This is a genomic window from Microvirga splendida (assembly GCF_016427565.1).
Classification (GTDB): domain Bacteria; phylum Pseudomonadota; class Alphaproteobacteria; order Rhizobiales; family Beijerinckiaceae; genus Microvirga; species Microvirga splendida.
On sequence record NZ_JAELXT010000001.1, the window covers coordinates 56,102 to 167,090 of the forward strand.

Sequence of the window (110,989 nt, forward strand, 5' to 3'; positions counted from 1 at the left end):
CGCCTGCGGCAGGGTGAAGCTGGTGCGCACAATGTACGGCGAGGCCTCCGTGATCGTGGCTGTTGCGGCGGCCATGACGACTTGGGGCACTTTGGCCTGCGTGGCGAGCGGCGCCGGAGCCAACGCCAGCGGCGTGAGGCCGAAGCCTGCCATGACGGCGATCTTGTCGTTGACGATCAGCTCTTGGGCCAGGCGCTTGGTGACGTCCGCCACGCCGGTGTCGTCCTTCAGGATCAGCTGGATCTTCTTGCCCGCCACCGTGTCGCCGTGCTGCTGCATGTACAGCTTGGCCGCCGCCTCGATCTGCCGCCCCGTGGAGGCGAACGGCCCCGTCATCGGCAGGATGAGGCCGATCTTCACCGCCTCCTGCGCCAAGGCCGCCCCGCTCAAGGCCAGCGTCACCGCCGCGGCGCCCGCAGCTCCCATAAATGTCCGACGTCGCATGTTCTTCTCCCTCTGTCTTTTTGGCGTATTCGCCTTTGCAGTTCAGGCGCGGATGCGCCTCTTGATGAGCACCGAACCCGGCACGAGATCCATGTCCCTCTGGTTTGTCAGTGCCCGTTCGAGATTGCGATGAGCGATGCGGGCATGCTCGCGCATGATGGCTTCCGCGCGCGCGCCCTCCCGCCGCTCGATGGCTGCGAGGACGCAGTGATGCTGATCCTGCGCCACGCTGAGGATGTAGCTCATTTCCGGCGAACGCGACTGGACGGGCACGAGAGCGCTTGGCGACGCGAAGGGCAGCGCGCTGACCCGCTCAAGCTGCCGGGCCAGGACCTGGCTGTCGGCCATGCCGATCAGGATGTCATGGAAGCGCGCATTGAGCTCGACATAGCGCAGGAGATCGATCTCGGCCGCGCCGCATCGCACGACCTCGTCCATGGCCGTGATGCAATCGGCTGCGTTGCGGAGATCCGTCCGGCTGGCGCCTCGCTCGGCAGCGAGACGCGCCGCGAGCCCCTCGAGCGTGCCCCGGAGCTCGATGGCCTCGAAGACCTCCTTCTCCGAGAAGGTCTTGACGGAGAAGCCGCCGGACGGGATCGCCTCCAGCAACCCCTCCTCCTCCAGCCGCACGAGCGCCATGCGGACCGGGGTCCGGGAAACGCCGAGGCGTTCGACCATCTGGAGCTCCGAGACCCGCTCGCCGGGATTGAGCTCGCCGCGCAGGACGAGTTCGCGCAGGGCAAGCTGCGCCCTCACAGTCTGCGTCACCGCACGGTCGTTGCTTTTCTCCGCGGCCTTGATCATCGTCCCCCTTCCCTTTCCGCGCTCAGGCTAAGCCGCTCATGCCGCCCTGTCAGCCGTGTCGATGGTAATATCCCCACCGGCGACCCTGGACACGCAGGTGCAGAGCTTCCTGTTCTCGGCCTTCTCCTCGTCGCTGAAGAACACGTCCCGGTGATCGACCGTCCCGGTCGTCTCAAGGATGTAGAGGGCGCAGAGACCGCACTCGCCTCGCCGGCAATCGGAAATCATCGCCACTCCGGCGCCTTCCAGGGCTTCGAGCATGGTCTTGTTCTGCGGCACCTCGACTTCCATAGAAAGCCGGGGGATCTTCACCGTGAACGGCTCGGTGGCGAAGCGGCCGCTGTTGCCGAAGGTCTCGAAGCGCAGCTGGTCCACCGGCCGGCCGCTTCTCTGCCAGGCCCGCTTGGCCGCCTCCAGCATCCCGATGGGACCGCAGACATAAAGCTCGCCGCCGGGCGCGAGCCGGGCGATCTCCGCATCCAGATCCACGCGGGCGCCCTCCTCGTCGAGGAACATCTGCAGCCGTTCGCCCACCGGCCCGCGCATCTCGTCGGCGAGCGCCATGTCCTGCCGGCTGCGGCAGGCATAGAGCACGCGGAAATTCGCGCCGGCCTGCGCCAGGGCCAACGCCATGGTGTAGATCGGCGTGACGCCGATGCCGCCGGCGAGCAGGAGATATTCCGGCCGTCCCCGGCTGAGATCGAAGTGGTTGCCGGGAGTCGAGATGCTGAGCTTGGCGCCGGGAGACAGGCTCCACATGTAGAGCGACCCGCCGCGGCTGTCGGGCAGGCGCTTCACGGCGATCCGATAGAGCCCGTCCGTGCAGGGGCCGACCACCGAATAGGAGCGGACATCCGCCCGCTCGCCGATCTGCACTCCCACATTGATGTGGCTCCCCGGGGTCGGCGCCACGAACTCGCCCTCCGGCTCGATCTCGAAGAGCCGGATGTCCGGGGTGAGATCCCGCACCGACCGCAAGGTCCCTTTGCGCCATTCGACCTGCTTGCTCATGGCGAACCTACTCGGCCGCCTCACTCGGCACGGGAGCCGGCTGGCCATGCTCCGCCTCCAGCATCCGGTCGATCAGCTTGCGCGCCCAAAGAGCGCCGGCATCGATGTTGAGGTTGTAGAACGGCAGGCGGGGGTTCCTGTCGATGGCCACCTGCTGGGCTTCGAGCACCACGTGGTCCTGGTCGTACACGCCCTTGCCCTCGTTGACGTGGGCCTTGTTGATGTCCTTCGTGAGTTGCTCGTCGTCCGTGCGGAAGGTTCTCACGAAGTTCCAGAAGTAGTGGCAGCTCCTGTCAGTCTCTGGGGTAATTGCTGCCAGAAAAGCACCATTCACGCCTTGCGAGCGATCGCCTTGCGGCGCACCGGTTCCGGTCACGGCGACACCCACATCGCCGACCACGGTGGAGGGTGCCTGGAAGTAGATGATCTGCCACCGGTCGACATGCTCGCCCGGCCTGTCGAGCTGCTTGGCCCAGAACGGCGGCGGCTCGATATTGGTCATCCACCGGGTCACGGTCGCGGTGCGGTCTGTATGGGTGACGTCGAAGGGCGCGCTGGTGATCGCCTCGTCGCCGATGCTGCCCGCATGGACATAGGTCTCGTGCGTCAGGTCCATGAGGTTGTCGATCACGAGACGGTAGTCGCATTTCAGGCTGTAGAAGGTCCCGCCTTCGCCGACCCACTCGGCGCCGTCGTTCCAATGGAAGTCGGGGATTTTGCTTGGATCCGCAAGCGCAGGATCGCCGGGCCAGACCCAGACGAGGCGATGGCGCTCAGACACCGGATAGGCGCGCACGCAGGCGGACGGATTGATCGTCTTTTGCGCAGGCATATAGGTGCAGCGGCCGGCGGCGTTGAAGACCAGACCGTGATAGCCGCAGACCACTTCGTCGCCCTTGAGGTGGCCCATGGAGAGCGGCAGCAGCCGGTGCCAGCACGCATCCTCGAGCGCGGTCACCTCGCCGTCCGAGCGGCGATAGAGCACCATGTCCTTGTTGCAGATCGTCCGAGCCGCGAGCTCATGCTTGATCTCATGGCTCCAGGCCGCGGCATACCAGGCATTCAGCGGAAATGGGCGTGCTTCCGTCATGGTCTTCCTCCACGGATGCAGAATGTATACAGATGAAGCGTCATGACAACTATACGAAGGGCTATTGTGGCCAAATTCCGTTGCTGCACAGCAGCAATGGCCTCGCCGCCCAAACGTTATGTATACATAAGCAAGAAGCGCCGCACATCTGCGCGGCGCTTCTGGTGTCATGTCGTGCTCAGTTAGACTTGGCGGCCTTCACCGGGTCCTTGACGTTCGGGATCGTGGCGAACTCCACATTGTAGAGCTCCCCGTCCTTGCGCTCCACCTTGCGCACATAGATGTTCTGCACGATGTCGCGGGTCTGCGGGTCGATCGACACCGGACCGCGTGGGCTGGTCCAGCTCATGCCCTTCATGGCATCGATCAGCGCCTGCCCGCCCTGGCCGTTGGTCTTCTTCAAACCTTCGTAGATCAGGTGCATGCCGTCATAGCCGCCCACGGCCATGAAGTTCGGGCGCATGCCGTTGCTGGCCTTCTTGAACGCCTCCACGAAGGACTTGTTCTTAGGGCTATCATGCGCGGCAGAATAGTGGTGGCTCGTAGTGGCACCCACCGCTACGTCCCCGATAGTATTGAGGAGATCGTCGTCCGTCACACTCCCTTCGGCCAGAAGGCGAATGCCGCTCTTGTCGAGACCGCGCTCCACGAACTGCTTCATGAACTGTGCGCCCACACCGGAAGGCACGAACGCGAGAAGTGCATCGGGCTTGGCATCGGCGACCTTCTGCAGGAAGGGCGAGAAATCGGGGTTCGCGAGCGGAACCCGCAGGTTCTCGACCCGGCCACCTGCCTTGGTAAAGACCTCGGTGAACGCCTTCTCCACGTCGATGCCGGGACCGTAGTCGGAGACCAGCGTCACGGCCTTCTTGATGCCGTTCTTGGCAGCCCAGTCGGCAAGGGGGACCGTCGCCTGCGCGGCTGTGAAACTGGTGCGCACCACGAAGGGCGACGCTTCCGTGATCGTCGAGGTTGCGGCTGCCATCACCACCATAGGCACCTTGGCCTGCGTGGCGAGCGGCGCGGTGGCGAGCGCCAGCGGCGTGAGGCCGAAGCCGGCAAGCACGTCCGCTTTTTCGTTGACGATCAGCTCCTGGGCCAGACGCTTGGTCACGTCGGCCACGCCCGTGTCGTCCTTCACGATCAGCTCGATCTTCTTGCCCGCCACCGTATCGCCGTGCTGCTGCATGTACAACTTCGCGGCCGCCTCGATCTGCCGCCCCGTGGAGGCGAACGGCCCCGTCATCGGCAGGATGAGGCCGATCTTCACCGCCTCCTGCGCCAAGGCTGCCCCGCTCAGGGCCAGCGTCACCGCCGCGGCGCCCGCAGCTCCCAGGAATGTCCGACGTCGCATGTTACTTTTCCTCCCAAGGCTCCGCTCAGTTCGTGCCGAGCAGTATCTCGATTAAGACGCCAGCAAACGGCTCCTGAAACAAATTAGTTTTTCGGCGCCATTGCTTAGAGAAATTCATATATGAGGCCCTGCAGCCTCAAGGGGTCATAGGGTCGATCCGGTGTGCCTGGAAGCGTGAGGCCAGGGCCGTAATCTCGATGGACTCGACGAGACCCGCACGGGCGAACGGATCGTTCTCCGCAAAAGCCTGAGCGGCCTCCCGCGTGGGCGCCTCCAGAATCCCGAAATTTCCGATGGGCGTCTCGACATCGTCCGCCGTCAGGGCGCTGCCGATCAGCACTCTCGCGAGTCCGCCTCCGCCTGTGGCGACGTGCTGGCGGTGGGCATCCCGGTGCTGCTCGCGCAGTTCCGCCATACCGGGCTTGTGGCGGCAGATCATGAGCCAATGCATGGGATCACGCTGCCACGGCCGGCGAGGCCGTTGCCGCATTCTCCATGACGATCATGCCGGCCCCCGTCATGGAAGCGGGCACGAAGTAATGCTTGTGCCGCACCACCACGTCGCGATCCATGGCACCGCGCATCACGAGCCACATCATCAGCTCCGCTCCCTCGCTGCCGAACATCTCCACATACTGCTCGCGGGACATGCCCGCGAGCTTGTCGGGGTCGGTGGCGATGTCATTGAGGAAAGCTCGATCCGCCTCCGGGTTCACGAAACCTGCACGAGCGCCCTGAAGCTGGTGGGACAGACCGCCCGTGCCGAGGACCACGAAGCGCTCGTCGGTCGGGTAGCTCTCAATGGCCTGCCGCAGAACGCGGCCCATCTCGTAGCAGCGGCTCGGAAGCGGGATAGGATACTGGATCACATTGACGAAGATCGGCACGACCTGCACCGGCCACTCGGCGGGACGACCCCAGAACAGCTCCATCGGAACCTGAATGCCGTGGTCCACCTCGATCTCCTGGCAGATCATCGGATCGAACCGATTCTCGATCAGGGTGTCGATGAAATGCCAGGAGAAATCGACCGCTCCCTTGAAGGACGGAATGGCGCGCGGGCCCCAGCCTTCGTCGACCGGGCGGTATTCCTCGGCGCAGCCCACCGCGAAGGTCGGCACCTTGTCGAGGAAGAAGGAGTTGCCATGATCGTTGAAGATCACGACCGCCACGTCGGGCTTGTGCTCCTTCACCCAATCCTGTCCCGGGATGTAGCCGTCGAAGAACGGCTTCCAGTCCGGCGTGTCGCGCAGCCCCTTGTCGATCGCTGCGCCGATCGAGGGAACGTGGGATGTTCCCAATCCGCCAATGAGCTTTGCCATTATACTTTCTTACCTAAACGGTTGCGCAGGAAATCGTCATGCTCCATGCCCGCCTGATGGGCGCCGATCTCGGTGATACGGACCGGGTCGACGGCAGAGATCTTGAGGATGAAGAAGAGATTGCCGCCAAGGCGCACCATTTCGCGCCAGTTGCGTGTCATGACGGCCTCTTTCTCTTCCGGCGTCAGGCCGAAGCGATCGAGATAGGCACTCTCGTCCTGCTTGAAGGCCTCGCGGTTCTCAGGCCTGCTCAAGCCCATGGCCATCTTGTTGATGCGATAGCCGCCCAATGAGCGCTTGCGGTCGAACAGCGGCGTATCGGGAATGCGATCCTGCCCTGGCTTCTCTTCCATGATATCAGCTCCCCATCGCTGCGGCGCCATGTGCGCTCGCATGCCTGCTCTCGAAGCCCATCCAGCGCAGCAGGGCGCTTGACACCTGCTCGGGCTGCTCGAGCAGGGTCATGTGACCGCTGTCCTCGATCACCACGAGTTCCGCGTTCGGGATCCGGGCGGCCATTTCCTCGTGCTGCGCGAGCGGGCTCCATCGATCCTGGCGTCCGACCATCACCAGGGTTGGGCAGGTGATGTCAGCCAGACGAGGAACCAGGTTCGGGCGGTTGAGAAGCGCCCGGATCTGCCGCTGGTGCTGCTCGGGCGTCGCCCGCATCACCATTTCCTTGAGAGGAGCAAGAAGCGCCACGTCTCCCATCCGATCCACATGGACCATGGGCGGGAGCCAGCGGTCGGCAAGAGCTCCCATGCCCTCGGTGAAGGCTAGGTCTACCAGCACCTGCCGCTTGGCCTCCTCGCCGTCTTTACGGGAGTCGATGCCGGTGTCGATCAGAGCCAGCTTCCGAATGCGCTCAGGCGCCAGATGCGCCATCTCCATGGCGACCCGGGCGCCCATGGAATGCCCGATGGCGATGATCGGCCCCTCCACCATCCCCAGCGCAGAACGGGCCATGGCCTCAAGGGAGTCGTGCTGAGAGAAATCAGCCACGAGAACATGTGCATGGGGGCGCAGCGCTTCGATCTGCGCCGTCCAGACGCTCGCATCGCACAAGAGTCCCGGCAGGAGAAGGATGGTCGGGTGTTCGTTTGCAGCGGTCATGGTTGCGCTCCTCGGGCGATGACTGGATGAACCGTGCTCAACGGCTTCTCCCTACTGCTTCGGAATGCCTGCCTTCTCGATCACCGCCCGCCACTTTTCGATGTCTGACTGAAGCCGCTCCGTCAGCTCAGCGGGCGTCTCGCTGCGTGCCTCGATGCCGAGATCCAGCAGCCGCGCCTTGATCTCCGGCATGGCGAGGATCTCCTTGAGGGCAGCATTCAGCTTCTGGACGATGGGCTCCGGAGTGCCCTTCGGCGCGAAGAGGGCATTCCAGGACGTGACATCGAAGCCCGAGATGCCCGCTTCCTGAACGGTCGGCACATCAGGCAACGCGGGCGAGCGGCGAGGTCCCGACGTGGCAAGCGCCCGCACCTGCTGGCCTTCCAGCGCCGATTTCAACGCGGCTTGGGAGTCGATCAGGAGATGCGTATCGTTCCGGATCAGCGATACGAGCGCATCCGGCGTGTTGCGGAACGGGACGTGCCGGAAGTCGACCCCTGCCTCGCCCTTGAACAGGACGGACGTGAGATGCTGAGTGCTGCCGACAGCGATGGTCGCGACGTTCAGGTCCCCCGGCTTGTCTTTGGCGGCCTGGAGCAGGTCCTTGAACGACTTGTACTCGGAATTCGCATTCACCACGAAGAGAAAGTCGAAGGTGCCAAGGGTGGAAATCGGTACGAAATCCTTCAACGGATCGAAGGGCAGGTTGGCGAAAAGCGGCACGCTTACGGCCGTTCCGTTCGTGAGCATCGTCAGGGTATGCCCGTCGGGTGCGCTCGACAGGGCCGAGCGCGCTGCCGTGATGCCGCCGGCTCCAGGCATGTTCTCGACGATGAAACGCTGACCCATCTTTTCGCTGAGCTTCTCCGCGACGATCCGGATGGTGACATCTGCCACGCCGCCGGCACCGAAGGGCACGATGATCTTGACCGGACGCGTCGGATAATCCGCCTGCGCCGATGCGGGCCCGGATAAGGTCAGTCCCGCGGCCATCGCCAGCCCCAGCAGCATGGATCGTCTGGTGGTCGTCGCGAACATGCTCGTATTCCCTCCCTGCTCTTGATTGTGTGTTGTCATTGCCCGAAGCGGAACAGGCGCGTCGGGTTGTCGACGAGAAGCATCTGCCGCATGGCGGGATCCGGCGCGTAGAGCGGCACGAGATCCACAAGGTCGCCATCGTCAGGCATGACGGGCACGTTCGGATGAGGCCAGTCAGTGCCCCAGAGAACGCGATCCGGCGCAGTCTCGATCAGGGTGCGACCGAAGGGGGCCACGTCATGGAACGGTGGGCCTGTGCGCGAGATGCGCTCCGGGCAGGAGACTTTCACCCAGCACTTCTCATCATCCCGCAGGAGATCGAGCAGGGCCTTGAACCCTGGCTGATCGAGCCCCTGGCTCGCATCGGCGACGCCCATGTGGTCGAGCACGTAGGGCACCGGCAGGCTCATCAGCCGGGGCCGGAACTCGGGGATAAGCGTCGCCGGCAGGTACAGGTCCACATGCCAGCCCAGACCCGCAATGCGCTCGACTATGCGGTCGAAGGCGCTCATGTCCGGCACCTTGCCCAGACGCGGCAGGAAGGTGAACCGGCACCCCTCGATTCCGGCCTCGGCCAGATCCCTCAACTGCCGGTCGTCGAACGTCTCATCCACATTGGCGATACCTTTGTACCGCCCATCGCTCTGCGCGATCGCGGCGGTGACGACACGATTGTCGCGCCCGTGAGGCGTGGCGTTGACGATCACCGCCCGCTCGACGCCGAGACGGTCATGTAAGGCGCGGAACATCTCCAGCGGCGCATCCGGCGGGGTGTAAGGACGCTCGGCTACATAGGGATAGAGGCGGTCGGGCCCGAAGATATGGCAATGCGTATCGCAGCTTCCAGGCGGAAGCTTGAACGAAGGGACCCGCGGATCGGGATGCGGCGGCGGGATCGTAGGCACTGACGTCATTCGGCGGATCAGCCTCGCATGGATCGAAATCGAATTTTGCGATTCAAGAAATGCAACAGAGCCGGAATGAAGCAAATGGTTTGTTTTTGCCCATTGATGAATATACTTCATATATGCTGGCAGACATCAGATCACGGATCCTCCATGCGCATCGACTTCCTGGGCCTCCATGCCTTCGTAGCCATCGCCGAACGCGGCAGCTTTCAGCTGGCGGCAGCGCATCTCAACCTGTCGCAGACGGCGCTGAGCCACAGGATCCGCAAGCTGGAAGAAGATCTTGGGGTGAAGCTCCTGTCTAGGACGACCCGTGAGGTGTCGCTGACCCAGGCTGGTCTCAATCTGCTGCCGAAGGTGAAGGCCACCATCGAAAGCCTGTCGGTTTCACTGGAAGATCTTCGCCATGAGGGGCGCAGCCGACAGGAGACGCTGTCCATCGGCTGCCTGCCCACTATCGCATCCGGCCGACTGCCCTCGGCTCTGCGGCGGTTTCAGGAGCGTCACCCGGACGTGGTGCTGCGGATCTACGACAATTCCGCGACAGAGATCAGCAACCTGGTTCAGGATGGCACGATCGCGTTTGGCATCACCCTGGTCGCCGCCCACAGGTGGGATTTCGACATCGAGATGCTGATCAAGGATCCCTTCACCCTAGTTTGCCCGGAAGGCCATCCCTTGGCAACGCAACCGGCCGTGAGCTGGTCCGACCTGACGGAGGAACCTTTGATCCGGATTAGCCCGCAGACGGGCAACCGCATGATCATCGACGACGCCCTGGGAAGCCGGCGGGAGGGGCTGACCTGGCGCTTCGAGGTCCAGCACATCCAGACGGCTGTCGCCCTGGTCAAGTCCGGCGTTGCCCTGACCGTCATTCCCAACCTCGCCTTCGACTCTGTCGATGAGCGCGGTCTCAAGCTCGTGCCCCTGCGAAACCCGAGCATCACCCGGCAGCTCGGGATCGTTTCACGTCGGGGAGCGCCCCTCTCCCCGCTGGCCGACGAGCTCCGCAAGATCATCGTGGAGGTCTTCACAGGTGAAAAGCACGTTGCTCACAAACGCGCGCCCAAACGTTCTGCGCTGAATGTGAAAAAAATTCATCAAAAGCCATAAACAAAACATTTGCTGCATAGAGACCCCTGATGCACCCTCCCGGGACCTTTCACCAGATCAGGGAGAAGGACCATTCAGCCGCGCATCCCATGCATGATTCTTAGGGGGGGCACCTCCAAAGGTGCCTACTTCCTGGCTGACGACCTTCCGGAAGAGCCGGCGCTTCGCGATGCGCTGCTTCTGTCCATCATGGGTTCGCCCGATCCGCGACAGATCGATGGCATCGGCGGCGCTCACCCGCTGACGAGCAAGATCGCCGTCGTATCCAAATCCAAGCGCCCCGATTGCGACATCGACTTCCTGTTCGGACAGGTCGGCATCGACAAGGCGAAGGTGGATGTGACTCCCAATTGCGGCAATATCCTCGCCGGCGTTGCACCCTTCGCCATCGAACGTGGCCTCGTGAAGGCCATTGATCCGGTCACCCGGGTCAGGGTGCATACGGTCAATACAGGCACGATCGCGGAGGTGACCGTACAGACCCGCAATGGCCACGTGATCTATGGCGGCGATGCCCGCATCGACGGCGTGCCGGGCACGGCGTCGCCTATCGCGGTCGAGTTCCTGGATGCTGCGGGCTCGGTCTGCGGCTCGCTTCTGCCCACCGGCAACGCGGTGGACCGCGTCGCAGGCATCGACGTCACCCTGATCGACAACGGCATGCCGGTCGTCGTGCTCGAAGCCTCCGCTGTGGGGCGAACCGGGTACGAGCCGCGCGACGTACTCGAGAAGGATACGGAACTGAAGGTACGCCTGGAGGAAATCCGCCTCGAGGCCGGCAAGCTCATGGGTCTCGGTGACGTCTCGTCGAAGGTTGTGCCGAAGATGGCGTTGGTGGCACCACCTGTTGCGGGCGGGCATGTCTGCACGCGAAGCTTCATTCCACACGAATGCCATACCTCGATCGGCGTCTTCGCCGCCGTGACCGTTGCAACCGCCTGCGTGCTGCCGGGCTCTCCTGCCTCGCGGGTTGCGCAGATCCCGCCGGGTCGGCAGAAGACGCTCTCGGTCGAGCATCCCACGGGCGAATTCAGCGTGGTGATCGAGGTCGGTGGAACCGAGGGAAACCCGGTCGTCGAGAAGGCCGGCCTCCTGCGCACCGCCCGCCTCCTCTTCGAAGGCCATGCCTTCGCCCATGAGGCTATCGCGCACTCTGCCGAAGCCGGACGTGATGCCGCGTAGATTGTTTGAACACTTCCTCTTGAGGACAATATGACTGCTGGAAAGACTGGACTTGTAGTCACCGCCCATCCAGGCGATTTCGTGTGGCGTGCAGGCGGCGCCATCGCCCTCCATGCGAAGAAGGGCTATCGCATGAAGATCGTCTGCCTCTCGTTCGGTGAACGCGGCGAGAGCCAGTGGGCTTGGAAGAAGGGCGATGTCTCGCTTGCCGAAGTGAAGGCGCAGCGCCGCGAGGAGGCCCAGCGCGCCGCCGAGGTGCTGGGCGCCGAGATCGAATTCTTCGATGCGGGCGACTACCCGCTCCACACCACGCCTGAAATGTTGGACCGTCTGGTCGACATCTACCGGGAGCTCAAGCCCTCCTTCGTGCTGACCCATTCCCTGGAAGACCCCTACAACGTCGACCATCCGGAAGCGACGCGCTTCGCGCAGGAGGCCCGCATCATCGCGCAGGCGGCCGGACACAAGCCGAACCCGGACCTGACCTACAACGCCCCGCCGGTATTCCTGTTCGAGCCGCATCAGCCCGAGCAATGCAACTACAAGCCCAACGTCATCCTCAACATCGACGACGTGTGGGAGATTAAGCGCAAGGCCTTCGAGATCCTGGCGGCGCAGAAGCACCTGTGGGAGTACTACACCCGCGTGGCCCTGAACCGGGGCATGCAGGGCGGCCGTAACTCCGGGCGGGCCATGACCTATGGCGAAGCCTACCAGCGCATCTTCCCCCAGATCGTCGAGGAACTCGCATGAAGCCCGTTGTCGTCACCAACACGCCGCGCATCGATCAAGGGATCGTCGACCGGCTCGCGGAACTTGGCGTTGCGACGGCCCACGAGGCCATGGGACGCTCCGGGCTCATGAAACCCTACATGCGGCCGATCTGGGCGGGCGCCCAAGTGGCCGGGAGCGCCGTGACGGTGCTGGCGCAGCCCGGCGACAACTGGATGATCCATGTGGCCGTCGAGCAATGCAAGCCCGGCGACATCCTCGTGGTCGGTGTGACCACCGACAACACCGACGGTATGTTCGGCGATCTATTGGCGACATCCCTCAAGGCTCGGGGTGTGGTCGGCCTCGTGATCGATGCCGGCGTGCGCGACGTGAGGACCCTGGCCGATATGGGCTTTCCCGTATGGTCGCGCGCGATTTCCGCGAAAGGGACCGTGAAGGCGACGCTGGGCTCAGTCAATGTTCCCGTCGTCTGCGCAGGCGCCCTGGTGAAGCCAGGCGACGTGGTCGTTGCCGATGACGACGGCGTTCTGGTTGTGCCGCGCCGGGAGGCGGAAGCGGTCGCGGTTGCAGGCGATGCGCGAGTCGCCAACGAGGGCTCGAAGCGCGAGCAGCTTGCCTCCGGCATCCTCGGTCTCGACCTGTACAAGATGCGCGAGCCGCTGGAAAAGGCAGGCCTCGTCTATGTCGAATACAAGGATGAGGCATAAGGGCCGAGCCCCTCATGTGTCGCAGGATGGTGGGAACGCATGACCCTTGAGATCGCCTTCATCGGCTACGGCGAAGTCGGCCAGCTCTTCGCGCGGCAGCTTGCCGCAAAGCCCGGCGTGCGGGTGACCGTCTATGACATCGTCTTCGACGATCCTAATCGAGGGCCCGCTCTGCGGCAGCGTGCTCTGGAAGACAAGGTTTATGCCGCCGCCAGCACAGCCGAGGCCTGTAAGGCAGCGGAAACCGTCATCTCTGCCGTCACGGCGGACTCCGCCGTCACCGCCGCCCGGCAGGCTGCGCCGCATCTTCAGCCTCAACAGACCTATATCGATCTGAATTCGGTCTCACCCGCAACGAAGCGGGAGGTCGCCGACCAGGTCCGACAGGGAGGCTCGAGCTTTATCGAGTTCGCCGTCATGGCGCCGGTGGGCGGCGTCGGGATCGAAGTCCCCATTTTGAGCGGTGGCAGGACCGCTGAGGCGGTTTCAGCCCGGCTCAACGAACTCGGCATGAAGATCACACCCGTCAGCCCCGAGATCGGAACCGCTTCTGCCACGAAGCTGTGCCGCAGCATCGTCATCAAAGGCCTGGAAGCTCTCATGGTGGACTTTACGCTGGCGTCCGAGAAGGCCGGCGTCATGCCGGCCGTGCTGGCAAGCCTGAACGCGTCCTATCCCGGGATGGATTGGGAGAGTGTCGCGAAGATCATGGTGTCGCGCGTGCAACAGCACGGCACTCGCCGTGCTGCGGAGATGCGCGAAGCAAGCCGTATGATCGCCGAGATGGGTCTGGATGGATCATTGGCCAACGCTATCGCCGAAAGGCACGAAAGTTTCGCAAAACCCAAATCAGGCCCCGAAGCCGATTGAGCTCACCAAAGCCTTCGAAAGCCATTTTTCTGCATCAGCAGTTGTGTCGCCCCCGACTGGACGTGCTTAGACCTCTGCATCCATCGACGTATGGCGTGTCGCCCAAAGCGCTGCCTGTGTCCGGTTGCAGGCGCCCACCTTTTTCAAGATCGCCTTGACGTGCACTTTCACGGTCGACTCAGACAGGTTGAGCTCGCGTGCTATGACCTTGTTCGGCGCCCCCTCTCTCAAGTATCCCAGGATCTGCGCCTCTCGCGCCGAGAGCTTTCGACCTGAAATCTCATAGTCCTCACGTCCTCCCGGGAAGCTCTCCAATGCAGAGGCAGCACGCCTTGCGCTCGGTTCAGCCATGGACAGGACGAGGGCCGACGGCAGAACTGTCTCGCCGAGCATTACAAGCTCGAGAGACCCGACCAATATCTCACTTCGACTGTTGGAGAGGCAGAAGCCGTGCGCTCCAGCCTTCCAGGCCGCAGATACCATGTTGGCATCGAATACTTCCGCCAGCATCACGATCTTTGCACTGGAGAAGCGTTCCTTTATTCGATTGATGACGCCGACAGCTGCGTCGCTGCTGGCTCCACCGTCGACGATGAACAGGGCATGCTCCCAATCTTGGGATTGGGGCAATGTCGATATGTCGTCGATGGCCTCGCGCCAGACGTTGAATCTTCCGCCCGCGAGAACCGCTTCCAAACCAATCCGCAATAGCGGGTTGCTGCAGATCGAGAACACCGTTGTACGGCTCTCTTCCAGGTGAGGAATTCGCCGGTCTTCCATCAAGCTGTGTATGGACATGAATCAACCCGCAATTCTTATGAGTAAAGGTATGCTCATCAATCAGGATCTGGCCTCTAGCGGACGACGTAGACAATTCTGCGCGAAGCCGCGTCTACGATGACCCGCTGGTCGTTTACGACCGCGTAGCGATACGTTTCATGGCGAGGAATCAGGTGGAGTTCGACATCTTCAGATAACGTCTCTCCAACAATCGCGCCTCGGCTGAAATGAGAGGCCAGATTGGTCCCCGGCGCGGCTTCCCCTCCGAACGAGGCGTCGGAGACGATGTTATGCGCGGCAACCAGAAAAGCGTACTGCTGGTTCGCCGACATGGGCCGTTCAGCCTGGTGGGTTGCATTCGGCGCCGTGGTGGGCATTGCAACGGTGCCCACGGAGAACACGGCTAAAGCCAGATGATACGCGGCTCGCATGACTACCCTCTATCACTAGCGTGCTAAGAGAGAGAACGGATCGGCCGCAGCGTTTATTCCGAGCCCTTGAGAAAACGAGCATACCTCTTCCGGGGTAAGCGGCGGCTCAGCGTGCAGATTGGGCCAGCGCTTCGGCTTCCGCCTCTCCGGCCAAGGGAGGCCCAGCGCCAAGATTGCCGAGATAGGAGTCCACGAGGTCACCGCCCGAGCTTGGCGTGTACTCCGCGTCACTCACTGGAGCTGCCGCTGCGAAGGTTACGTCCCATTCATCAGCTCGGCAGGCAACGGCATCGGTTGCGCTCGAACCGGAGTGAAGCCTGAACTCTCGGCATAGAGATTGATCGGCTAGGCGATAGGTCGAAATCACCCTGAGCCGCCCAAACGGGAGCTCCACCTCGCTGCCAGATCCCAGCCGGCCCAGCTCCTGGCGAACGAGAGGATCTTCCAGCTGGGCTAAACGACCCGCTTCCGGCTGTGACTGCTGCCCTATGAAATAGCCGGCAGCAACCGCAACGGCCGCCACGGAGGCAGCCAGGGCCATCTTCATGGGGTATGCTCGGCTTCTCCATTCACTCCGTATACTCTGTGTCTGCACCGGCTCCTGTCTCTCGCCTGCTCGGCTCACGGCTTCATAGGCCTCGATCTGCGCTGCAACGGCTGCGCGCAACTCGCTCGGCACGTCCGGAGCGAGATTACTGGCAAAAACTGAACGCGTCAGGCGGCGGCTCTGCTGAAACTCGACGATCTTCCTTGCAACCGTTGGATTCTGTGCCATGGCTCCGGCGACAGCTGCGGCAACAGGCTCGTCCAGCTCTCCGTCCGCAAAGGCCATCAGAACTTCATCGGTGAGATGCAGCTCCGACATCTTGCTACTCCACTCTCGTCTCTTACCCACTCAGGCGGCCGCCGTCATTTCGACCAGCCGCTTTCTGGCTCGAGCCAGACGGCTCATGACGGTCCCGACGGGAACGTGCAGAACCTCCGCAGCCTCCCGGTATGTGAGATCTTCCCCACAAACCAGAGCAAGCACCTCGCGCTGTTCCTGCGGCAGGCTATCGATAGCCCGCTGGACCTCCGCCAGAGCGATCTTGCTCATGATCGGCTCCTCGCCCGGGTCGCCGATCAGGTGGGTCTGCGTCTCCACGTCTTCCATCATGCCTTCGGCTCTCATTCGTCTCAGATGATCGATCCAGTGGTTGCGAAGAATTCGAAACATCCATGCATCAAACCGGGTGCCCGGCGTCCAGCTGTCCGCTTTCGCGAGTGCGCGTTCGCAGGCCCCTTGGACAAGATCATCCGCAAGGGGTTGCGAGCGGCAGAGCACCAGCGCAAACCGTCGGAGCCTCGGAAGAAGCGCCACAAGTTCCTGTCCTATGGCTGTTGCCATTCGTGCTCCGCGTGACCTGATAGAACCATAACGGGGAAGCTAGTCGTTTTATTCCAACCTCAAGGGCAGACCTCTTGGCGGAGTTGATGAGCAGGGCGCAATTCTAGGCAAACAAATGAAAAGGGCGGCCTATTGGCCGCCCCATACGCAACGCAAGAACAGGGATCGTTAGCGGATGACCTGCACGATCTTGCGGCTACCCGGCTCGACAAGAACGGGGGTGTTATTCACGACCGTATAGCGGTAGCCCTTCACCTTATACTCGGCCGGGACTTCGTAGAGAGTCACGCCGGACTCGGGCAGGGTCGCCCCGACCCGTACCTCTTCCTTATAGGTATAGGACGGCACGCTCTGCGTGGTCACATACTGGCGGAATTCCGGCTGCTGCTGGTCGGCGATGCCGCCCACGATGGCGCCCGTGACGCCGCCCACTGCCGCACCCACAGGACCGCCCACGATGGCGCCGCCGACGGCGCCCGTGGCTGCACCCGCGGCGGCACCGCCGGACTGAGCAAAGGCAGCGGCAGGGGCGAGAGCCGCGAGAACGACGCTGGTGAGAAGGATCTTCTTCGACATGATCTGTCTCCTGAATAGAACATCGGGATTAACACCCGGCAACCGACAACGCACTATTCACGAAGTAGTTTCCAGCTGAAGACTTACGGAACCGAGCTTTCGGCGGCGAATTTCGAGATGAATACAGGATGAACAAAACATATCGCTAAAATTCATCGGTGGCGCAAGCACAACGAAGGAGACACCTGCATGCTTACTTGCAGCTGGCGCCGCTTACATGAACTCCAGGGGACCGCACATCCTCAAGAGAGGGCTCCGCTTGTTCGGTATCCATGCGGATTGCTCGACCAACCGGCGACTTCGGATTGTTTTGAAACAAATGGGCTCCTTGGCCGTTATCCAATGTTCTGTGGACCTTCAAGAGTTCATTGCGGGAATATAAGCCCTTCCACGGCATCGGCGAGCTGGGATCATGACATTGAGACAGCCTTCTCTGCTGATACTGGCATCCTGTGTTGCCATCGCCTGTCCGGCCAACATCCAGTTCGAGATCGGCCAAGGCATGGGATTCGCTCTCACAGAAGCTCCGGCCGCAGCCAAGCCTGGCAATGACGGCGGGAACGGGAACAGCGGCAACGGCGGTGGGAACGGGGCCGGAAGAGGAGACGGCGGGTCTCCGGGCAACTCAGGCAACAGCGGCAATGCAGGTGGCCGAGGGAATAGTGGCAACTCAGGAGACCAAGGCAGCAGTGGCAGCGCCGGTGATCGCGGCAACAGCGGAAACGCCGGGGGCCACGGCGGATCGGGCAACAGCGGCAGCGCAAATGGCAGTGCCGGTGGCGCAGGAAATTCCTCGGGAAATAACTCCGGCAACGGCAACGGCAACGGCAACGGCAACGGCAACGGCAACGGCAACGGCAACGGCAACGGCAACGGCAACGGCAGGGGTGCCGAAAATGGGGGATCCGGTCAAGGCGGATCTTCAGGCGCAAACGGCTCCTCGAATGCTGGAGGAGCGTCAGGCAGAGGCAATTCATCGGCACAAGGCGATGCCCCCGGGAACAGCCGCGCCTCCCGCTCCACGGCTCCAGAAGGTCTGCCGGGAATCCTAGGGGCGATCATGAACAGCCTTCGCCCCACCGTGACACCCCCTGTCCAGACTATCGAGAGAGCACTGCCTCCCAGGAACGCTTCGAAAAGCACCCCTGCCCGATCTGCAAAGTCCAAGCCGGCTTCATCGCAGAAGGCAGGCCGAACAGGCAAAGCCGGCCCTGCTTCCAACAGGGCCGCAGCAGCTTCTGAGAAGTCCGTCAGACCTTCCGCGAACAGGCCCGTTCAGCCCCGAGCGCAGGCAGCGAAGGTGGCGGCGGATCAAGACCTTCCCAAACCCAAGCAGGCGTCGCGCTCAATCGTAGTGGTCGACCTCTCGCCGGAGAGCCTCGCAAGGCTGCGGGCGCGGGGGTTCCAGGCCGAGAAGCGGACCAAGGGCACCCTCGCGAGCGTGGTGCGGCTTATCCCGCCTCGCGGCATGTCGCTTGCTCAGGCGCAGCGCGCCGTACGGGTGGCGGATGCGGGGGCTGTCACGGATTTCGACCACTTCTACTACACGGATGAGGGCCAGGGGTGTTCCGGCAACGGCTGCGAGGCGGTGTCCCTCGTGGGCTGGAACCCTCCAGCCGCCACGCAATGCGGACCGGTTCCGACGATCGGCCTCATCGATACGGGGATCGACCGCGAGCACGAGGCCCTGCGGGGTCAGTCGGTCGAGATCGTCTCAGGACTCCAATTGCGCGGAAAACCCTCTCAGCGCGACCACGGCACGGCCGTGGCGGCTCTTCTCGTCGGGCGGAGCGGAAGCAGCACTCCCGGCCTCCTGCCCGAAGCGCGAATTCTGGCCGTGGATGCCTTCTATCGCGACGGCGGGACGGCGGACCGGACGGATGTGACGACACTTGTCATGGCTCTGGAGGCTCTGGCGGAGCGCAATGTTCGCGTCGTGAACATGAGCCTGTCCGGCCCTCCCAACGAGGTGCTCAGGAAAGCCATCGCGGCCGCCCAGGCGAAGGGGATGGTCATTGTTGCAGCCGCCGGGAACAATGGCGCCGGTGCCGAACCCTCCTATCCTGGTGCCTATCAGGGGGTTATCGCGGTCACGGCCGTCGACAAGAAGCGCGATGTGTATCGCCGTGCGACCCAGGGCGACTACATCGATCTCGCGGCCCCCGGAGTGGACCTGTGGGTTGCCGCGCCGGGCGGGGGCGGCGCGGCGAAGAGCGGCACGTCCTATGCGGTGCCGTTCATCTCGGCCGCCGCTGCAGTCCTGCACGCCTCGGACGCAAGCATGAGCCCGGCAGGCCTTCAGGCTGCTCTCGAGAGCAACACCATGGATCTGGGCGAGCCGGGGCGCGACAAAACCTTTGGCCAGGGGCTTCTGCAGGCGGCGAACCTGTGCCCGCCCCAGGCGGACGAAACGCCGGTCGCACAATCCCGGGTCAGATCGCGCGCCGGCATTCCTTGAGGCGCACGGACTGACAGACATGTGGCAGGAGCTTCCTGATACATTGGGAGCCGGCTGCTTCCAATGTATCAGAGCGTCCCGCTGAGATAGGCCTGCAGGGTTGCGCGGGTGCCGTCGCGCCAGAGTCGGCTCAGCGCCGCCTCGAACCGGGAGCGGAAGACCGGGTTCCCGGAGAGGTCGCCGAAGATGTCAGTCAGGTTCAGGAACGCGGAGGCGTCCTCCCGTGCAGCCAGGGCGGCTGGCTGCAGGCGGCCAGCATTCGGGTCGTCGAGGGCCAACAGCCGGCCTCGGTCGTCCAGGCCTGCACAGTGGCGGCACCACAGGGCCGACACGAGGGCCAGTCCTGGGACGTCGCCGGCCGCCTTCAGCCGGGCTCGGGTCGAGGGCAGGATGAACTTGGGCTGGCGGTTGGAGCCGTCCTGGGCGAGGCGCGGGATGGTGTCGCCTACATCCGCGTTGGCGAAGCGGCGGGCGATCAGCCGGTAGTAGTCCTGGAGATCGACGCCCGGCACGGGCGGCACGCCGGGGATGATCTCCTCCGTCTCGAGCTTGTCGAGGAATCCGCGCACCAGCGGATCCTCCATGGCCTCGTGCACGAAATGGATGCCCAGGAGCCCGGCCGGATAGGCGATGGCGGCATGGCCGCCGTTGAGGATGCGCAGCTTCATCAGCTCGTAGGCCGCCACATGGGGCGTGAAGGTGACGCCTACCTCCTCCAGCGCCGGGCGGCCGGCGGGAAAACGATCCTCCAGCACCCATTGGCGGAACGGCTCGCAGAAGACGGGCCAGTTGTCTTTGACGCCGAAGCGCTCCGCCAAGGCGGCGCGCTCCCGGTTCGAGGTTGCCGGCGTGATGCGGTCGACCATGCTGTTGGGAAAGGCCACCTGCTCCCGCACCCAGGCTGCGAGCGCAGGATCGATCAGATCCGCGAGCCCGGCGACGGCATCGCCGGCGACGCGACCGTTATGGGGAAGGTTGTCGCACGACATGACCGTGAAGGGCGCAAGCCCCGCGTCCCGCCGGCGCTTGAGGGCGGCGAGGATCACGCCGAACGCGCTCCTGGGCGCGTGCAGGTGCGCGGCATCGTGGACGATGTCCGGATGCTCGGGATTGAAGGCGCCCGTGGCCGGATCGATGCAGTATCCTCCCTCGGTGACGGTCAGCGACAGGATGCGCAGGGCCGGATTGTCGAGCGCCGCGACGATGGCGCAGCCGTCGTCCTCTACGGGCACGAAATCGACCATCGCGCCGGTCACCCGCGCATGGTTGGCGCCGGGCTCGAGCTCCACCACCGTGGTGAGCCAGTCCTGCGACGCGAGCGCCTGGCGCATCGCCCTGTCGTTGGGACGGATGCCCGCACCGATCAGAGCCCAGTCGCGATCCCGTCCGGCATTGAAGAGATCGTCCAGATAGACGGCCTGGTGCGCGCGATGGAAATTGCCGACGCCGATGTGGAGGATGCCGGCTTGCAACTGCGCCCGCTCGTAGCCCGGCTTTGCGATAGCGGGCGGCAGATCCGCGAGATGGGCGAGGTTCAAGGTCCGGCTCATGGCAAGGGTCTCGGTCAGGCGAAGAATGATCGGAGGCGCGGCATCGCCTCATGCATCGCCACTTGCAACAATGTCAACGGCCCTGCCGAGCCTCGTCGCAGGCTCACGCACGCAGCATCCTCGCGATCCTTGCTGCCGCTTTCTGCAAGATGCCGCACGGTTCGTGCACGCCTGCCCCTCCCTATGGTGTATTCCCTTATTGCCCAGGCGCAGCTTTCGCCTGCACCATTCAAGAATCGACCATGGCTGTCCTATCGTTTAGGATACGACGCGGAGCGCGAGCGGACGCTTGCGGCGAAAGATTTGTTTTGCCTTGCAGCAGGCCACTCATTTTTGTTGCATGCAACCGGCAGAAAGGAATCCTGTCCGATCCAACGACAGGGATCCTCAAGGCCCGCGAGCGCTCCACGGACGTCGATGCAGCTGAATGGCGGGAGGCTCGCCATGAACAGAAACCTGTTGCGTCTCACAGCGGCGATCATCTTCGCGATGGCGAAGGCTGGCTCGGCCGGCGCTGAAATTCTCATCGGCATGGCCGGGGCCCTCACGGGTCCCAACGCCTATCAGGGCGAGCAGCAGCAGCAGGGCGTCGAGATGGCCATCGTGGACATCAACGCTGCCGGCGGCGTGCTCGGACAGCCGCTGCGGCTCATCTCCGTCGACGATTCCTGCGACAGCGGCCAGGCCATTGCGGCGGCTCACAAGCTCGTGGCCGAGCAGGTGGCCTTCGTGGTCGGGCATCAATGCTCGGGCGCCTCCATTCCGGCGGCCGGCGTTTATGAAAGAGCCGGCGTGATCCAGATGACTCCGGCCTCGACCAATCCACGACTGACGGAAGAGGGACGCGCGAACGTCTTTCGCATTTGCGGGCGGGACGACCAGCAGGGCGAGATCGCGGGCGCCTATCTCGCGGAAAGCGGACGGGACGCGAAGATCGCCATCATCAGCGACGGCTCGGTCTATGGAGATGGAATCACCCAGGAAACCCGGCGTCACCTGCGCGAGCGCGGCGTTGCGGAGACACTGCACGATACGCTGGAGCCGGGCCTGAACGACTATTCTCCCCTCATCGCAAAACTGCAGTCCGCCGGAATCCGCATTGCCTATTTCGGCGGGTATTACCGGGAAGCGGGCATCCTGATCCGCAATGCCCGCGAACAGGGCTACGACCTGCAACTGGTGTCCGGCGACAGCATCGCGAGCGAAGCCTATATCCAGGTGGCGGGCGAGGCGGGCGAAGGGACGGTCTTCACCTCCTTTCGCGACCCGCGCCGGAATCCCCGCGCAGCCTCTCTCGTCGAGCGCTTCCGACGCCAGGGATTCGAGCCCGAGGGCTACACGCTCTACAGCTACGGCGCCGTTCAGGCCTGGGCTCAGGCGGTTACGAAAGCGGGCTCCATCGATCCGCACGCCGTGGCGAGCGCGCTTCGGTCGAACGAGTTCGACACCATCCTCGGGCGGGTCAGCTTCGACGCCAAAGGCGACGTGCGGCAGCCCGGCTTCGAATGGTTCATCTGGCGGAGCGACCGATATGTGCCCCTGGAATGAGGGAGGGGTTCTGCCCCTGATGGCATGCCCTTCCATCTGAGCGTCCGCTGGCGCCTGCTCCTCGCCTTTCTCGGCATCAGCGCCTTTGCCGTGCTGGCGGCCGCCACGGGCACCTATGCCTTCCGCCAGATGGCGCAGGTGATCGAGCGGATCACGGAACAGCGCGTTCCCTCCGCTCTTGCAGCCCTCGACCTGTCGCGGCAGGCCGAGCGCACGGTTGCCGCGGCACCGACCCTTCTCACAGCCCGCTCGCAGGCGCAGTACAGAGAGATCTCCGCCGCCATCACGGCAGAGGTCGAGCGCCTTGAGGATCTGCTGGCCCAGATCCGGAGCGAAGTCGATCCCGCGGCCGTCGCCGCCATGGAGCCTGCCGTCGCGGGATTGCGGCGCAACCTCACGGCGCTGGCCGGTCTTGTGGCGGGACGCCTCGCCGTGGCATCCCAGAAGGACGCCCTCGTCCAGCGCCTCTCGAACGCATCGGTGGCGGCGCAACGCCTGATCGCCCCTGCCCTCGTTGTTCTGGACTCGAAGTTTGCCGCGCTGCGGCGCATGGGCCGTGGCGAGCAGACGAGCGCGGGTTTTCCGCAGCCTCCCTCGGTCATCGTGCAGGAGGTTGCCGAAAGCCTTCTCATGCAGAAGGCACAGCTCGAATTCGCCTCGCTCGGTGACGGCCTGCTCAAGGCGTCCCTTGCCGAAAAGACCGCCGATATCGCCGTGTTGAGCTTTCCTCTCAACCGCTCCCTGTCGGCCCTGCGCCAGATCTCGTCCGAACTGGAGGATCCGCGCCTTCGAGCCCGTTTCGATCAACGCATTGCCGATTTTGCCAGACTGGTCGAGGGGCAGGACAGCATCCTGTCCGCACGGAGGACGGAGCTCATTCTCGTCGAGGATGCAGAGCGGCTTCTCGTGGAGAATGCCGGCCTTTCCGCGCAGCTGACGAAATCGGTCGACGCGCTTGTCGGGTCCGCCCGCGGGGACATTCGTGCAGCAAGCGGCGAGGCCCTGACGGCCCAGCGCGTCGGCCGAAGCATCCTGTTGACCGTGGTCTCCCTCAGCCTTCTGAGCTCTCTGCTGATCGTCTGGCTCTATGTCGACCGCAATCTCGTCGCGCGGCTGCAGGGCTTGAGCAACAGCATGCTGGCGATTGCAGGCGGCAACCTGCGCGCTCCTCTGCCCAGGGATGGTGGAGATGAGATCGGCCAGATGGCGAAGGCACTCGCGGTCTTCCGGGACACGGCCATCGAGGTCGAGGAAAAGAACCTGCGCGAGGTGGCCGACGCCCGGCAGCGGCTGATCGATGCCATCGAGAGCATCAACGAGGGCTTTGCCCTCTACGACGCCGACGACCGGCTCATCCTGTGCAACAGCCGCTATGAGGAACTGCTTTATCCCGGCTCCGATGTTCCCATGGAGCCCGGAACGACGTTCGAGACCGTGATCCGGCGTGCGGCGGAGCGCGGCCTCATTCTCGAGGCGAAAGGGCGGGTGGATGCCTGGGTGGCCGAACGGCTGGCGCGGCACCAAAACCCGGTCGCGGCCGAGATCCAGCAGCGCCAGGGCAACCGCTGGATTCAGGTGTGCGAACGCCGGATCGCGGGCGGCGGCACCGTCGCGGTCTATACCGACATCACGGAGATCAAGCACCATGCCGCGCAGCTGGAGCTCGCCCGTGACGAGGCCATGGCGGCGACGCGGGCGAAGAGCCAGTTTCTCACCAATATGAGCCATGAGCTGAGAACGCCGCTGAACGCGATCATCGGCATCACCGAGATGCTCAAGGAGGAGGCTGAGGAGACGGGCGACAGGCCCCTGGTCGAGCCGCTGGACAGGATCCGTCATGCGGGCACCCATCTGCTCGCTCTGATCAATGAAATTCTCGACCTCGCCAAGATCGAGGCGGGCAAGCTGGAGCTCCATCCGGAAGAGGTCGATCTCCAGATCCTGCTCAGGGATGCTGCCATGACGGCGGAGCCTCTCGCGAAGCGCAACGACAACACGATCAGGGTCGAGATCGCCGCGGACATCGGCAGGATGCAGACCGATCCCGTGCGCCTGCGACAGGTTCTGCTCAATCTCCTGAGCAATGCCTGCAAGTTCACCCAAGGAGGAACCGTGACGCTGAAGGCTTCCCGGATCACGGATCGGGAAGGCGACAGGATCGCGATCTCCGTCCACGACACGGGCATCGGCATGACGGCCGAACAGCGGGACAGGCTGTTCCAGGAATTCAGCCAGGCCGACAACACGACGACGCGCAAATTCGGCGGCACGGGGCTCGGCCTTGCCATCAGCCGCCGGCTCTGCCGCCTCATGGGCGGCGACATCACGGTCGAGAGCGTTGTCGGCGTCGGGAGCACCTTTGCCGTGTCCCTGCCGGCGGGCGGGGTCGCCGGCCGACCCAGGAGGCGCCCCGGCGCAGGAACTCCTGCGGTCACTTCGCAACCTCTCGGACGCGAGCAGCGCGCACTGATCATCGACGACGAGCTGACATCGCGGGAGATCCTGCGCCAGATCCTGACCCGCGAGGGTTTCGACGTGGTGACGGCCGAAAGCGGCCAGGAGGGAATCGAGATCGCCCGCAGGATCAAGCCGACGGTGATCACCCTGGATGTGCTCATGCCCGGCCTCGACGGATGGAGCGCGCTCCAGCAGCTGAAGCGCGATCCCGAGTTGCAGGACATCCCCGTCATCATGGTCACCATCGTCGACGAGGAGAACCAGGCCTATGCCCTGGGAGCCGCCGCCTATCTGACGAAGCCGGTCAATCGCGAGTGCCTTTTGAAGGCCCTCGCCGCCTGCCGCACCAGCCCGGCGAACTCGCGGGTTCTGGTGGTGGAGGACGACGCGCACACCCGGGGATGGCTCGCCCGCATCCTGCGCGAGGACGGATGGGAAGTGGCCGAGGCCGAGAACGGGCGCGTCGCCCTGGAGCGGCTCCCGCTCGTCCGGCCCGACATCGTCCTGCTCGACCTGATGATGCCGGAGATGGACGGTTTCGAGTTCGTCGATGAGATCCATCGCAAGGAGGAGACGCGGCATCTTCCCCTGGTCGTGCTGACGGCCGCCGACGTGGACGAGGAGGCCCAGCGCCGCCTGAGCGGCGGCATCCGAAAGATCCTGCAAAAGAAATTGGGCGGACGGGACGAGGTGATCGCCACCTTGCGGGACGTGATCGCCGATTGCCTGCGGCTCAGTCAGCCGGAGCACCAGGAGCGGGCATGACCAGGATTCTCTATGTCGAGGACAACGAGGATAACGTCTACATGCTGACCCAGCGTCTGACGCGGCATGGTTTTTCGGTCAGCATCGCGTCGGACGGCGATCAAGGCATCGACATGGCGCGCCGGGAGAAGCCCGACCTGATCCTGATGGATCTCGGCCTGCCCTCCCTCGACGGCTGGGCGGCGGCCCGGCAGCTGAAGCAGATGCCGGAAACGAAGGACGTTCCCATTCTGGCTCTCTCCGCCCACACGATGCCGGGAGACCGGGAGAAGGCGCTGAACGCCGGCTGCGACGATTACGATGCCAAGCCCATCGATTTCGAGCGGCTTCTGGGCAAGATCGACGCCCTCGTGCGGAAGCGGGGCGCTCCATGACCGAAACGAGCGTGCGCATCCTCGTGGTGGATGACAACGAGGACAACCGCTACACGCTGACGCGCAGGCTGCAGCGCGAGGGGTGGACCGACCTGACCACGGCCGAGAACGGGCGCGAGGCGCTCGACCGCATCGCCCGGGAGCGCTTCGATCTCGTTCTTCTCGACATCATGATGCCCGAGATCAACGGCTACGAGGTCCTGCGGCACCTCAAGACGGATCCGTCCACGCGGGACATTCCGGTGCTGATGATCTCGGCGCTGTCGGAATTCGAGAGCGTGGTGCGCTGCATCGAGCTCGGGGCCGAGGACTACCTGCCCAAGCCCTTCAACCCGGCGCTGCTGCGCGCGCGCGTGGGAGCCTGCCTCGACAAGAAGAGGCTGCACGATCAGGAGCTCAGCTATCTGGCCGAGATCGACCGCCAGCGGCGCCGGGCCGAGGCTCTCCTCCATGCCATCCTGCCCTCGCAGGCCGTGGACGAATTGGAGCAGTCCCAGGCCGTGACGCCGCGCCGGCATGAGGACGTGGTGGTGTTCTTCGCCGACATCGTGGGCTTCACGGCCTATTGCGATCTTCTCGCGCCGGAGGAGATCGTCGCGAACCTGCACGTCTACGCCTCGACCTTCGAGGACATCGCGTCAAAGCATGGCCTCGAGAAGATCAAGACCATCGGCGACGGGTTTCTCGCCACGGCCGGCCTGCTCCTGCACAATCCGGATCCGGTGATGGCCAGCATCGCCTGCGCCATGGCGACCATCGACTCCGCCCGCGGCCTGCCCCTGCCGTGGGATGTGCGCGTCGGCATCCATGTGGGCCCGGTCGTGGCCGGCGTCGTCGGGCGGCAGAAGTTCAGCTTCGACATCTGGGGCGACACGGTGAACGTTGCCGCACGGCTCGCCGGCTACGGCCGGCAGAGCGGCATCAATCTCAGCGCCGCCGCCTGGGAGCGGGTGCGCACGCGGATCGACGCCGCTCCCCTTGGGCCCGTGCCGATCAAGGGCAAGGGCGACGTGGAGGCCTACAGGGTGTCGCCTCCAGACTAGATTGGCAGACGGCAGCTCAGATGTGGAGTTCGCGCCCGAGCGATTTCAGCGCGCTCTCCTGGAACGCCTCGCCCTGCGTGGGATGCGCATGGATGGTGCCGGCGATGTCCTCGAGGCGCGCGCCCATCTCGACCGCGAGGCCGAAGGCCGCGGAGAGCTCGGACACGCCCTGCCCGACCGCCTGGATGCCGAGCACCAGGTGATTGTCGGCGCGGGCCACCACGCGCACGAAGCCCTCCTCGCCGAGCTTCGTCATGGCGCGCCCGTTGGCCGCGAAGGGAAACTGGCCAATGCGCACCTCGCTGCCGATCCTCTGCGCGTCGTCGGGAGTCATGCCGACCGCGACGATCTCCGGATCGGTGAAGCACACGGCCGGAATGGCCCGCTTGTCCCACACCCGCTGATGGCCTGCGACGATCTCGGCCACCATCTCGCCCTGCGCCATGGCGCGATGAGCCAGCATGGGCTCGCCCGTCACGTCGCCGATGGCATAGAGGCCGCGCATGGAGGTCCGGCACCGCTCGTCGATCCGGATGAAGGGTCCGTCCATGTCGAGAACGAGCTCCTCCCTGCCCCACCCCTGCGTGACCGGCCGCCGGCCCACCGTGACGAGGATCCTGTCGGCCGGGAGCGACACTTCGGATCCGCTCTCCGTTTCCACCAGCAACGCGCTGCCGCCTTTGCCCAGGCCCTTGGCTTTCGCGCGCGTCATGACCTCGATGCCGAGAGCCTGCAGCCGCTTGGACACGGGACGGGTGAGGTCCGCATCGTATTGAGGCAGGATGCGCGTCTGCGCCTCGACGACGGTGACCTTCGCGCCCATCTTGGCGAAGGCCGTGCCGAGTTCGAGGCCGATATAGCCGCCGCCGACCACCACCAGCCGCTCGGGCACAGACGTGAGCGAGAGCGCCTCGGTCGAGGAGATCACGGGTCCGCCGAAGGGAAGGCCGGGGAGTTCCACGGGCGCCGACCCGGTGGCGATCACGACGTTTTCGGCCCGGATGATCTGCCGGCCGGTCTCGGTCTCCACCTCGACGGTCTTGCCGTCGCGAAAGCGGGCCCGTCCCTGGACCATCTTGACCTTGGACTTCTTGAGGAGGCCCGACACGCCGCTGTTCAGCCGGCCCACGATGGTGTCCTTCCAGGCGATGGTCTGAGGCAGGTCGATCTCGGGCTGTGTGGTCCTGATCCCGAGCGGGTTCGCGCCCGATGCGAGATGAACGATCCGGTCGTATTCCTCGGCCGCATGGATGAGCGCCTTGGAGGGAATGCAGCCCACATTGAGGCAGGTTCCGCCGGGCTTTCTTTCCTCCACGATGACCGTGTCGACGCCGAGCTGTCCGGCGCGAATGGCGCAGACATAGCCGCCCGGCCCGGCTCCGATGACGAGGAGCTTGCAGGAGATATCCTTCATTGACGTCAAGCCTCTACGAAGATCATGGCGGGCGTCTCCAGCAGCGTCTTGATGCGCTGCACGAAGAGTGCCGCATCCCAGCCGTCGACGATGCGGTGATCGAAGCTGGAGGAGAGATTCATCATCTTGCGCGGGATGAAGGTGGAGCCGTCCCAGACTGGCCGCACCATGATCTTGTTGACGCCGACGATGGCAACCTCCGGATGATTGATGACGGGTGTCGTCACGATGCCGCCCATGGCGCCGAGCGACGTGATGGTGATGGTCGAGCCGCTCAGTTCATCGCGCGTCGCGAGCCCCGCCTTGGCGGCCTCGGCCAGCCGGTTCAGCTCCGTGGCGCAATCCCACAGGTCCCGCGCCTCCGCATGTCTGACGACCGGCACCATGAGGCCCGACCCGGTCTGCGTGGCGATGCCGATATGAACGCCGCCATGCTGGTGAACGATTCCCGCCTCATCGTCATAGATCGCGTTCAGGTTCGGCTGCTCGGCAATGGCCTTGACCATGGCGCGCATGAGAAACGGAAGGATCGTCAGCTTCGGCCGCTCCGCCCGCTTGCTCGCATTCAGGGACGCCCGCAGATCCTCGAGCGCCGTCACGTCCACTTCCTCCACATAGGTGATGTGCGGGATGCGCGATTTCGCCAGCGCCATCTTCTCCGCGATCCTGCGGCGCAGGCCGATCACCTTGATGGCCTGGACCGATGTGTCCTGAGCCAGCCCCGCTGCCCCGGCAGCCTGCGGCCCATGCGCGAGAAACGCGTCGAGGTCCTCGTGCGTGATCCGGCCGGCTGGGCCGCTGCCCGGAACCTGCCTCAGATCGATGCCGGCCTCGCGGGCTCTCAGGCGCACGGCCGGGGAGGCAACCGGCTTGTCGCCTTCCATCCGCCGGGCGGACGGGCGGTGCATCCGCGCGGGCGGGCTTTGCGGCGCCTCGACAGGACGGGGCTGCGGCGCCTCCTTCGCCTGCTTCTCGACGACGGCGTCCGAGGTTTTCACCGCGCCGTCGGCCTGGGCCTCGATGTCCTTCGGCCGTGCCGGCGGCTCCGGCGCCCTGTCGGCGTCGCGCCCGGAGGCAGCGCCCTCCTCGTCGCCCGTCTTGAGGCGGATCAGGGGCGATCCGATCGCCACCACATCGCCGATGTCCGCACCGAGCCACAGAACCTCGCCATCGACCGGAGAGGGAATCTCCACCGTCGCCTTGTCGGTCATCACGGCGGCGAGCAGGGCATCCTCGCGCACGAGATCGCCGACCTTGACGTGCCACTCCACGAGTTCGGCCTCGGCGATGCCCTCGCCGACATCCGGCATCTTGATCAGGTGCTCACTCATGTCAGGCCTCCAACGTTTCGACGAGCGCGCGCCCGACCCGGGCCGGTCCTGGGAAGTAGTCCCATTCCTGCGCATGCGGATAAGGCGTGTCCCATCCCGTCACGCGGGCAATCGGCGCCTCGAGCTGGAAGAAGCAGGCCTCCTGCACGAGCGATGCCAGCTCCGCCCCGAAGCCGGAGGTGAGCGTCGCCTCATGGACGACGACGCAGCGGCCCGTCTTCTTCACCGACGCCACGATGGTCTCCATGTCGAGGGGAAGCAGGGTGCGCAGATCGATGATCTCCGCATCCACTCCCGTTTCCGCCGCAGCGGCCTGCGCGACATACACCATCGTGCCGTAGGCCAGCACGGTGACGGCCGCTCCCTCGCGCACGATGGACGCCTTGCCGAGCGGCAGCGTGTAGTGTCCGTTCGGCACCTCGCCGAGGTCGTGCTTCGACCAGGGCGTGATCGGCCGGTCGTGGTGACCGTCGAAGGGGCCGTTATAGAGCCGCTTCGGCTCCAGGAAGATCACTGGATCGGGATCCTCGATGGCCGCTATCAGAAGGCCTTTGGCATCGTGCGGGTTCGACGGCACGACGGTCTTCAATCCGGACACGTGGGTGAACAGGGCTTCGGGGCTCTGGCTGTGGGTCTGCCCGCCAAAGATGCCGCCACCGGTCGGCATGCGCACGACGAGCGGACAGGTGAACTCGCCGTTCGAGCGATAGCGCAGGCGCGCCGCCTCGGACACGATCTGGTCATAGGCGGGATACATGTAATCGGCGAACTGGATCTCGATGCAGGGGTGCAGCCCGTAGGAGGCCATGCCGATCGCTGCGCCCACGATGCCGGCCTCGTTGATCGGGGCGTCGAAACAGCGGGTCTTGCCGTATTTCTGCTGCAGGCCTGCCGTGCAGCGGAAGACGCCGCCGAAATAGCCCACATCCTCGCCGAACACCACGACGCGCTCGTCGCGCGCCATCATCACGTCCATCGCGTCACGGATGGCTTCGATCATCGTCATGCGTGCCATGGATCAGACCCCCGCCTGCTGACGCTGCCGGCGCAGATGAGGCGGCATCTCGGCATAGACGCCGTCGAACATGTCGCGCGCGGAGGGCTTGCCGCCGGCATGCAGCGTGCCGTAGCTCTCCGCCTCCTTCTGGGCGGCGATCACGGTGTCGAGAATCTCGGCCTCGGCCTGCTTGTGCCGCTCCTCGGACCAGACGCCCCGCACGATCAGGTGGTTCTTCAGGCGCATGATCGGATCGCCGAGAGGCCAGGCGTCGGACTCGGTCTTTGGCCGATAGGCCGAGGGATCGTCGGATGTGGAATGCGCACCGGCCCGGTAGGTGACGTATTCGACGAGGGTCGGCCCAAGATTGCGACGGGCCCGCTCGATGGCCCATTTCGCCACGGCATAGACGGCGAGATAATCATTGCCGTCGACCCTGAGCGACGGGATGCCGAAGCCCAGGCCTCTTGCTGCAAAGGTGCCCGAGCCGCCGCGCGCGATGCCCTGGAAGGTCGAGATCGCCCATTGGTTGTTGACGATGTTGAGCACCACCGGCGCCTTGTAGGTGGAGGCGAAGACGAGGGCCGCGTGGAAATCAGACTCGGCCGTCGAGCCGTCGCCGATCCACGCGGCGGCGATCTTGGTATCGCGGCGGATCGCCGAGGCCATCGCCCAGCCGACCGCCTGGATGTACTGGGTCGCCAGGTTGCCGGAGATCGTGAAGAAGCCGTGCTCCTTGGAGCTGTACATGACGGGCAGCTGGCGCCCCTTCAATGGATCGCGCGCGTTGGAATAGATCTGGCACATCATGTCGACCATGGGATAGCCGTCCGCGATCAGGAGGCCGGCCTGGCGGTAGGTCGGGAAGTTCATGTCGCCCCGCGAGAGCGCCCTGCGGAACGCGCAGCTGATCGCCTCCTCGCCGAGATGCTGCATGTAGAAGGATGTCTTGCCCTGGCGCTGCGCGATCAGCATGCGCGCGTCGAAGGTGCGCAGCGTCATCATGTGGCGCATGCCCTCGACCAGTTCCTCGTCGCTGAGCAGGCCGGCCCACGGGCCGACCGCCTCGCCGTTCCGGTTCAGAACGCGGATGATCGAGAAGGCGAGATCCCGGATGGATTCCGGATCGACGTCGATGTTCGGCCGGGGGACGGCCCCGGCTTTGGGAATTTTGACATTCGAGAAATCCGGGGTTCCCCCCGGGCGAACGGCCGGCTCCGGCACGTGAAGGGACAGGGGCGCGTCAGTCGTCATGGTTCTTTGTTCTCCTCGGGAGAAAACTAGGAATGAATCGGCGTCCGGCCATAGGTGCAGCGATGGGGATGCCGGGCTCGCCCTCAGGTATGCACGAAGACGTCCGCATGTTCGGCCGAGAAGCGCCCCAGCTCTTCCATGACCGCCTGGAGATGGGCCGCCATGGCCCTGTGCGCCGCCTGAGGATCACGGGTTTCGAGCGCGTGGAAGATCTCGCGGTGCTCGGCCAAGGTCACGGTGTGGCGGCGCGGCGACGAGAGCAGCCGGCGCACCCGGTCGATATTGGCCCGGGAGGCATCGATCACGCCGGCCATGCGGGGCAGGTTCAGGCCCTCGACCAGAATGGTATGAAACGCGAGGTCCAGGGCATAGAAGCCGGGGCGATCCCCCCGTTCGACGGCCTCCTGCTGGGCCTGCAGGTTCTGGCGAAGGGCCTCCAGATCGGCCTCCGGCAGGTGCCCGGCCGCCTGTTCCGCCACCATGCACTCGAGCGCCTGGCGGATCAGCATCGACTCCCTGATTTCCGGCAGGCGGATGCGCGCGGCACGGCTGCCGCGCTGGGGCAGGATCTCCACGAGCCCCTCAGTCGCAAGGCGCGCCAGAGCCTCCGAGACCGGGAACCGGGACACGCCAAGCGCAAGGCAGACGGCCCCCTTGTCGATGAACTCGCCCGGCTGGAAATCGAGGGCGACGATGGCGGACCGAAGCGCCCGCTCGACCTGCTCGGTCGTGTTCCCCCGCGGCCCTCGCTCCAGGGGAATCAGGAAATCGTAGCATTTTGGCTTGTCGAACGCGTCCATATGCCTAACATGTTAGTTCAACCGATGGGCAAAAGCCAACAGCTTGTCGGATGTCCCGGACGGGCAATCGACCCGCCGACCACCATCAACCGGACGGAGAGCCGGGCTTTTTCGGAGGAACGCCTATGCCATCTTTCACCCGCCGCCTAGCCTTCGGCCTGATCGCCGCCACAGCCTTCACCCTGCCCGCCCTGCCGGCCAGCGCTCAGACCAAGCTCAAATGGGCTCACGTCTACGAGACGTCCGAGCCCTATCACAAATGCGCCCTCTGGGCCGGTGAGGAGTTCAAGAAGCGGACCAACGGCAAGTACGACATCGAGGTCTTCCCGGCCTCGTCGCTCGGCAAGGAGAGCGACATCAACGAGGGCCTGTCCCTCGGCACCGTCGACATCATCTATACCGGCCAGCTCTTCGCCGGCCGCGCCCATGGGCCGATCGCCATCGGCGGCGCTCCCTACATGTTCCGCGACTTCGCCCACTGGAACGCCTTCCGGAAATCCGACCTCTTCAAGGAGCTCGGGCAAGGCTACGAGAAGAAGACCGGCCACGAGGTGGCAGCCCTGACCTATTACGGCGAGCGCCACGTGACGGCCAACAAAGACATTACTAAGCCCGAGGACATGAAGGGGCTGAAGATCCGCGTGCCCGATGCGCCGCTCTACACCATGTTCCCCAGAGCCGTGGGGGCGAACCCGACGCCGATTGCCTTCGCCGAGGTCTATCTTGCGCTCTCGCAGGGCGTGGTCGACGCGCAGGAGAATCCGCTCGTCACCATCCAGGCCAAGAAGTTCCACGAGGTTCAGAAGAATATCGTGCTCACCGGGCACATCACGGACGCCCTTCTCACCATCGTGTCCGGCGGCACCATGAAGCGCCTGTCGGCGGACGAGCAGAAGATCCTGGTCGAGATTCTGCAGCAGGCTGCCGACACCTGCACCAACGACATCGTCAAGCTGGAGAAGGAGCTGGCCGACTGGTTCAAGGGCCAGGGCAAGAACGTGGTGGCGGTGGATCGCGCGCCGTTCCGCGAAGCCGTGGTCAAGATGCACATGGGCTCTGACGCCACCTGGGACAAGGCGACCTACGACCGTCTCCAGGACATCAAGGCGACCACGAACTGAATCGACGCTCCCCGGCCCTCTCCCGACCCGGAGAGGGCCTTTCCGATCCAGTGAGAAAAGCCGGACCCATGCCCGCGATGCAGAACCCTCAGGCGCCAGCCATCGTCGACGAGAGGAGCGCCTCGGCGCCGCCGGAAGACGTTCATCGTGAGGTGGACGAGCTGTTCGAGCAGTGGCAGGAGGAGGAATCGCATGTGGATCTCTCCGACCTGCGATGGTCGGACGTGGTGGTCTTCGCGATCTTCTGGATCCTGTTCGGAATCGTCTTCCTGCAGTTCTTTACGCGGTACGTCCTGAACGACTCGCTGGGATGGACGGAGGAGATCGCCCGGTACTTCCTGATCCTGATCACCTTCGTGGGCTCGGTGACAGCCATGCGCAAGGGCTCGCACATCGCCGTCGAAGCCCTGCTGATCTATCTTCCGCGCGGGGCCAGGCACTGGACCCTTGTTGCGGTGGACGGGCTCGTGGCTCTCTTCTGCGGCGCCATGGCCTGGTACGCCTATCAGCTCGGCGCGCTCGCCCCGGGCTACATGGTGTCCATCGACATCCCGAAGAGCTACATCTACTGGGCGGTCTCCGCAGCCCTGATCGGGGTGACCGTGCATGCGACCCTGCGCTTCCTGCGGCGCCTGCGCCACCGTGAGGCCGATGCCCCTCACGGCATGGCTCTCGACTGACGGCGGAGATTTCCCATGCTCATCAGCCTGATGCTTGTCGCGCTCCTCGTCATGATCGTCATCGGCGTGCCGATTGCCGTGGCGCTGGCCGGCTCCTCGCTCCTGTTCCTGCTCGTCGGCAACCTGACGGGCGAGGTCACCACCCCGGTGATCACCGTGATCCACCGGATGGTGAACGGGGTCGATTCCTTTCCGCTCCTGGCCGTGCCCTTCTTCATCATGGCCGGCAACCTGATGAACTCCGCCGGCATCACCAAGCAGATCTACGATTTCGCCGTCGCGGCGGTGGGCTGGCTGCGAGGCGGCCTGGGCCATGTGAACGTGGCAGGCTCCGTCATCTTCGCCGGCATGTCGGGAACTGCGGTGGCCGATGCGGGCGGCATCGGGACCATCGAGATCAAGGCGATGCGCGACCACGGCTACGACACGAAGTTCGCCGTGGGCCTCACCGCCGCCTCCTCGACCATCGGGCCGATCATTCCGCCGTCCCTGCCGCTGGTCATCTACGGCGTCGTCGCCAACGCGTCGATCAATGCGCTGTTCGTGGCGGGCATCGTTCCGGGCTTGCTCATGGCAATCGTGATGTCCGCCACGGTGGCCCTCTATGCCCACCACTACGGCATCGGGCGCGATGCACGCTTCCACCTTGGACGTCTCGGGCGCTCCTTCCTGAATGCCTTCCTGCCGCTCCTGACGCCGGCGATCATCATCGGCGGCATGAGCTTCGGCCTGTTCACGCCCACGGAGGCGGCGGTCTTCGCCTGCGCCTATGCGCTGCTGCTCTCCACGGTGATCCACCGCAGCTTCAACCTGGTGCTGAGCGCCCGCGGACAGCGGCCCCGCTATTCGGTTCTGAGCCTGCGCCAGTTCATCCGCGTCACGATGGACACGATCGAGACGACGGCCGTGGTTCTCTTCATCGTCGCAGGAGCGTCGATTTTCGGCTGGGTGCTGACCACCACCCGCACCACCGATGCGCTGGGCGAGTGGATCATCACCTTCGCGGCCGATCCCATCACCTTCCTCATCCTGGTCAACGTATTTCTGGTGGTTGTCGGCTGCTTCATGGAGACCATCGCGGCCATCACGATCCTCACGCCGGTGCTGCTGCCGGTGGCGATCAAGCTCGGGATCGACCCGGTGCATTTCGGCATTATCATGGTGCTGAACCTGATGATCGGTCTCCTGACGCCGCCTGTCGGCATGGTTCTCTATGTGCTCACCAGGGTGGCCAAGATTTCGTTCGAGGAATGCATGAAGGCCTGCGCACCGTGGCTGGTGCCGTTGGTCATCGTTCTTCTCCTCATCACATTCGTCCCTGAAACCGTCCTCTGGCTGCCGCAGTTCCTCAAGGAACTCGGCTACCTCTGATTTTGCAAAGTCATTGTCATGACCACTCCCAGAACCATCCGCCTTTCCCCCGACGACAACGTGGCCATCGCCATCGATCTCGTGAACCAGGGCTCGGACGCGGCCGGCCTGACCGCGCGCGAGCGCATCCTGCGCGGCCACAAGATGGCCGTGGAGCCGATTCGCGAGGGAGAGCCGATCCGCAAGTTCGGCCAGATCATCGGTTTCGCCAAAACCCACATCGCGCCGGGCGAGTGGGTGCATGAGCACAATGTGGGCCTGCACGATTTCGAGCGCGACTATGCCTTCTGCGCCGAGGCAGGCGACGACGACCTGCTGCCGCCGGAGCTGCAAGCCACGTTCCAAGGATATCGGCGCGCCTCCGGCAAAACCGGCACCCGCAACTACATCGGCATTCTCACGTCCGTGAACTGCTCGGCGTCGGTCGCCCGCTTCGCCGCGGCAGAGGTGGAGCGCTCAGGCATCCTGCGCGACCATCCCGGCATCGACGGCATCGTGGCCATCGTCCATGGCACGGGCTGCGGCCATGCGGCCTATGGCGAGGGATTCGAGATCCTGCGCCGCACGCAATGGGGCTATGCCGGCCATCCCAACTTCGCCGGCGTGATCATGGTTGGGCTCGGCTGCGAGGTGTTCCAGATCGGGCGCATGAAGCAGGAATACGGGCTCACGGAAACGGACACGTTCCGCACCCTGACGATCCAGGAGACAGGCGGCACGCGAAAGACCGTGCAGGCCATCGTCGATGCCGTGAAGAGCATGCTCCCCGTTGTCTCGAAAGCGCAGCGCGAGACCCGTCCGGCATCGGAACTGGTCCTTGCCCTGCAATGCGGCGGGTCCGACGGCTATTCCGCGCTCACGGCCAATCCGGCCCTGGGCGTCGCCTCCGATCTGCTCGTGCGGCACGGCGGAACATCCATCCTGTCCGAGACGCCGGAGATCTACGGCGCCGAGCATCTGCTCACCCGCCGCGCCGCAACCCGTGAGGTCGGCGAGAAACTCGTGGCGCGGATCCGGTGGTGGGAGGCCTACACGGCGCGCAACGGCGGCGAGATGAACAACAATCCGTCACCCGGCAACAAGGCCGGCGGCCTCACGACGATTCTCGAAAAGTCCCTGGGCGCCGCCGCCAAGGGCGGACGCTCCACGCTTCGGGCCGTGTACGAATATGCCGAGCAGGTGAAGGAGCACGGTTTCGTCTACATGGACACGCCGGGCTACGATCCTGTGGCCGCAACGGGCCAGGTGGCCGGCGGGGCCAACCTCATCGCCTTCACCACGGGGCGCGGCTCCGCCTTCGGCTGCAAGCCTGCACCGTCGCTCAAGCTCGCCACCAACTCGGACATCTACCGCCGCATGATCGACGACATGGACATCAATTGCGGCGACGTCCTCGACGGCGTCTCTCTTGAAGAGAAGGGACAGGAAATCTTCGAGACCCTGCTGAAGGTCGCGTCCGGAGAACCTACGAAATCAGAGGAGCTGGGCTACGGCGACCTCGAGTTCGTTCCCTGGCAGGTAGGCGCCGTCATGTGACCGGAAGCCGACCGCATTCCGAGAGGCAGGCTGCGACATGAGCCGATACTTCCCGAAAGGAAGCATCCTTTAACGATGTGTTAACCATCTTCCGGCAATCATGCTCGGGCTGATCCTGATGAGGATCAACACTCTCCCAAAAGTGAACGAGGCACGGATGTACTGCCTCGCTTCGCTTTGGGATGCAGTGCCAAGAGCCTTTTCAGGCCCGCGACATCACTACCGGACATGCAAAGCTCAACGACCCCGGTGCAGCTCCTGTCCTGGCGATCGGGCCCGCCTCGTTTAAGCTCAGCCCAACACATAAAGCGCCGTTGCAAGGGCAGCGATTCCACCGACGAAGGCATAGGGATACCAGGACGGGAAAGGGCTTGTCGTGACCATTGAAACCCACGCTGAAACTCCTTGATACAACATCCACGCTGCTCCCTTGTCTTTCTCCAAAGCGGTATTTTTGTGAACCGCCGACGTTGCGCATTCGACAAGGATCGAGCAGGCCGCGGCGCAGCCGAAAGCGGAAAATTTCACTTTGAAGAGTTTTTAAGGAAGCGAAATCGCGCCCGTTCTCAACGTCGTAGCGCCTGTTTTAGAACACCTCTGATTTTCGCTTAACCCCTTGATCTGAATAGCTTCTCCCAGATATTCCTCTCATCGCCTCACGGCACGTTCCCGCTGATCCCAGGCATCGCCCGACAGCGGACCACAGGGGCGCCAGCGTTTTATCTCGCATCCGTGAGACCGCGCATTCGCGCACTCGTCGATACGAACGAGGAGGAAGAGTTCATGGGAACAAGCACGTGGAACGAGCCCGGCTATTCGAAAGGCGGCATCTGGGTATGCCTCGCCCTGTTTCTTCCCTTCAGCGGGGCGGCTCTGGCTCAGGACCGTGCTTCGCCCCCACCTCTGCGGATCGAGCTCAACAGGATCGAGGCTGCGGGCGAGAACTGCAGAACCTACTTTCTCATCGACAACCAGAAGGGCGATGACTGGCGTTCACTGAAGCTCGATCTTTTCGCGCTCGACACCGACGGCGTTGCAGCCAAGAGGCTGGCCGTCGACATCGGTCCGGTGCCTGGCCGCAAGACTCTCATCAAGCTCTTCGACTTTCCAGGCTTGAGCTGCTCCCGGTTCGGACGCGTTCTCCTCAACGATGTCCTGGCCTGCGAAGGTGCGGCGAACTCGCGGGAGGAATGCCTGTCCGGTATCGAGACAGCCTCCAGAATCGAAGCCGTTTCCTTCGTGAAGTGAGATCTTGATCATGAATGACATCGCCCCCGCGACCGTGCACGATCTGTCTTTTCTCGGCCTGTTCCTGCAGGCGGATCCCATCGTCAAAGGCGTGATGATCCTGCTCGTTCTGGCCTCCATCGGCTGCTGGACGATCATCATCGAGAAGGTCCTGCGCTCCAGGAACGTCCGCCGCCAGGCGCGCGCCTTCGAGACGGCAGCCCGCAAGGGTGAAAAGCTCCAGCCAGAGGCTTCGAGCCTTCTGGGGCGGATCGTCGCCGCGGGGCACGAGGCATGGCGAGACCAGGACCCGTCCGAGAGCCGTGCCGAACGGCGCGAGCGCATCGAGCGTGCCATGCGGGCGGCGCTCTCCATCGACATGCGCCAGCTCCAGAGCGGGCTGCCGTTCCTCGCTACCATCGGATCGGCCGCGCCGTTCATCGGGCTGTTCGGCACGGTCTGGGGCATCATGAACTCGTTCTCGGCGATTGCTGCGAGCCAGGACACCAGCCTGTCAGTGGTGGCGCCAGGTATTGCGGAGGCCCTGTTCGCAACGGCTATCGGCCTTGTGGCGGCCATTCCAGCGGTGATTGCCTACAACAAGCTCACCACCGATCTGGGGCGCCTGCAGCAATCCTTCTCTGCCGGCATCACGATGCTCGGCGACCGGCTGGCGCGCGACCGCAAGCTCCAACTGCGGACAGAGGCGGCCAAGTAATGGGTATGGGGCCGGTCCGGTCGCAGGACGCCGACGACGAGTTCGGCGCTGCGCCTCTCTCAGAGATCAACGTCACGCCGCTCGTGGACGTGATGCTGGTGCTGCTCATCATCTTCATGGTGGCCGCGCCGCTCATGACCGTCGGCGTTCCCGTGCAGCTGCCGAAGACCGCGGCACCGAAAGTCGCCCAGCCGAAGCAGCCCATCGTCATCAGCATCGACGAGCAGGGCCAGCCCTTCCTCGATAAGGAGCCTCTGGCACCCGACGCCATCATGCCGCGACTGCGGCAGCTGGCGAGCGAGGATCCGGACCAGGTCGTGCTGGTCCGTGGCGACAAGGCCGTGCAGTACGGCCGCATCGTCGAGATCATGGGCAAGGTCAATGCCGCAGGCTTCAGCAAGGTGTCCCTGATCGCGCAGGCACCGAGCGCACCGGCAGCGCAGTAGAGCCTGCAGCAGGTCCGATGTCCGTTCAGAGCATCACATCGCCACACGAGCCGAGCCGGATCGGGATTGCCTTTGCGGCGGCGCTCCTTCTGCACGGAACGGCGTTGGCGGCGCTCACGCTCTGGCCCTCGAAAGAGAGCGTTGCGCCGCCCGGCGAGCAGGAAATCACCATCGATCTGGCTCCTGCGCTGGAAGAAGCCGTGAGTGTTGCGCCGGCAGAGGTGGCGGCCGTTGAATCTCTCCCCGTCGAAGCGGAGCCTCTTCCGGTGGAGCCGGAGACGGTGGAAGCGCTGCCGCCCGAGGACGCCGTGGAAGACCAGCCGGAGGAAGTCACCAACCTGGAGGAGCCGGTGACGGAAGCGGAGCCGGTCGAGGCAGTGCAGGCGGAACCGGCCGCTCCCGAGGTGCAAGCCGTCGTCGCCGTCCCGCCGCCGGAGACCGTGGTTGCCAGACCCGTTGAAGAGAAAGCGGCGCCCAAGCCCGAAAAGAAGCCGCCGCCGAAGCCAGCCGAACGCAAGCCTGCGCCACGCAGGACTGTAGCCGAGCGGCCGACGCCTCCTTCGAATGCGACCCGCGGCCAAGCCTCCTCGTCGCGGGAGGACATGGGCGGCTCTGCGGCCTCAGCGGACCCGGCCGCGCGCAACCGCTATTTGGCCAGCCTCGCCGCGGCCCTGCAGAGACGCCTGCGCTATCCTGATGCCGCGCGCGCTCAGGGCATCAGCGGCGTTGCTCAAATACGCTTCACCGTGGATCGCTCCGGCCGTGTCGTCGGCGCATCGCTGGTGCGCAGCGCCGGTCATCCCGCGCTCGATCAGGCAGCGCTCGCAACGGCAGCCCCTGGATCTTCGGTGCCGCCTGTTCCCGACTTCATCCCGCAGCTGACCTACACGATACCGCTGCGCTTCAATCTTCGCTGAGTTCAGGCCTGAGCCTCACTCAGTGAACTTGACGGTCGCGGGATCGGGACTACCCTGTCGTCCAACAATGCCAGCATTTGCCCGAGCGCCTCTCCGGCGCCGAGGGTCATGTGCGCTGGTTGACGCGACAGGGAGAAAAGCCATGGCCGAGAAGGCGTTCGCCTCGACGGGGGACATGTCCGAGAAGACGGTTTCGTTCAAGGAGATCGGACCCGATCTCTACGCCTACACCGCTCAAGGAGATCCCAATTCCGGCATCATCATCGGCGACGACGGCTGCATGGTCATCGACGCGCAGGCGACACCGATGATGGCCGAGGACGTGATCGCCCGCGTGCGGTCGGTGACCGACAAGCCGATCAAGTATGTGGTCCTGTCCCACTACCACGCCGTGCGCGTGCTCGGCGCCTCCGCCTACAACGCTCAAGGGATCATCGCCTCGAACGCCACCTATGACCTGATCGTCGAGCGCGGCGAGCAGGACAAGGCGTCCGAGATCGGCCGCTTCCCGCGCCTGTTCAGGGGCGAGAGCAGCATCCCGCCCGGTCTCACCTGGCCAACGCTGACCTTCGAGAGCGGGATGTCGGTGTTTCTCGGCAAGCGGGAGGTGAAGCTGTTCCATCTTGGTGCCGGCCACACCGCGGGCGACATCGTCGCCTGGGTGCCGGACGCCGAGGTGATGTTCACCGGCGATCTCGTGGAATATCACTCGGCCTGCTATTGCGGCGATGCGTACCTGCGCGAATGGCCGCTGACGCTCGATGCCATTCTGGACTTCCAGCCGCAGGCCATCGCGCCCGGCCGCGGCGACGCGCTCCAGGGCAGCCGGCAGGTGCGCGAGGCAGCGGCCATGACCCGCGACTTCGTCACCAGCCTTTATGGAACGGCCGAACTGTCGGTGGCGCGCGGGCGTTCGCTGAAGGAGACCTTTGCGGCGACACGCGAGGCGATGGACCCGAAATTCGGGGACTTCGCCATTTATGAGCACTGCCTCCCGTTCAACGTCTCGCGCGCCTTCGACGAGGCATCCGGCATCGATCATCCGGTGATCTGGACGGCCGAGCGCGACCGCGAGATGTGGGCGTCCCTTCAGGGCTGACCGCAGGACGCGCGGAGAATTGGGAGGCGTGATGAACACTCGCAAAGCCCTCTATCAGTACGGCTATCGCCGCTGCGCCGATCAGGGCCGCTCCTCGCCGGCCCGGCATCCCGTCGCGGTCGTTGGTGCGGGGCCTGTGGGATTGTGCACTGCCATCGATCTCGCACAGCGCGGCGTTCCCGTGGTGCTCCTCGACGATGCGGACCGGATCGGCGAGGGCTCGCGCGGCATCTGCTATGCCAAGCGCACGCTCGAAATCCTCGACCGCCTCGGCGTTGCCGATCCATGCCTTGAGAAGGGTGTCACCTGGAGGATCGGCAAGGTCTTTCAGAACGACGATCTGCTCTATGCCTTCGATCTTCTGCCCGAGGACGGGCACAAGATGCCGGCCTTCATCAATCTCCAGCAATACTACCTGGAGCACGCCCTCGTGGAGCGTGCCGCCGCGCTCCCGAACCTCGAGATCCGCTGGCGCAACAAGGTGATAGACCTGAAGCGCCGCAACGACGGCGCTACGCTCACGGTCGAGACGCCCGAGGGCCCCTACGATCTCGACGCCGAGTGGGTTGTGGCCGCCGACGGCGCGCGCTCGGCCTTGCGCGGCATGCTCGGGCTCGCCTTTCAGGGCGAGGTTTTCGAGGACCGGTTTCTCATCGCCGACGTGAAAATGAAGGGCGAGTTCCCGCCCGAGCGCTGGTTCTGGTTCGATCCGCCCTTCCACGACGGCCACTCCGCCCTTCTGCACAAGCAGCCGGACGACGTGTGGCGCATCGACCTGCAGCTCGGGCCCGATGCAGACGCGAAAGCCGAGCAGACGCCCGAGCGTGTGGTGCCGCGGCTTAGGCAGATGCTGGGGCACGACGACTTTTCGCTCGAATGGGTTTCCGTCTACACGTTCCAGTGCCGCCGCCTGGAGCGGTTCGTGCATGGCCGCGTGGTCTTTGCCGGAGACTCGGCCCATCAGGTGTCGCCGTTCGGAGCGCGGGGCGCCAATTCCGGCATTCAGGATGCCGAGAACCTGGCGTGGAAGCTCGCCCTCATCCTCAAGGGCGAGGCGCCGGAGAGCCTGATCGAATCCTATGATCTCGAGCGCTCCGCTGCCGCGGATGAAAACATCGGCCACTCGACCCGCTCGACGGATTTCATCGCACCGCGCTCGGCGCAGGAGCTGCGCTTTCGCGATGCGACACTGTCCCTCGCGCGCCATGCGCCCTTCGCCAAGCGCATGGTGAATTCGGGGAGGCTGTCGATGCCGTCGACCTATGAGACGCCCTTGTCGACACCGGACAGGGAGACATGGTCCGGGTCCGCCCGCCTCGGCGCCCCTGTTCCCGATGCGCCCATGCGCGACCGCAGCGGCCGGTCTGTCTGGCTGCTGGAGGCGCTCGGCGGCGAGGAAACCATCCTGCATGTGCCGAATGGATCGCAGCCGCCGGCGGGCTCCCGCGTTCTTATCCTCGGTGAAGACCTGATCGACGAGCACGGCTTTTTCACGCAGCGTTTCGACACGAGCCCGGGAAGCACGTATCTGGTGCGCCCCGATCAGCATCTTGCCGCGCGCTGGCGCCATGCGACGCCGCCTCTGATCGAAAGCGCCTCGCGCCGGCTCCGGGGCATCGAGGGAGATCACGCATGAGCACGCTCGTCGTGGAAAGTCGTTTTGCCGACCCGGACCGCGCCTACCGTGCGCTGATCGAGGCGCATCGCGGGCTGTCGGACGAGGACAGCGCCACCCTCAACAGCCGCCTCGTCCTGATCCTGGCCAACCATATCGGCGACCATGCCGTGCTGCAGGACGCCATCGCCCTCGCGAAGCAGAGCATGGCAGCAACGGACGCTGCAACGGAATGAGGCGGCAGGCGGGTCAATCGAGCCCGAGATAAGCTGCCTTCACCTGCGGGTCGGCAAGAAGAGCGGAGCCTGCTCCGCTATAGGCGACTTTTCCGGTCTCGAGCACGTAACCGCGGTCGGCAATCGCCAAAGCCGCACTGGCGTTCTGCTCCACGAGAAGGACGGTGATCCCATCCTTTCTCAGGGACACGATGGCATCGAGAATCTGATCGACGAGGAGCGGCGACAATCCGAGCGACGGCTCGTCCAGCAGCAGGAGCTTGGGACGCCCCATCAGGGCCCGGCCGATGGCCAGCATCTGCTGCTGACCGCCCGACAATCCGCCGGCCAGGAGGTGACGCTTCTCGGCCAGGATCGGGAACATGGCGAAGACGCGGTCGCGGTCCTGGTCGATCTCCTTGTCGCGGCGCCTGAAGGCGCCGAGCCGCAGGTTGTCCTCGACCGTGAGCGGCCCGAACACCTGTCGGCCTTCGGGCGATTGCGTGATGCCCAGTTCGACCCGCTGGTGAGACGCCATGCGGCCGATGGATTTCCCCTTGAAGCGGATGTCGCCGCCGGTGATCGGCTGCACGCCGGACAGCGCGCGCAGCAGCGTGGTCTTCCCTGCTCCGTTTGCACCGACAAGCGCCACGACTTCGCCGGTGCGAACCTCGAGGCTCACGCCCTTGAGAACCTCGATCCGGCCATAGGCGCTGCGCAGGTTGTCTACCTCAAGCACGGGCAGCCTCCCGGGCGCCGTGCTGTCCCAGATAAGCCTCAAGGACCTTCGGGTCATCGCGCACCTCCCGCGGCGTTCCCTCGGCCAGGGGCCGGCCCCGGTCGAGAACGAGGATCCTGTCGGAGATCTTCATCACGAGCTTCATGTCATGCTCGACCAGAACGACGGCGACACCCCTGTCGGCAACCTGCCGGATCAGGTGATCGATCTCCTCGGTCTCGACCGCGTTGCAGCCGGCAGCCGGTTCGTCGAGAAGCAGCACGCGCGGCTCGGCAGCAAGGGCCCGGGCGATCTCGAGGCGCTTGCAGGCGCCATAGGGGAGCGAGCCTGCGGGCACGTCCGCAACGTCCTTCAGGCCGACCTCGGCGAGAAGATCGAGCGCCGCGGCTCGCGTCTCCCGGTTCTGGCGCGTGACGGACGGCGTTCTGAACAGCGCCGGCAGCAGGTTGCACTTCTCCCGCAGGTGCCGTCCGACCATCACGTTCTCGCAGGCGGTCATGCGCTGGAAGATCTGCAGGTTCTGGAAGGTGCGAGACAACCCGCGCGCCGCCAGCTTGTGCGGTGCAAGGCCGGTCACGTCCTCATCGGCCAGGTGGATCGTGCCGCGGCTTGCGACATAGATGCCGGACACGATGTTGAAGAGCGTGGTCTTGCCGGCCCCGTTCGGCCCGATGATCGAGAGGATCTGGCCGGAGCCAACGGAGAAGCTCACGCCGTCGACGGCCTTCACGCCGCCGAAGGAGATGCCGAGATCCGTTCCCTTGAGGATGGTCATGAACGTGCCCTCCGGAGGAGCAGGGCCGAGAGGCTCGGCACGATCCCGTTGCGCATGAAGATCATCGACACGATGATGATGAGGCCGAGCAGGAGGTGCTCGTACTCGTGGAAGACCGTCAGCGCCTGGGGCAGCGTGATCAGAACGGCGGCGCCGACGATGCTGCCGACGACGGATCCGAGCCCGCCGAGAACCACGATGGTGACGAGTTCCACGGAGTGCAGGAAGCCCGCCTGGTCCGGGTTGATGAAGCCGTTCATGAAGGCGAGCGCCGAGCCGGCCAGTGAGGCATAGACGGCGGCGATGACGAAAGCCTGCAGCTTGAAGCGGGCGACATCGACGCCCACCACCTGCGCGGCCACTTCGCTGTCATGCAGCGCGCGGAACGCCCGTCCGGTGGGGGTCTCGTCGAGGTTGAGGGCAATCCAGGTTCCGATGAGCAGGAGCGCGCCCGTGACCCAATACCATGTGTAAGATCCGCTGACGCGCCATCCGAACAGGGTCAGCCGCTCCACCGGCATGCCGTCCGGCCCGCCGGTCCAGCCGCTTTCCGTCGAGATCACGAGCGCGACGAGAACGCCGAGGCCGAGAGTCGCGATGGCGAGATAGTGCCCTTTCAGCCGCAGGATCGGACGCCCGACCAGATAGGCGAGCACTGCGGAGAGCACGGCTCCGATGAGAAGCGCCGCCCAGGATGGGATGCCGAGATGCGTCGGACCGATGGCGACGGCATAGGCACCGATGCCGAAGAACGCCGCGTGGCCGAGGCTGACCTGGCCGGCCTGTCCCATGAGGATGTTGAGGCCGATGGCCGCCAGCGCCGCCACCCACACGAGCGATGCGACGCGGAAATAGTAGCTGGAGGGGAAAAGCAGCGGGAGGACGGCGATGACGGCTGCCAGAACGACGAGGGTCAGGAAGCGCTGGTTGAGGAGAGCACCCATTCTCATACCCTCTCGACGACCCGGCGTCCGAACAGGCCCTGAGGAGCCGCAAACAGGACAAAGAGAATGACGAGAAACGCGAAGGCGTCCTTGTAGGTGGAACTCAGGTAGCCGGCGCCGAACGCCTCCAGCAGGCCGAGCAGAAGTCCGCCGACCACAGCGCCGAGCGGATTGCCCATGCCGCCCAGCATGGCGGCGGCAAAGCCCTTCAGGGCCAGCAACGTGCCGACATCGTAGTTCGTCAGGGTGATCGGCGTCACGAGAATGCCCGCGACCGCTCCGATGGCGGCGGAGCCGCCGAAAGCGAGCGCCATGATCGTGGTGGTGTTGATGCCGACGAGACGCGCCGCGAGCCGGTTTGCCGCCGTCGCCAGAACGGCCTTGCCGAGGATTGTGTGCTCGAGAAAGGCGTAAAGCGCGACCACGACGACGGCGGTTCCGCCAAGAACCCAGAAGCTCTGCGGCTGGACGGCAGCGCCGAGAATGTCGATCGGCGTCTCGCCCGTGAAGGCGGGAAGCTTGTGAAACTGCTTGTCGAAGACGATCGCCGCGAGACCGCGGAGCAGGATCGACGCCCCGATGGTGATGATGATGAGGGTCACGGCCGATGCCCCACGGGCAGGCTCGATGGCGAGCCGGTGCAGGAGAAGCCCGATGATCACGGCAGCAACAATGGCGATGAGAGCCGCCAGCGGCAATGGCGCGCCGGCGGCCGATGCGAACACCGTCACCATGCCGCCGAGCATGACGAACTCACCCTGGGCGAAGTTCACGACGCCGGATGCGTTGTAGATCAGCGTGAAGCCCAGAGCGACCAGCGCATAGACGGCGCCCACCGTCAGCCCGGAGATGAGAAACTGGAGGAACTCGGCCATGATGCAGTCCTGCGGTGCTCAGATTGGCGAACGGGAGGCGGATGGTCCGCCTCCCGTTTGGTCCATATTGCCGAGGATCAGCTGCCCGATGCCACCAGGTTCCAGTCGCCACCCTTGATCTCGAGCATGCGGAAGGCCGAGAGGTCGAGACCGAGGTGGTCCGTGGGCGACATGTTCACGATGCCCCCGGTGCCGACGAAGCCCTTGGTCTTCTCGATTTCGTCGCGGATCTTCTGCGGGTCCGTGGAGTTGGCGCGCTTCATGGCCTCGACGAGAATGAAGAGGCCGTCATAGGCGTGGCCACCGAATGTCGAGACGGGCTGCTTCGTAGCGCTCTCGTAGGTCTGCTTGTACTCGGTCACCACCTTCTTCTGCGGATCGCTCTCCGGGAGCTTGTCGCCCACGAGCAGTGCAGCCGCCGGCAGGCGGACGCCCTCAGCGGCAGCCCCGGCAAGATCGATGAAGCTCTTCGAGGCGACGCCGTGGCTCTGATAGAACGGGATGTCGCCCATGCCGAGCTGCGCATAGTTGCGGGTCACGATGGCAGGGCCCTGGCCGAAACCCGGATTGACCACCGCCTGCAGGCCGGCCGTGTTCTTGATCTTCGTGAGCTGAGCGGTCATGTCGCTGTCGCGCGGGCCGTAGTTCTCGTCGGCGACGATCTCCATGCCGTAGTTCGGCGCGACCTTCACGCACTGCGCCCGCATGGAGGCACCGAACCCGTCCGTGCCGGAGATCAGGCCGATCTTGGTGAGGTTGCGCTTCTTCAGATCCTCGAAGATCTTCTCGCAGGCCATCTTGTCGGTGTGCGGGGTCTTGAAGACGAACTTGCGCACCGGGTCGATCACCTCGATAGCACCTGCCAGCGAAATGAAGGGGATCTTGGCGTCCTCGAACACCGGGATCATGGCCATGGTGGTGCCGGTCGTCGATCCGCCGACCATGGCGACCACCTCGTCATCCTCCACGAGGCGCGTCGCGAAGGTGCGCGCCTTGTTGGCATCGCCGCCATCGTCATAGATCACGAGTTCGATCTTCTTGCCGTTGATGCCGCCGGCCGCATTGATCTTGTCGACATACATCCTGAGCGTCTTGTCCTCAGGCTCGCCAAGAAACGAGGCCGGTCCGGTGGCTGAGAGAACCGAGCCGATCTTGATGGTGTCCTGCGCGAGAGCGCCCTGTGACATGCCGAGCACCATGGCGCCGGCGACCAACGAGGCTGTGAGCTTTGCTTTCATTACCATGTGTTTCCTCCTGGTTTGTTGTCGGTGTCTTTTCTTATTGTTGCGCAAAACATGAGACTGCCACGAGCCTGCGGATCATTGCGGAATGGAAGCGCGTCGTTTGGGGTGGCGGCAGCATGATGCCTCGCGAGCAAACATCAGCATCCATGCTGAAAAGCGTAGCGAACGCATCCCGCCCGTCGTCCAAACATGCCATCCCGTTCTGCTCCCTTGAGGGCCGAGTGTTGGCTCATTGACGCTGTTTCTCCAATCAATATAATTGACCGGACGGTTGGTCAATACTAAACAAGATGCAGAAAGCCCGCTTGCCGTCAGCGAAGCTTCAGGAGGGCCATGGTGGAGACTGATCTCATCATCACGGAGCGCCGCGAAGGGTATCGCGTCATCACCCTCAACCGGCCCGACCGCCTGAACTCCTTCAACGAGGCCATGCATGCGCAGCTGATGTCCGCGCTGCTGGAAGCAGAGGCTGACGACACTTGCAGGGCGCTCGTTCTGACGGGTGCCGGACGCGGATTCTGCGCCGGGCAGGATCTCTCGGATCGAGTCTTCAGCCCCGGGCAGGCGCCGGATCTCTCCTCCACCCTCGAGCGTCTCTACAATCCTCTCGTATGCAAGCTGCGTGCCTTGCAGATGCCGGTGATCTGCGCCGTCAACGGTGTGGCGGCCGGTGCCGGAGCCAACATCGCGCTCGCCTGCGACATCGTCCTGGCATCGCGCTCGGCAAAGTTCATCCAAGCCTTCGCGAAGCTCGGCCTCGTTCCCGATTCTGGAGGAACCTGGTTCCTGCCGCGCCTCGTCGGGCCGGCGCGCGCCCGTGCCGTCGCGCTGCTGGCGGAACCCGTCCCGGCCGAGCAGGCGGAAGCCTGGGGCATGATCTGGAAGGCTGTCGACGATGCGAGCCTGATGGACGAGGCCCATCGTCTTGCCGCTCACTTCGCCGTGCAGCCCACGGCCGGGCTCGCGCTCATCAAGCAGGCGCTCGACGCCTCCGAAACGAACGATCTCGACCAACAGCTCGATCTCGAACGCGACCTGCAAGGCAAAGCCGGCCGCACTCCTGACTACATGGAGGGCGTCACGGCCTTCTTCGAGAAGCGGCCGCCGAAATTCACCGGGAGAGCCTGATGGACGCAAAGGCCTCGCACCGTGAAGGCAGCCCGCACGAGATCGCCGAGGCCTGCGCCCAGGCCATGTGGGCCGACGACCGGGCCAGCCAGGGCCTCGGCATGGTGGTGGAACGCGTCTCTCCCGGCGAGGCGGTTCTGTCCATGACGGTCCGCCCGGAGATGACGAACGGCCACGGCATCTGCCATGGCGGCTTCATCTTCACGCTGGCCGACTCGGCCTTTGCTTTTGCCTGCAACACCTACGACCAGCGCACGGTGGCCCAGCATTGCGCCGTGACGTTCCTGCAGCCCGGGCGCAGAGGCGACACGCTCACGGCTCACGCGGTCGAGCGCAACCGGTCGGGACGTTCCGGCATCTACGACGTCACCGTTCGCGACGGCCAGGGCAACGCCGTCGCCGAGTTCCGCGGGCACTCGCGCACCATTGCCGGCACGCTGCTCGCATCCGCTCCGCAAGGCAGCGCCGAACAAGAATGACAAGATGGGAGGTCCCCTTGCTTCAGATCCCGCTTCGCAAGTTGTCCGAACTCAAGCCCCAGCCGGCGCAACTCGATCGCTTCGAACTCGCCTCCCGGGATGAGCTTGCCGCCCTGCAGCGGGAGCGTCTCGCCTGGTCCCTGCGCCACGCTTACGAGAACGTGCCGCACTACCGGGCAAAGTTCGACGCGGCAGGCGTGCACCCGGACGACTTCAAGGATCTGAGCGACCTTGCCCGGTTTCCCTTCACCACCAAGGCGGACCTGCGGGACAACTATCCCTTCGGCATGTTCGCCGTTCCGCAGGATCAGATCGCCCGCGTGCACGGATCGTCCGGCACAACGGGAAAGCCCACGGTCGTCGGCTATACCAAGCGCGATATCGACACCTGGTCCGACGTGGTGGCCCGCTCGATCCGCGCCAGCGGCGCGCGTCCCGGCATGAAGGTGCATGTGGCCTATGGCTACGGCCTCTTCACCGGCGGCCTGGGCGCGCATTACGGCGCCGAGCGCCTCGGCTGCATGGTGATCCCGATGTCGGGCGGCATGACTGAGAGACAGGTTCAGCTCATCACGGACTTCCAGCCGGACGTGATCATGGTGACGCCGTCCTACATGCTGGCAATCCTCGACGAGTTCCGCAAGCAGGGGCTCGACCCGCGCCAATCCTCGCTGAAGATCGGCATCTTCGGAGCCGAGCCCTGGACGAATGCCATGCGGGCCGAGATCGAGGAGGCCTTCGACATCCATGCGGTGGACATCTACGGCCTCTCCGAGGTCATGGGACCGGGCGTCGCCTGCGAGTGCATCGAGACCAAGGACGGCCTGCACATCTGGGAGGACCATTTCTATCCCGAGGTGATCGACCCGCACACCGGCGAGGTCCTGCCGGACGGACAGGAGGGCGAGCTCGTCTTCACCTCGCTCACCAAGGAGGCGATGCCGGTCATCCGCTACCGCACCCGCGATCTCACGCGCCTCATGCCCGGAACCGCCCGCACCATGCGCCGCATGGAGAAGGTCACGGGCCGCACGGACGACATGATGATCATCCGGGGCGTGAACGTGTTCCCGAGCCAGATCGAGGAAAAACTCCTGGCCATCCCGTCGCTCTCCGGCCATTACCAGATCGTCCTGACCCGCGAGGGGCGGATGGACCAGATGGAGATCAAGGCCGAGATCAAGCCCGAGGCCGATTATCCGGAAACCCGGAAGGCCGCAGCCGAGCGCTTGAGTCAGGCGATCAAGGAGACTATTGGCATCACCGCTCAGGTCAATGTCCTCGACCCGGAAGGCATTGAGCGCTCGCTCGGCAAGGCGAGACGCGTGATCGACCGCAGACCGAAAGAATAGCAAGCCCCATGGCCCGGACCCGCGCCACAGATTACGACGACAAGCGCCGCGCGATTCTCGACCGCTCGGCCGAGCTGTTTGCCGAGCATGGCTACGACCGTGCCTCGATGAGCAGGATCGCAGAAGCCTGCGGCGTCTCCAAGGCCAACCTCTACCATTACTACAAGGACAAGGAGGAGCTGCTCTTCGACGTGATCCGCTTCCACCTAGAAGAGTTGCTCGAAGTCGTCGAAGCGGCCGACCAGCCGGACCTGTCCCCAAGCGAGCGGCTCAGGTCCCTCGTGGCCGGCCTGCTGGAGGCCTACCGGGACGCGGACGCCCAGCACAATGTGCAGATCAACGGGATGCGCCTGCTTCCCTTGGACCGGCAGGCCGAGCTCAAGGCCATCGAGCGCGACCTGGTGCGCGTCTTCTCCGACGCGGTGGCGGGCGTGGCGCCTCAGCTGAAGGGGACCAAGCTGCTCAAGCCGGTGACCATGTCGTTGTTCGGCATGATCAACTGGCATTATCTCTGGTTCAAGAGCACGGGCGAGGTCACGCGCGCGGATTATGCGGAACTCGTCTCGCAGCTGATCGTGGACGGCACCCGCAATCTCCGTGCGGAGCCCTCTGCCCCATCCAGGCGCGCCACGGCCGCGGAATAGCTTCACCAAAGGGCTCCCTCTCCCGTGTGGGAGAGGGTTGGGGTGAGGGAAGGCCGGTGCCGGATGTGGCGCTACGAGGACTGTGCCGCAGCCGCGATGGCATTGCCGGGCTGGTTGACCGTCATACCCTCACCCCTGCCCCTCTCCCACACGGGAGAGGGGAAAGTCGGGCACGCCGAGGCCGAACCGGGCCAGGATCGGGTGGACGACGCCCTGCCACTGGGCGAGAAGCTCCTCCCTGCCCTTCCGGCGCAGCCCGTATTTCCGGTGCTGGGAAAAATGATCCGACGCGCTGCGCCCGAACGTATCGGCCACTCGCGGATACCAGTAGTTCACGGAGGCCTGTGCATCCGTCCTGTCATGGCCCGTGTCGAGGGCCACGCGCAATCCCTCCTGCCCTAGCTCCGCGTGGCGCCTTTCGACGGGAAGAATGTCAGCCAGGGTATCGGCCAGAGGCTGGTAGGAGCCGCGGGAGAGTTCATCGAGTTGCACCACGGTGGCCTGCCCCATCAGGCAGTTCATCACCACCGCGTCGACCCAGCCGTTGATCGGGTAATGGAAGACGTTGAGGCGCATGTCCCCGTCCATGCGTCTCGTACCGAGGTTGATGCTGCGGTCGAGACGCGAAGCCCAGGGATGAGCCCCAACATACTGACCCGTGTTGGCACCGAACTGCTCCATCAATTCCAGAACCTGCCGGGCATGATCGAACTTCTGCAGCACGATATGCGTGGCCGTGATGCGCTCCTTCAGGCCGGGAGCCAGATTGATGCAATCGGCAAAGCCCGAGGCGCCCGCCATCTCGGAATCGACGAAGATCGCCATCAGGCGCATGAGTTCGCCGCGGTAGCGGGGCGTGACGTTGTCCGGTGCGCTTAAGCGTCCGCCGTCGGCGACAAAGCTGACGAGGCCTTCTTCATCGACCATGGGAGCAGCTCCCCTATCATTTGTCGAAATCAACCAGGATCTTGTCGCTCACCGGATAGCTCTGGCAGGTGAGGATATAGCCGCGGGCGATCTCGTAATCTTCGAGCGCAAAATTCGCATCCATGTCCACCTCGCCCTCGATCAGCATCGCCCGGCAGGTGGAGCATACGCCGCCCTTGCAGGCATAGGGAAGCTCCAGGCCCTCGCTCGTCGCGGCGTCGAGCACGGATGCGGTGCCCTTCTCGAAAGAGAGAGTCCGCGCGCGCCCGTCGATCACGATAGTGGCCTCGCACAGGTCCTTGTGGTTCTTTGCCTGCACCTCCTCGGGCCTGCGCTGGCGCGGGCCAGGGCTCGAGGTGGCGAACAGCTCGAACTTGATCTGGCGCTTGTCGAGGCCGTGCTCCTCGAGGCTCTTCGCCACGCCGAGCATCATGTCCTGAGGCCCGCAGATGAACGCGGTGTCGATGGAGGACGCATCGACCCAGTGGTCGAGAAGCTGGTCGCACTTCTCCTTGGTGAGGCGGCCGTTGAACAGATCGATGTCCTGCTGTTCGCGGCTGAGGATGTGGATCAGGCTGAAGCGTTCGAGATGCTCGTTCTTGAGATCCTCCAGCTCCTCGCGGAACATGATCGAGCTCGATGCCCGGTTGCCGTAGAACAGGGTGAAGGACGATTGCGGCTCGGCCACGAGGGTCGTCTTGACGATGCTGAGCAGCGGCGTGATCCCGCTGCCGGCGGCAAAGCCCACGAAGTGGCGTTTGCGCTCCTTGTCGAGCGGCACGAAGAAGTTGCCCATCGGGGGCATCGCCTCGATGGTCTGGCCGGGAGCGAGCTGCTCGGCGGCCCAGCTCGAGAACGTGCCACCTGCGATCTTTTTGATGCCGACCCGCAGCCTGCCTTCGGTGGGCGCCGCGCAGATGGAATAGGACCGGCGAACCTCGTCCCCGTCGATATGGGTGCGCAGGGTCAGGTACTGCCCCGGCGAGAAGCGGAACGCGTCCTTGTGCTCATCCGGCACGTCGAGGGTGAGGATGATGGCGTCGCGGGTCTCGCGCCTGACATCGGCGACGGTGACGGGATAGAACTTGGTCATGGCGCAGACGCTCGTTTCAGATGCATTTGAAGTAGTCGAAGGGTTCCAGGCAATCGCGGCACTGGTACTGCGCCTTGCACGGCGTGGAGCCGAACTCGCTGATGCGCGAGGTCTTCTCGGACTTGCAGCGCGGGCAGGCGATGACCAGAGGCTTGCGCAGGAAGCGGTCGAAGGGAGAAGGAGCGTCGCCCGCGCTTTCGGCCGGCGGTGCGATGCCATAGGCTTCGAGCTTCCGGCGTCCCTCGTGGCTGATCCAGTCGGTCGTCCACGGCGGCGAGAGCCTGCGCTCGACTCTCAACCGCTCGATCCCCTTCGCCCGCAGAGCGGCCTCGATGTCGAGGGCGATCACGCTGGTGGCGGGACAGCCCGAATAGGTCGGCGTGATGGAAACCACGAGTTCATCATCGTCCCAGCGCACGTCCCGCACGATGCCGAGATCCATGACGGAGACGGCCGGCACTTCCGGGTCGGGAACTTCCCCCAGCCAGGCCTTCACCTGGTCCAGGTGCGGTTGCGTCAGGCTGTCCGCCATGGGCATGCACCTCTCACCACGTCGCGTTCGGATAGGCCCGCTGCAGGAACTGAAGATCGGCCAAGATATAGCCGAGATGCTCCGAATGAATGCCGCGCTTGCCGCCCCGCTGCGCCCAGCCGGGCTGAGGCACGGTCAGCGTGGCCTCTTCCAACGTTGCGCGGACGAGACCGAGCCAGGGTTCGTGCAGCGCCGCGAGATCGGGACCGATGCCCTCGCGGACCATCGCCTCATCGACTTCGTCGGACTCGAACAACTCGCCCGTGAACATCCAGAGATCGTCGATCGCCGCCTGCATGCGCCGATGGCTCTCCTCCGTGCCATCGCCGAGGCGCAGAACCCAATCGCGGCTGCGCTCCAGATGGTAGGTCACTTCCTTGAGGCCTTTTGCAGCGATCTCGGCGATGCGTCCGTCCTTCGATCCTGAGAGCTCCCGCAGCAGCAGATAGTGCCAGGCATCGAAATAGAACTGGCGCGCCATGGTCGCGGCGAAGTCGCCGTTCGGCTGCTCCACGAGCAGGACATTGCGGAACTCACGGGCGTCGCGCAGATAGGCGAGCTTGTCGGCGTCGCGCCCCTTGCCTTCGATCTCTCCCGCGAGATTGAGCCAGAGCTGCGTCTGCCCGATGAGGTCAAGGGCGACATTGGACAGCGCCAGATCCTCTTCCAGCGCAGGCGAATGACCGCACCATTCGGACAGGCGGTGCCCGAGGATGAGCGCGTTGTCGCCGAGGCGCAGCAGATACTCGAAGAGCGTGGTCTGCTCGGCCATCACATATGCCCCAGCTCTTCCGGGATCTCGTAGAAGGTCGGGTGGCGATAGACCTTGCTGTTGGCCGGGTCGAAGAGCGGGCCCTTCTCGCTGGGCGAGCTGGCGGAAATGTCGGACGCCTTCACCACCCAGATGCTCACGCCCTCGTTGCGGCGCGTATAAACGTCACGCGCATTCATGATGGCCATCTCGGCATCCGGCGCATGCAGGCTGCCCACATGGCGGTGGGCCAGACCGTGCTGGCTGCGGATGAACACCTCCCAGAGCGGCCATTCCTTCTTGTCGGTCATGTCTTGTCTCCCGCTCACGCAGCCCTGGCCTGCGCCCGTGCCGCCTTCTTGGCCGCATAGGCATCGGCGGCCTCGCGCACCCAGCGCCCCTCTTCATAAGCCTTCACACGCGTGCGCAGGCGCTGGCGGTTGCAGGGGCCATTGCCGGCGATCACCTGATAGAACTCGTCCCAATTGACCGCGCCGAAATCGTAATGCCCGCGCTCGGCGTTCCACTTGAGATCGGCATCGGGAACGGTGAGGCCGAGATACTCCGCCTGCGGCACAGTCTGGTCGACGAATTTCTGGCGCAGCTCGTCGTTGGAATTGATCTTGATCTTCCAGCGCATGGATTGCGCGCTGTGCACGGAATCCGCATCGGACGGGCCGAACATCATCAGGGACGGCCACCACCAGCGGTTCAGGGCATCCTGCGCCATCGCCTTCTGCTCAGGCGTTCCTTTCGCGAGCTTCATCATGATGTCGTAGCCCTGACGCTGATGGAAGCTCTCCTCCTTGCAGATGCGGATCATGGCGCGGGAGTAAGGGCCGTAGGAGCAGCGCTGCAGCGGCACCTGGTTCATGATCGCGGCGCCGTCGACGAGCCAGCCGATGGCCCCGATATCGGCCCAGGTGAGCGTCGGATAGTTGAAGATGCTCGAATACTTGGCCTTGCCGCTGTTGAGCTGCTCCAGGAGTTCGTCGCGGCTCACGCCGAGGGTTTCGGCGGCGCAGTAGAGATAGAGGCCGTGGCCGGCTTCGTCCTGGACCTTGGCCAGCAGGATGGCCTTGCGCTCGAGGGTGGGAGCGCGGGTGATCCAGTTGCCCTCCGGCTGCATGCCGATGATCTCGGAATGGGCGTGCTGGGAGATCTGCCGGATCAGGGTCTTGCGGTAGGCCTCCGGCATCCATTCCTTCGGCTCGATCTTAATGTCGGCATCGACGCGATCCTGGAAGGCGCGCTCCTCGGGAGACATCTCCTCCTTGGACTGGATGTGGTCGATGCCCGTCTTCACCATCTGTGCATACACGGCGCTTCTCCTTAGCCTTCGATGGTCGGCTCCCGCCCCGAAACCGGCTCCTGTCAGGGAGGCTAGCCGTATACCGGGGATGCAAGCCAGAGCCCATGCGGGCATCTATCTAACGCTGTTCCAGTCGTCGGCGCTCCAGAGAACAGTCGGAATGATCCGGCAGGCGCCTTTCGAATTCTTCTAATATGTCACAAAAAAAGCGATCTTCAATATTTTTTCGTAACATATTTCTCGGAAGCCTCCAGCCCGGTTGCAGGCTTGAGCGAGGCGAATCGCCCCCGGAAGTCGCTGCCGGCCTCCGGCAGATCCCCCTTGTCATTGTGGGCATGAGCGTCGATCCACTGCTCCGAAGCCGGAACTAGAGCTTTGTAGATCGTGCCGCAGAGGACGCGGGCGGTCGCTCCCGCCCAGGGCTGCGGGAGAAGCTGGGCGGGCAACAGCGGATCCTTGAGGACGGCACGGCGATAATCGTGAATCAGCAGAATCCGGACGAGAAGGGCATCCAGATCGCTGCGGGCAGCCCCCCGCTCGAGAGCACCGAGGATATCCGAGTAGACCTCGATGAAGCGCTGATAGCGGCTCTCGATCTCAGCCAACGGCCAAGCCCGCTCGACGAGGCGCTGGGCGGTCGGCAGGTCGGCCGGCGCTGCCGACAGGCGCAGGAAAGGCCCTTGGCTCTTGGCCGACGCTGCGGCAGCCACCATGAAGTCCGCTCCGAGGGCGCCATACCCGGCCTCCATCAGCTCAGCCTTGAGCGCGCCCCGATCCTGAATGCTTTCGAGCAGGAGAAGGTCGAAGGAGCCGTCCCAATCCTGGGGCGGATCGGCATAGATCCGCCGGGTTGCCTGCGCAAATGCCTCCTGCCCCCGAGGGGCGAGGCGATAATAGCTGTTGCGCCCCACCTTCCAGCGCTCGAACCAACCCTCGGTGACAAGACGGGACAGGGCCGTCCTGACGAGCGTGTCGCTGATCCTGAAAGCCCGCATGATCTCATGGAGCGAGGCGAGGGACAGCACCCCGCCCCGGGGCACGACCGCATCCCCGAAGACAGTGACGATCAGGGAACCCGCTCGGATTGGGGTCCGCTCATGAAACCTGTCCAGGAGGGTTTCCACAAACCCGGCCATTCACGCCTACTCCGGTTCCAGATGGGCGGACGGTCCTCGCCCGCCGGCCTCGCTCCCCACCTACAGATTCCATCCGGCCATTGTCGAGCCCGAGCGGGTACGCCACATGGCAAAATTCCTTGACTAACCGACCGGTCGGTCAATAATGCCGCAAAGGTGTGGCGATGCCAATGCAGCTGCACATTCATCATTCAAGGTGCCCCATGAGACTTGAGAGCTTCGTTCGCGGAAGTTGGATGTCGCCCGGCCAGGAACGCGCCGAAATTCGCAGCGCCGTCACCGGCGACGTGGTCGCCGAGGTCGCCAGCGGCGGCTTCGACATGGGCGAGGTGCTGGCCTATGCCCGTCGGGTCGGCGGCCCCAACCTGCGTCGGCTGACCTTCCACCAGCGGGCCGAGATGCTCAAGCGCCTTGCCATTCATCTGACAGAGCGCAAGGAGCAGCTCTACAAGCTCTCCTACCAGACCGGCACCACGCGCTCCGACAACTTCATCGACGTGGACGGCGGCATCGGCACGCTGTTCGTCTATGCCTCCAAGGGCCGCCGTGAGCTGCCCAACACCACGTTCCTCATCGACGGCGCCGTGGAGCCCCTGTCGAAGGGCGGCAGCTTCGTCGGCCAGCACGTGATGGCGCCGATGCACGGCGTCGCGGTTCACATCAACGCCTTCAACTTCCCCTGCTGGGGCATGCTGGAGAAGCTCGCGCCCGCCATCCTGGCCGGCGTGCCGGTGGTCACGAAGCCGGCGACGATCACGTCTTACGTGGCGCATGCGCTGGTGCGCATGATCGCGGAGTCCCGCATCCTTCCCGAAGGCGCGCTCCAGTGCATCATCGGCTCGACGGGCGATCTGTTCGACCATCTGACCTGTCAGGACGTGGTGTCCTTCACCGGCTCGGCCGACACGGCCCAGAAGCTGCAGCGGCATCCGGTGATCGCCAGGGAATCCGTTCGCTTCATCGCCGAGCGCGACTCGCTCAACGCCGCGATTCTTGCGCCCGATGCCGGACCCGGCACGCCGGAATTCGACCTCTTCATCAAGGAGGTCGCGAAGGAGATGACGGTCAAGGCGGGCCAGAAATGCACGGCCATCCGCCGCGCCATCGCACCTGACGCGCATGTGCCTGCCGTGATCGAGGCCCTGCGCGAGCGGCTCTCGAAGGTCACGGTCGGCAACCCGGAACTCGACAACGTGCGCATGGGCCCGGTGGTCGGTCTCGGCCAGCGCCGGGACGTGCTGGCCCAGGTGGCGAAGCTGCGGAGCGAGGCGGATATCGTCGTGGGCGACCCGGACAACTTCACGGTCGAGGGTGCGGACCGTGAGCGCGGCGCCTTCATTCCGCCGCTTCTGCTGCATTGCCCCGATCCGATCCGCGCCACCAACGTGCACAGCGTCGAGGCCTTCGGCCCGGTCTGCACATTGATGGGCTATGACGGGCTCGATCAGGCCGTGGCTCTCGCGAACCGCGGCGACGGCAGCCTCGTCGCGTCGGTCTACACCTACGACCCCGCCATTGCGTCCGATCTCGTCTTCGGCGTCGGCGCCTTCCACGGCCGTCTCGTGCTGATCGACCGCGACTGCGCCAAGGAGCAGACGGGCCATGGCTCGCCCATGCCGCACATGGTCCATGGCGGGCCGGGACGCGCCGGCGGCGGCGAGGAGCTCGGCGGCATGCGCGGCGTGCACCATTACATGCAGCGCACGGCCCTCCAGGGCTCGCCCGCGATGCTTTCACGCGTGACGCAGAGCTGGATCAAGGGCGCTCCGATGGTCCAGGAGGGGCGCCATCCCTTCCGCTACCATTTCGAGGACCTCGCCATCGGCCAGACCTTCATCTCGAAGGAGCGCATGATCACTCTCGAGGACATCGAGCACTTCGCCGAATTCACCGGCGACACCTTCTACGCCCACATGAGCGAGGAGGCCACGAAGGACCATCCGTTCTTCCCCGGCCGCGTGGCTCACGGCTACCTGCTGCTGTCCTTCGCGGCCGGCCTGTTCGTCGACCCGGATCTCGGGCCGGTTCTGGCCAATTACGGCCTCGACTCCTTACGCTTCCTCAAGCCCGTGCAGCCGGGCGAGACCATCAAGGTCCGGCTGACGGCGAAGTCCAAGTCGCCGCGCAACGAGGAGTATGGCGAGGTGCGCTGGGACGTGGAGATCACCACGGACAAGGACGAGACGGTCGCGACCTATGACCTCCTCACCATGAATGCGGTGCGTCGTTGATGGAAGAATATTGGCAGCACATGCCAGTTGCTGTGAGATAAGGTTGGTATCCGCCGCTTCGTCACGACTGGCAGCGGATATCAGAAGAAGACTGTTTGGGGGAACCGATGTCCACATTCGACCAAGCCGCCGCCGAGCGGATGCTCACCGATGTCTTCGCGCCCTGGATCCAGGCGCTCGAACTCTCCGTCGAGAGCCTGCATCCTGAGGGCGCGGTTCTGCGCATGCCGTTCTCGGAACGGCTGTGCCGCGACAACGGCGTGATCTGCGGCCAGGCGCTCATGAGCCTTGCCGACACCGCCATGGTGTTCGCCGTCTCCTCCGCCGGGGGCGCGTACCGCCCGATGACCACGGTGGACCAGACCATGCACTTCCTGCGCCCGGCTGCGAAGGCGGATGTGCTGGCGGACGCGAAGGTCGTTCGCCTCGGGCGGACCATGGCCTTCGGCACCGTGACGCTGACCACGGCCGGCGACAGCCGCCCCGTCGCCATTGCGCAGCTCGCCTATGCGCTGCTGCCCGAGAGCAAGTAGACCAAGTTCATTTCAGAACGGCAGCGCCACGCTGGTCTTGATCTCCTTCAGGACCACGTTGGTGCGCACGTAGCGGATGCCGGGCAGGCGGAACATGAACTCGTCGAGAAACGCGTTGTAGGCCTGCATGTCGCGCACCACGACCCGCAGGTGATAATCGGCATCGCCCGTGGTGGCGAAGCATTCCAGCACCTCGGCGCGCTCCGTCACCCTGGAGACGAACTCATCGACGAAGGTCGCGTCGTGCCGCTCCAGCGACACGTGCAGGATCGCCGAGGTGGTGAAGCCCGCCTTCTCCCGGTCGACGAGGGCCGAATAGCCGGTGATCACCCCGGCCTCCTCCAGCGCCCGAACGCGCCGCCAGCAGGCGGAGGTGGACATGCCCACATCCTCGGCCAGCTGCTGGTTGGTGGTGCGCCCCTCCCTCTGCAGCTGCACCAGAATGTGCTCGTCCTGCTTCTCCAGCATGGCGCCCTCCCGTTGGTGATTTTTACCAGATATAGCGCCGGATTCCGCGACATCTACCACAAAGAAGGCGTGACGGGGAAAGAATAGGAAGCACCTACCAGCCGTTCGGAAGTACCATACTTAGCCACGACATGGCTCTTCATGCGGGATCAGGCTGATGACACGCGTTCCGTCCCTCGACGATTACCGGCTCTCCGACCGCTATGCCCGCGAGACCGGCCGGGTGTTCCTGACCGGCACCCAGGCGATCATCCGGATCGTGCTCGATCAGGCCAGGCGCGACCGGCTGGCGGGCCTCAACACGGCGGGCTTCGTCTCGGGCTATCGCGGCTCGCCGCTCGGCGGAGTCGATCTCGAGTTCTGGCGCATCAAGGAGCAGCTGAAGGAGCACCGCATCGAGTTCCTGCCCGCTGTCAACGAGGACCTTGCCGCCACTGCGGTGCTGGGCTCGCAACAGGTGGAGACCGACCCCAACCGGCAGGTGGAGGGCGTGTTCGGCCTCTGGTACGGCAAGGGTCCCGGCGTCGACCGCTCCGGCGATGCCCTGAAGCACGGGAACGCCTATGGCTCCTCGCCCCATGGCGGCGTGCTGGTGGTGGCGGGCGACGACCATGGCTGCGTGTCCTCGTCGATGCCGCACCAATCCGACGTGGCGTTCATGAGCTGGTTCATGCCGACGCTGCATCCCGCGAGCGTCGCCGAGTATCTCGAGTTCGGCGAGTACGGCTATGCGCTGAGCCGCTTCTCCGGCATGTGGGTCGGCTTCAAGGCGGTGTCCGAGATCGTGGAATCCGGCACCTCCGTCGAGCTGCGCCCGCCGAGGCAGTTCAACGAGCCAGACTTCACGCCGCCGCCCGGAGGCCTGCACTACCGCTGGCCGGATCTGCCGGGGCCGCAGATCGAAGAGCGCATGGAGGCGAAGAAGCACGCCGTCTATGCCTTCGCCAAGGCCAACCCCATCGACCGGCGCATCTACGACATTCGCGATGCATCCTACGGCATCGTCACCACGGGCAAGGCCCATCTCGACCTGATGGAGGCGCTGCGCCTCATCGGCCTCGACGAGGCAGCCTGCCGTACCCACGGCATCGACATCTACAAGGTCGGCATGGTGTGGCCGCTGCCGCTGCACGACGCCATGGAATTCGTGAAGGGCAAGCGCGAGATCCTCGTGGTTGAGGAAAAGCGCGGCATCATCGAAAGCCAGTTCAAGGAATACTTTTACGACTATCCGGGCTCGAAGCCCGAGCGCATGGTCGGCAAGCACGACGAGACGGGCGAGCGCCTCATCCCCTGGACGGGCGAGCTCACGCCGCGCTTCCTCGCCGGCGTTCTGGCCAAGCGCCTCGACCCGATCTTCCCCGGTCTCGACCTCGCGCAGCGCGTGGATGCTCTCACGCCGGACGCGGAGCGCGTGATCACTGTTTCGGGCGCGACGCGCACGCCCTATTTCTGCTCCGGCTGCCCGCACAACACCTCGACCAAGGTGCCGGAAGGCTCGAAAGCGCTCGCGGGCATCGGCTGCCACTTCATGGCGAGCTGGATGGACCGGGAAACCTCGTCCCTGATCCAGATGGGCGGCGAAGGCGTGAACTGGGCCGCCTCGTCCAAGTTCACCGGCCAGGGCCACATCTTCCAGAACCTCGGCGAAGGCACCTATTACCATTCGGGCTCCATGGCGATCCGGCAGGCCATGGCGGCGGGCGCCAACATCACCTACAAGATCCTGTTCAACGATGCGGTCGCGATGACGGGCGGCCAGCCCGTGGACGGGCCGGTGAGCGTCTACGCCATCGCGCATAGCGTGCGGGCGGAAGGCGTGCAGCGCATCGCGCTCGTGTCGGACGATCCCGACAAGTTCGTGCCGGCGGATCTGCCCAAGGGCGTGACGATCCATCACCGCGATGAACTCGACGGAGTCCAGAAGGAGCTGCGCGACATTTCCGGCGTGACGGTGCTGATCTACGAGCAGACCTGCGCCACCGAAAAGCGCCGCCGCCGCAAGCGCGGCCAGATGGAGGATCCGAAGCGCTTCGCCTATATCAACGACCTGGTCTGCGAAGGCTGCGGCGACTGCTCGGTGGCGTCCAACTGCCTGAGTGTGGAGCCGAAGGAGACGCCGTTCGGCCGCAAGCGCAAGATCAATCTCTCCACCTGCAACAAGGACTTCTCGTGCCTCGACGGCTTCTGCCCGAGCTTCGTCACGGTGGAGGGCGCCACGCGCAAGGCGAAGATCACGTCGGGCTTCGATGCGGCGGCGCGTGCCGCGTCCCTGCCCTCACCGGCTCTTCCCGCGCTCGACAAGCCGTTCGACCTGCTCGTCACCGGCGTCGGCGGCACGGGCGTCGTCACGATTGGCGCGCTCATCAGCATGGCGGCGCATCTCGAGGGCCGCGGCGTGTCGGTGCTCGATTTCACCGGCTTTGCGCAAAAATTCGGCCCGGTGCTGAGCTATCTGCGCATCGCCACAAACCCGGGCGAGTTGAACCAGGTGCGCATCGACCAGGGCGCGGCGGATGCGCTGATCGGCTGCGACCTCGTGGTCAGCTCCTCGCCCAAGGCTTCCGGCACTTATCGCGCGGGAACGCGCGCCGTGATGAACACCGCCGAGATGCCCACCGGCGACGTGGTGCGCTTTCGCGACGCGGATCTCGCCAGCCGCACGCGGCTTCGCGCCATCGAGCGCGTCATCGGCCAGGGTAACATGGCCACCGTCAATGCGAATGCGCTCGCCGAGACGCTGCTCGGCGATACGGTTTTCGCCAACGTGATGATGCTGGGCTTTGCCTGGCAGCAGGGGCTGGTGCCGGTCTCGTTCGACGCGCTCTCCCGCGCCATCGAGCTCAACGGCGTGGCGGTCGAGCGCAACCGGCAGGCCTTCGCCTGGGGCCGCCTGCTCAGCGCCGATCCGGCCATCGTGCAGGAGGTGGCGAACGACAAGCCGGAGGAGCCCGAGACGCTGGATCAGGTGATCGCCCGGCGGGTCGCTTTTCTTACCGATTATCAGGATGCGCTCTACGCCGGCCGCTATGAGATGATGGTGTCCCGGGTCCGTAAAGCAGAAAATGCGCTTGGGTCCGAGACCCTCACCGACGCGGTGGCGCGCTCGCTGTTCAAGCTCATGGCCTACAAGGACGAGTACGAGGTCGCGCGCCTGCACATGGAGACCGGCTTCCTCGGCAAGCTGCGGCAGGAATTCGACGGCGACTTCACGGTGAAATACCACATGGCGCCGCCGCTCCTGTCCTCGAAGCGCGATGCGCGGGGCCGCCCGAAGAAGCGCGCCTTCGGCCAGTGGATCCAGACGCCCCTGCGCGTGCTGGCCAGGATGAAGATCGTACGCGGCACGCTCTTCGACGTCTTCGGCTACACGGCCGAGCGGCGCACGGAACGGGCGCTGATCGGCTGGTACGAGGCCCAGGTCGAACGCATCCTGCAAGACCTCGACGCACAGCGCTTCGCCGACCTGCTGGCCATCGCGAAAGCCCCGATGGACATCCGTGGCTACGGCCCCGTGAAGGAAGCGGCCATCCACAAGGTGCAGGCCGAGGTGGAGCGCCTGTGGTCGCGCGCGGCGGAACAGCCTGAGGTGATCGACACGCGCACGCGCGAAGCTGTAAGCGCGTGAATCTCGCCGGCAGGGTTGCGAGATCGAGCCGGCGCGTGATGCCGATGGCGTCCAGGAAGGCCTCGTCGTGGCTGACGATCAGCAGCGCCCCGTCATAGGCCCGCAGGCCCGCCTCCACGGCCTCGATGGAATCGATGTCGAGGTGGTTCGTCGGCTCGTCGAGGATCAGGAGCGCGGGCGGCTGCAGCCCGCCCAGCACGCAGGCAAGCCCCGCCCGCAGCACTTGTCCGCCGCTCAAAGTGGAGACGGGCTTCAAGGCGGCGTCCGCCCGGAACATGAAGCGCGCGAGCGCCGCCCGGCAGGCATTCTCGTCCACGGTCGGGTTGATGCGCCGGAAATTGTCGCGGATCGAGGCGGAAGGGTCGAGCAGGCTCACCCGCTGGTCGAACAGGGCGAAGTCGGTGAAGACCCGCACGCTCCCGCTCAACGGCTGCAGTTGCCCGGTGACGAGCGCGAGCAGCGTCGTTTTCCCTGAGCCGTTCGGCCCCACGACGGCGACGCGCTCCGGTCCCACGATGGAGAAGGAAAGATCGTGCAGGATCGGTCGCTCCGGCGCGTAGCCGGCGCTTGCCGCATCGACCATGAGAACCGTCTTGCCCGGCGGCAGGTGAGTCGGCGGCAGGACGACGGAGAAGGGCTGCAGGACCTCGATACGCTCCCGCGCCGAGGCCGCGGCGTCGAGGGCCTGCGAGCGCCGCCGCTCCGCCAGGCGCGCATTCTCGCCGCTCGTATCCTCGCTCCGGTCCTTCATGGCATTCATGAGAATGCGCGGCATGTCGCCTTTGGCGCGCTTCCTGTGGCCGGCTCCGTCCTTGCGGGCCTTTCGCTCGGCGACCGCCTGTGTTCTCCGGTCGATCTCGGCGACACGCTTCTCCGCATCGGCGAGATCGTGCCGGGCCGCCGCGAGCTCCAGCGCCTTGCGCTCGCGATACCGGCTCCAGTTGCCGCCATAGCGCGTGGCGCCGAGCGAGGTGAGCTCGACGATGGCATCCATGGTGTCGAGCAGCTCGCGGTCATGGCTGACCACGATGGCGCCACCGCGCCATTGGCCGAGAAGATCGATCACCGCCGCGCGCCCCTCCCGGTCGAGGTTGTTGGTGGGCTCATCGAGGAGCAGGAAGTCGGGCTCGGCGAACACGAGCGCCGCAAGGCTCGCCCGCGTGCCCTGCCCGCCCGACAGGGTCGCAAGCGGCGTGTCCGGCCGCGCATGGAGGCCGACGCGGGCAAGAGCGGCTTCGATGCGCGCCTCCAGGGTCCAGTCCGCATCCGCCAGCTCCTCGAGCGTCGCCGCGCCGTTCTCGGCGCGGCGCAGGAGCGCGAGAGCCTCGGTGACGCCGAACAGGCTGGCGATGGTCTCGGCCCGGTCGAGATGAACCGACTGACGCAGGATCCCGAGGCTGCCGTCGACGGTGAGGCTGCCGGAGTTAGGACGCAGCTCGCCGGCGATCAGCCGCAGCAGCGTGGTCTTGCCGACGCCATTGCGGCCGACGAGGCCCGTCCGTTCGGGGCCGAAGCCCAGGTCGAGATCGGAAAAGAGGGCGCGGCCGTCAGGCGTAGCCCAGGAGAGGCCGGAAAGGGTAATCGAAGCAGGCATGGCGATGGATGGTCCCGGTGGCAAGGCAAAGCGGCGTTGCTGTCCGGTGGAAATCCATGTGGGCGCACATCCTGTCGAAAAGGACGCCTTAACGGAGAGGCGTCGGAGGCAAGTTATAGGCAGGGAGCAGAAAGGCCGCAAGCTCCGGCGGGGCACGCAGATGTCCCGACCGGTGGCGCCGTCAGACCGCGCCGCTGTTCTGCGGCCGCTTGGCCATCACGTCCAGCAGCGCGGCGACCAGGTCGTCCGGCATGATGGGCTTGTGCAGGAAGGTGGCGTTGGGCGGGAGGTCGCCCGGCCCGGGGCCGGTCTTGCCGGAGATCACCAGGACGGCCACCTCCGGCCAGCCCTGCCGCACCAGCCGGGCGAATTCGAACCCGTCCATGGAGCCCGGCATGTTGACGTCGGTCAGGATGGCGTCGATCTCGGGCCGCGTTTTCAGGAGCTCGAACGCCTCGTCCGCGTCCTGGGCCTCGACGACCCAGAACTCGGCCTCCTTGAGGATGTCGACCTGGGTCAGGCGAACGAGGGGTTCGTCTTCCACCAGCAGGACGACGGGCTGCTTCACGACGCGACGATGCGGTTTCATCCAGCATGAAACGGCGACGGCTCTATCCAGTTCCCTCCCGTCGAGCAGCCGTGATGAGCGATGCAGCGGCCGGAAGGCCGAAGCAGGATCAGAAGCGCTTCGCCGTGGCCCTCAGCTGCTTGATTCGGTCCACCACTTCCTGCGTGTGATACGGCTTTTTCATCAGGGGGCCGGCTTCGCAGAGGGTTCCGGCGATGTCAGCCGACCGCTCCGCCCCTGAGGTGAGGATGACCTGGGTCTCGGGCTTGTTGGACCGGACCCAGCGGGCGAGCCCGAAGCCGTCCATCTCTCCCGGCATCTCCACGTCGCTGAACACGATGTCGACGGACACCTCCGGGGCCTGGAGGATGAGGATGGCCTCCTGGGCGCTGACGGCCTCATGGACCCGGTAGCCGCATTCGCGCAGATACTCGGCGACCACGAGGCGGATCAGCACCTCGTCCTCGACGACGAGGATGGTCTGGAGGGGGGTGTCGGCTTCGGCCGAGAGATGGGTCGATGACGTGCTCACGCGAAGCTAACCGCCGAGCTTTTGCCTTTGTTCCTGCGGTCAAGCTTGCGTGGGTGGCGGCCAGTTCAGGCTGTCTGCGGCGAGCCTGGCGACCTCGGCAGTCTGGTAAGGCTTGCGGACAAACGGCTCAAGGCTGCCCGGCGGATCCGCCTCCCCGGACGTGACAATCATCTTCGTCGGAGCGGGCCTCTCGCGAATGTGACGAACCACGTCCCAGCCGCTGCCCGCCACCGGCAGGTCGAGGGCCAGGACCAGAAGATCGACCGGGACCGCATCGAGCACGGTCAGGGCCTCCGGGGCGGAGCCGGCCTCCAGCACCTTGAATCCCCAGGCCCGCAGCTCGTCGCTGACACGATACCGGATCCGGACATCCCCTTCGACGACGAGAATGGTCGGTGGGGTCCGGCGTGGAAGAACCGTAACGGATGCAGCACTCATTCTTGCCCCAGACGCACACAACTGGCGGACAACGTCGTGACGCCCTGCGGGTTCTCCTGTCCTGTTCTCCTGTGCGCCACGTCACCTCGCGGGAAGGGCTGGCTCCGGCAGGCGGAACCGTCTATCAATGGCCACGTTTGCCATCAGCCTGTCCTCTTGTCCCTTCGGTCCCGTGTCCCACCAGCAACCCCTCGGCATCGTTCTCCTGGTCGAAGACGAACCGCTCGTGCGGCTCGTTACGGCCGACATCCTGATGGAGGCGAACTTCCGGGTCATCGAGGCCGGGGACGCCGAGGAGGCCCTGCGCGTCCTGAAGGCCGAGGTCGCGGTCGACGTGCTGGTCTCGGACGTGGAGATGCCGCCGGGCATGAACGGCTATGAGCTGGTGGGCCATGTCCACCGGGGCTGGCCGGAGGTGGCGATCATCGTCTCATCGGGCCGCGAATGGCCCAAGGAGGACGACCTGCCGCCGGGGGCGGTCTTTCTCGCCAAGCCCTATTTGAATGCCACCCTGCTGTCGCACGTCCAGGCGGCCGCCGCGAGGGCGCAGGAGGCACGCCGCCTCAGGCGCGAGGCCGGCACGGCGGGCGGGAGCGCTCCCGTGGCGGATATTTCCAAGACGGCCTGAGACCTCCCCGAGGATCCCGGCGAAAAAAGGCGCAGCCGAAGCTGCGCCTTTCGATTCGCGTGATTGAGGCTGATCGGGCCGCAGCGTCAGGCCGCCCGGACACCCTGCAGGAAGCCTTCCACCTCCCGGGTCAGGGCAGACGAGTTGGTGGCCAGCTCCCCGGCGGCCGCCAGCACCTGGGAGGCCGCCGAACCGGCATGGGTGGCCGCTCCTTGGACCTGGACGATGCTCTGGGTCACCTCCTGGGTGCCGCGCGCCGCCTCGCTCACATTGCGGGCGATCTCCTGCGTGGCCGCCTGCTGCTCCTCGACCGCAGCCGCCACGTTGGTGGCGATCTGGTGCACCTCCTCGATGGTCAGGCCGATCTCCCGGATGGCGTCCACGGCGCCCCTGGTGGATTGCTGGATCTGGTTGATGTGCGAGGTGATCTCGTCCGTGGCCCGCGAGGTTTGGTTTGCCAGTTCCTTCACCTCGGCGGCCACCACGGCGAAGCCCTTTCCGGCCTCCCCGGCGCGCGCCGCCTCGATGGTGGCGTTGAGCGCCAGCAGGTTGGTCTGGCTCGCGATGCTGTTGATGAGGGCGACCACCTCGCCGATCTTCTGCGCGCCGTCGGCGAGCGTCTCGACAAGCTCGTTGGTCCGGCGCGCGTTCTGCACGGCCTTGGCCGCGGCCGCCGAGGTCTGCGACACCTGCGTGCCGATCTCGTTGGACGATGCGGCGAGCTCCTCCGTGGCGGCGGCGACCGCCTGGACGTTGCTGGAGGTCTGCTCGGCCGCGGCCGCCACCGAGTTCGACTGCTGGTTCGTCTGCTCGGCCGTCGTGGCCATCGAGCGGGCCGTGGCTTCCATCTGCTGGGCGGCGACCGAGAGATGCTGGACGAGACCGCCCACGCTGCCCTCGAAGCTCTGAGCGAGCGCGACCATCTCGTGCCTGCGGCGCTCGGCGGCCTGCTTTTCGGTTTCCGCCTGCTGGCGCCGAAGCCCCTCCGCCTCGTGCATGGTGGCGGCGAAGACCTGCGTCGCCTTCCAGATGTCGCCGATCTCGTCGCGCCCGGCCTTCGCCTGCGGCAGGTTGTAGTCGCCGGATGCGAGCTTCTGGATCGCCTCGGTGACGATCTTCAGCGGACGGGCGATCTGCCGGTGCCCCACGAGCCAGCCGATCAGAAGCGCCAGGATGGAGCCGCCGAGCGCGATGGAGACGAGAAGCATGAAGCGCTCGGCGTAGAGTTCCTCGGCCCTCTTCTCCACCGCCGCGATGTCTTCGCTGCCCTTCTTCGTCAGGGCATCGATGCTGACCTGGAAAGCCTTCCTGTTCGCCCGGTTGGCGTCGTTGTTGCCCTGCGCGTTGGCGGCCTCGGGCGACACCTCGGCGCCGAGGCGCACGGTCTCGGACCGGAACGCCTTGAAGCCGGCGGCATCCTTCACCACCGCGTCGAACAGCGCCCTTTGCGTGCTAGGGACGACCGGCTCCCATTCCTTCAGGAGCGCGTCGATTTCCTTCAGGCTCGCGGTCAAACCGTCGCCGAACTTGCGGGCTTCCGTCGTATTCGCGGAGGCATAGATGCCGCGCGCTTCCATGACCACGTGCGTCACCAGCCGGTTCAGGCGCTCGCCGTAGAGCGCGCGCGTGGCTGCGAGCCTCACGTCATCGACCGCCTGATTGTAGCTCTGCAAGGTGCTGATGCCGACTGCGGCAATGACCACCGCAACGAAGCTCAAGGCAGCCACAAGCGCAAATATCTTCGTCCTGATCTTCATGCATCCCCCGGAATGATTTGGTCCGCAATATCGGTGAGTACAGGCAGCAGTATTCACAGGATGCTTGCGCCGGGCTTGCTCCGGCTGTTCAGAGTTTTCAACAGGCTTTCTCTGCGGGAGGTCACGGATTGTTAAGCATAACCCCATAGGAATGATTGCAGTCGATTTTCAGAGCGGCGGATTCCATGGGCGTACGGTTCGATAAAGTGTTGGAGCAGGTGGCCAGGGCAGGACAAGCCGGGCGCGGGGCCGCCGCCGAGTCCCAGGACCGCAAGGTGCGGCGCCTGGAGGAACTGATCCGCGCGCGCGAGGCCGTGGGCGACCGCATCGTCATGTGCCTCGGACTGGCGCTCACCCTCTCGGCGGTGGCTCTTCCGGTCTATGCGGTCTATCTCAGCGACGGCTACGCCTATCTCCAGAGCGCCGGAAACGGCCTGATGATGAGCAAGGGCTCGGAGGTGAGCCAGGCACGGGCGGCCGATCTCAGCCCGACGACGACGGGCTCTTTGAACCGGCAGAAGAATGTGGAGCCGGTTCTGGAGGCCAGAAGCGACCGGGCGGCGCTGGCCATCGACCGGCAGAGCCGGTTTCAGCGCTACGTGATTCACCGCGCCACGAGCGAATCCGCCCTCATCGAGGGCCCCGAAGGCGTCTGGTGGGTCACGCCCGGCATGACGCTCCCCGGCATCGGCCAGATCATCTCGATCGAGCGTTCCGACAACGGCTGGGTGGTTCTGACATCCGAGACCATGATCAGCCAGCGGCCGACCGCGAAGGCGTCGAGCTAAAAACCGCTTGGCCCTTGCCTGAAAGCGCTGCCCTCCCGGGCGGCGCTTTTGTCGTTTCTATTTGGTGGCGGTCACGATGGGCGCAGCCTGGTTGCCGAGCCACACCCATGCGGCGTTCTCCGAACCTTCCCGCTTCACATAGCGGTAGCCGGTCTCCTGCCAGGGGAGGACGACTGAGCGCTTGTTGTCCAGGATGTAGTCGCCGCGATCGGTGCGCACCATCAGAACCGCGTGACCTGCGCCGAGTTCGTCGATGACCACCGTCATACGCAGGGCGCGGCGCGGCAGGCCCGCCTCGATGAGCACGCGGCGCTTCAGGATCTGAATGTCCTCGCAATCCCCGACCCCGTCGTCCGGATAGTCCCAACGGTCGGCCACGCCCCAATGATCCTGATCGGTCACCGGGACGATCGTGGCGTTCACACGCTCGTTGACCTCGGCGAGAAGCTTCCAGGTCTCCGAATTCAGCGTGATGACGGCAGGCTCGGATGCATCGAGCGCGCACTCCGCGGGCATCTGCTTGCAGAAGGCGATCCAGGCCGGCGTCGGCCCGGCCCCTCCGGACGACAGGATGGCGGCACTCATCACCGGAAGGTTCAACTGCGGGAACGCATGGGCCGAATGTGTTGCAGCGACAGTCGACAGGATCGCACCGCCGATTCCAGCAGCGGCCAGTAACCGCCTCTTCGTCTGCTTTAAGAAATCGATCCTGCTCATGCCCCGCACCTATTCGCTTCTTTTGATCAAAGCTGTCAGCCGCACGAGATCTGTGCAAGCGCGATTGTGAGGAAGATGACAGAACGATGTCGCAGTGTTGACTTCAAGCAACAGGCCGGTGCGCAGACAATAAGCGGAGCGTTGATACTCTCCGAACGAAGAGGAACGCGACGGCCGCAAGGTCGACCCCGAAGACTTGCCGGCGCCGGCGGAAACGGCCTGGTCCGCTCACACGACCAGGCGAAAAGGCCGCCTTCATCGCCGCCCGGCCCGCGCTTCGTCAGTAGCGGCGCAGCACCCCGCTCTGGCTCTTCGCCCAGCTCCTGGCCCGTTTCGACGAGGCCATGAGACGAACAGCGGGAGTCCCGACAAGACCGATCAGCGATGCAACGATAACCGGCAGCAGAATGACACTCATGCACCTCTCCTCGAAACCGACGGCTCTGTCGTTCGGATGCATCATGCGCCGGGAGCCTTGTGCGAGCCTGACAGGAGCGGGTGAAGCGTGGTTCGCGACAAGACGTCGAACGGCTGGAGCGGTCTTTACCAAAGCACGCGAAGGCTCATGGCGATGGATCGGAGCGGCGGGAATTTCGTGATACGTTCAGCCCGTCACTGGGAGGCCTGCTTGAAACCCACTCTCGCTCTATCGGCGCTTGCGCTCAGCCTTGGCGGATGCACGACGGCCACCTATGAGGCGGCCGAGATGTCGTGCTCGGAATACATCGGGAAGCCGATCGCATCGCGCATTGCAGCCTACGGACCTCCCACATCCGTGTACCGCATCAACGGCAGTCAGGTCGGCTACGTGTTCAAGACCAGGACGACGGCCTATGTCGGCGGGGAGCCCTACTACACCGTCAACTACCTGACGGGAGCCGACAGGCATCGCACCCCCGTCCGTAGGATCACGCGGATCTGCCACGGCACCTATGTGGTCCACGCTCCGTCGGACGCCATGCCGGTGTCCGAGCGCGTCATCGTGGGCGTTCTGCCTTAAATCAATTTCGTCGCGGCGGTGCCGCGCCCAAATAGGCGCGGCTCACGGGTCAGAACCCGCCCGGACGGAGCTTGGCGATGCTCATCATCAGGTCCACGCTGAAGCCCTGCTGAGCCGATGTGGGGTCGAAGAGCGTCAACGTGGGCGATGCCGTCATCGTGCTTTGATTATTGACGTCCCACATGGCGCTGAACCGCTGGATCAGCTTGTCCACCTTCTTCGGATCCTGCAGATCCTTGACGTTGATATGCTTCTCCAGGTTTCGCACCTGGATGTCGAGATCGGCCTTTGATGCGGTCTCCGGGATGCCGAACGTCGTCTGAACGAACTTAAGGAGCGCCTTGTCAGCGAGCAGCCCCATGGTCTTCGTGACGGTTGGAGCCTTGCGCTTGAAATACATGGCCAGCTGGACGCCCTGGTTCTGCTCGCCCTCCCTCTTCTCGAGCGACATCTGGACATATCGCGCAACCGTATCGGTGGTCAGGCTCGGCTCCCAGGTCGTCGCCTCGCCCTTGGTCCTGAAGTCGAAGGCTTTGGCGAACTCCTTGTAGAGCGGATTGGTCATCTTGTTCGCCATGCTGAAGGGGTTCGTCACACCCTCCTGGAGCATCTTCCTGATGAGCCCCTTGCCGAAGATCATGTCTTCGAGGCCGAAGGCCTTCATGGCGTACTTGTAGAGACGGTCGTCCTTGAGAAATTCGTCGATGTTCTTGACGTTCTGGATGTTGGCCTTGAAGTAGTCGGTCTCCCGCTTGACCGTTGGATCCTTCTCGATTTGCGCTTTGGTCTGCGCAATGTTCTTCGAGATCATCTGGTAACGGACCGATGTGCTGATCATAGTGCAGCTTTCCAATGCTCAGTGACGGTGGGGCCGGTTGCGACGCCGACGGGAGTCAATTGCGGTTCTCGCGCAGGATACTCCTGCAATCCTGCTTGAACCTGTCGGCGACGTTCCTGGTGTCGCCGGGATCGAGCTGGAACTGGAGCTTCCGGGTTTCATAGCGGTAGTTCGAGAGCTCGACGGTCAGGTTCTGCGCCTCGGCCAGTCTGTCCACGAAGGCATGAACCTGATCGGGTTCCGGGATCTGCCCGTGCCGGTCGCGATAGATCCAGTGACCGACCTCGGGAGAGCCGCCGTCGAACCAGTAGACGGTGCTTCTTCCGCGGGAATCGCTGCGGCCGAGATACTGCTTTTGGAGAACGGCCGCCGTGATGAAGGACACCGCCGGCAGATCGCCGTCCGTCACCTGGCGCTGACAGGTCAGCCAGAGGAGCGAGCCGCCCTCCCCGTAAAGGCGGGCAAATGCCGCTTGCGGTTGTCCGTCTGCATCGTGCCTAAGAACGTAGTCCCATGACCCGAACCGGTTCGCCACGGCGCCGGCCTTGCTCGGCACAGCGAGCAGGGCCGCGAGGGACATGAGGCCTGCCGCCAGCCCTGCGATGCGGGAGCGGGTGTGAAACGATGGCTTCTTCAGCATCGCGATCCTCCTTTCCAACGAAAGAAGCCTCGCCCTTTGCAAGGCGAGGCTCCCTTCAGGTGGATGCTGGAACTCTTACTGGAAGAGCTTCAGGATCATCTGGCTGTTCTGGTTAGCCATCGAGAGAGCCTGCACGCCGAGCTGCTGCTGGGTCTGCAGAGCCTGGTAGCGGGTCGATGCCTCGTTCATGTCGGCATCGATGTAGGCGCTCACGCCGGCGGTCAGCGAGTCGGACAGGACACCGATGAACTCTTCCTGGGTCTCAAGGAGAGCCTTGGTGGCGCCGAGCATCGAAGAGCCCTTCGTCACGGCTTCGATAGCGCGCTCAATGGTCGCCAGAGCTGTGTCAACCGAGGTTCCGACACCAGCGCCAGCATTGACGGTAGCGCCGCTCTTGGTCGCGCCAGTGAGGCTCGAGACGGTGGTGCCATCAGCCATGCTCTTGCCGTCCAGCTTGGACACAAGGCGCAGGTCGCCATTCACTACCTGAGCATCAACCAGGGCGCTCATGGCGCTGTCGCCATTGATCTTATTGACAACGTCATTGAGCGTCTTGGCTTCACCAGCAGCGAAGGTTACCGTTGCCGCCGTGCCGCCACCAAAGTCGACAGTGATTGCACCAGCAGAGGCTGCGGTCAGCGTAGAGCTGCCGTCAGCAGCGGTCACGTCAATGTTGACATGGCTGGCCTTGGGGGCTGCTGCGACGTTGATCGTCGCCACGTTGCCCAGCAGGCCGCCGGTGCCGGCGGTGGCGTTCTGGAACAACTGCACAGCACCGGTGTCGATGCCCAGCTTGCCGAGCACGCCGTTGTCATAAGACGTGACGAGCTGCACGCTTTGGGGATCGCCCTTCAGCCAGTTCTGGCCGTTGATCGTGGCCGAGTCAGCCGTGCTCTTGAGACCAGCAATGCGCTGGTTCAGTTCGGTCTGGATCGCGTTGAGGTCAGCACCCGGATTACCGCCGGTGGCGACCTTCTTCTTCATCTCGTTGAGATGCGTCAGAGCCTTGTCCATCGCGGAGCTGAAGGTGTCGATCATGGACTTCGACTGCTTGATGGAGTCCTTTACGGAGCCGAGGGCGCCGTTGTCGGACTTCATCTGGGTGGCAATCGACCAGTACGACGCATTGTGCGAGGCCTCGCCGACGCGCAGGCCGGACGAGATCTGGTTCTGGGTCTTGTTCATGGCCGTCTGGGTCGACTTCAGCGACTGCAGGGCGGTCATGGCGGAGAGGTTCGTGTTGATCGAAGACATGTGCTTCTTCCTTGAATGATGTGATTGTTCAGGGAATGTCGGGATCTAACCGACCCAGCGGAGTGGCTTCATGCCTCGAGGGAATCTCGATCCGCTGCTCACATGACATCCGGGCTTTTACCGGCAAAATGGAATGGCATCATGCCTGGCCTTCTTACGAAGGCGTACCATAGTGCTTTCTCTGCACCTGGAGAGCTTGCGATCTCCGTCTGCGGTGCTTGCATGTCTTGTCTACCAATCCCCTCCCCCAGCGTCAAGCATCAAGATCGACTTTGGAGAAGAATTTTTGCTGTTAATCTTTCATTAACTATAAGCGGCAGAGCGGTTTACTGTTCAAGCGCGCGGTACAGACGATGCAGAACGTCTGCGAGAAAGTGATACTTAAGATGAGCGCCTCTTCTCACTCCGGTTTACCGCGCACCGACGGCGAACATCTTCGGCGCGGCGCTTGAACCGTTCTTGGAATACAGGCCGCGATGAGCGGGATCGAGGGTCAGCGCGTCGGTCACGCCGAGCACCGTCTCGGACGCGCCGAGCAGCAGCGCTCCGTCGGGCGCCATGACGTTCGCGATCCGGCGCAGCACGTCGGCCTTCAGGGTGGCGTCGAAATAGATCAGCACGTTGCGGCAATAGACGATGTCGAACTGGCCTAGGCGATTGAAGTCCTCGATCAGGTTCAGGTAACGGTAGTCCACCATCGCGCGGATCTCGGGCGCGATCTGCCACTGGTCGCCGACCTGCGTGAAGTATTTGACCAGAAGGCGGATCGGCAGGCCGCGCTGCACCTCGAACTGGTTGTAGAACCCGGCCTTCGCCTTCTCCAGAACCTCGGTGGAGATGTCGGACGCCACGATGTCGATGTGCCAGCCCGGCATGCGCGGCGCTGCCTCCTTGAGCAGCATGGCGAGGGAATACGGCTCCTGTCCGGTGGAGGCTGCCGCACACCAGATGCGCAGACGGCGGGACGAGGCGCGCTCCTTCAGGTATTTCGGCAGCAGCACGTCCTGGAACAGATCGAAGGGCGCCTTGTCCCGGAAGAAGAAGGTCTCGTTCGTGGTCATCGCCTCGACGACGGCCTTCTCCAGGGCGATCGACCGCCCTGCCCTGATCTCGCGCACCAGATGCGACAGGCTGTCGATCTTGAAGCGCGTGCAGACCGACGAGAGACGGCTCTCGACGAGGTATCGCTTGTCCGGGGACAGCGCCAGGCCCGAGCGGGTCTTGAGGAAAGCGCGCAGGGCGTCGAATTCGGCCTCGGTCATTTCGAAGATCCGGTGATGTGGCCCTTCAGGGAGCGGCCGATGGATTCCAGGGGAAGGATCTCGTGGGCCAGGCCGGCCTTCACGATGCTTCCCGGCATTCCCCAGACGATGCTCGTGGCTTCGTCCTGCGCGATGATCGTGGCGCCCGCCTTGGCGAGGTGGCGCGCGCCTTGCGTTCCGTCGGATCCCATGCCCGTGAGCACCGCCGCAATGACGGCGCCGCCGAACACGCCGGCCGCTTCGCGGAAGAGCACGTCGACGGCGGGGCGGCAGAAGTTTTCAGGAGGTCCGTCGTTCAGCCGGATGACGGCCCGGCCGCCCGACGAGACCACACCCATGTGGCGCCCGCCGGGAGCCACGAGGATCGTGCCGGGATTGACGGGATCGCCATCCTTGGCTTCCCGGGCCGGCATGGAGAGGAAGGATTGCAGGTGCTCGGCGAAGACCGCCGTGAACATCGCGGGCATATGCTGCACGATCAGCACCGGGATGCTCGCAAGGGCGGGCTTGAGATCGAGCAGAACCCGTTCGACCGCCCGGGGACCGCCGGTGGAGGATCCGATCAGCAGGCATTGCGGCCTGACCGTGCCGGGCTTCACGGCCAACGGAGTGGCCGGCGTCGGCAGGACAGGGATAGGCGCCGCCGCGAACCGCGCCTGGCGACTCTTGGCCTCGCCGAGCGCGCGCAGCTTCTCGATCAGGTCGCGCCGGAAATCGGCCGCAGCTCCCGCCGCACGGGCGCTTTCCGGCTTTGCCAGGTAGTCGACGGCTCCCAGCGACAGGCACTTCAGCGAGATTTCCGCATTTCTCTGCGTCAGCGTCGAGATGACGATGACCTTGCTCGCCGGCTGAACCTTGAGGATCATGGGAAGGGCCGCGAGCCCGTCGACCTCCGGCATTTCGATGTCGAGGAGGATAATCTCCGGCTTGGACCGTTCGGCCGCATCGACCGCCATGCGCCCATTGGACGCCGTGGCGACGATGTCGAAACCTCCGGCCTCGGTGAGCCAGCGCGCGATCATCCCGCGGATGACGGCACTGTCGTCGACGATCATGACGCGGGTCGGCCTGCCGGGAGCCGGACCGGGTTGAATGACAGGAGCTATCGACATGGCGTCACGCTGATTGGGAGGCGGGAAGGACGCCGAGTTCCTGGAACTTGGCTGCGAGGATGTCCCGGTCGAACGGCTTCATGATGTACTCGTTCGCTCCGGCCTCCAGGGCCCGCGTGATGTGGTCGACATCGTTCTCGGTCGTGCAGAACACGACCTTCGGAGCCTGCCCCTCGGGCGTGGCGCGCAGGTGCTTGAGGAAGCTGTATCCGTCCATGACGGGCATGTTCCAGTCCAGGAGGATCACGTCCGGCATCTCTGCCCGGCACGCCTCAAGCCCCACCTCCCCGTTCTCCGCTTCTGCAACGCGGAAAGCCAGTCCTTCGACGATATCGCGGGAGACTTTCCGGATGACGCGAGAGTCATCGATGATCAAGCAATAATTCATGAAAAAACTTCCTGCCCCTGAACCGTTCTTTTCGACTAGGAGCGAATGGCGGACTTGTCGACGAAGTTGAAATTTTCGACCAGGATTTCCTTGACGATCTCGGCACCCAGACGCTTGTTGATTCTGTCACGTACGCTGCCGATCATCCCGTTGACGTTGTACCGGGACAGCTTCTTGAAATCGAGGGTTTCGTCGGCATAGACATACCGGAAGACCTCGTCCTGAATGAAGGCCTCCGGAGGAACCGAGATCTCCCGCAGCGTCTTGGCGTCGGCCGTGAAGACCAGGTTGGCGATCACGTAGCCCTGGACGGCCCCCTCGGCGATGATCGGGATGTTCATGGCCGGCAGCTTCTTGTACTGCAGGCCCTCATAGCTTCCCTTGTCCTCGACAGGCGCCTTGCCGACGGTCCAGGTCACCGCCGCATAGCATGAGGCCAGCGTGACGGCGCAGACCCAAAAGCCCGCCATGACGTTCCTGATCATGCGCCGTAACCTGCTCTGGCGACATGAGCCGAATAGGTGCTGTCGGACTCGGCCTTCTGGATCGCGCTCGAGATGATGCCGGCTACCTCCTGAACGGCCTGCATGTGCCGCCGGAGAATGTCCTGGTTCTGCTCGATCTTGCCCTGCAGACCTTGAAGACGCCTGGTCGCGTTGGGATCCAGCGCGCTGATCTCGGCCGTCCGCACGATTCGGCTGATCTCCAGAAGGCACTGGCTCTTGCGGCGGTTGAACTCGTCAAGATTGGAGAGGTCCCGCGCCATGAGCGCCGACGTTTCCATGTCGAGCGTTTCTTCAAGGCGGTCCAGCGATTTCATCAGCATGAGCATGTTCCTCTGTTCGAATAATCTCTCGCGGCCGATGTCATACCTTGCCGAGCAGGCTGTTCATCGATGGGCCTGACGTCGCCGGAGCGGCTGCAGAAGGGCCATGCCTACGGGCGTCGAGAAGCCTATCCGCGATCCCGATGCCGCCGGCCTTCGCCAGCTGCCCGCCGATCTGCTCCGCCAGCATGGATTTCCAGATCGAGCCCGCATTGCCCTTGCCGTAGGTGTTCTCGGCATCCTTGGGCAGCATCGACTCGACGAAGGTCTGCAGAATGTACGCCTCGAACTCCTGATGGGCTTTCCGCACCTTGTCGGCATTCGCGGTCTCGGCATCGTTGCGAAGCGAGTTGCGGAGGGAATAGATGTCGGCGCCGGGCATCATGAGGGGCCTGTCCGCGACCTCCTTCACGGCATCGTCGAAGCTGGCGCCCTCGGCGGGCGATGCGCCTTCCATGAGCTTGCGCGACGCCGCCTGAAGGCGGGTCGGGTCGGCTGCTCGCGCAACGTCGTTGATAATGTCTGAGGGCGGGCTGATCGCCATCGCATCACTCTCGTTTCTTGCGTTCGGCTTTTTCTACATCGGCTAGCTTACGGGAAGCTTGCGCCGCGGCCCCTCGCCAGGGTCTCGAGGATCGAGGCGAGATCCTTCTTCTCCGTCTCGCGCCGGTCCTGGCCTTTCAGGTTCGTCAGCATCTTCTCCGTCCGCTTCGCCTGCATGGCTTTGTCCAGAGCGATCGCCTTCTGCCTGACCTTCGCCTTCTCGACATGGCTCTCCTGCGTCGAGAGCGCCTGCAGCCGCCTGGCCGCAACATCCACGAACAGGCCGTGAAGCGTGTCATGATCGTTCATCGACTGAATGATCATCTCCTGCGAAGTCCTCAGCTCCGCAGCCTCCCGCTCGAGAAGCGAGACCCTCAGCTCGGCCTCCTGCTTGAGACGCTCCTGGACCTTCAGGATGCGGTCGATCTTGCGAATGCGCTGTTTCATTTCCGCTTACCCGTTCTTGAGCCAGGTCGAGAAGGCATCCATGAAGAGCAGGACGTAATCCTGAGCGGCGAAGTACATGATGATCAGGCCGCCCAGCATGATGAAGGGCGTCGCCAGGAAGTAGACCGGGATCTGCGGCGTCAGCTTGTTGGTAAGCCCCACGGCCAGATTGACGATGACGGAGTATAGAATGAACGGGCTGCTGATCCTCAGCGCCAGGACGAAGGCCGCGGAAATCTGGTCGACGAGCTGCGTCAGCGACAGGCGGGCCCCGAAGCCTTCGCCTATGGGCAGCCGCGAGTAGGACTCCACGATGCCGCGATAGAGTTCCCAGTGCAGGTCGGAGAAGAACAGGATCGCCGTTGCCGCCATCATGATGAAGGAACTGATCGGCGGGAGAGGCTCGGCCTCGTCGATGGGGACGCCTGGCATGCCGCCAAGGCCCAAGGCCATGGCGACGCCGCTCAGCATGGTCTGCAGGGCGAGGAAGTAGACCCGCCCCAGCAATCCGATCAGGAGGCCGGTCAGCAGTTCGGTGCCGATTGCAGCCAGCATCGCGGCGGGCACCAGAGACGTTGCCCCGTCCCGCATCTTCGTCAGCAGAACGGGAGCGAGGGCCAGGCTCGTGGTCAAGGCAATGAACAGGCGAACCTGGAGCGGGATGCGGAAGCTCGAGAAGCCGGGCGCGATGAGCAGGCAGCCACCGACCCGGCAGAAGATGAGAAAGATTCCGAGCAGGATCTCGGAACTCGCCTGGGTCACGAGATCGTCCCGAGGGAGTTGACCTCCACGCCGCGCGCGATCTCGAGATGAGACAGGACGGGCAGTGAGGAGAACATGCGCTCGATGATCATCCGCACGTAGGGGCGGGCGTCCGGCGCGGTGACGATGGCGAAGCTCTGAACCTGCCCCATCCGGGCCTTGATCGCCTCGGAGGCTTCGGTGCCGAACTGCTCCACGAGGCGCGGGTCGATGTCGAACTCGACCACGTCGCCCTTGGCATCCCGCTTCAGGCTCTGATGGAAGGCGATGTCCCATTTGTTGCCCAGGCGCAGCACGTTGAGGGCGCCCCCTTCCGCGAGATCGCCGCAGATCTGCTGCGCAATGCGCACCCGCACATGCTCCACCAGCTGCTCGGCGCGACGGGCATGCGGAGCAATCTCGGCGATGGCTTCGAGGATCAGGCTGAGATTGCGGATCGAGACCCGCTCCGCCAGCAGGAGTTTCAGCACCGCCTGGAGTCCCGAGTAGGAAATCTGCGAAGGGCAGATATCGTCAAGCAGCCGCTTGTACTCCGTGTCGAGGCCGTCCAGGAGATTGCGGACGTCCTTGTAGGAGAGAAGCTGCGGCAGGTTGTTGCGGATCACCTCGCTCAGATGCGTGAGGAGGACCGAGGCTCCATCGACCGCCGTGAAGCCCTGCCGCTTGATCTCGCTCACGTACACGTCGGAAATCCATAGGGACTTCATGCCGAAGGCGGGCTCGCGCACCTCGTCGCCTGGAACGTCCGGCATGGGGCCGTCGCCCAGCACGACGAGAAGATCGCCCGGCCGGATCTCCTGGGTCGCCACCACGGTTCCGTGGATCTTGATCTGGTAGCTCTTAGGCGGAATCATCAGGCTGTCGGAGAGCTTCACGTCCGGCAGGACGAAGCCGTAATCCTGCGCGAACTTCTTGCGCATCTTGCTGACGCGGTGGGCAAGATCGCCGTGCGAGCTTGAGAGGTACGAGGCAAGATGCTTGCCGAGGCACACCTCGATTTCCGCGAGCTTCAGGGATTCCTTCACCGAGTCCCGCGATTCCAGAAGGTTCTTCTGCTGCTCCTCGGCGAGCTTCATCTTGACCTTCTCTTCCTGGTCGGCCCGCTGCTTCGGGATCGCATAGGCGATGAAGCCCATGCAGCCGCCCAGCACAAGGAAAGGGATCATCGGCAGGCCGGGCATGATGGCGAACACGAACATCAGGCCCGAAGCCATCATCAAGGCGCGGGGATAGGCGCCGAGCTGATCGAGAACCGCCTTCTGCGCCTGACCGCGCGTGCCGCCCTTCGAGACGAGAAGGCCCGCCGCGAGGGAGACCACCAGCGCCGGGATCTGGCTGACGAGACCATCGCCCACGGAGAGCTGCGTGAACACGTCGGCGGCCTTGGACAGCGGCATGCCGTGCCGGGTCACGCCGATGATGATGCCGCCGAAGATGTTGACCGCAATCGTGATCAAGCTCGCGATGGCCTCGCCGCGGACGAACTTGGAGGCGCCGTCCATGGAGCCAAAAAAGGCGCTTTCCTCCTCGAGCTCCCGCCGCCGGTGCTGCGCTTCCTTCTCGTCGATCAGCCCTGCAGAGAGGTCTGCGTCGATCGCCATCTGCTTGCCCGGGATGGCATCGAGGGTGAAGCGGGCGCCGACCTCGGCGATTCGGGTGGCGCCCTTGGTGATGACCAGGAAGTTGACCGTGATGAGGATGATGAAGACGACGATGCCGATGACGAAGTCACCGCTCATCACGAATCGGGAGAAGCCGCTGATCACATGCCCGGCCGCATCGATGCCCTTGTGGCCGTCGGAGAGGATCAAGCGGGTCGACGCGATGCTCAGGGCAAGGCGCAGCAGGGTCGCAATGAGGAGAACGGTCGGAAAGGCCGAGAATTCGAGCGGCTTCTGAATCCAGAGAGCCACCATCAGGATCAGGACCGACATGGCGACCGAGAGGGCGAGGCCCATGTCGATCAGCAGAGGAGGTATCGGCAGGAACAGGATGGCCAGGATGCCGATCACGCCCCCGGCGAAAGCCAGATCTCTGCCGCGGCTCAGCGCTGTTGTTTGAACTGCTTCCATGTGCCTGTCAGCTCACCGAATGAACGTTGAGCCTGACAGATGCACTATGAAGCTTGCGCGGAGGTCGCAAGCCTTCCGGAAGGGGAAGCTCGCGGCTCCTCGCGACCCAGCATTCCGGCCGACACTAGAACCCTGTTACAATTCGGCCGTAGACGAGTTCCGTGAAAGCGAAGATCTGAGACCCCACGAACGAGCCCGTCACCAGTGCGACGACGAGGATCGCGATGATCTTCGGGATGAACGTGAGGGTGACCTCCTGGATCTGGGTCAGCGCCTGAATGAGGGCAATGCCGATGCCGATGACCATGGCAACGGCCACGGCCGGTCCTGCTCCGATGATGACGGTCCAGATCGCGGCGCGGACCAGTTCCAGGGCGTCGACCTCGTTCATGTCAGCTCACCACGATCCCTGGGCCGAGCAGGACGTTGTCGCCGCTTGTCAGCCTCGCCACAGCCCCTTCGTTGGTGATGATCACAGAATTCACCTGACCGGAGATTTTGCCGTCAGCCGTGGTCACCGTGCGGCCGATGACGCCGTCCGCCTGGGACAGGGCCGATGAGGCCAGAAGCGCATCGAGCTTGGCGTTGCTCTGCACCGTCTGCTCGACCTGGGAGAAGGTGGCGAGCTGGGCCATGTACTCGGTGGACTTCATGGGCTCCGTGGGGTCCTGATTCTTCATCTGGGCCATCAGAAGCTTGAGGAAGTTGTTGTAGGTCGCGGTGGCGGTCGACTGGCCGGTCGCGGCCTGGCGGCTCGCAAGCGGCGAGGCAACGGAGGTCACATTCATCGCAGGGCTCCCGGTTAGGCGGCCTGAACCGCTTCGGAGGGTGGGGTGACGGAGCGTGCGTCCGGCTCGAACAGGGTTCTGATGACCTTGAGGGCCTCGAAGATCCGGTCCGCTTCAACCAGATCGCCGGCCCGGCGAAGCGCTTCCTTCGTGGGCTCGTCGGCTGTGATCAGCAGAATCGACTCGTACAATTTGCGGAAGGCGCCCATCACCTTGTCGGCGTCCTGGGGGTTGATCAGGATGGACTGTGCGACGAAGTAGAGCTGGCGCATGGGCGTGGTCGCCTCGGCGACCTGAAGCACGTGGCTCTCGAGGAGGAAACGCGCCTCGTTGAGAAGGCTCAAGGTGACCTTCTGGCTCACGGTGAGAACCGCGCCGTTGATGAAAATCCGCTCGCCCGCCTTGAGGGAAAACCGCATCTTCGCTTTCATTTCAGGCCTTCCTGGATCATGGCATTGATATCGATCAGAGCTTCGAGATTGTTGTGTTCGCCCCTGATCACGCGGTCGGATTCACGCATGACCCAGAGGCCGATGGAGATGAGCTGACCCTTCAGCTTGTCCGGAAGACCGTTGTCGGGATGGCCGATATCCTTGATCAGAAAGGTCCAGAGACGCTGAACGAAGACGATGGCCTCTATCATGTCCAGAGACTGGGACGGCTTGCCGTTGGCAGCCTTCATCATCGTGATGGCACGGTCGAAAAGCTGGTATTCGCGGTCGCGGCAATCCCTGGAGGAGTCCTCAATAACTTCGGCGTAGGAGAAACGATACATACTTGACTCCACCCATTACAGATAATTGATCAGGCTCATGGTCCTGAGTTGTGCGGTCAGGGAGTAGGACGTCTGGATCTGCGTCATCAGCCGGTCGACCCTGACCTTCGCTTCAGCCGGATCGACCGCCTCGAGGTGGATGACCTTCGCGTCGAGGATATCCTTCTGCAGGCTCATCCGCTCGTCGGCCTCCTCGACCTTCTCCTGAACGGCTCCGAGCTTCGACTGCATGGCGGTCACGCCCGTGGTGGCTGCGGAGAAGGTCTCGATCGCCTTGTGAACGAGAGTCTCCCGCGTCTTCTCGCCAAGACGGTCGAGACCGAGTTCGAAGATCATCGTATAGGCCATCGCCATCTTCTGAATCCCCGACTCATTGGCGTTGATGGACGACTCCACCTTTTCCCGCACGGAGATTCGGCTCTGGATGTTCTGGCTCGATGCGTTCGACCAGTCCTGCCAGTCGGCTCCCTCGAACAGAGCCGCGAAAGCCCCGTCCAGGAAGGCCTTCATGTCATCCGGCGCGATCGTCGATACCGCAGCATCATTCACCCCGAACCCGAAGGTCGACCGGAAGGCTGAATTGATCGCAGCCTGAGGGCTTCGCGTGACGGAACCCGCGACCGGGACGCCGGTGCCGTCCACATCCGTGAAGGAGCCGGTCACGTCGGTTTTGCCCGTCGGATCGGTCGACTTCAGCACGAGGTTGCCGGTCACCGGATCGCGGGAGGCCTCAACGCCGGTGAGGGTGGTGGCCGTGACGGCTGCATTGATCGACGCCACGAGGTCGTCGACGGTTGCTTCCGTGGTCATGGGGAAGACCTGGGCGGGAGCGCCGCCGACGCTGAAGCTGATGACATCGCCCGTGGACAGGCCCGAGACGGGAATGCTGACAGCCGCGCGCAGGGGCGGCATGCCGCCCGCATAGTCGTTGAGCGGCTTTTCCTGCGAATTGATGCCCCCGAAGATATACTGTCCGCCTACGGCGCTGTTCATCGACGAGATCATGCTGTTGAGATTGACCTTCGCCTGATACATGACTGTCGCGAGGCTCGACGAATTCAGGGGCGTCGCAATGAGCGCGTCCATGAACTTGTCGCCGTTGGTCCTGACCTGATCGAGAGCCGTCGTGCTCGACTTCATCCGGAGCAGGATCGAGGCATTGCTGTCGACCAGGGCGTCGATCTCGGCACGGTCCTGGCGCAGAGAGAGGGTCTGGCCTGTCTTGTAGCCGAGCTTCAGGCCCACATCCGACTCGCGGCCGGTAACAAGCTCCTTGTTCGCCTTCACGAGGCCGGTCTGCAGCTTGTCGAGCGACGTCTTGGACGAGTTCCAGAGCGTCAGCGTCGAGACAAAGGTCGTTCTCATGATTAGCCCACCACGCTGAGGAGTGTCTTGAGCATCTGATCGATGACGGAGAGCAGCTTTGCCGAAGCGGAATAGGATTTCTCCAGCTGCAGCATGAGCGCCGTCTCGTCATCCATGTTCACGTCCGTCGCGTTGGACAGCGCTTCCGATGCATGGCCGAGAAGGGTCGTCTGGTATTCCACCCGCTGATGGGCGCTCTGGCGTGTTGCCTCGAGCCAGCTGCCCGAGGACGAGGCAAGGCTGAGAAGCGAGGCCTGAGGACCGAATCCGAGTCCGTTATCGATGGGGCGCTGAACCGACATGCCCTCCACGAGGCCGGAGAGGCGCCCGGAGAACGAGGCATTCGCGCCGCCGGCAGGATTATAGGTATAGTCCGCTCCGTTGATGCCGCCGTCGCGGATCAGCGCGAACGAGCCGCCCTCGGCCGGGTTGACCGCAGAGTTCACCCGGAGAACCCCGGCGAGGCCTGCCGGAGCCGGCGTGCCGGGCACGCCCGTGGCGGCCGGATAGGTGAAGATACCGGGCCTGTCGGCCTTTGCAGGCACCGTCTGGTCCTTCTCAGCGAAGGCCTCGACCAGGGTGCGGGCGATCTCGTCGAGCTGTCCCTGGTAGGTGACGGCGACATCGTCGCGCAACTGCGTCAGGCCCGCGAGGCTGCCGGAATTCAGCGGCATCGGCGCACCCGGCCCCGTGACGCGGATCCCGTCGATCAGCACATCCGCTCCCGTCACCGCAGGCCCGAACACGGTCGTCCGCGAGAAGGTCACGGTCCGCGGAACCCGGTCGAAGAGCGGAACGCCGCTGTCGGTGTAGAGAGCGACATCATGGCCCGCGCGGGGCACGACCGTGATGCCGATCTCCTCGGAGAGCTGCGCGATCAGGCTGTCGCGCTGATCCATCGCGTCACTCACGTCAGCCCCAAGGGCCGATCCGCTCATCACCTGGTTGTTCGCCTTCTCGTACTTGAGAAGGAGGTCGTTGATGCGCGCGACCGAGTCGGCAATCTGGCCGTCGGCTTCGAGACGGACGGCCTGTACCGCGGCGGTCGCATCGTTGAGGCTCGTCGCCATCTCGGTGGCGGCCTTGATGAAGGCCTGAGCGAGATCGGGATTGTCCGGCGCATTCGCATACAGCTGGAGCGCGCTGTTCAGGGCTCCCATGCGAGCCGCAGGCGACTGGTCGAGCTCCGTATCGCCGATGGTTGCGCTGAGCTTCTGCAGCCCGTCCAGCAGCGCCTTCTGGGTTGCGGCGCTGGAGGTGGTCTCCAGCATCTTCGACAGCAGCGCGCTGTCGCTCGCTCTCAGCACCGTAATCCGCGCGAACCCGCCCGTCGTGGTGAGAGCCCCGATCTTGCGGGAGTAGCTCGGGTCCGAGGCGCCGGCCGTATTGCGCGACACGAGCGCCATCTGCGACTGCGACGCCTGGAGCGATGAACGTGCCGTGTTGTAGGCAACAGACAAAGACATGGATCAATGGCCCTGGGGCAAGAGAGAGTGCAGGTTACCGCTTCAGGTTCATCAGAACGTCGAGCAGTTCCGATCCGGTCTGGAAGACCTTCGAGTTCGCCGTGTAGCTGGTCTGGGCCTCGATCATCGCCGTGAGCTCGGTGCCGATATCGACATTCGACCCTTCCAGGGCTCCCGAAGCGATCGAGCCGAAGCCGGACATCTCCGGGAAGCCGACCTGATAGCCGCCGGAGGCCGCCGTCGTCTCATAGACGTTGCCGGCCCGTGGGCTCAGGTTGTCCGGGCTCGGAACCGTCGCGAGCGGAATGCGGTACGCGCCGACACGGGTGCCGTCCTCATAGACCGCGTAGACCGTGCCGTCGGCTGCGAACTCGACGTCCTTGACGGCCGACGGCGCATTGCCGTTGGAGCTGCCGGTGACGTTGTACTCGCCTGCGAGCTGGGTCATGCCCGTCATGTCGAGGCTGAACGCCTCGCCGCCGGGGATGTTGAAGCCCAGCACACCCGATCCCATCAGCTTGCCGTCGGCATCGAAGTTCAGCTCCATCGAGGTCGTGCCCGTCAGGGGCGCGGCCGGATCGCTGCCGTTGAAGACGCGCACGGTCCAGGTATCGGCATCGACCTTCGAGAGCGAGATATCGATTTTGATCGGATTGCCGACCTTGTCGTAGACCTGGAGCGACGATGCCTTGCTCACCGAGGTGAAGGATCCCGTCACATTGGTCGAGAAGGCCGGATCGGTGGAGGTGAGGATGAGATCGCCGGTGGCATTCGTAGAGGCGTTGACGCCGGTGAGCGTTCCGGCGGTCACGGCGGCATTGATGGCCGTGGCGACTTCGGCCGGAGTCTTCTGCGTGGTGACCGTGAAGATCTGGTCTGGTCCGCCGCCGACGCTGAACGCAACCTGTGCGCCGCGGCTTACCGTGGGAGCCGAGAACAGAACGTTGCCAGCGACGGGCGGGGCAGCGCTCGCAGGCGTCGCGGTGCCGGTTGCGAGCGCGACGGGCTGGCCGAACGGAAGATTGCCCTTGAAGGTTCCCAGGGTCGATCCTGTCGCCTGCATGCCGAAGGAGGCCATGTTGACCGGCTCGACGCCGTCGAGGCTGTTCAGGGACGGATCGACGGCATTCGCCCCGAGCTTGTAGCCCATCAGGGTAAAGCCGGCTGCGTTGATCAGGTTGCCGGTTCGCCCGTCCTTCACGAAGTTGCCGGCGCGGGTGAGATAGGGGGAGCCGCTCGGGTCGGTCACCACGAAGAAGCCGTTGCCCGAGATCGCAAGGTCCGATCCCGACGTCGTATACGCGATGGGGCCCTGATCCGCGATGGTGTAGCGAACGCGGCTCGTGACGGAGCCGGAATTGTAGTTGCCTTCGCTCGAGGGCAGGATGAGCGACGAGAACTCCGTCGAGGCGCGCTTGTATCCGGTCGTGCTCGAGTTCTGGATGTTCTCGGCGACAGTTCCCAGCTTGTTGGACTGGGCATTCATGCCAGAGACGCCGCTACGAAGAACGCCATAGAGACTCATGTATCGCTCCTAAGTTTCAGGTCGGACTAAACACCACGACGCTTGTGCGAAGCTGTGCCGGGGATGCAGTCGATGGGATGGAAAGGGGGCATGCTATTGTCTCAGAATCTGGGCCAGATCCATGAAGGCATCGCGGCTGGCCGGCATCGAGGGATCCTGCCGCAAGGCCTCGTAGATTTTCGGGACGAGCACCACGGCCTGGTCGAGCTCCTGATCGTTTCCGGCATGATATCCACCCATCAGCCTGAGATCGCGCGTATCCTCGAAACGGGCGATGAGGCTGCGCAGACGGCGGACAAGCTCCTTCTGGTCGGAGGACCACACGTGATCGGCCAGACGCGAGATGGAGCCGAGAACGTTGATGGCCGGATAGCGCCCCTGGTCGGCGATGGCACGGTCGAGAACGATATGCCCGTCGAGCGTTCCACGGATGTTGTCGGCCACCGGGTCGTTATGGTCGTCGCCGTCGATGAGCACCGAGAAGATGCCCGTGATCGCTCCCTTGCCTTCCTCTCCGGGGCCGGCCCGTTCGAGAAGGCGCGGCAGCTCGCTGAAGACGCTGGGCGTATAACCGCGCGCGACGGCGGGCTCGCCCGCGGCGAGCGCCACATCGCGGGCCGCATGGGCATAACGGGTCACCGAGTCCACGATGAGGAGAACCGATTCGCCGCAATCGCGGAAATATTCCGCCAGGGCCACGGCCGTTCTCGGCGCCTGACGGCGCATCATCGGGCTCTCGTCGCCGGTGGAGACGACCATGATGGACTTGTGGAGGTTGGCCTGGATCGGCCCCTCCAGGAACTCGCGGACTTCGCGGCCGCGCTCTCCCACCAGGGCCACGACGATCGTGTCGAAGCCGTCGCACTTCGCCAGCATGGTCAGGAGGGTGGACTTGCCGACGCCGGAACCGGCGAAGATGCCGATGCGCTGGCCCTTGCAGATGGGCGTGAACAGGTCGATGGCCTTGACGCCGGTCCTCAGCGGCTCCTTGACCCTGGAGCGCAGCATGGCCGAGGGCGGCTCGGCATCGTTCCGGACTGTCGTTGCACCCGGGATGAGAGGGCCCAATCCGTCCAGGGGCTCTCCAAGGGCGTTGATCACCCTGCCGCGCCAGCTTTGATCGGGGCTTAAGCCCACATCGCCCGCAAGAAAGGCCGGCATGCCGAGACCGGCCTCGATCCGTCCATTGAAGGGTTTGACCGTGACGCCGCCACTGTCGATGCGGACGACCTCGCCGGTTTCCGTCTTGCCGTGAGCCGAGAAACCGACCCGGTCTCCGAGCTTGACGAACTGGGACAGGCCCGCAACCCTGTAATAGCTCGGCGTGACCTCGTTGATGACGCCGCCGATCCTGACCTTCCGTCGCGCCCCACCTTCGGTGAGGACAAGCTCTTCGAGCGACTGCAGCGCATTCATGGCAGCCATCAGGAGCTAGGGCCCAGGGTCTTGATCGCCTCCATGAGCGTCGATTCGCTCTCCTGGATGCTCGTCGCCGCGCTCTCGAAGTTTCTCTGAACGGCGATCATCTTGGTCATTTCCAGGACAGGATTGACGTTCGAGCCCTCACTGTAGCCCTGCTGAATGCTGTTCGAGTTGAAGTCCTGGACGACATCGCCCGGGATGTTCGAGATCACTCCCGAGTTTCCATAGCGGGTGAGCTTGGCGTCGGGGCTCAGGTTGAAGAGACCGATGGCCCCGACCTGGTTGCCGCCCTGGCTGATCGTGCCGTCCCGGCCGATCGTGGGAGTTCCTTCCATCGGGTCGAGGGCGATGGGAGCTCCGCCCGCATCGAGAACCTGGAAGCCCTCCACCGTCAGCAGATCGCCGTTCTCGTTCATCTTGAAGCGGCCGTCACGGGTGTAGACAGGCCCGCTGGGTCCGCTGAAGGAGAACCAGGCTTCTCCCTGGATGGCGACGTCGAGAGGGTTGTCCGTCTTGATAACGGGCCCCGTGCGCCGGGACACGAAGTTCTGACCGGACGATGTAAAGGAGACGTTCTCCTTGGCCGCCAGGGACAGGATCTCCTCGAACTTCACCTCGTCTGCGCGAAAGCCGCCCGTGTTGATGTTGGCAACATTGTTCGCAATCGTGCTGAGGCGCTTTTCCATGGCCACTTGAGCGGACAGCGCCACATAGAGCGAAGATTGCATCTGAACTCCTCCAGCCTGCGTCCCTGCGGGACACCGATACCACCGGGTGGCGCGCCAGCCTTCAGGATGCGGCAGCTCCAGGCCCGATGACCCATGCAGGATCGGTAGTCGAGCAGCCTTGCATGAGGCTTGCTCCCGCGTTTCCAGCTTCACGCAAGCCTCCGCGGTTAGGACATCGTCAACAGGTTGGATTTCGATAGGGGACTAAGGCATTGGGCGTCTTGATCGGACTGGCAGTTGCCATCGGCTCGCTCGTCAGCGGCTATGTCGCCATGGGCGGGCACTTGGCTGTTATCTGGCAGCCTTGGGAATACGTGATCATCTGCGGCATCGCGATCGGCACCTTCATCATCGCCAACCCCATGTCCCTGGTGAAGGACACCGGGCGCGCCGCCCGCGAGGCGATCTCCGGTGCCGTCCCGAAGCGGGAACACTACCTCTCGATCCTGGGTCTCCTCTACGCCCTGATGCGGGAACTGAAGAACAGGCCGCGCAACGAGGTCGAGGGCCACATCGACCAGCCCGAGGAATCGGAGATCTTCAAGTCCTTCCCGAGCGTCCTCAAGGACAAGGATCTGACGCTCTTCATCTGCGACTATGCCCGACTGATCATCATCGGCAATGCTCGGCCCCATGAGATCGAAGCGCTCATGGAAGAGGAGATCGCGACCCTCAAGCGCGACCGCGCCAAGCCGTACTACTCCCTCAACACCGTCTCGGAAGCCCTGCCGGCGCTGGGCATCGTGGCTGCCGTGCTCGGAATCGTGAAGGCGCTCGGCGCCATCGATCAGTCCCCGGCGATCCTGGGCGGCCTGATCGCCTCGGCCCTCGTCGGAACCTTCGTCGGCATCTTCATCTCCTATGCGTTCCTGTCGCCACTCGCCAACAAGGTCAAGTCGACCCGGGAGAAGCAGACCCGCGTCTACGTGATCGTGAAGCAGGCGCTCATCGCCTACATGAACGGCGCCCTGCCGCAGATCGCCGTCGAGCATGGCCGCAAGGGCATCTCGGTGGAATACCGCCCGACCATCGACGAGGTCGAAGCCGCCACCACGACGGGCGGCCGGTCCGAAGAGCTGAAAGAGGCGGCCTAAGCGATGAGCGGAACACAAAGCGCCAACGATATCCGCGACATGCTGCTGGACTCGGCGGGCCTCTCGCTCGACCGCCTTCCGATGCTCCATGTCATCTTCGACCGCATGACCACGAGCTGCGCCGAGCACCTGCGCCACATGGCGGCCTCGCCCATGTACTACTCGCTCAGCGGCCTCGAGAGCGGGCGAGTCAGCGAAATCCTCGAGATGTACGAGGCCAATGCGGTCGCGGGCATCTTCCACGCTCCCGAGTGGGACAGCCACATCCTGATCGGCTTCGATCGCGACTTCATCTACACAATGGTCGAGGTGCTGTTCGGATCAGACGGATCGGAGGCGCCCGTCGAGGAGGCCCGCGGCTTCTCCACCATCGAGCTGCGGATGGCCCAGACCCTGTTCGAGCAGGTTGCCAAGGCCCTGCAGGCCTCCTTCGCGCTGGTGGCCGACACCAAGTTCAAGCTCGAGCGCATCGAAACCCGCATGGACTTCGCGGTCATCGGACGCCGGAACAATCAGGCGATCGCCGCGAAGTTCCTGCTCCAGGCCCTCAACCGCGGCGGCGAGATGTTCGTGGTCATTCCGCAATCGGTTCTGAACCCGATGCGCAAGGTGCTCTCCCGCGTGGTCTCCAGCGAATCATCCGGCCGGGATCCTCGCTGGATGAAGCAGATCGCCACGGAAGTGAAGAAGACGGAAGTGACGCTCAAGGCGGTGCTCGAAGAGCGCTTCCTGTCGCTCGGCGAGATCGCCGACCTGAAGGTGGGCGATGTCATCGAGCTGCAGGCGACGCCGCGCAGCCGGGTCAAGCTCGAAGGCAATCAGCAAGGCCTGTTCTGGTGCAATATCGGCCAGTCCGACGGCACCTATGTCCTTAAGGTCGACGAACACATCGACCAAGAAAAGGAATTCCTCGACGATGTCCTCCCTCGCTAACATCATCCTCTTCCTGGCTCTCGTGACGACCAGCATCATGGTTGCGGTCATGTACGTGAAGCTGAAGAAGCTCGACCGGTATCTCGCCGAGTACCAGCAGGTCTTCGACAGGACGGGAGAAGCCCTCAAAGGCGCTCAGACGGCCGTCATGAGCTTCGGAGCGGAAGGCAAGGAGACGCTCGCCATGCTCGGTGCGCGCATCGAGGAGGCCAAGGCGGTCGCGGCGCAGCTGGAGACCCTCACCCGGGAGGCCGGCCGGCAGACCCAGTCACGCTCCAATTCCCTTAATTCGTAAGGTTCGTTCCCATGACAAATCCCTTCGATCCCAAGTCTCACGACAAGGCCATCTGGCAGCAGGAGAGTGCCATCTCCTCGCCGGACGACAAGCTCGGCGGCGGCAGGAACCTGGATTCCATCCTGCGCATCCCGGTCACCATCCAGGTGGTCCTCGGGTCCGCCACCATGCCCGTCGCCAACCTGATGAAGCTCGGCAGGGGCGCCATCGTTCCTCTCGATCACCGCGTGGGCGAGCCTGTCGACGTGGTCGTCAACGGAAGGATTATCGCTCGCGGCGAGGTCGTCGTGGTCGAAGACGACAACTCCCGTTTCGGGATCTCGCTCACCGAGATCGTCGGACCTCCGAGCAACGATCTTAACGGCTGAAGTGGCATTTCCGCATGGTCGCACCAGTTCCCATGAAGGCGAATGGCTCCAAGGTCCTGAAGGGCCCCGAGCGTGTCGCAACACTGCTTTTTGCAATGGGGAAGCCTGCTGCCAGTAGGATCCTTAAGCATTTCAGCGAGGACGAAATCCGCCTCGTCACCAAGTCGGCTGCGCAACTCGGCCCCGTCTCGCCGACGCAGATCGACCAGTTGGTGGAGGAGTTCGCTTCCAACTTCACGGACGGGGCGGACCTCATCGGTGGCGCCGCTCACATCGAGAAGCTGCTGGCCGGCGTTTTGAGCCCCGAGCAGATCGCCAGCATCATGAGCGAGGTGGTCGGCAACGCCAACAGGAGCATCTGGGAGCGGATCTCGACGGTCTCGGAGAGCGCCATTGCGTCCTATCTGATGAAGGAGCACCCGCAGACGGCGGCGCTGATCCTCTCAAAGGTCAAGCCTTCCTGCGCCGCGAAGGTGATGGCTCAGCTTCCTCAGCCGCTTCGGAACAACCTCATGCGCCGCATGCTCAGCATGAAGCCGATCGTGGACGAGACCATGAAGAACATCGAGAAGACGCTCCATGAGGACTTCATGGCGAACTTCTCGAAGAACGCCGGTGCGGACACCCACGCCAAGATCGCCGACATCATCAACAAGATGGAGCGCGATCACATGGAAGATGTCCTGACCAACCTCTCGACTGTCCGCCCAAAGTCGGCCGAGATCCTCAGAGGCCTGCTCTTCACCTTCGACGATATCGTGAAACTTACGCCGAAGGATCGCACGACCCTCTTCGATCAGGTTCCGCCGGATCGGGTCGTCCTCGCGCTCAAGGGCACGAACGAAGAATTCCGCAAGGTCGTGCTTTCGGCTCTCTCGTCGCGCGTGCGCCGCATGATCGAGCACGAGCTGAACAGCAAGGAGCCCTCGTCGCATCGCGATATCGCGGAGGCCCGCCGGACCATTACGGACCTTGCACTCGAAATGGCCGGTCGAGGAGAGATCGTCATCAATTCAGAGAACGAGGATGAAGCGTACTTCTAAAGGCATAGCTTCAGCCCATGTCTGATACGGATGACAAGGACAGCAAGACAGAAGCGCCTTCCGAAAAGAAGGTTCGCGATGCCCTGGAGAAGGGAAACATCCCATTCTCCAGGGAAGCGCCTCTGTTCGCCTCTATTCTGGGCATCCTCATCGGTCTGGCCTTCGCAGTCCGGAGCAACACCAAGACGCTGACGGAGAAGCTGTCGCTTTTCATCAACAGGCCACAGGATTTCCGCCTGGAGACCGGCGCCGATGCGGCGAACCTGATCCAGGCCGTCGCCATCGAGGTGGGGCAGTGCCTCATCCCCGTCATCGTCATCCTGGCGGCCTGCAGCCTCTCCGCTTCGATCCTGCAGAACGTTCCATCCGTGGTGGCCGAAAGGATCAGGCCGCAATGGAACAGGGTCTCTCCTGTGGGCGGCTGGAAGCGCATCTTCGGCCGGCAGGGTCTCGTAGAATTCTTGAAGTCGTTGTTCAAGTTCGGAACGATGACACTGGTCAGCATCCTGCTCCTGAGATCGGAGCAATATAAGGTCTTGAATGCCATGTTCAGTGATCCGTCCCTTCTTCCGGAGCTGATGTTGACCATGGCGATGCGTCTCGTGTCCGCCATCGCGATCGCAACGATCGTCCTCGTCGCAGCCGACCTGCTCTGGGCCCGCTTCAAGTGGCACAGCGACCTGAAGATGACCAAGCAGGAGGTCAAGGAGGAGTACAAGCAGATGGAGGGCGATCCCATGGTCAAGGCGCGCATGCGCTCCCTGGCCCAGGATCGAAGCCGCAAGCGGATGCTGGCCGCCGTGCCGAAGGCCACCTTCGTCATCGCGAACCCGACCCACTACGCGATTGCCCTGCGCTACGAGCGCAGTGAGGCGAGCGCCCCCATCGTGGTTGCCAAGGGCCAGGACCTGATCGCCCTCAAGATCCGCGAAATTGCTGAGAAGAACGGCGTTCCCGTCATCGAAGACAAGCCTCTGGCAAGATCCATGTACAATCATGTTGAGGTGGATCGAATGATTCCCCCCGACTTCTACAAAGCTGTCGCGCAGATCCTGTTCTACATTCTCACGAGGTCGAAATGAGAAGCATTCGCACCGTGGACATGGTGGCTTCGTCAATCGAGCATCCGAATCTCCAGGCTTTCGAGGAGGTTCTGGCTTGCAACATCAAGGATGTCATTGCCGATTTCTGCCTCGCGGATGCGGACATCATCAGGTTCTATGCCGACAACCAGCTGCATGGGAACATGGATGAGATGCTGACCTCTTCCGCCGAACTGTTCTTCAAGGGCGATACGCTGACATATGGGCATGTCGCGCATGTCAGCACGGGGCGTGACGATCATTCCTGCGTCGTCCTCGACATGGAATTCGTGCATGACGCGATGACGGTCTTCTTCCAACTCATCTTCGGCGACTATTACATCGGGGTGAAGATCAGTAAGGTTCTGCTCGATCCGCCCTTCAGACGATCTGATTTCAACCTGTCCTCCTTCGCGCGCATCCTTTCCTCGGCGCGCCTGCAGCCCGTTCCTCGCCGCTTCCAGTCCCCCTACTGCCTCGCCGAATCTCCCCGGCATTGATGGCTGAGCGCCGGCGGCTTTCCTCATGATTCGCAAAGCACCTTCCAAACTCGCCCTGCTCGTGGCTGCCGGCGCCGTCTCGGCCTGCACCACGGCGGATGGACCCTACCCCCAAGGTCCATGGGGGGCATCCGTCGCTCAGAGAAGCTATCCCGAATATTCCGCTCCCTGGGGCCGGCGCCAGGCTGCTCCCGCGTACGGCGTTGCGGTTCAGCCCGCTTATGTGGAAGCGCTCTCGGGACCCACCCGAAGGATTCACGAAGTCCATCTGGAGCCGGAGCTGCCTCCCGGGCCTCTCCCGAACGGTCCTACCCTTGAACTCGACCGGGGTCCCGAACCCCTGTCGATGCCGCTTCCTGAGCAGCCCGTTCCTGTGCAGCGCGAAGCCAGCGCCGATATCCAGGCCAGCGCTCCCGGTGTCTTCACGCCACCCCAGCGGGCATCGTCCTATGCCGGTTCGTGGAAAGCCAGCGTCGGATCCGCCTCGTGCCGGATCCAGCTCTCGAGCGTTCCGTCGCTCGACCTCTACAAGGCCTCGGCCCAAGGCTGCTCCAGCAATGCGCTGAGAACGGTCAACGGATGGAGCCTGCGCGACGGCCAGGTCATCCTGTTCTCCCGCGGACAGGTAATCACCCGGTTGTCTGGCGCCGAGGCGGCCCTTTCGGGCACGCTGAACGGGTCCGAGGCTGAACTGACGATGACACGCTAGACCGGCGCGGCTCATCGACCAAGCGCGGTCTTGCGCAGGCGGCCTAATCTGCCGCGGCCGTCTGCCCGGGGCTGAGGCCAGGAGCATCCGCACAGAACGAGCGCGCCCCGGGAGTCCAGGCGCCGAAGCCCGTGGCGACCATGTTGGCGATCACCCGGCAGACATAACGCTTCTGCGCCGGATCGTTGTTGGGCCCGGCATGATAGCGCGCGACCGCCATGGTCCATGTGTCGTGGCGCGCCTTCAGCTCCTTGAGAAAGCGCGCTGCGTATTCCACGTTCATGCGCGGGTTCAGCATGCTCTCCAGCGATGGAAACTTTTCACGGTGGAAGTGATGGTTGATCTGCATGCAGCCCATGTCGATCAGCCTTGCGCCGGACCGGCTCGCCTGCTCGAATTTCTGAATCGCTTCGGTCGCGCTGTTCGAGAAGACCGCCTTGCCTTCAACGTTCATGGCATAGGGCTGCAGGCTCCCGCGCTTGCCGGTTTCGGTAAGGCCGACGGAATAGAGCATTCCCAACGGAACGCCATACAGGGCAGAAGCCCTCATCATCTCCCGCTCGCACAGCCCGGCCTGAGGCTGAGCGAGGGCCGGCAACACACCGACGGCGCTAGAGGTAAACCCCGCCAGAGCTGCTGCGATCGGAAGTGCGATCCTGCTTCGGCCCATTGCGGAACTCCGCCTCTTCTCTTCTGTTCGATCCATGATGCTGCCCGGAGGAGTTGCTCTGGCCATTGGCATTGCCTTGGAAGCCCTGATCCTGCGCTCCCTGCTGCAGGCGCTGGAATGAATTTCGGTCATGGCTGGCGGGCTCAGCGGCCTGGATCGTGATGGCATCGGGCCGGTAGCCGGAGGCGCGCAGCAGACTGGACAGCTTCTCGGCATCGTTCCTGAGGAGTTCAGCGGTCTCCTGCTTTTCCACCTGAAGCTCCATCTCCAGGCTGTCGCCCGAAAGGCGCATCTTGACCGTGACAAGCCCCAACTCCACCGGATTGAGCTGAAGGCTGAGGACCCTCAGAACGCCTCCTGAGGCGCGGGCTATGGCAACACGGTGCACACCGTCAGCTTGCAAGGACGGCTGATGCGCATTGGAGATCTCTGCCACGTCATCCAGGATTGCTCTGGCCATCTGGTGGAGAGTTCCGGCCGGCAGTGAAGCGCCATCCGCCTTCTGAAGGCCAGGAGCCGCCTGCTTCTGGATCTCGGCCCGATCGGCCATGCGGCTGGAGGCAATCTTCTCGAAGCTTCTGTCTTCATCGCCCTGGCGGGTATTGGCCGTCTCGACAGGGGGAGCGACCGTCTTGTCGCCTGATCGCTCATGCAACTCGGCCCCAGGCAGTTTCACTGCCGGGCCTTTGGCCTCCTTGACGCCAGGATGCCCCGGAAGAGTTCCCACGGGGGCATCGTTCGATGCCTCCGGTGAAGAACCCTGAAGCGCTGTTTCGAAGCTCTCGACGACCGGGCGGAAATGGGTTTCCTGGTTCTGGACCGTGACCGACAGCTTTGATCCGATGGTAGGGTTCAGGATGCTGTCGGCGGTGGCGTCCGGCGACAGCATCGGAAGCATCGAGGAGGCACCGTTGCGGGCTTCGGGATCGGCCTCTCCGCCCGCACCATTTGGCGACAGGATGCGGGGCAGAAGGCTCTCGAGAACGAAATAGGCCTGGCTTCCCGCCGGGGGAGCGGCTGCTCCCGCCGAGGTACCGTCCGGCAGGGTGGCCGAGAGCAGCACCTGCAAGGCCGTCGTATCGGCTGTGGGCGCCTCGGCCATCTGATCGTTCAGGTTCAGCAGGCTGTCGTCCTGAAGGAGATCCGCAGCCTCCCGGCTCTGCTCGCGGGAGAACCCTTCGAGCAGCGTATCGAATCCCGCCATCCCGCTCCCGGCGCCTTTGCCACCCTGCTCGGTCGCGGAGGAAGAACCGCGCGGCGTCTGAGTTGGCTCGGTGAGGCGCGAGGGTGCTTGGGGCATGAGATCGAGACGGTTCATTGAGTCACGGGCGCCTGGTTCTTGATCAACTTGTCGACGCGGCTCAGGGCGTCACGGGCTTTGGATAAGGCCTGAAGCTGTTCCAGCGCTTGCGCCTGGGAGCTCGCGTCTTCCGTCTTATCGGCTGCCTTCATGAGCAATGGCTTCGGCTTGTCGGCCACAACGGCCGGTGCACCGGGCATCGTCTGGATGTGCCCGGCCATTGCGATGGCCGAGTCCAGCAGAGCCGTGTCGCTTTCGGAGAGAAGCGAGCGGTCGATCTGGCGGAGATCCTCGACCGCGGCTTTGATGTCCTCGGGCGATGTGATCATGGAGGCCGCACGATAGAGCCTTGCGCGGGCGGCGCCGGCTGGATCGCCTTCCACCAGATCTTTGACCTTCTCCGCCAGCAGGCGAGCGGATCTGGTAAACCCCTGTTCGACGGATGCGCGGGCGGCAAGAAGGTAAAGGTCCCGCCTTGCATTCGGCTCCAGCTCCTTCATCATCTCGACGAAGCCGTCGAAGCGGGACTTCTCCTGGCCGAAGTCGATGCGCGTCGCCACGGACGCCAAGCGCTGCCGGAAGTTGCCGGCATAGACCGAGTGGCGGAAGCGTCTCAGATAACCCGTCGCGAGAAAGTAGAACTTCTCGACGTGATCCGTCTGGCTCGCAACGAAAACCTGTCGGCGCAGCGCAGCCTCTTCGAGAAGCGTACCCGGAGCCTGGAGCCGCACGAAATCGAGCAGGGCATCGGATTTCGCAGGATCTTTCCGGACGGCGAGCGCCGATTGAACAAGTGCCAGTTGTGCACTCATGGTCGGCGGAAAGGTCCGCGCATCCAGAGACATGAGAGCATTGTGGGCGGCCTCCTCCCGGCCCTCGACATAAGCGAGGGCGCCCTCGACGAGGGGCCTATCGTTCTCCGTGACGACGGTGGAGCCCAGCTCCAGAAGCTTGCGCAGGATCGCAGGATTGCCGCCGCTCAGAACGAACGACACCGCGGCGTGAACGTTCTTGCCGTTCTGCCAAGCCTCGGGGGCGAGCTCCATGAACCGGATGTCGAGCACTCCCAGCAGGCCTCGCTGCCCGACATGAGCCTCCGTCGAGCCCGTTGCGATCTGATCCTGCATCAGGTGCAGCGTGCGCACCATCTGCAGGGGACTCGGAGCCGCCAACGGCTCGGCCTCCTGCTCCACGGCAGGTTCCGGCGCAGCATCGGCAGGACGGCTGCTCTCGTTCGCCGCGGCATCCACGGCCAACAGCATCATTCCAAGAGCGGCGAGCGGGCGCAGGTTCACCGTCATCACTCCTGCAGAAGAATTTCGACGCGGCGGTTCTGGTCGGCGTTGGGATCGAGCGGTATCTTCGGCTCCCGGTCCGCATGGCCTTCGACGCGCACGATCCGCTTCTCGTCCAGGCCGCCCCGGACAAGCATGTACAGGGCCATCTGGGCTCTGGCATGGGACAAGCGCCAATTGTCGTAATTGGCGGACTTGAAGGGCCGGGCGTCGGTGTGGCCGCGAATCACGATCTTGCCCGACCGCGCCTGCAGGATCTTGGCGATCTCAGCCATGGCGCGCACGACCTTGGCGTGCGGCTCCGCGGAGCCTACCGCGAACATCGTGAAGTCGAAGTCATCGGTCAGGCTGATCAGGGTTCCCGCACCGGTCCGACGAACCTCGATATGCGGCTGCGGCGTGGCATCCCTCCCCGGCTGAACGGCCTTGAGGATGTCCCGCTTCAGCTCCGCAGCCTTCTGGTCGGCGGCATTCACCTCCGAGGCACTCTGCTCTGCGGAAGATCCGGGAGCAGCAGCCTGGCCGCCTGTTGACGGCGCATCCTGCCCTTCCGGAGACGCCACACCGCCCGCAGGCGCCTGCTGTTGCGCCTTGTGACCTGCCTGCGGCTTCGCGCTCAAGGAGGCGATCGCATCCATGACGGCTTTAGACGGTGCAGAGGGCGCAGTGCCCGGCTTCAATGGCGTGTCCGTCTTCATTTCCTCGACAGGGGCGACCTGCCAGTAGAGCGGATCGAACGGATCGCGGAAAGCTTCGCCGGCCTTCAGGCCGGGCACGTCGCTTTCACCGGGAGTCACGTCGGCGCCCAGCGTGTCGTGGGGCGTCGGTTCGATCTCCTCCGCGATTCTGGCGAGCACAGCATAGGGATCCTGGAACAGGGCTCCCTCCTTGAAGCGCGGCTTCTGCAGCTGGTGGGACTTTCCACCCGTTCCCTCGCCGCTCCCCTTCTCCTTGCCATCCTTCGTGTTGTCGGTCTCGTTGTCGGGAGGAACGTTCTGCGGATCGTCGAGGCCTTTCTTGTTCGGCGTCGACTCAGCGAGCTGCACCGGGTTGAAGTAATTGGCCACGCCGCTGCGCGTCTCCTCGTCCGTCAGGCTGATGAGCCACATCACGAGGAAGAAAGCCATCATGGCGGTCATGAAGTCCGCATGAGCGATCTTCCACGCCCCGCCCTTCACGACCTCCTCGCCATCGTCGCCTCTCCGGACGATGACGATCTCTTGCTTGTCCGACTTCGACATCATGAATCAGCTTTCAAAGCCTGCTCCAGACGATCCGACCAGGCCCGCAGCTGGGTCTGAATGGTCGTATCGCGGGCGGTGACGCTCACCTCGACATGATCCCCAGGGAGAAACTCGATCGCCTCTCCATGCGGGCCGAGGTTTTCCTTCAGGACCAGCACGAGATCCTCGGGCCCGGCGATTTTCATCGGTCCGGTCTCATCGCTCAAAAGAAGCGTCGCGAGTGCTTCCCTGAATTCGGCGATGCTCTGCTGCCGGAAGGCTTCGGAGACGAAAGGCTTCAGGATGTTCGCAATCCTTTCCGAGAGGATGGCTTCGATGCGGCCAATGCCTTCCACGATCTGCACCGAGAGCTGCGCTGCCTGCTGCTCCACCCAGATGACGCGCTGGGACGCGAGCTCATCCTCATACCGAGCCTTCTCGGCTGCCATCACCTCCTCAAGCTGCTGCCGGGCGGCTTCCCTCTCCTCGGCCCTCGCCTTCGCCTCGACGGCTTTGACGAGTTCGGCCTGCCGATCCACCGGCGGCGGTGGCGGCGTCAGATCCGGCTCGGCGGCGGCCTTGACGGTGCGCAGGGCTCCGATGCCCAGAGGCTCGCTGCGCGGTGCGGGAGAGAAATCCTCCAGCAGACTGGCAATTGCTCCCGCCATCACGCAGCCTCCCGGCCGAGCCATTGCTTGAGCACGGCTGCGGCATGCTCTTCGCTGAGCTCAATGATCTGCTCGAGCTTGCGCTGCGGCGTACGCGGCATCTCGATGAGGTTCTGCTCCTCCCTGTCGAGAGCGGCCTGCAGGGCCTGCCGTCCGTTCTCGTTCTCGGCCTCCTCGGCCTCGGCCGCAGCCAGAGCGGCTGCCTGCTCGCGCTGGAGCTCAAGCTCTGCCTGGTGGCGGGCCATCAGCATTCTCACGGCAGGGCGCAGGCCGAACCAGATCATCATTGCGCACAGGGCCAGGATGGTGAGGGCATTCACGACCGTGCCGAATTGGCGCATGAGGATCTCGGTCAGCGACGGCCCCGGAACCGGCTGCAGCATGCCGCCATCGTCGACGAAGCTGACGGCCGCGACCTTGATCTGGTCACCCCGGGTCTTGCTGAAGCCGGTGGCGGACGAGACCAGCTGCTCGATCTCGGTGATCTTCGCGTCCATCTCTGCGGGAGTGGCATTCTCCCCCAGCAGGGAAGCGATCCGGGACCGGTTCACCAGCACGGCAACCGAGAGGTTCTTGATCTGGTAGCCGTCGCTGACGGTCTGGATGGTCTTCGACGAAATTTCGTAGTTGGTCAGCTCTTCGCGGCGCTGGTTGTCCTCGCTCGAGCTGTCACCCGATTCGGCGCGCACGCTCTCGTCAGGCAGGTTCTGCTGGACCGTGGTCGGCTTTTGCCCGCTCTTGTTCTGCGAGACTTCCGTTTCCTTGATCGTACGGACCGAGCGCTCCACCTTTGATTCGGGGTTGAAGATCGTCTCGTTGGTGCTGACCTTGTCCGTGCTCAGGCGGGCCGCCACGCTGATTTCGAAATTGCCGGTGCCGAGATAAGGCGTCAGGGTGCGGCGGACATTGTCCTGGATCTCCAGGCCCACGGTCTTCTCGAGACGGGCCATCTTGCCCGTGGTGGCATTGGCGGCATCATCTCCGGACATGAGAAGGGTACCGTCGGTATTCATCACGGTCACCTTGTCCACCGCCATGCCGGGGATAGCGGCGGCCACGAGGTGCCGGATCGCCTGCGCCGATGAAGCATCATCAGCTGGCGAGGTGCGGATGACCACGGAAGCGGAGGGCGCCTGCTGCTCCCGGCGGAAGGAACCGCGATCGGGCAGGACGATGTGGACTCGGGCGGCCTTGATTCCCTTCATGCCCTGGATGGTGCGCGCCAGTTCGCCCTCGAGAGCACGAACCTTGGTGACCTCCTGCATGAAGGAGGTCAGGCCGAGCGAGCCGAGATCGTTGAAGAGCTCGTAACCGGACTTCGTGCTGTGCGGGAGCCCCTTTTCGGCCAGAAGCATCCTGGCCGAGGCCGTGTTGCCGTAGCTGACCAGAAGGGCCGTTCCGTCGGCGCTCACATCGAAGGGAATGCCTGCGTCCTTGAGGACGGCGCCCATCCGTCCGACATCCTCGCGATCCAGCCCGGTGTACAGGGTCTCCTGAGCGGGGCGGCTGAGATAATAGGCTCCGACGCCGACGGACAGGAAGACGGCAAGGCCGATGACAGCCAGGGCAGCCAGGCGACGCGGGCCCAGCAGCAGCAAACTACTCCAGAGTCTTTCGGCTTGTTGACGACCAGGCATGGGAATCTCGGTACTGATAAATGTTCTCGAGATTACTTTTGCGTCGCCAACCTTGTGCGAGGGTTGCCGCCTCTTCGTGATCGATCAAATCGTCGCTGAAAGGCTCGCGAAATCGGAAAAGTCAGAAGTAGGAGCGCACCAGGCCGCTCACGAGGATGTTCCAGCCGTCGATGAGAACGAAGAAGAGGATCTTGAACGGCAGCGCCAGGACCGTCGGCGGCATCATCATCATGCCCATGGACATCACCAGGGTGGCGACGATCATGTCGATCACGAGGAACGGGAGGGCAATGAGGAAGCCGATCTCGAATCCGCGCCTCAGCTCGGAGATCATGAAGGCGGGGATCAGGATGCGCAGGTCGATCTTCTCGCCCTCTTCCGGCTTCGGGTAGTTGACGGCCGCCAGATCACTGAACATCTGGAGATCCTTCGGCCTCACATGGGTCAGCATGAAGTCGCGGAACGGCTCCGTCGTCCTGGTGAAGGCCTCCGTCTCGGTGATGCGATTCTCCGTCAGCGGCCGAACACCGTCGTTCCAGGCCTTGTCGAAGGTCGGTCCCATCACGAAGAAGGTCATGAAGAGGGACAGGCTGATCAGGAAGACGTTGGCCGGCGTGCTCTGAAGGCCAAGACCGGAGCGCAGGAAGGAGAAAGCCACCACGAAACGGGTGAAGCTCGTCACCATGATCAGAAGACCCGGCGCCAGGGACAGCACCGTCAGGAGCACGACGAGCTGGATGATGCGCCCGCTGACAGCTCCGTCTCCCGAGGGGATCAGCGCCTGAAGGTCCGCCAGCTGGGCATTCGCGCTGCCCGCCAAGAGGATGAATGCGCCGGTGAGGATCAGACGGAAAGGCATGGCAACGGTCTCTCGGGAAAATGGACAGGTGGCTTGAAAACTCAGACTGCGCTCAGGCTACTGAACGATAAGGGTTTCGAGGACAAGCTCCTGGACGACGCCCTTCGAGCGCAATTTGACGCGCTCGTTGAGGTCCTCCCTGAGATGAAGAAGGCCGCTCGGCCCCTGGATCTGCGCCAGCGACAGGGTGCGCAGATAGGCCATAACATCCTGGCGGATCTCTCCGGCCATCACGTCCGGGCTCTGCTCTTCGTTCAGCTTATAGATGATGGAAGCCTCGACCCTCACCCAATCCTCGTTCGACGCGGCGAGATTCGTGACCACGGGAGCAAGCTTCTTGATTCCGATATTGCCCGCGTAAGGGCTCGCAACTTCGGTTTTCTCGGGCAGAGCCTTGTATTTCTCCTCCACCCGCTTCTCGATGCCTGAAACCATCACGAGCCCGAAGCCGCCTCCGATGGCCGCCGACAGCAGCGTCAGGAGGCCGAGCGTCAGGAGCACCCGCAGCGACCCTTCCCGGACGGGCGCGCTGCCGGCTGGAGCAGGAAGTTCCAGTGCCTTGGCCATTTACCCGATCCTCGTCGTCTAGAAGGGAGTCAGAACGTCGTACAGCTGCTGCCCATAGGCAGGCTGCTGGACTTCCATGAGACGCCCGCGTCCGCCATAGGAGACCCTGGCTTCGGCGATCTTGTCATAGCTGATGGTGTTCCTCGGCGAGATGTCGCGAGGCCGCACGATGCCGGCGATATTGAGCACGCGAACCTCGAAGTTGACGCGCACTTCCTGCGATCCGCTGATCACCACATTGCCGTTCGGAAGAACCTCGTTGACGACCGCAGCAACCGACAGGCGCAGCTTCTCGGAGCGGTCGATGGTCCCCTGCCCGTTTGAGTTTGACGAGGAATTGATGCCGGCATCCGCCGTGCCGTCCGCGTTCCAACCCTTGAATGAGAAAGCATAGTCGAGGCCGGCGCTCACCGAGGATCGGCGCGACCTGTCGCTGGCGTTCTCGAACTCCGCCTTGTCGTCGATCTGGATGTTCACCGTCACGATGTCGCCCACCTGCCGGGCGCGCGGGCTGGTGAAGAGATCGGCGCTGGCATTGCTCCAGGTGGAGTTCGGCGCGGAGGGACCGGCGCCCTTGAACAAGTACGGCAGCGGTTCGCGCTCGACGGCGATCCCTGAGCCGACCGGCGTCATGCCCGGCTCGCGGCCGAGATCCTCCGGCCTCGTCGCGCAGGCCGCGAGGAAACACAGGCCGGCAATGGCAATAAGATGTTTCAATTTTGCCTCACGGGATTCTTTTCGCGCTTGGGAGCGTCGGTGATGACATTGGCCAGCTGTGCGGCGCGGGCCGGCTCCATCTCGTTGAGAACCGCGCTGGCGGCTCGCGGATTGAGCTTGGCGATAACGGCCGCCGCGATCTCCTCGTCCATGTTCATGAGCTGGAGAGCCGCCGCATCCGGCCGCATCCGCGCGTAGATCATGACGATCGTCTCGTCGGCCTTCTCCAGGACCTCGTTGCGGCGCTTGAGCCACTCCTCGTACTCGGCTCGCTTCGCCTCCAGAACCTTGATGCGACCCTCGATCTCCTTCTCCATATCGGCAAGCGCCTGCTTCTGAAGGGCGAAGCGTGCATCGGAGGCTGCATCGGCAATATTGGTGCAGTACTGGTTGTTCTTGGCGGGCGCATTCGCTTCCTGCGCCTGAGCACCGCCGAAAGACATGACTCCCAGGAGCAAGGCACCGGCTGCCACTCGCCGCAAATTCCGGCATGTCGTGCGAGACATCATTGGATCACCAACTCCGCTTGAAGGGCGCCGGCCGTCTTGACCGCCTGGAGGATCGCGATGACATCGGACGGCTTGAGTCCCATCTGGTTCAACCCCTTGACGAGGGTCTGCAGATCCGAGCCCCGGACGATGGCCAGGGGCACTCGCTCCTCCGCCGCCGTGATCTGCGTGCGCGGCACCACCACGGTCTGACCCATCGAGAACGGGTCAGGCTGAGAGACCTCGGGTGTTTCCGTCACGCGGATCGTAAGAGCCCCGTGCGTGATGGCCACGGTCGAGATCTGCACGTTCTTTCCGATCACGACCGTCCCGGTCCGCTGGTCGACGACGATGCGTGCAGGCGTATCGGGCCTGATCTCGATATCGCCGAGTTCGGCAATGAACCGGGTCGCCGCAATATTCTTCGGCTTCTGCAGCACGACGGTCCGGAAGTCGCGGGGGGACGCGACGCGGATGCCGAAACGCTGCTGGGCATATTGATTGATCGCGTCGGTGATCAGCGTCGCGGTCTTGTAGTCAGGGTTCTTGAGCTCGAAAGCCAGCCCGCCCACCGCATCGAATCCGCCCTGAACCTCGCGCTCGATCAGTGCGCCGTTCGGAATGCGGCCCGCTGTCGCCACCCCAGAGGTCAGGGTCTCGGCCTGCCCCTGGGCGGAGAATCCCGACACCACGATCGCGCCTTGGGCAACGGCATAGACCTGCCCGTCGCCGCCCTGCAGGGCGGTCAGCATGAGGGTGCCGCCCTTCAGGGATGTCGCATCGCCCATGGAGGTGACGGTCACGTCGATGCGCGATCCGGTCCCGACGAAGGGCGGCAGGTCGGCCGTGACGATGACGGCCGCCACATTGCGGGTGCGCAGGTTGATGTCACGGACGTTCACGCCCATGCGGTCGAGCATGGATTGCAGGGACTGCTCGGTGAACTGGGAGTTGCGCAGCGTATCGCCGGTGCCCTGAAGGCCCATGACGAGGCCGTAGCCGATCAGCTGGTTGTCGCGGACGCCCTGAACCGAGGCCACGTCCTTGATGCGGGTGGCAGCGTGCGCCTGTACTGCGAACAGGGCGGCGAAGAAAAAGAGGACAGCGCGGAGCATCAATAGACTCCAATCCGGATCCGGCCATCGGCCTGAACGCGCCCGGTGATGATTCGGCCGCTATCGACGTTCTTTACCTGGATCGTCTCACCCATGGTGCCGGACTGCAGGGGAATGCCGACGCCCATGATCGAGAGCCCGCCTTCCTCGAAAACGATCTGAGCCTGAACGCCCCGCGTGACGAGCTTGGGATCGTCGACCGCGTTCATCGGGATCGGCTCGCCCGGCCGAAGAGTGCGACGTGCCATTTTCCCGGTCAGAACGCGGGGGGATTCGACGACGGCTGTGCGGTAACGGTAGTTCTCGGGAAAGGCCCTGTCCTTCAGCATCGACTCCTGGATCGTATCGCCTGGATAGATTGTGACGGCAGGAACCGGGAGGATACGCTCCTCGGCAACCGCACCTTGCAGCGTTCCGACGCTGAGGATGGTTGCCATGAGAGCGAGCTGGACGAAGTTCTTCATGATGAGATCACCCGCATGCCGCCTTTAGCGGATGCCCTTTGACACGGTTCCGGCCATGTCGTCCGCAGCCTGGATGACCTTGGAATTCATCTCGAAAGCGCGCTGAGCCGAGATCAGGTTCGTGATTTCCTTGATCGGGTCCACGTTCGAGGCTTCGAGATAGCCCTGGTGGATCTTTCCGTAGCCGGGATCGGACGGGATACCCACGGCCGGCGCGCCCGACGCCAGCGTCTCGCGATAATAGTTGCCGCCGATGGGCTCCAGGCCGGCATCGTTGGCGAAATTCGCGAGCGTCAGCTGACCCAGGTTCTGAGGCTGAGCCTCTCCGGCGATCTTGGCGAAGATCTCGCCCGACTCGTTGATCGTCACGTCGAGCGTGTTGGGCGGAACGATGATGGGCGGGTTGAGGGTGTAGCCGTCGAGGGTGACGAGCTGTCCGTCGCCGTTCTTGTTGAACGACCCCGCACGGGTATAGACGATCTCGCCGCTCGGCGCATTCACCTGGAACCAGCCGCGCCCGTTGAGAGCGAGGTCGAACTGGTTCGCGGTGTTCGTCAGGGAGCCCTGTCGGTGGAGGTTGCGGATGGCCGCCGTCTTCACGCCCAGACCCAGCATGGCTCCTTCCGGCACAGGGCTGGAGCCTGCCTGGTTGGGAATGGCCTGCGAGCGCTCGGTCTGATAGAGGAGATCCGTGAACTCCGCCCGTGCCGCCTTGAAGGCGGTGGTGTTGACGTTCGAGATGTTGTTGGCAATCACCTCGACATTCAGCTGCTGCGCATTCATTCCGGTTGCGGCAATCGCTAGCGCTCTCATGGTCTTATCCTCTTAGATCGCCATCCGGGCGATTTCCTGATAGGCCGCAACCACCTTGTCGCGGATGGCAATCGCGGTCTGAAGCGTCTGTTCGGCGGACATCACGGCCTCGACCACCTGCTGCACCGAGGCTTTGCCCTGGATGCCGGCAATCGATGCGGCTTCACCCGCCTTCATGGTGTCGACAGCCGACGTGGCCACCTGGGCCATCATGTCGCTGAAGCTCACCGGCGCAGCGCCGGCGACGGCTCCCGCTGCCGGAGACGTCGTGCCGAAAGCCGGAACGGCCGTGACCGCCGCCGGGCTGTCGATCATTGAGGAGATGGAGGATACGGCACTGATCATATCAGCCTCTCATGAGATCAATGGTTGCGGAGATCATGGCTCTCGCCTGCTTCATCATCTGCAGATTGGCCTGATAGGATCGATTGGCCTCCCGCATGTCGGCCATTTCGATCAGCATGTTCACGTTCGGCTTCTTGACCATTCCGTTCTCGTCGGCCGCCGGATTGCCGGGATCGTATTCGACCGGGAAAGGCGCTTCGTCCTGGCCGACGTCCTTCACCGATACCGAGGCTGCGCCGAGCGTCCGTTCAAGCTCGGAGCGAAAGGTGATCGTCTTGCGCGTATAGGGATCGGACCCGGGAGTCCGCCCGGTCGAATTCGCATTCGCGATGTTCTCGGACACGACGCGCAGGCGCGCCGACTGCGCCTCAAGACCGGCGCTGGACAGTTTTCCGGAGGCAATCAAAGGATCGATCATGACGGAGTCCTCACGCTGGTCAGCAGCATTCGATGGAATGACTTCACGATGGTCGTGTTCAGGGTATGCTGGCGGTTGACCTCACCAGCCTTGATGAGCTCCTGCTCAAGGCTCACGGAGTTCTTCGAGTAGACTGTGTCCCAGCTCTCGGACTTCTTCACCTTCGTCGCCTCGGCGCGCGATGGGGAGATGCCGATGTGGCCGTTGCTGGTCGCCGCCATGACCAACTTGGTCTTGTCCAGCACGTCGGCGAACGGCTCGACATCCCGGGCGCGGTAGCCGGGAGTGTTGGCATTGGCGACATTGCCGGAAATGGTCGTCTGGCGGGCAGCAAGCCACTGAGCCTGTCGCGATGCCAAATCGAACAAGTAGACAGGTGCCGTCACAGGAATCTCCGAGCAAATATGGTAAAGGAGCGTTTAAGCTCCCAACCTTGCACGAGGCTGACTTGACTTCGGCTCATGCCGGCAGGGCTGGATCTGAGATCGGCTGCGTCTTCAAAATCCAGTCTGCGCCATCAGCCCTGAGCGGCGATCTGCGCTGGATGATACGCAACTCTATTTCATAGACTTGGCAGGTGAACTCATTGGCAGGTAAACTCAGTTGCACTTCACGCCCGGGCGTTACCATGTCGCAACCGAATCAGTTGCTTTTCAGCCAGCTATCCTCATGAAGGGCGCGGTCGCCGGAACATTGGCCGATGCGGCATGAGCCCAGTCGGGCTGCTGTTTGCGCGATCATTTGCCAATACGTTAAAAAACTGCAAGCAACGCAGCTCTTGGGTTGGGGGGTTATGACTCATACATCTGCGTTAGAGGATCTTGTCGGCAGGGCTGTGGTTCACGCGAACCCTGATCCTGCTCGCGTTCTCAATGCCGTCACCGATTTTGCTCTGATCACCCTCACTTATTCTGGAAATATTATATCATGGAATGCCGGTGCAGAGCGCATCTACGGTTGGCGATCCGATGAGATTTTGAACCGGCACTTTTCCCTTCTCTATTCCTCAGACGAGCAGCTTCGCGGAAAGCCTCTCCAAGATCTCCATACAGCAGCCGCTTCGGGGCATTCTGCCGACCAGATCCGCTGCAGGACGAAGCATGGGATTCATATCCTGTGCCGAGTGACGCTTGATGCAATCAACTCCGAAGCCGGCGAGGACCGCAGCTTCGTTCTCACCGCTCGCGACATCAGCCGCTTCATGGCCGCGGAAGCCGCACTGAAGACCCAGGAGGAGCGTTACCGGGCCCTCATCGAGGCAAGCTCCGCGATGGTGTGGCGCGCGGATGCCGGGGGGATGATCATCGACGGGTCGCTGAGTTGGGAGGCCTCCCCGCCGACGCCATCCGGGAATGACGGAGATTATGCCTGGCTCGAAGCCGTTCATCCCGAGGATCGGGAGCGCGCGACGGCAGCCTGGCTGGAAACGCTGGCTTCGGAAAAAGCCGGGATCAACGAGTACCGGGCACTTGCGCCCGATGGCCAGTATCGCTGGGTGCTGACGAGGGCCGTTCCTCTTCACGATGCCGATGGCGCCGTTCAGGAATGGATCGGAACCG

118 protein-coding genes and 1 pseudogene (2 of these 119 cut by a window edge) are annotated in these 110,989 nt (G+C 64.0%); 40 read left to right on the forward strand and 79 right to left on the reverse strand.

Annotation, left to right across the window (positions count from 1 at the left end; genetic code table 11):
* The 11 genes from JAO75_RS00270 to JAO75_RS00320 form a co-directional block, all read right to left on the reverse strand.
* On the reverse strand, positions 1-444 hold the 5' portion of the coding sequence (locus tag JAO75_RS00270; RefSeq protein WP_199045627.1) for an ABC transporter substrate-binding protein. 732 nt of this gene lie to the left of the window's left edge; only the first 444 of its 1,176 coding nucleotides appear in the window; it begins with the start codon at positions 442-444; its stop codon lies beyond the left edge, outside the window.
* A 42-nt stretch (positions 445-486) separates the two neighbouring features.
* A complete protein-coding gene (locus JAO75_RS00275) occupies positions 487-1,248 on the reverse strand; it encodes a GntR family transcriptional regulator (RefSeq protein ID WP_199045629.1) in 762 nt (253 codons plus the stop codon).
* A gap of 36 nt (positions 1,249-1,284) precedes the next feature.
* Positions 1,285-2,259 carry a PDR/VanB family oxidoreductase gene (locus JAO75_RS00280; RefSeq protein ID WP_199045631.1) on the reverse strand — a complete coding sequence of 325 codons (975 nt, stop codon included), beginning with the start codon at positions 2,257-2,259 and terminating at the stop codon, positions 1,285-1,287.
* 7 nt (positions 2,260-2,266) lie between these two features.
* Positions 2,267-3,349 (reverse strand): aromatic ring-hydroxylating dioxygenase subunit alpha, encoded by a 1,083-nt coding sequence (locus tag JAO75_RS00285; RefSeq protein WP_199045633.1) that lies wholly within the window; start codon positions 3,347-3,349, stop codon positions 2,267-2,269.
* A gap of 178 nt (positions 3,350-3,527) precedes the next feature.
* Positions 3,528-4,703 (reverse strand): ABC transporter substrate-binding protein, encoded by a 1,176-nt coding sequence (locus JAO75_RS00290; RefSeq protein WP_199045635.1) that lies wholly within the window; start codon positions 4,701-4,703, stop codon positions 3,528-3,530.
* A gap of 136 nt (positions 4,704-4,839) precedes the next feature.
* Entirely contained in the window at positions 4,840-5,154 is a 315-nt protein-coding gene (locus JAO75_RS00295; RefSeq protein WP_199045637.1) for a YciI family protein, read from the reverse strand.
* 4 nt (positions 5,155-5,158) lie between these two features.
* Positions 5,159-6,025, reverse strand: coding sequence for a class III extradiol dioxygenase family protein (locus tag JAO75_RS00300; RefSeq protein WP_199045639.1), 867 nt, complete (start codon positions 6,023-6,025; stop codon positions 5,159-5,161).
* Positions 6,025-6,378 (reverse strand): extradiol ring-cleavage dioxygenase, encoded by a 354-nt coding sequence (locus JAO75_RS00305; RefSeq protein WP_036359039.1) that lies wholly within the window; start codon positions 6,376-6,378, stop codon positions 6,025-6,027. Before JAO75_RS00305 ends, JAO75_RS00300 begins: the two co-directional genes overlap by 1 nt.
* 4 nt (positions 6,379-6,382) lie before the next feature.
* Entirely contained in the window at positions 6,383-7,138 is a 756-nt protein-coding gene (locus JAO75_RS00310; protein WP_199045641.1) for an alpha/beta fold hydrolase, read from the reverse strand.
* A gap of 51 nt (positions 7,139-7,189) precedes the next feature.
* Positions 7,190-8,176, reverse strand: a complete 987-nt coding sequence (locus tag JAO75_RS00315; RefSeq protein WP_199045643.1) for a Bug family tripartite tricarboxylate transporter substrate binding protein — start codon at positions 8,174-8,176, stop codon at positions 7,190-7,192.
* A gap of 35 nt (positions 8,177-8,211) precedes the next feature.
* Positions 8,212-9,090, reverse strand: coding sequence for an amidohydrolase family protein (locus JAO75_RS00320; protein ID WP_199045645.1), 879 nt, complete (start codon positions 9,088-9,090; stop codon positions 8,212-8,214).
* A 144-nt stretch (positions 9,091-9,234) separates the two neighbouring features.
* On the opposite strand from JAO75_RS00320, the gene JAO75_RS00325 reads away from it, so the two are divergent.
* The 5 genes from JAO75_RS00325 (at position 9,235) to JAO75_RS00345 (ending at position 13,691) form a co-directional block, all read left to right on the forward strand.
* Positions 9,235-10,197 (forward strand): LysR family transcriptional regulator, encoded by a 963-nt coding sequence (locus JAO75_RS00325; protein WP_210340123.1) that lies wholly within the window; start codon positions 9,235-9,237, stop codon positions 10,195-10,197.
* Between the two features lie 93 nt (positions 10,198-10,290).
* The gene (locus JAO75_RS00330; protein ID WP_199045649.1) at positions 10,291-11,379 is read left to right on the forward strand and encodes a 4-oxalomesaconate tautomerase; all 1,089 of its coding nucleotides are present in this window, start codon (positions 10,291-10,293) and stop codon (positions 11,377-11,379) included.
* A 30-nt stretch (positions 11,380-11,409) separates the two neighbouring features.
* The gene (locus tag JAO75_RS00335; protein WP_199045651.1) at positions 11,410-12,132 is read left to right on the forward strand and encodes a PIG-L deacetylase family protein; all 723 of its coding nucleotides are present in this window, start codon (positions 11,410-11,412) and stop codon (positions 12,130-12,132) included.
* The gene (locus tag JAO75_RS00340) at positions 12,129-12,821 is read left to right on the forward strand and encodes a 4-carboxy-4-hydroxy-2-oxoadipate aldolase/oxaloacetate decarboxylase (RefSeq protein WP_199045653.1); all 693 of its coding nucleotides are present in this window, start codon (positions 12,129-12,131) and stop codon (positions 12,819-12,821) included. Before JAO75_RS00335 ends, JAO75_RS00340 begins: the two co-directional genes overlap by 4 nt.
* 39 nt (positions 12,822-12,860) lie before the next feature.
* Positions 12,861-13,691: an NAD(P)-dependent oxidoreductase gene (locus JAO75_RS00345; RefSeq protein ID WP_199045655.1), complete on the forward strand. Its 831-nt coding sequence runs from the start codon at positions 12,861-12,863 to the stop codon at positions 13,689-13,691.
* A gap of 66 nt (positions 13,692-13,757) precedes the next feature.
* On the opposite strand, the gene JAO75_RS00350 is transcribed toward JAO75_RS00345, so the two are convergent.
* From JAO75_RS00350 to JAO75_RS00370, 5 genes are all read right to left on the reverse strand, one after another.
* A complete protein-coding gene (locus JAO75_RS00350) occupies positions 13,758-14,489 on the reverse strand; it encodes a LuxR C-terminal-related transcriptional regulator (protein WP_199045657.1) in 732 nt (243 codons plus the stop codon).
* Between the two features lie 56 nt (positions 14,490-14,545).
* Positions 14,546-14,902, reverse strand: a complete 357-nt coding sequence (locus JAO75_RS00355) for a DUF1236 domain-containing protein (protein WP_199045659.1) — start codon at positions 14,900-14,902, stop codon at positions 14,546-14,548.
* 106 nt (positions 14,903-15,008) lie between these two features.
* On the reverse strand, positions 15,009-15,767 hold the full coding sequence (locus JAO75_RS00360) for an anti-sigma factor (protein WP_199045661.1): 759 nt from the start codon (positions 15,765-15,767) through the stop codon (positions 15,009-15,011).
* Positions 15,768-15,797: 30 nt separating this feature from the next.
* Positions 15,798-16,289 (reverse strand): RNA polymerase sigma factor, encoded by a 492-nt coding sequence (locus JAO75_RS00365; RefSeq protein ID WP_199045663.1) that lies wholly within the window; start codon positions 16,287-16,289, stop codon positions 15,798-15,800.
* 168 nt (positions 16,290-16,457) lie between these two features.
* On the reverse strand, positions 16,458-16,865 hold the full coding sequence (locus tag JAO75_RS00370) for a DUF1236 domain-containing protein (RefSeq protein ID WP_199045665.1): 408 nt from the start codon (positions 16,863-16,865) through the stop codon (positions 16,458-16,460).
* Positions 16,866-18,165: 1,300 nt separating this feature from the next.
* Here JAO75_RS00370 and JAO75_RS00375 point away from each other — a divergent pair.
* The gene (locus JAO75_RS00375; protein WP_199045667.1) at positions 18,166-19,323 is read left to right on the forward strand and encodes a S8 family serine peptidase; all 1,158 of its coding nucleotides are present in this window, start codon (positions 18,166-18,168) and stop codon (positions 19,321-19,323) included.
* 68 nt (positions 19,324-19,391) lie between these two features.
* On the opposite strand, the gene JAO75_RS00380 is transcribed toward JAO75_RS00375, so the two are convergent.
* Positions 19,392-20,873 (reverse strand): mannitol dehydrogenase family protein, encoded by a 1,482-nt coding sequence (locus tag JAO75_RS00380; RefSeq protein ID WP_199045669.1) that lies wholly within the window; start codon positions 20,871-20,873, stop codon positions 19,392-19,394.
* 444 nt (positions 20,874-21,317) lie between these two features.
* On the opposite strand from JAO75_RS00380, the gene JAO75_RS00385 reads away from it, so the two are divergent.
* From JAO75_RS00385 to JAO75_RS00400, 4 genes are read left to right on the forward strand one after another with little or no spacing between them, the layout of a single operon-like run.
* Positions 21,318-22,421: a branched-chain amino acid ABC transporter substrate-binding protein gene (locus JAO75_RS00385; RefSeq protein ID WP_199045671.1), complete on the forward strand. Its 1,104-nt coding sequence runs from the start codon at positions 21,318-21,320 to the stop codon at positions 22,419-22,421.
* A 24-nt stretch (positions 22,422-22,445) separates the two neighbouring features.
* Positions 22,446-25,643 carry a response regulator gene (locus JAO75_RS00390; protein WP_199045673.1) on the forward strand — a complete coding sequence of 1,066 codons (3,198 nt, stop codon included), beginning with the start codon at positions 22,446-22,448 and terminating at the stop codon, positions 25,641-25,643.
* On the forward strand, positions 25,640-26,017 hold the full coding sequence (locus tag JAO75_RS00395; protein ID WP_199045675.1) for a response regulator: 378 nt from the start codon (positions 25,640-25,642) through the stop codon (positions 26,015-26,017). The genes JAO75_RS00390 and JAO75_RS00395 overlap by 4 nt, the downstream gene beginning before the upstream one ends.
* Entirely contained in the window at positions 26,014-27,060 is a 1,047-nt protein-coding gene (locus JAO75_RS00400) for an adenylate/guanylate cyclase domain-containing protein (protein WP_199045677.1), read from the forward strand. The genes JAO75_RS00395 and JAO75_RS00400 overlap by 4 nt, the downstream gene beginning before the upstream one ends.
* Positions 27,061-27,076: 16 nt before the next feature.
* On the opposite strand, the gene lpdA is transcribed toward JAO75_RS00400, so the two are convergent.
* The 5 genes from lpdA to JAO75_RS00425 all read right to left on the reverse strand — a co-directional run bounded on the left by lpdA (position 27,077) and on the right by JAO75_RS00425 (position 32,856).
* On the reverse strand, positions 27,077-28,474 hold the full coding sequence (gene lpdA / locus JAO75_RS00405) for a dihydrolipoyl dehydrogenase (RefSeq protein WP_199045679.1): 1,398 nt from the start codon (positions 28,472-28,474) through the stop codon (positions 27,077-27,079).
* Positions 28,475-28,479: 5 nt separating this feature from the next.
* Complete coding sequence (locus JAO75_RS00410) at positions 28,480-29,805, reverse strand: dihydrolipoamide acetyltransferase family protein (protein WP_199045681.1); 1,326 nt, start codon at positions 29,803-29,805, stop codon at positions 28,480-28,482.
* Position 29,806: 1 nt separating this feature from the next.
* The gene (locus tag JAO75_RS00415; RefSeq protein ID WP_199045683.1) at positions 29,807-30,820 is read right to left on the reverse strand and encodes an alpha-ketoacid dehydrogenase subunit beta; all 1,014 of its coding nucleotides are present in this window, start codon (positions 30,818-30,820) and stop codon (positions 29,807-29,809) included.
* A 3-nt stretch (positions 30,821-30,823) separates the two neighbouring features.
* Entirely contained in the window at positions 30,824-32,056 is a 1,233-nt protein-coding gene (locus JAO75_RS00420; RefSeq protein ID WP_199045685.1) for a 3-methyl-2-oxobutanoate dehydrogenase (2-methylpropanoyl-transferring) subunit alpha, read from the reverse strand.
* 83 nt (positions 32,057-32,139) lie between these two features.
* Positions 32,140-32,856 (reverse strand): GntR family transcriptional regulator, encoded by a 717-nt coding sequence (locus tag JAO75_RS00425; protein WP_199045687.1) that lies wholly within the window; start codon positions 32,854-32,856, stop codon positions 32,140-32,142.
* A 125-nt stretch (positions 32,857-32,981) separates the two neighbouring features.
* Between JAO75_RS00425 and JAO75_RS00430 the strand changes: the two genes are divergently transcribed.
* From JAO75_RS00430 to JAO75_RS00480, 11 genes are all read left to right on the forward strand, one after another.
* Positions 32,982-33,977 carry a sialic acid TRAP transporter substrate-binding protein SiaP gene (locus JAO75_RS00430; protein ID WP_199045689.1) on the forward strand — a complete coding sequence of 332 codons (996 nt, stop codon included), beginning with the start codon at positions 32,982-32,984 and terminating at the stop codon, positions 33,975-33,977.
* Positions 33,978-34,045: 68 nt separating this feature from the next.
* Positions 34,046-34,657 (forward strand): TRAP transporter small permease, encoded by a 612-nt coding sequence (locus tag JAO75_RS00435; RefSeq protein ID WP_199045691.1) that lies wholly within the window; start codon positions 34,046-34,048, stop codon positions 34,655-34,657.
* Positions 34,658-34,672: 15 nt separating this feature from the next.
* Positions 34,673-36,028 (forward strand): TRAP transporter large permease, encoded by a 1,356-nt coding sequence (locus tag JAO75_RS00440; protein WP_210340124.1) that lies wholly within the window; start codon positions 34,673-34,675, stop codon positions 36,026-36,028.
* An 18-nt stretch (positions 36,029-36,046) separates the two neighbouring features.
* Entirely contained in the window at positions 36,047-37,564 is a 1,518-nt protein-coding gene (locus tag JAO75_RS00445; RefSeq protein WP_199045693.1) for a UxaA family hydrolase, read from the forward strand.
* Positions 37,565-38,347: 783 nt separating this feature from the next.
* Positions 38,348-38,812, forward strand: coding sequence for a Tat pathway signal protein (locus JAO75_RS00450; RefSeq protein ID WP_199045695.1), 465 nt, complete (start codon positions 38,348-38,350; stop codon positions 38,810-38,812).
* A 10-nt stretch (positions 38,813-38,822) separates the two neighbouring features.
* Positions 38,823-39,509: a MotA/TolQ/ExbB proton channel family protein gene (locus tag JAO75_RS00455; RefSeq protein ID WP_199045697.1), complete on the forward strand. Its 687-nt coding sequence runs from the start codon at positions 38,823-38,825 to the stop codon at positions 39,507-39,509.
* Positions 39,509-39,955 (forward strand): protein TolR, encoded by a 447-nt coding sequence (tolR, locus tag JAO75_RS00460; protein WP_199045700.1) that lies wholly within the window; start codon positions 39,509-39,511, stop codon positions 39,953-39,955. The genes JAO75_RS00455 and tolR overlap by 1 nt, the downstream gene beginning before the upstream one ends.
* Before the next feature lie 17 nt (positions 39,956-39,972).
* On the forward strand, positions 39,973-40,872 hold the full coding sequence (locus JAO75_RS00465) for an energy transducer TonB (protein WP_199045702.1): 900 nt from the start codon (positions 39,973-39,975) through the stop codon (positions 40,870-40,872).
* A gap of 142 nt (positions 40,873-41,014) precedes the next feature.
* A complete protein-coding gene (locus tag JAO75_RS00470) occupies positions 41,015-41,971 on the forward strand; it encodes an MBL fold metallo-hydrolase (protein WP_199045705.1) in 957 nt (318 codons plus the stop codon).
* Positions 41,972-42,002: 31 nt separating this feature from the next.
* The gene (locus JAO75_RS00475) at positions 42,003-43,607 is read left to right on the forward strand and encodes an FAD-dependent oxidoreductase (RefSeq protein WP_199045707.1); all 1,605 of its coding nucleotides are present in this window, start codon (positions 42,003-42,005) and stop codon (positions 43,605-43,607) included.
* Positions 43,604-43,822, forward strand: a complete 219-nt coding sequence (locus JAO75_RS00480; RefSeq protein ID WP_199045709.1) for a DUF2783 domain-containing protein — start codon at positions 43,604-43,606, stop codon at positions 43,820-43,822. The genes JAO75_RS00475 and JAO75_RS00480 overlap by 4 nt, the downstream gene beginning before the upstream one ends.
* A 13-nt stretch (positions 43,823-43,835) precedes the next feature.
* Here the strand turns inward: JAO75_RS00480 and JAO75_RS00485 are convergent, their stop codons facing one another.
* The 5 genes from JAO75_RS00485 to JAO75_RS00505 form a co-directional block, all read right to left on the reverse strand.
* Positions 43,836-44,540, reverse strand: a complete 705-nt coding sequence (locus JAO75_RS00485; RefSeq protein ID WP_199045711.1) for an ATP-binding cassette domain-containing protein — start codon at positions 44,538-44,540, stop codon at positions 43,836-43,838.
* Positions 44,533-45,315 carry an ABC transporter ATP-binding protein gene (locus tag JAO75_RS00490; protein WP_199045713.1) on the reverse strand — a complete coding sequence of 261 codons (783 nt, stop codon included), beginning with the start codon at positions 45,313-45,315 and terminating at the stop codon, positions 44,533-44,535. The genes JAO75_RS00485 and JAO75_RS00490 overlap by 8 nt, the downstream gene beginning before the upstream one ends.
* On the reverse strand, positions 45,312-46,259 hold the full coding sequence (locus tag JAO75_RS00495; protein ID WP_199045715.1) for a branched-chain amino acid ABC transporter permease: 948 nt from the start codon (positions 46,257-46,259) through the stop codon (positions 45,312-45,314). The genes JAO75_RS00490 and JAO75_RS00495 overlap by 4 nt, the downstream gene beginning before the upstream one ends.
* A 2-nt stretch (positions 46,260-46,261) precedes the next feature.
* Positions 46,262-47,134 carry a branched-chain amino acid ABC transporter permease gene (locus JAO75_RS00500; RefSeq protein WP_199045717.1) on the reverse strand — a complete coding sequence of 291 codons (873 nt, stop codon included), beginning with the start codon at positions 47,132-47,134 and terminating at the stop codon, positions 46,262-46,264.
* A gap of 77 nt (positions 47,135-47,211) precedes the next feature.
* Positions 47,212-48,333 carry an ABC transporter substrate-binding protein gene (locus JAO75_RS00505; RefSeq protein ID WP_246742320.1) on the reverse strand — a complete coding sequence of 374 codons (1,122 nt, stop codon included), beginning with the start codon at positions 48,331-48,333 and terminating at the stop codon, positions 47,212-47,214.
* Between the two features lie 378 nt (positions 48,334-48,711).
* Here JAO75_RS00505 and paaG point away from each other — a divergent pair, with 378 nt between their 5' ends.
* Genes paaG through JAO75_RS00525 form a run of 4 tightly spaced genes read left to right on the forward strand, consistent with a single transcriptional unit; the run spans position 48,712 to position 51,981 of the window.
* Complete coding sequence (paaG, locus tag JAO75_RS00510; protein WP_210340126.1) at positions 48,712-49,506, forward strand: 2-(1,2-epoxy-1,2-dihydrophenyl)acetyl-CoA isomerase PaaG; 795 nt, start codon at positions 48,712-48,714, stop codon at positions 49,504-49,506.
* The gene (paaI, locus tag JAO75_RS00515; protein ID WP_199045721.1) at positions 49,506-49,985 is read left to right on the forward strand and encodes a hydroxyphenylacetyl-CoA thioesterase PaaI; all 480 of its coding nucleotides are present in this window, start codon (positions 49,506-49,508) and stop codon (positions 49,983-49,985) included. Before paaG ends, paaI begins: the two co-directional genes overlap by 1 nt.
* On the forward strand, positions 49,982-51,337 hold the full coding sequence (paaK, locus tag JAO75_RS00520; RefSeq protein WP_425523133.1) for a phenylacetate--CoA ligase PaaK: 1,356 nt from the start codon (positions 49,982-49,984) through the stop codon (positions 51,335-51,337). Before paaI ends, paaK begins: the two co-directional genes overlap by 4 nt.
* 8 nt (positions 51,338-51,345) lie before the next feature.
* Positions 51,346-51,981, forward strand: a complete 636-nt coding sequence (locus tag JAO75_RS00525) for a TetR/AcrR family transcriptional regulator (protein WP_199045723.1) — start codon at positions 51,346-51,348, stop codon at positions 51,979-51,981.
* Between the two features lie 129 nt (positions 51,982-52,110).
* On the opposite strand, the gene JAO75_RS00530 is transcribed toward JAO75_RS00525, so the two are convergent.
* The 7 genes from JAO75_RS00530 to JAO75_RS00560 form a co-directional block, all read right to left on the reverse strand.
* Entirely contained in the window at positions 52,111-52,908 is a 798-nt protein-coding gene (locus JAO75_RS00530; protein WP_199045725.1) for a Phenylacetic acid catabolic protein, read from the reverse strand.
* A gap of 16 nt (positions 52,909-52,924) precedes the next feature.
* Positions 52,925-54,001: a 1,2-phenylacetyl-CoA epoxidase subunit PaaE gene (gene paaE, locus JAO75_RS00535; RefSeq protein WP_199045727.1), complete on the reverse strand. Its 1,077-nt coding sequence runs from the start codon at positions 53,999-54,001 to the stop codon at positions 52,925-52,927.
* Positions 54,002-54,017: 16 nt separating this feature from the next.
* Positions 54,018-54,533, reverse strand: a complete 516-nt coding sequence (gene paaD / locus JAO75_RS00540; protein ID WP_199045729.1) for a 1,2-phenylacetyl-CoA epoxidase subunit PaaD — start codon at positions 54,531-54,533, stop codon at positions 54,018-54,020.
* Between the two features lie 13 nt (positions 54,534-54,546).
* Positions 54,547-55,305, reverse strand: a complete 759-nt coding sequence (gene paaC / locus JAO75_RS00545) for a 1,2-phenylacetyl-CoA epoxidase subunit PaaC (protein WP_199045731.1) — start codon at positions 55,303-55,305, stop codon at positions 54,547-54,549.
* A complete protein-coding gene (paaB, locus tag JAO75_RS00550; RefSeq protein ID WP_036353730.1) occupies positions 55,305-55,595 on the reverse strand; it encodes a 1,2-phenylacetyl-CoA epoxidase subunit PaaB in 291 nt (96 codons plus the stop codon). The genes paaC and paaB overlap by 1 nt, the downstream gene beginning before the upstream one ends.
* Positions 55,596-55,609: 14 nt before the next feature.
* Positions 55,610-56,605 (reverse strand): 1,2-phenylacetyl-CoA epoxidase subunit PaaA, encoded by a 996-nt coding sequence (gene paaA, locus JAO75_RS00555; RefSeq protein ID WP_199045733.1) that lies wholly within the window; start codon positions 56,603-56,605, stop codon positions 55,610-55,612.
* A gap of 206 nt (positions 56,606-56,811) precedes the next feature.
* Positions 56,812-57,732, reverse strand: coding sequence for a PaaX family transcriptional regulator (locus tag JAO75_RS00560; protein WP_199045735.1), 921 nt, complete (start codon positions 57,730-57,732; stop codon positions 56,812-56,814).
* A gap of 203 nt (positions 57,733-57,935) precedes the next feature.
* Here JAO75_RS00560 and paaZ point away from each other — a divergent pair, with 203 nt between their 5' ends.
* Together paaZ and JAO75_RS00570 are read left to right on the forward strand one after the other, a co-directional pair.
* Complete coding sequence (gene paaZ / locus JAO75_RS00565; protein ID WP_199045737.1) at positions 57,936-59,963, forward strand: phenylacetic acid degradation bifunctional protein PaaZ; 2,028 nt, start codon at positions 57,936-57,938, stop codon at positions 59,961-59,963.
* 107 nt (positions 59,964-60,070) lie between these two features.
* Entirely contained in the window at positions 60,071-60,496 is a 426-nt protein-coding gene (locus JAO75_RS00570; RefSeq protein ID WP_199045739.1) for a PaaI family thioesterase, read from the forward strand.
* A gap of 12 nt (positions 60,497-60,508) precedes the next feature.
* Here JAO75_RS00570 and JAO75_RS00575 read toward each other — a convergent pair whose 3' ends face one another.
* Positions 60,509-60,964: an Lrp/AsnC family transcriptional regulator gene (locus JAO75_RS00575; RefSeq protein WP_199045741.1), complete on the reverse strand. Its 456-nt coding sequence runs from the start codon at positions 60,962-60,964 to the stop codon at positions 60,509-60,511.
* A gap of 157 nt (positions 60,965-61,121) precedes the next feature.
* Here JAO75_RS00575 and JAO75_RS00580 point away from each other — a divergent pair, with 157 nt between their 5' ends.
* Positions 61,122-64,592 (forward strand): indolepyruvate ferredoxin oxidoreductase family protein, encoded by a 3,471-nt coding sequence (locus JAO75_RS00580; RefSeq protein WP_199045743.1) that lies wholly within the window; start codon positions 61,122-61,124, stop codon positions 64,590-64,592.
* A gap of 16 nt (positions 64,593-64,608) precedes the next feature.
* Here JAO75_RS00580 and JAO75_RS00585 read toward each other — a convergent pair.
* The 4 genes and pseudogenes from JAO75_RS00585 to JAO75_RS00600 all read right to left on the reverse strand — a co-directional run.
* Positions 64,609-66,186 (reverse strand): annotated as a pseudogene (locus JAO75_RS00585) (ABC-F family ATP-binding cassette domain-containing protein); the annotation flags it as partial.
* Positions 66,187-66,367: 181 nt separating this feature from the next.
* The gene (locus tag JAO75_RS00590) at positions 66,368-66,775 is read right to left on the reverse strand and encodes a response regulator (protein WP_199045744.1); all 408 of its coding nucleotides are present in this window, start codon (positions 66,773-66,775) and stop codon (positions 66,368-66,370) included.
* Between the two features lie 88 nt (positions 66,776-66,863).
* Positions 66,864-67,286 carry a response regulator gene (locus JAO75_RS00595; RefSeq protein WP_199045745.1) on the reverse strand — a complete coding sequence of 141 codons (423 nt, stop codon included), beginning with the start codon at positions 67,284-67,286 and terminating at the stop codon, positions 66,864-66,866.
* A gap of 39 nt (positions 67,287-67,325) precedes the next feature.
* Positions 67,326-67,724 (reverse strand): response regulator, encoded by a 399-nt coding sequence (locus tag JAO75_RS00600; protein ID WP_199045746.1) that lies wholly within the window; start codon positions 67,722-67,724, stop codon positions 67,326-67,328.
* 127 nt (positions 67,725-67,851) lie between these two features.
* On the opposite strand from JAO75_RS00600, the gene JAO75_RS00605 reads away from it, so the two are divergent.
* Entirely contained in the window at positions 67,852-68,352 is a 501-nt protein-coding gene (locus JAO75_RS00605) for a response regulator (RefSeq protein WP_199045747.1), read from the forward strand.
* 86 nt (positions 68,353-68,438) lie between these two features.
* Here the strand turns inward: JAO75_RS00605 and JAO75_RS00610 are convergent, their stop codons facing one another.
* Positions 68,439-70,109: a methyl-accepting chemotaxis protein gene (locus JAO75_RS00610; protein ID WP_199045748.1), complete on the reverse strand. Its 1,671-nt coding sequence runs from the start codon at positions 70,107-70,109 to the stop codon at positions 68,439-68,441.
* A 155-nt stretch (positions 70,110-70,264) separates the two neighbouring features.
* Between JAO75_RS00610 and JAO75_RS00615 the strand changes: the two genes are divergently transcribed.
* A complete protein-coding gene (locus JAO75_RS00615) occupies positions 70,265-70,897 on the forward strand; it encodes a hypothetical protein (protein WP_199045750.1) in 633 nt (210 codons plus the stop codon).
* Between the two features lie 57 nt (positions 70,898-70,954).
* Here JAO75_RS00615 and JAO75_RS00620 read toward each other — a convergent pair whose 3' ends face one another.
* The gene (locus JAO75_RS00620) at positions 70,955-71,614 is read right to left on the reverse strand and encodes a transglutaminase-like cysteine peptidase (RefSeq protein ID WP_199045752.1); all 660 of its coding nucleotides are present in this window, start codon (positions 71,612-71,614) and stop codon (positions 70,955-70,957) included.
* Positions 71,615-71,894: 280 nt separating this feature from the next.
* Positions 71,895-72,032 carry a hypothetical protein gene (locus tag JAO75_RS00625; protein ID WP_199045753.1) on the reverse strand — a complete coding sequence of 46 codons (138 nt, stop codon included), beginning with the start codon at positions 72,030-72,032 and terminating at the stop codon, positions 71,895-71,897.
* Between the two features lie 210 nt (positions 72,033-72,242).
* Between JAO75_RS00625 and JAO75_RS00630 the strand changes: the two genes are divergently transcribed.
* Complete coding sequence (locus JAO75_RS00630) at positions 72,243-72,614, forward strand: hypothetical protein (protein ID WP_199045754.1); 372 nt, start codon at positions 72,243-72,245, stop codon at positions 72,612-72,614.
* A gap of 49 nt (positions 72,615-72,663) precedes the next feature.
* On the opposite strand, the gene JAO75_RS00635 is transcribed toward JAO75_RS00630, so the two are convergent.
* The 21 genes from JAO75_RS00635 to flgF all read right to left on the reverse strand — a co-directional run bounded on the left by JAO75_RS00635 (position 72,664) and on the right by flgF (position 90,827).
* Positions 72,664-73,452, reverse strand: coding sequence for a DUF1217 domain-containing protein (locus tag JAO75_RS00635; RefSeq protein WP_199045755.1), 789 nt, complete (start codon positions 73,450-73,452; stop codon positions 72,664-72,666).
* Between the two features lie 55 nt (positions 73,453-73,507).
* Positions 73,508-74,092, reverse strand: a complete 585-nt coding sequence (locus JAO75_RS00640) for a hypothetical protein (protein WP_199045756.1) — start codon at positions 74,090-74,092, stop codon at positions 73,508-73,510.
* A 75-nt stretch (positions 74,093-74,167) separates the two neighbouring features.
* The gene (locus JAO75_RS00645; RefSeq protein WP_199045757.1) at positions 74,168-75,346 is read right to left on the reverse strand and encodes a flagellin; all 1,179 of its coding nucleotides are present in this window, start codon (positions 75,344-75,346) and stop codon (positions 74,168-74,170) included.
* Positions 75,347-75,756: 410 nt separating this feature from the next.
* A complete protein-coding gene (locus tag JAO75_RS00650) occupies positions 75,757-76,608 on the reverse strand; it encodes a CheR family methyltransferase (protein ID WP_199045758.1) in 852 nt (283 codons plus the stop codon).
* The gene (locus tag JAO75_RS00655) at positions 76,605-77,720 is read right to left on the reverse strand and encodes a protein-glutamate methylesterase/protein-glutamine glutaminase (RefSeq protein ID WP_199045759.1); all 1,116 of its coding nucleotides are present in this window, start codon (positions 77,718-77,720) and stop codon (positions 76,605-76,607) included. Before JAO75_RS00655 ends, JAO75_RS00650 begins: the two co-directional genes overlap by 4 nt.
* A 4-nt stretch (positions 77,721-77,724) precedes the next feature.
* Positions 77,725-78,108, reverse strand: a complete 384-nt coding sequence (locus JAO75_RS00660) for a response regulator (RefSeq protein ID WP_199045761.1) — start codon at positions 78,106-78,108, stop codon at positions 77,725-77,727.
* Positions 78,109-78,143: 35 nt separating this feature from the next.
* Positions 78,144-78,593 carry a hypothetical protein gene (locus JAO75_RS00665; protein WP_199045763.1) on the reverse strand — a complete coding sequence of 150 codons (450 nt, stop codon included), beginning with the start codon at positions 78,591-78,593 and terminating at the stop codon, positions 78,144-78,146.
* Positions 78,590-78,934, reverse strand: coding sequence for a flagellar protein FlgN (locus JAO75_RS00670; RefSeq protein WP_199045765.1), 345 nt, complete (start codon positions 78,932-78,934; stop codon positions 78,590-78,592). The genes JAO75_RS00665 and JAO75_RS00670 overlap by 4 nt, the downstream gene beginning before the upstream one ends.
* A 40-nt stretch (positions 78,935-78,974) precedes the next feature.
* Positions 78,975-79,478 (reverse strand): rod-binding protein, encoded by a 504-nt coding sequence (locus tag JAO75_RS00675; RefSeq protein WP_199045767.1) that lies wholly within the window; start codon positions 79,476-79,478, stop codon positions 78,975-78,977.
* A 47-nt stretch (positions 79,479-79,525) separates the two neighbouring features.
* Positions 79,526-79,924 carry a hypothetical protein gene (locus tag JAO75_RS00680; protein WP_199045768.1) on the reverse strand — a complete coding sequence of 133 codons (399 nt, stop codon included), beginning with the start codon at positions 79,922-79,924 and terminating at the stop codon, positions 79,526-79,528.
* A 6-nt stretch (positions 79,925-79,930) separates the two neighbouring features.
* Positions 79,931-80,686: a flagellar biosynthesis protein FliR gene (fliR, locus tag JAO75_RS00685; RefSeq protein ID WP_199045769.1), complete on the reverse strand. Its 756-nt coding sequence runs from the start codon at positions 80,684-80,686 to the stop codon at positions 79,931-79,933.
* Positions 80,683-82,758, reverse strand: a complete 2,076-nt coding sequence (gene flhA / locus JAO75_RS00690; RefSeq protein ID WP_199045770.1) for a flagellar biosynthesis protein FlhA — start codon at positions 82,756-82,758, stop codon at positions 80,683-80,685. The genes fliR and flhA overlap by 4 nt, the downstream gene beginning before the upstream one ends.
* A gap of 124 nt (positions 82,759-82,882) precedes the next feature.
* Entirely contained in the window at positions 82,883-83,149 is a 267-nt protein-coding gene (locus JAO75_RS00695) for a flagellar biosynthetic protein FliQ (protein WP_199045771.1), read from the reverse strand.
* 1 nt (position 83,150) lies between these two features.
* A complete protein-coding gene (gene flgD / locus JAO75_RS00700) occupies positions 83,151-83,546 on the reverse strand; it encodes a flagellar hook assembly protein FlgD (protein ID WP_199045772.1) in 396 nt (131 codons plus the stop codon).
* Positions 83,547-83,560: 14 nt separating this feature from the next.
* Positions 83,561-83,977, reverse strand: a complete 417-nt coding sequence (gene flbT, locus JAO75_RS00705) for a flagellar biosynthesis repressor FlbT (RefSeq protein ID WP_199045773.1) — start codon at positions 83,975-83,977, stop codon at positions 83,561-83,563.
* Complete coding sequence (gene flaF, locus JAO75_RS00710; RefSeq protein WP_199045774.1) at positions 83,974-84,321, reverse strand: flagellar biosynthesis regulator FlaF; 348 nt, start codon at positions 84,319-84,321, stop codon at positions 83,974-83,976. The genes flbT and flaF overlap by 4 nt, the downstream gene beginning before the upstream one ends.
* 15 nt (positions 84,322-84,336) lie before the next feature.
* Positions 84,337-85,686, reverse strand: a complete 1,350-nt coding sequence (locus JAO75_RS00715) for a flagellin (protein WP_199045775.1) — start codon at positions 85,684-85,686, stop codon at positions 84,337-84,339.
* 2 nt (positions 85,687-85,688) lie between these two features.
* Positions 85,689-87,152: a flagellar hook-associated protein FlgK gene (gene flgK / locus JAO75_RS00720; RefSeq protein ID WP_199045776.1), complete on the reverse strand. Its 1,464-nt coding sequence runs from the start codon at positions 87,150-87,152 to the stop codon at positions 85,689-85,691.
* Positions 87,153-87,186: 34 nt separating this feature from the next.
* Entirely contained in the window at positions 87,187-88,677 is a 1,491-nt protein-coding gene (locus JAO75_RS00725) for a flagellar hook protein FlgE (protein WP_199045777.1), read from the reverse strand.
* Positions 88,678-88,770: 93 nt separating this feature from the next.
* Positions 88,771-90,093: a flagellar protein export ATPase FliI gene (gene fliI, locus JAO75_RS00730; RefSeq protein ID WP_199045778.1), complete on the reverse strand. Its 1,323-nt coding sequence runs from the start codon at positions 90,091-90,093 to the stop codon at positions 88,771-88,773.
* Between the two features lie 8 nt (positions 90,094-90,101).
* Positions 90,102-90,827, reverse strand: a complete 726-nt coding sequence (gene flgF / locus JAO75_RS00735) for a flagellar basal-body rod protein FlgF (protein ID WP_199045780.1) — start codon at positions 90,825-90,827, stop codon at positions 90,102-90,104.
* Positions 90,828-91,039: 212 nt separating this feature from the next.
* Here flgF and motA point away from each other — a divergent pair, with 212 nt between their 5' ends.
* The 8 genes from motA to JAO75_RS00775 are packed head-to-tail and all read left to right on the forward strand — an operon-like array spanning position 91,040 to position 96,851.
* Positions 91,040-91,921, forward strand: a complete 882-nt coding sequence (gene motA / locus JAO75_RS00740; RefSeq protein ID WP_199045782.1) for a flagellar motor stator protein MotA — start codon at positions 91,040-91,042, stop codon at positions 91,919-91,921.
* 3 nt (positions 91,922-91,924) lie between these two features.
* A complete protein-coding gene (locus JAO75_RS00745; protein WP_199045784.1) occupies positions 91,925-92,854 on the forward strand; it encodes a flagellar motor switch protein FliM in 930 nt (309 codons plus the stop codon).
* The gene (locus tag JAO75_RS00750) at positions 92,838-93,149 is read left to right on the forward strand and encodes a hypothetical protein (RefSeq protein WP_199045786.1); all 312 of its coding nucleotides are present in this window, start codon (positions 92,838-92,840) and stop codon (positions 93,147-93,149) included. Before JAO75_RS00745 ends, JAO75_RS00750 begins: the two co-directional genes overlap by 17 nt.
* Before the next feature lie 11 nt (positions 93,150-93,160).
* Entirely contained in the window at positions 93,161-93,517 is a 357-nt protein-coding gene (fliN, locus tag JAO75_RS00755) for a flagellar motor switch protein FliN (protein WP_210340127.1), read from the forward strand.
* Between the two features lie 14 nt (positions 93,518-93,531).
* A complete protein-coding gene (locus tag JAO75_RS00760) occupies positions 93,532-94,560 on the forward strand; it encodes a flagellar motor switch protein FliG (RefSeq protein ID WP_199045788.1) in 1,029 nt (342 codons plus the stop codon).
* 17 nt (positions 94,561-94,577) lie between these two features.
* Complete coding sequence (flhB, locus tag JAO75_RS00765; protein ID WP_199045790.1) at positions 94,578-95,642, forward strand: flagellar biosynthesis protein FlhB; 1,065 nt, start codon at positions 94,578-94,580, stop codon at positions 95,640-95,642.
* On the forward strand, positions 95,639-96,142 hold the full coding sequence (locus tag JAO75_RS00770) for a hypothetical protein (RefSeq protein WP_199045792.1): 504 nt from the start codon (positions 95,639-95,641) through the stop codon (positions 96,140-96,142). The genes flhB and JAO75_RS00770 overlap by 4 nt, the downstream gene beginning before the upstream one ends.
* A 25-nt stretch (positions 96,143-96,167) precedes the next feature.
* On the forward strand, positions 96,168-96,851 hold the full coding sequence (locus JAO75_RS00775; protein WP_199045794.1) for an AprI/Inh family metalloprotease inhibitor: 684 nt from the start codon (positions 96,168-96,170) through the stop codon (positions 96,849-96,851).
* A 43-nt stretch (positions 96,852-96,894) separates the two neighbouring features.
* Here JAO75_RS00775 and JAO75_RS00780 read toward each other — a convergent pair whose 3' ends face one another.
* The 16 genes from JAO75_RS00780 to flgB all read right to left on the reverse strand — a co-directional run bounded on the left by JAO75_RS00780 (position 96,895) and on the right by flgB (position 109,816).
* Complete coding sequence (locus JAO75_RS00780) at positions 96,895-97,521, reverse strand: transglycosylase SLT domain-containing protein (protein ID WP_199045796.1); 627 nt, start codon at positions 97,519-97,521, stop codon at positions 96,895-96,897.
* Entirely contained in the window at positions 97,463-98,725 is a 1,263-nt protein-coding gene (gene fliK / locus JAO75_RS00785) for a flagellar hook-length control protein FliK (protein WP_199045798.1), read from the reverse strand. The genes JAO75_RS00780 and fliK overlap by 59 nt, the downstream gene beginning before the upstream one ends.
* A 110-nt stretch (positions 98,726-98,835) precedes the next feature.
* Positions 98,836-100,116, reverse strand: a complete 1,281-nt coding sequence (locus JAO75_RS00790; RefSeq protein WP_199045800.1) for a chemotaxis protein MotC — start codon at positions 100,114-100,116, stop codon at positions 98,836-98,838.
* Positions 100,117-100,121: 5 nt separating this feature from the next.
* Positions 100,122-101,360 carry a MotB family protein gene (locus JAO75_RS00795; protein ID WP_246742300.1) on the reverse strand — a complete coding sequence of 413 codons (1,239 nt, stop codon included), beginning with the start codon at positions 101,358-101,360 and terminating at the stop codon, positions 100,122-100,124.
* Positions 101,357-102,007 carry a hypothetical protein gene (locus JAO75_RS00800; RefSeq protein WP_199045802.1) on the reverse strand — a complete coding sequence of 217 codons (651 nt, stop codon included), beginning with the start codon at positions 102,005-102,007 and terminating at the stop codon, positions 101,357-101,359. The genes JAO75_RS00795 and JAO75_RS00800 overlap by 4 nt, the downstream gene beginning before the upstream one ends.
* The gene (gene fliF, locus JAO75_RS00805) at positions 102,007-103,644 is read right to left on the reverse strand and encodes a flagellar basal-body MS-ring/collar protein FliF (protein WP_199045804.1); all 1,638 of its coding nucleotides are present in this window, start codon (positions 103,642-103,644) and stop codon (positions 102,007-102,009) included. The genes JAO75_RS00800 and fliF overlap by 1 nt, the downstream gene beginning before the upstream one ends.
* A 121-nt stretch (positions 103,645-103,765) precedes the next feature.
* A complete protein-coding gene (gene fliP / locus JAO75_RS00810; RefSeq protein WP_199045806.1) occupies positions 103,766-104,503 on the reverse strand; it encodes a flagellar type III secretion system pore protein FliP in 738 nt (245 codons plus the stop codon).
* A 57-nt stretch (positions 104,504-104,560) separates the two neighbouring features.
* Entirely contained in the window at positions 104,561-105,070 is a 510-nt protein-coding gene (locus JAO75_RS00815) for a flagellar basal body-associated FliL family protein (protein WP_199045809.1), read from the reverse strand.
* Between the two features lie 18 nt (positions 105,071-105,088).
* Positions 105,089-105,787, reverse strand: a complete 699-nt coding sequence (gene flgH / locus JAO75_RS00820) for a flagellar basal body L-ring protein FlgH (RefSeq protein ID WP_199045811.1) — start codon at positions 105,785-105,787, stop codon at positions 105,089-105,091.
* Entirely contained in the window at positions 105,784-106,230 is a 447-nt protein-coding gene (locus tag JAO75_RS00825; RefSeq protein WP_246742301.1) for a MotE family protein, read from the reverse strand. The genes flgH and JAO75_RS00825 overlap by 4 nt, the downstream gene beginning before the upstream one ends.
* 62 nt (positions 106,231-106,292) lie before the next feature.
* Positions 106,293-107,390, reverse strand: a complete 1,098-nt coding sequence (flgI, locus tag JAO75_RS00830; RefSeq protein ID WP_199045819.1) for a flagellar basal body P-ring protein FlgI — start codon at positions 107,388-107,390, stop codon at positions 106,293-106,295.
* On the reverse strand, positions 107,390-107,854 hold the full coding sequence (flgA, locus tag JAO75_RS00835) for a flagellar basal body P-ring formation chaperone FlgA (protein WP_199045821.1): 465 nt from the start codon (positions 107,852-107,854) through the stop codon (positions 107,390-107,392). The genes flgI and flgA overlap by 1 nt, the downstream gene beginning before the upstream one ends.
* A 24-nt stretch (positions 107,855-107,878) precedes the next feature.
* The gene (flgG, locus tag JAO75_RS00840; RefSeq protein WP_199045823.1) at positions 107,879-108,667 is read right to left on the reverse strand and encodes a flagellar basal-body rod protein FlgG; all 789 of its coding nucleotides are present in this window, start codon (positions 108,665-108,667) and stop codon (positions 107,879-107,881) included.
* A 12-nt stretch (positions 108,668-108,679) separates the two neighbouring features.
* Complete coding sequence (fliE, locus tag JAO75_RS00845) at positions 108,680-109,012, reverse strand: flagellar hook-basal body complex protein FliE (protein WP_199045825.1); 333 nt, start codon at positions 109,010-109,012, stop codon at positions 108,680-108,682.
* 1 nt (position 109,013) lies between these two features.
* Positions 109,014-109,430 (reverse strand): flagellar basal body rod protein FlgC, encoded by a 417-nt coding sequence (gene flgC, locus JAO75_RS00850; RefSeq protein ID WP_196263298.1) that lies wholly within the window; start codon positions 109,428-109,430, stop codon positions 109,014-109,016.
* The gene (flgB, locus tag JAO75_RS00855) at positions 109,427-109,816 is read right to left on the reverse strand and encodes a flagellar basal body rod protein FlgB (protein WP_199045827.1); all 390 of its coding nucleotides are present in this window, start codon (positions 109,814-109,816) and stop codon (positions 109,427-109,429) included. The genes flgC and flgB overlap by 4 nt, the downstream gene beginning before the upstream one ends.
* Positions 109,817-110,223: 407 nt before the next feature.
* On the opposite strand from flgB, the gene JAO75_RS25310 reads away from it, so the two are divergent.
* Positions 110,224-110,989, forward strand: the 5' portion of a protein-coding gene (locus JAO75_RS25310) for a PAS domain S-box protein (RefSeq protein ID WP_199045829.1). Its footprint extends 1,973 nt past the window's final position; only the first 766 of its 2,739 coding nucleotides appear in the window; its start codon is at positions 110,224-110,226; its stop codon lies beyond the right edge, outside the window.

Coding starts and splice junctions, on each gene's coding strand:
- fliE (WP_199045825.1), bottom strand. CDS start 109,012: ATGATCAGTGCCGTATCCTCCATCTCCTCAATGATCGACAGCCCGGCG.
- JAO75_RS00530 (WP_199045725.1), bottom strand. CDS start 52,908: ATGGTCGATGAAGAAGGCCTCGTCAGCTTTGTCGCCGACGGCGGACGC.
- paaE (WP_199045727.1), bottom strand. CDS start 54,001: ATGACCAAGTTCTATCCCGTCACCGTCGCCGATGTCAGGCGCGAGACC.
- JAO75_RS00655 (WP_199045759.1), bottom strand. CDS start 77,720: ATGTCGATAGCTCCTGTCATTCAACCCGGTCCGGCTCCCGGCAGGCCG.
- JAO75_RS00570 (WP_199045739.1), top strand. CDS start 60,071: ATGTCCACATTCGACCAAGCCGCCGCCGAGCGGATGCTCACCGATGTC.
- JAO75_RS00760 (WP_199045788.1), top strand. CDS start 93,532: ATGGTCGCACCAGTTCCCATGAAGGCGAATGGCTCCAAGGTCCTGAAG.
- JAO75_RS00290 (WP_199045635.1), bottom strand. CDS start 4,703: ATGCGACGTCGGACATTCCTGGGAGCTGCGGGCGCCGCGGCGGTGACG.
- JAO75_RS00620 (WP_199045752.1), bottom strand. CDS start 71,614: ATGAGCAGGATCGATTTCTTAAAGCAGACGAAGAGGCGGTTACTGGCC.
- JAO75_RS00385 (WP_199045671.1), top strand. CDS start 21,318: ATGAACAGAAACCTGTTGCGTCTCACAGCGGCGATCATCTTCGCGATG.
- JAO75_RS00795 (WP_246742300.1), bottom strand. CDS start 101,360: ATGATGTCGAAGTCGGACAAGCAAGAGATCGTCATCGTCCGGAGAGGC.
- JAO75_RS00625 (WP_199045753.1), bottom strand. CDS start 72,032: ATGAGTGTCATTCTGCTGCCGGTTATCGTTGCATCGCTGATCGGTCTT.
- JAO75_RS00580 (WP_199045743.1), top strand. CDS start 61,122: ATGACACGCGTTCCGTCCCTCGACGATTACCGGCTCTCCGACCGCTAT.
- JAO75_RS00330 (WP_199045649.1), top strand. CDS start 10,291: ATGATTCTTAGGGGGGGCACCTCCAAAGGTGCCTACTTCCTGGCTGAC.
- JAO75_RS00525 (WP_199045723.1), top strand. CDS start 51,346: ATGGCCCGGACCCGCGCCACAGATTACGACGACAAGCGCCGCGCGATT.
- JAO75_RS00670 (WP_199045765.1), bottom strand. CDS start 78,934: ATGCTGATGAAATCGCTGGACCGCCTTGAAGAAACGCTCGACATGGAA.
- flgG (WP_199045823.1), bottom strand. CDS start 108,667: ATGAGAGCGCTAGCGATTGCCGCAACCGGAATGAATGCGCAGCAGCTG.
- fliF (WP_199045804.1), bottom strand. CDS start 103,644: ATGCCTGGTCGTCAACAAGCCGAAAGACTCTGGAGTAGTTTGCTGCTG.
- JAO75_RS00605 (WP_199045747.1), top strand. CDS start 67,852: ATGGCCACGTTTGCCATCAGCCTGTCCTCTTGTCCCTTCGGTCCCGTG.
- JAO75_RS00725 (WP_199045777.1), bottom strand. CDS start 88,677: ATGAGTCTCTATGGCGTTCTTCGTAGCGGCGTCTCTGGCATGAATGCC.
- JAO75_RS00420 (WP_199045685.1), bottom strand. CDS start 32,056: ATGACGACTGACGCGCCCCTGTCCCTTCACGTGCCGGAGCCGGCCGTT.
- JAO75_RS00455 (WP_199045697.1), top strand. CDS start 38,823: ATGAATGACATCGCCCCCGCGACCGTGCACGATCTGTCTTTTCTCGGC.
- JAO75_RS00415 (WP_199045683.1), bottom strand. CDS start 30,820: ATGGCACGCATGACGATGATCGAAGCCATCCGTGACGCGATGGACGTG.
- JAO75_RS00315 (WP_199045643.1), bottom strand. CDS start 8,176: ATGTTCGCGACGACCACCAGACGATCCATGCTGCTGGGGCTGGCGATG.
- JAO75_RS00430 (WP_199045689.1), top strand. CDS start 32,982: ATGCCATCTTTCACCCGCCGCCTAGCCTTCGGCCTGATCGCCGCCACA.
- JAO75_RS00495 (WP_199045715.1), bottom strand. CDS start 46,259: ATGGGTGCTCTCCTCAACCAGCGCTTCCTGACCCTCGTCGTTCTGGCA.
- paaC (WP_199045731.1), bottom strand. CDS start 55,305: ATGGCCGAGCAGACCACGCTCTTCGAGTATCTGCTGCGCCTCGGCGAC.
- JAO75_RS00280 (WP_199045631.1), bottom strand. CDS start 2,259: ATGAGCAAGCAGGTCGAATGGCGCAAAGGGACCTTGCGGTCGGTGCGG.
- JAO75_RS00480 (WP_199045709.1), top strand. CDS start 43,604: ATGAGCACGCTCGTCGTGGAAAGTCGTTTTGCCGACCCGGACCGCGCC.
- JAO75_RS00475 (WP_199045707.1), top strand. CDS start 42,003: ATGAACACTCGCAAAGCCCTCTATCAGTACGGCTATCGCCGCTGCGCC.
- flbT (WP_199045773.1), bottom strand. CDS start 83,977: ATGAAAGCGAAGATGCGGTTTTCCCTCAAGGCGGGCGAGCGGATTTTC.
- JAO75_RS00440 (WP_210340124.1), top strand. CDS start 34,673: ATGCTCATCAGCCTGATGCTTGTCGCGCTCCTCGTCATGATCGTCATC.
- paaK (WP_425523133.1), top strand. CDS start 49,982: ATGACAAGATGGGAGGTCCCCTTGCTTCAGATCCCGCTTCGCAAGTTG.
- JAO75_RS00470 (WP_199045705.1), top strand. CDS start 41,015: ATGGCCGAGAAGGCGTTCGCCTCGACGGGGGACATGTCCGAGAAGACG.
- JAO75_RS00575 (WP_199045741.1), bottom strand. CDS start 60,964: ATGCTGGAGAAGCAGGACGAGCACATTCTGGTGCAGCTGCAGAGGGAG.
- JAO75_RS00715 (WP_199045775.1), bottom strand. CDS start 85,686: ATGAGAACGACCTTTGTCTCGACGCTGACGCTCTGGAACTCGTCCAAG.
- JAO75_RS00340 (WP_199045653.1), top strand. CDS start 12,129: ATGAAGCCCGTTGTCGTCACCAACACGCCGCGCATCGATCAAGGGATC.
- fliI (WP_199045778.1), bottom strand. CDS start 90,093: ATGAATGCGCTGCAGTCGCTCGAAGAGCTTGTCCTCACCGAAGGTGGG.
- paaG (WP_210340126.1), top strand. CDS start 48,712: ATGGTGGAGACTGATCTCATCATCACGGAGCGCCGCGAAGGGTATCGC.
- flgA (WP_199045821.1), bottom strand. CDS start 107,854: ATGAAGAACTTCGTCCAGCTCGCTCTCATGGCAACCATCCTCAGCGTC.
- JAO75_RS00395 (WP_199045675.1), top strand. CDS start 25,640: ATGACCAGGATTCTCTATGTCGAGGACAACGAGGATAACGTCTACATG.
- JAO75_RS00355 (WP_199045659.1), bottom strand. CDS start 14,902: ATGCGAGCCGCGTATCATCTGGCTTTAGCCGTGTTCTCCGTGGGCACC.
- JAO75_RS00300 (WP_199045639.1), bottom strand. CDS start 6,025: ATGGCAAAGCTCATTGGCGGATTGGGAACATCCCACGTTCCCTCGATC.
- JAO75_RS00635 (WP_199045755.1), bottom strand. CDS start 73,452: ATGATCAGCACATCGGTCCGTTACCAGATGATCTCGAAGAACATTGCG.
- JAO75_RS00360 (WP_199045661.1), bottom strand. CDS start 15,767: ATGTCGGAGCTGCATCTCACCGATGAAGTTCTGATGGCCTTTGCGGAC.
- JAO75_RS00695 (WP_199045771.1), bottom strand. CDS start 83,149: ATGAACGAGGTCGACGCCCTGGAACTGGTCCGCGCCGCGATCTGGACC.
- JAO75_RS00825 (WP_246742301.1), bottom strand. CDS start 106,230: ATGTCTTTCGGCGGTGCTCAGGCGCAGGAAGCGAATGCGCCCGCCAAG.
- JAO75_RS00400 (WP_199045677.1), top strand. CDS start 26,014: ATGACCGAAACGAGCGTGCGCATCCTCGTGGTGGATGACAACGAGGAC.
- JAO75_RS00590 (WP_199045744.1), bottom strand. CDS start 66,775: ATGAAACCGCATCGTCGCGTCGTGAAGCAGCCCGTCGTCCTGCTGGTG.
- flgK (WP_199045776.1), bottom strand. CDS start 87,152: ATGTCTTTGTCTGTTGCCTACAACACGGCACGTTCATCGCTCCAGGCG.
- JAO75_RS00750 (WP_199045786.1), top strand. CDS start 92,838: ATGTCCTCCCTCGCTAACATCATCCTCTTCCTGGCTCTCGTGACGACC.
- JAO75_RS00445 (WP_199045693.1), top strand. CDS start 36,047: ATGACCACTCCCAGAACCATCCGCCTTTCCCCCGACGACAACGTGGCC.
- JAO75_RS00345 (WP_199045655.1), top strand. CDS start 12,861: ATGACCCTTGAGATCGCCTTCATCGGCTACGGCGAAGTCGGCCAGCTC.
- flgF (WP_199045780.1), bottom strand. CDS start 90,827: ATGCAATCTTCGCTCTATGTGGCGCTGTCCGCTCAAGTGGCCATGGAA.
- flgI (WP_199045819.1), bottom strand. CDS start 107,390: ATGCTCCGCGCTGTCCTCTTTTTCTTCGCCGCCCTGTTCGCAGTACAG.
- flhA (WP_199045770.1), bottom strand. CDS start 82,758: ATGGAAGCAGTTCAAACAACAGCGCTGAGCCGCGGCAGAGATCTGGCT.
- JAO75_RS00390 (WP_199045673.1), top strand. CDS start 22,446: ATGCCCTTCCATCTGAGCGTCCGCTGGCGCCTGCTCCTCGCCTTTCTC.
- JAO75_RS00295 (WP_199045637.1), bottom strand. CDS start 5,154: ATGCATTGGCTCATGATCTGCCGCCACAAGCCCGGTATGGCGGAACTG.
- JAO75_RS00560 (WP_199045735.1), bottom strand. CDS start 57,732: ATGGCCGGGTTTGTGGAAACCCTCCTGGACAGGTTTCATGAGCGGACC.
- JAO75_RS00350 (WP_199045657.1), bottom strand. CDS start 14,489: ATGTCCATACACAGCTTGATGGAAGACCGGCGAATTCCTCACCTGGAA.
- flgC (WP_196263298.1), bottom strand. CDS start 109,430: ATGATCGATCCTTTGATTGCCTCCGGAAAACTGTCCAGCGCCGGTCTT.
- JAO75_RS00600 (WP_199045746.1), bottom strand. CDS start 67,724: ATGAGTGCTGCATCCGTTACGGTTCTTCCACGCCGGACCCCACCGACC.
- flaF (WP_199045774.1), bottom strand. CDS start 84,321: ATGTATCGTTTCTCCTACGCCGAAGTTATTGAGGACTCCTCCAGGGAT.
- JAO75_RS00285 (WP_199045633.1), bottom strand. CDS start 3,349: ATGACGGAAGCACGCCCATTTCCGCTGAATGCCTGGTATGCCGCGGCC.
- JAO75_RS00780 (WP_199045796.1), bottom strand. CDS start 97,521: ATGGGCCGAAGCAGGATCGCACTTCCGATCGCAGCAGCTCTGGCGGGG.
- JAO75_RS00335 (WP_199045651.1), top strand. CDS start 11,410: ATGACTGCTGGAAAGACTGGACTTGTAGTCACCGCCCATCCAGGCGAT.
- JAO75_RS00370 (WP_199045665.1), bottom strand. CDS start 16,865: ATGTCGAAGAAGATCCTTCTCACCAGCGTCGTTCTCGCGGCTCTCGCC.
- JAO75_RS00680 (WP_199045768.1), bottom strand. CDS start 79,924: ATGAAACAGCGCATTCGCAAGATCGACCGCATCCTGAAGGTCCAGGAG.
- tolR (WP_199045700.1), top strand. CDS start 39,509: ATGGGTATGGGGCCGGTCCGGTCGCAGGACGCCGACGACGAGTTCGGC.
- fliK (WP_199045798.1), bottom strand. CDS start 98,725: ATGGCGGGATTCGATACGCTGCTCGAAGGGTTCTCCCGCGAGCAGAGC.
- JAO75_RS00305 (WP_036359039.1), bottom strand. CDS start 6,378: ATGGAAGAGAAGCCAGGGCAGGATCGCATTCCCGATACGCCGCTGTTC.
- lpdA (WP_199045679.1), bottom strand. CDS start 28,474: ATGAAGGATATCTCCTGCAAGCTCCTCGTCATCGGAGCCGGGCCGGGC.
- JAO75_RS00365 (WP_199045663.1), bottom strand. CDS start 16,289: ATGGCAACAGCCATAGGACAGGAACTTGTGGCGCTTCTTCCGAGGCTC.
- fliN (WP_210340127.1), top strand. CDS start 93,161: ATGACAAATCCCTTCGATCCCAAGTCTCACGACAAGGCCATCTGGCAG.
- JAO75_RS00675 (WP_199045767.1), bottom strand. CDS start 79,478: ATGGCGATCAGCCCGCCCTCAGACATTATCAACGACGTTGCGCGAGCA.
- JAO75_RS00815 (WP_199045809.1), bottom strand. CDS start 105,070: ATGGCCAAGGCACTGGAACTTCCTGCTCCAGCCGGCAGCGCGCCCGTC.
- paaI (WP_199045721.1), top strand. CDS start 49,506: ATGGACGCAAAGGCCTCGCACCGTGAAGGCAGCCCGCACGAGATCGCC.
- JAO75_RS00745 (WP_199045784.1), top strand. CDS start 91,925: ATGAGCGGAACACAAAGCGCCAACGATATCCGCGACATGCTGCTGGAC.
- JAO75_RS00665 (WP_199045763.1), bottom strand. CDS start 78,593: ATGATCAGGAACGTCATGGCGGGCTTTTGGGTCTGCGCCGTCACGCTG.
- JAO75_RS00775 (WP_199045794.1), top strand. CDS start 96,168: ATGATTCGCAAAGCACCTTCCAAACTCGCCCTGCTCGTGGCTGCCGGC.
- JAO75_RS00410 (WP_199045681.1), bottom strand. CDS start 29,805: ATGAGTGAGCACCTGATCAAGATGCCGGATGTCGGCGAGGGCATCGCC.
- JAO75_RS00325 (WP_210340123.1), top strand. CDS start 9,235: ATGCGCATCGACTTCCTGGGCCTCCATGCCTTCGTAGCCATCGCCGAA.
- JAO75_RS00490 (WP_199045713.1), bottom strand. CDS start 45,315: ATGACCATCCTCAAGGGAACGGATCTCGGCATCTCCTTCGGCGGCGTG.
- JAO75_RS00320 (WP_199045645.1), bottom strand. CDS start 9,090: ATGACGTCAGTGCCTACGATCCCGCCGCCGCATCCCGATCCGCGGGTC.
- paaZ (WP_199045737.1), top strand. CDS start 57,936: ATGAGACTTGAGAGCTTCGTTCGCGGAAGTTGGATGTCGCCCGGCCAG.
- flhB (WP_199045790.1), top strand. CDS start 94,578: ATGTCTGATACGGATGACAAGGACAGCAAGACAGAAGCGCCTTCCGAA.
- JAO75_RS00640 (WP_199045756.1), bottom strand. CDS start 74,092: ATGCTGAAGAAGCCATCGTTTCACACCCGCTCCCGCATCGCAGGGCTG.
- JAO75_RS00770 (WP_199045792.1), top strand. CDS start 95,639: ATGAGAAGCATTCGCACCGTGGACATGGTGGCTTCGTCAATCGAGCAT.
- JAO75_RS00275 (WP_199045629.1), bottom strand. CDS start 1,248: ATGATCAAGGCCGCGGAGAAAAGCAACGACCGTGCGGTGACGCAGACT.
- JAO75_RS00610 (WP_199045748.1), bottom strand. CDS start 70,109: ATGAAGATCAGGACGAAGATATTTGCGCTTGTGGCTGCCTTGAGCTTC.
- JAO75_RS00500 (WP_199045717.1), bottom strand. CDS start 47,134: ATGGCCGAGTTCCTCCAGTTTCTCATCTCCGGGCTGACGGTGGGCGCC.
- JAO75_RS00450 (WP_199045695.1), top strand. CDS start 38,348: ATGGGAACAAGCACGTGGAACGAGCCCGGCTATTCGAAAGGCGGCATC.
- JAO75_RS00645 (WP_199045757.1), bottom strand. CDS start 75,346: ATGTCTTCGATCAACACGAACCTCTCCGCCATGACCGCCCTGCAGTCG.
- JAO75_RS00660 (WP_199045761.1), bottom strand. CDS start 78,108: ATGAATTATTGCTTGATCATCGATGACTCTCGCGTCATCCGGAAAGTC.
- JAO75_RS00380 (WP_199045669.1), bottom strand. CDS start 20,873: ATGAGCCGGACCTTGAACCTCGCCCATCTCGCGGATCTGCCGCCCGCT.
- JAO75_RS00465 (WP_199045702.1), top strand. CDS start 39,973: ATGTCCGTTCAGAGCATCACATCGCCACACGAGCCGAGCCGGATCGGG.
- JAO75_RS00650 (WP_199045758.1), bottom strand. CDS start 76,608: ATGACCGAGGCCGAATTCGACGCCCTGCGCGCTTTCCTCAAGACCCGC.
- JAO75_RS00425 (WP_199045687.1), bottom strand. CDS start 32,856: ATGGACGCGTTCGACAAGCCAAAATGCTACGATTTCCTGATTCCCCTG.
- fliP (WP_199045806.1), bottom strand. CDS start 104,503: ATGCCTTTCCGTCTGATCCTCACCGGCGCATTCATCCTCTTGGCGGGC.
- flgD (WP_199045772.1), bottom strand. CDS start 83,546: ATGAATGTGACCTCCGTTGCCTCGCCGCTTGCGAGCCGCCAGGCCGCG.
- JAO75_RS00505 (WP_246742320.1), bottom strand. CDS start 48,333: ATGGTGCTCGGCATGTCACAGGGCGCTCTCGCGCAGGACACCATCAAG.
- JAO75_RS00435 (WP_199045691.1), top strand. CDS start 34,046: ATGCCCGCGATGCAGAACCCTCAGGCGCCAGCCATCGTCGACGAGAGG.
- JAO75_RS00800 (WP_199045802.1), bottom strand. CDS start 102,007: ATGGCGGGAGCAATTGCCAGTCTGCTGGAGGATTTCTCTCCCGCACCG.
- paaD (WP_199045729.1), bottom strand. CDS start 54,533: ATGGCGGACAGCCTGACGCAACCGCACCTGGACCAGGTGAAGGCCTGG.
- JAO75_RS00310 (WP_199045641.1), bottom strand. CDS start 7,138: ATGACCGCTGCAAACGAACACCCGACCATCCTTCTCCTGCCGGGACTC.
- paaB (WP_036353730.1), bottom strand. CDS start 55,595: ATGACCGACAAGAAGGAATGGCCGCTCTGGGAGGTGTTCATCCGCAGC.